Origin of the sequence: Streptomyces sp. CA-278952, assembly GCF_028747205.1 — a bacterium.
GTDB lineage: Bacteria > Actinomycetota > Actinomycetes > Streptomycetales > Streptomycetaceae > Streptomyces.
Genome location: NZ_CP112880.1, coordinates 6,293,972 through 6,407,493, shown reverse-complemented (window position 1 = coordinate 6,407,493; position 113,522 = coordinate 6,293,972). Strand labels below are relative to the sequence as shown.

Below are 113,522 nucleotides of genomic sequence, written 5' to 3'. Positions count from 1 at the left end.
CTACCGAAGCGGATGTTCACTTTCGTGTGAACATCCGCTTTTTGTTGCGCGGGGTCGCGCCCGGCAACCCATCGTGATCACATGAGCTTGCACGAACCTGCTGTGAGGCAACGAGCCCTCACTCTCCTCCGGAACGGCGTCAGGAACGCGGACGTTGCACGAAAGCTGAACGTACCGGCAGGCACGATCAGCTACTGGAAGCATACGGATCGCGCGAAGCGCGGTGAATGCCCCGGAGCCCATCGCTCCTTCTGCTCGCGGTGCGAGGGAGAACTGGACGGATCTGCCTACGCCTACCTTCTCGGCCTGTACCTGGGTGACGGGCACATAGTCCAGAACCAGGCCATGCGAACACCCAGCCTCTCCGTCGCCTGCGCAGACTCGTGGCCCGGCCTCATGGACCTTTGCGAAAGCGCCATGCGTGCCGTTCTTCCCGAGAACTCCGTATGCAGGGTCCGTCGAAAGGGATGCCACCAGGTGAAAGTCCACTCGAAGCACCTTCGATGCCTCTTCCCGCAGCACGGCCCCGGCAGGAAGCACGAGCGGAAGATCACCCTCGAAGCGTGGCAGCAAGAGATCGTGGACGCGCACCCCTGGCAATTCATCCGCGGCCTCATCCACTCCGACGGATGCCGGATCATCAACTGGACAACGCGCCTCGTGCGTGGCGAGCGCAAGCGCTACGAGTACCCCCGGTACTTCTTCAGCAACAAGTCCGACGACATCCGCAAGCTCTTCAGCGACACGCTCACCGCCGTAGGCGTCGAGTGGACGACCCTCGCGCGGGGTAGCGATCCCTTCAACATCTCCGTAGCCCGACGGGCATCCGTCGCCCTCATGGATGCGCACGTCGGGCCGAAATACTGAGCAGATCCTGAGCCGCCCTACTTCGGGCTGTCGTCCTCGCCGATGTGGTGGACGCGGACCAGGTTCGTGGAGCCCGCTACGCCCGGCGGGGAGCCGGCGGTGATGACCACGACGTCGCCCTTCTGGCAGCGGCCGATGCGCAGCAGCTCCTCGTCGACCTGGGCGACCATCGCGTCCGTGGAGTCGACGTGCGGGCCGAGGAAGGTCTCGACGCCCCAGGTGAGGTTGAGCTGGGCGCGGGTGGCCTCGTCGGGGGTGAAGGCCAGGAGCGGGATGGGTGAGCGGTAGCGGGAGAGGCGCTTGACGGTGTCGCCGCTCTGGGTGAAGGCTACGAGGAACTTCGCGCCGAGGAAGTCGCCCATCTCGGCGGCGGCCCTCGCGACGGCGCCGCCCTGGGTGCGGGGTTTGTTGCGCTCGGTGAGGGGCGGGAGGCCTTTGGCGAGGAGGTCTTCCTCGGCGGCCTCGACGATGCGGGACATGGTGCGGACGGTCTCGATGGCGTATTTGCCGACGCTGGTCTCGCCGGAGAGCATGACCGCGTCGGTGCCGTCGATGATGGCGTTGGCGACGTCGGAGGCTTCGGCGCGGGTGGGGCGGGAGTTGTCGATCATCGAGTCGAGCATCTGGGTGGCGACGATGACCGGTTTGGCGTTGCGTCGGGCGAGTTTGATGGCGCGTTTCTGGACGATGGGGACTTGTTCGAGGGGCATTTCGACGCCGAGGTCGCCGCGGGCGACCATGATGCCGTCGAAGGCGGCGACGATGTCGTCGATGTTGTCGACGGCCTGGGGTTTTTCGACCTTGGCGATGACGGGGAGGCGGCGGCCCTCCTCGTCCATGATGCGGTGGACGTCGTCGATGTCGCGTCCGGTGCGGACGAAGGACAGGGCGATGATGTCGGCGCCGGTGCGCAGGGCCCAGCGGAGGTCGTCGATGTCTTTTTCGGAGAGGGCGGGGACGGAGACGGCGACGCCGGGGAGGTTGAGTCCCTTGTTGTCGGAGACCATGCCGCCTTCGATGACGGTGGTGTGGACGCGGGGGCCTTCGACGCCGGTGACTTCGAGGGTGACGCGGCCGTCGTCGACGAGGATGCGTTCGCCGGTGGTGACGTCGGCGGCGAGTCCGTCGTAGGTGGTGCCGCAGATGTCGCCGGTGCCTTCGCCTTCGAGGGGTTCGACGGTGATGGTGAAGGTGTCGCCGCGTTCAAGGAGTACGGGGCCTTCGCGGAAGCGTCCGAGGCGGATCTTCGGGCCTTGAAGGTCGGCGAGGATGCCGACGCTGCGGCCGGTTTCCTCGGACGCTTTGCGGACGTGGTCGTAGCGCGCTTGGTGTTCGGCGTAGCTGCCGTGGCTGAGGTTGAAGCGGGCGATGTCCATTCCCGCTTCGACCAGGGCTTTGATCTGGTCGTATGTGTCGGTTGCGGGTCCCAGGGTACAGACGATTTTAGCTCGGCGCATGGTTCGAGACTAAACCTTACCTACGGGTAGGTATTTGGCTCTGCATGACACCTCAACAACCTTCTCATGAAGGGTTGTTGACAACTGTTGAATTGTGCAGCGGGGTGCTCTGATGAGCGTTTATCCGAGGTTCGGCGGGACGAGTGTGAAGGATGCTTCGACTTGGGCGTCGATGGTCTGGCGTACGGGTTCGAGGTCGACGGGTGCGGCGTCGGTGGCGGCTTCCGTGCCCGCGCCTCGGTAGGTCGTCGCCTGGGTGGAGAAGCCTGCCCGGGCCATGTGGGGGCCGGCGTGGACCCCGGTGTCGTTGAGTTCGAGGAGGGCGCCGAGTCGGGTGTCGAGGGCTTCGGCGTATTCGCGGGCGCGTTGGAGGGCTTCCTGGACGGCTTGGCGGCGGGCGGTGGCGTGGTGGGGGGAGGTGGGGCGTAGTGCCCACCAGGGGCCGTCGATGCGGGTGAGGTCGTGATCGGCGAGGCGGGCGACGAGTTCGCCGAGTGCGGTGAAGTCGCCAAGCGTTGCGGTGAGTTGGATGCTGCCGTGGTAGGCGCGGACGCGTTCGGCGCGGCCGTGGCGGGTGAGTTCGGGGCGGATGGCGAGGGTGCCGGTTTCCAGCTTCTCCACCGCGTCGCCGTAGGTCTTGATGAGGTCGAGGGTGGTGGCGTTGCGGTGGGTGAGGCCGTCGAGGGTGGTGCGGCGGTCGGTGCCGCGGGCGGTGAGGGTGATGGTGATGTGGGCGATCTCGGGGTCGACTTCGAGGTGGGCTTCGCCGCGGACGGTGACGTGGGGGGTGGTGGGGGTGCCGTAGGGGTGGTGGGGCGCGGGTGTGGGAGCGGGGACGGGGGCGGGGGCGGGGGTTTCGGTCATGTGTTCACTGTGGCACGGGGGGTGGGGTGTCGTGGTGTGTGTCGCGTGGTCATCGGATCGAAACCTGCGCGGGGTGTTGTGCGTGGTGGCGGCTGGGCCAGAATCTACGCGCGTTGCCCTACTGAACGAGGAGTAAGAGATGCCGTTGAACCGTAGGACGTTTCTGGGCCGTTCGGCTGCCGCCGGTGCGGGTGTGGCGATGGCGGGTGGTGCGGTCGTGGGCTCGGCCGGTGCGGCGGAGGCGAAGGGGCACGGTCACGGTCACGGGCGTCCGGCGAAGCGGTACGCGTTCACGGTGATGGGCACGACCGATCTGCACGGGAACGTCTTCAACTGGGATTACTTCACGGACAAGGAGTACGACGACTCCGCGCACAACGATGTCGGTCTGGCGAAGATCTCGACGTTGGTGGAGCAGGTGCGGCGGGAGAAGGGCCGTCGGAACACGCTGCTGATCGACGCGGGTGACACGATCCAGGGCACGCAGTTGTCGTACTACTACGCGAAGGTCGATCCGATCACGGCGCGGCGTGGTCCGGTGCATCCGATGGCGCGGGCGATGAACGCGATCGGTTACGACGCGGCGGCGCTCGGGAATCACGAGTTCAATTACGGCATTCCGGTGCTGCGGAAATTCGAGGAGCAGTGCGACTTTCCGTTGCTGGGGGCGAATGCGCTGGATGCGAGGACGTTGCGGCCGGCGTTCGCTCCGTATGTCATCAAGCGGATGCGGACGCCGTACGGGCGTGATGTGCGGGTGGCGGTGCTGGGGCTGACGAATCCGGGTATCGCGATCTGGGACAAGGCGAATGTGGGCGGGAAGATGGTGTTCCCGGGTCTGGAGGAGCAGGCGGCGAAGTGGGTGCCGAAGCTGCGGTCGATGGGTGCGGACGTGGTGCTGGTCTCGGCGCATTCGGGTTCTTCGGGGACGTCGTCGTGGGGTGATCAGTTGCCGTACGTGGAGAACGCGGCGGCTCTGGTGGCGGAGCAGGTGCCGGGGATCGACGCGATTCTGGTGGGGCACGCGCATGTGGAGATCGCCGAGCATTTCGTGACGAACAAGGAGACGGGGAAGCGGGTCGTGCTCTCGGAGCCGGCGAAGTGGGGTCAGCGGCTGACGCTGTTCGATTTCGATCTGGTGTGGGAGAAGGGGCGCTGGGTGGTGGAGAAGGCCGGTTCGCGGGTGTTGAACTCCAACACGGTGCCGGAGGACCGGAAGGTGACGTCGCTGCTGCGGTCGGAGCACCGCGAGGTGGTGGAGTACGTCAATCAGGTGATCGGTACGTCGGTGGTGGCGATGTCGACGGCGGACGCGCCCTGGAAGGACGAGCCGATCATCGATCTGATCAACCAGGTGCAGGCGGAGACGGTGAAGGCGGCGCTGGCGGGTGGGGAGTACGCGGCGTTGCCGGTGCTGTCGCAGGCTTCGTGCTTCTCGCGTACGGCGGGGATTCCGGCCGGTGAGGTGACGATCAAGGACGCGGCGGGGCTGTATCCGTTCGAGAACACGCTGGAGGCGCGGCTGCTCACGGGTGCGCAGCTGAAGGAGTATCTGGAGTATTCGGCGCGGTATTTCGTGCGGACGCCCGCGGGTGGTCCGGTGGACACGGCGAAGCTGACGAACGCGGACGGGATTCCGGACTACAACTACGACGCGGTGTCGGGGGTGACGTACGACATCGACATCGCGCAGCCGGTGGGTTCGCGGATCACCGGGCTGTCCTTCGAGGGGAAGGCGATCGATCCGGCGGCGCGGTTCGTGTTCGCGGTGAACAACTATCGGGCGAGCGGTGGGGGGAACTTCCCGCATGTGCCGGGGGCGCGGCAGGTGTGGGCGGATTCGGACGAGATCCGGAACACGATCATCGGGTGGGTGCGGGAGAAGGGGTCGGTGGATCCGGCCGCGTTCGCTTCGGTGGGGTGGCGGCTGACGCGTGATGGGGCGCCGGTGTTCCCGTGACGCCGCTGTTCCCGTAACGCCGGTGTTCCGGTGACGCCGCTGTCCCCGTAACGCCGGTATCCGTAACGCTGTGTGCGGTGGGTTCTTCGTTCGGCCCGGGTCTTCTTCGGAGGGCCCGGGCCGTTCGTTGTGCGGGGGTGCGGGCGCTAGACGGATTGGCTCAGGGGGATGAGGGCGGAGGCCTGGGCGGGGATTCTCGGGGGCTGGGGGGTGAGGCCGAAGGTGGTGAAGGCGGTGCGGGCGGGGAGGGGGTAGGGGTTGGCGTCGGTGAGGTTGTTGAGGATGGTGGCGCTGCGCCAGGCGGCGAGTCCGAGGTCGGGGGCGCCGACTCCGTGGGTGTGGCGTTCGGCGTTCTGTACGTAGACGTGTCCGGTGACGGCGGGGTCGAGGACCAGGCGGTACTGGTCGTCGATGCGGGGGCGGTGGGAGGCGTCGCGGCTGAGGTAGGGGCCGAGGCTGCCGAGGACGGCGTCGAGGGGGCGTTCGCGGTAGCCGGTGGCGAGGATGACGGCGTCGGTGGTGAGGCGGGAGCGGGTGCCCTGCTGGGTGTGTTCGAGGTGGAGTTCGACGCGGGTGTTGGCGACGCGTCCGGCGGTGCGGACGTGGACTCCGGGGGTGAGGGTGGCGTCGGGCCAGCCGCCGTGGAGGGTGCGGCGGTAGAGCTCGTCGTGGATGGCGGCGATGGTGTCGGCGTCGATGCCTTTGTGGAGCTGCCATTGGCGGGGGACGAGTTCGTCGCGGGCGGATTCGGGCAGGGCGTGGAAGTAGCGGCTGTAGTCGGGGGTGAAGTGTTCGAGGCCGAGTTTGGAGTACTCCATGGGGGCGAAGGCCTGGGTGCGGGCGAGCCAGTGGATCTTCTCGGCGCCTTCGGGGCGGGCGCGCAGGAGGTCGAGGAAGATCTCGGCGCCGGACTGTCCTGATCCGATGACGGTGATGTGTTCGGCGGTGAGGAGCCGTTCGCGGTGGCGGAGGTAGTCGGCGGAGTGGAGTACGGGGACGGTTTCGGCTTCGGCGAGGGGTTTGAGGGGTTCGGGGACGAAGGGTTCGGTGCCGATGCCGAGGGCGATGTGTCGGGCGTAGGCGCGGCCGAGGGCTTCGGCTTCGCCGTCGCGGTCGAGTTGGGTGAAGTCGACTTCGAAGAGGGCGCGGTCGGTGTTCCAGCGGACGGCGTCGACCTGGTGGCCGAAGTGGAGGCCGGGGAGTTGTTCGCTGACCCAGCGGCAGTAGGCGTCGTATTCGGCTCGTTGGATGTGGAAGCGCTCGGCGAAGTAGAAGGGGAAGAGCCGGTCGCGGGTGCGGAGGTAGTTGAGGAAGCTCCAGGGGCTTGCGGGGTCGGCGAGGGTGACGAGGTCGGCGAGGAAGGGGACCTGGAGGCTGGCGCCGTCGAGGAGGAGGCCGGGGTGCCAGTGGAAGGCGGGGCGTTGTTCGTAGAAGGTCGCGGCGAGGGGTCGGGGGTCGTCGGTGCTCGCGGGGATGTTGTGGGCGAGTGCGGCGAGGGAGAGGTTGAAGGGGCCGATGCCGATGCCGACGAGGTCGTGTGGCTGGTCGGGTGCGGGGGCGGGCCGGGCGGTCATCGCGGGGTGTCGCTTTCCGTGGGGTGAGGGGTGGGGTGAGGGGTCGGGTGCGTGGGGTGGGTCGCGGTGGGGGTGGTGGGTGGGTGGGTGAGGTGGTCGGCGGTGGTGTCGGTGATGAGGTCGAGGAGTGCTTGGAGGTCCTGGGGGGTGGTGTGGGGGTTGAGGAGGGTGGCTTTGAGCCAGAGGCGGCCGTCGGCGTGGGCGCGGCCGAGGACGGCGTGGCCGCGTTGGAGGAGGGTGCGGCGGACGGTGGCGACGGTGTGGTCGTCGGCGTCGGTGGGGCGGAGGAGGACGGTGCTGATGGTGGGGCGGTCGTAGAGGTCGAGGGTGGGGGTTTTGGTGACGAGGTCGGCGAGGTGGTGGGCGGTGGCGAGGGTGCGGTCGATGAGGTCGGCGAGTCCGGTGCGGCCGAGGGCCTGGAGGGTGACGGCGATCTTGAGGGCGTCGGGGCGGCGGGTGGTGCGGAGGGAGCGGCCGAGTAGGTCGGGGAGGCCGGCTTCGGTGTCGTCGTCGGCGTTGAGGTAGGGGGCGTGGTGGTGGAGGGGGGTGAGGTGGTGGTGTTCGGGTACGGCGAGGAGGCCGGCAGAGGCGGGTTGCCAGCCGAGTTTGTGCAGGTCGAGGGTGACGCTGTGGGCGCGGTCGAGGCCGTGGAGGAGGGTGCGGTGGGTGGGGCTGAAGAGGAGGGGTCCGCCGTAGGCGGCGTCGATGTGGAGTTCGGCGCCGTGGGTGGTGCAGAGGTCGGCGATGGCGTCGAGGGGGTCGATGTCGCCGGTGTCGGTGGTGCCGGCGGTGGCGACGACGAGGAGGGGGCGGTGGAGTTCGGTGAGGGCTTGGTCGAGGGCGGCGAGGTCGAGGATGCCGGTGGGGGCGGGGACGACGACGGGTCGGGGGAGGCCGAGGAGCCAGGCGGCGCGGGTGATGCTGTGGTGGGCGTTGGCGCCGCAGATGGTCTGTACGGGGCCGTGGCGTTCGCGGGCGAGGAGCAGGGCGAGTTGGTTGGCCTCGGTGCCGCCGGTGGTGATGACGGCGTCGGGTGAGCGGGTGTGGGGGTAGATCTCGGCGGCGAGTGCGGTGGTGAGGTCGGCTTCGAGGGCGGAGGCGGCGGGGGCCTGGTCCCAGGAGTCCATGGAGGGGTTGAGGGCGCTGGCGGCGAGGTCGGCTGCTGCTGCCAGGGCGAGGGGCGGGGTGTGGAGGTGGGCGGCGCAGTGGGGGTGGGCGGGGTCCGCGGCGCCTGCGGCGAGGGCGGTGACGAGGCTTCGGAGGGCGTGGTGGGGGCCGGTGCCGTGGTCGGGGATGAGGGGGTGGGTGGCGGTGCGGGTGCGGGGGGTGACGGTGTCGGGTCCGCCGGCGGGGAGGGGGCCGTCGCGGAGGGTCGCGCCGTCGTGGAGTGCGGTGAGGACGGTGTCGATGAGGGGGCGGAGGGCGGCGGGGCCTGCGGTGCCTCCGGCGAGGGGCGGGGTGGGCATGGGTGGGGTGGTCCTTCGGGTGCGCGGGGGTGGGCGTGCCAGCTTGTCCCGGGTTTCGGGTGGCGCGGCCGAAGAGCCCAACGATCTGAACCCGAAAGGGGTACTGCCGGTTGGTGTGGCCCGGTTGGGGAGGGGCGGGGTGGGGGCGTTGCCGGTGGGGGATCTGCCGGCCTCGATCGAGGTGGAGCCCTCGGCTCTCTCGCCGTTGGCGGTGGTGCGGCGGTCCGGCAGCGTCTCAGCGAACCGGGAGGGTTCCACGGTGGTGTACGAGCCGGCGGGCGGCGATTTCGCCGAGCTGGTGCGGGCTGCGCGGCGGATCCTTACCGAGATGCGGATCCTCACCGAGATGATGACCGGCCGGGGCGGGCCGCTCGCCCAGCCGCGGGAGGCCGAGGAGACCGTCCGGTGATCGCGCCGCCGGACACCTTGCCGTACCGGCACGTGCTGACGCTGCCCGCACGCGACGGGATCGCCCGTGCGCATCGTCCGGGAGACCTCCGAACGGGTGCCGGCGGAGTGCCGGTTGAAGGCGGAGTTCTTCAAGACGCTGGGGCACCCGGTCCGGATCAGGGTGCTCGAACTGCTCGGTGAACGCGAGCACGCGGTCTCGGAGATGCTTTACGAGGTGGGGGTCGAGGCCTCCCTGGCCGGTCCGCGGGCGACGGGCGCCTCCGGGGACGACATTCCCGTCGGGGCTCCGGACGCGACCCCGGTGGGGGCTCCGGGTGACGTCGCGGACGAGAGCGGCGACGGCCCCGGCTTATCCTCCGTACCGCCCGGCCGCGGGGCGGGAAGCGGTTCCCGTCCCGCGGCCGTGCGCGTCGGTCAGTCGGCGAGGGCGACGGCCGACCGTACGGCGAGGGCGCGGCGCAGGTCGTCGAGCTGGTCGACGAGCTTGCGGCGCAGGGCGGGGGTGAGGGCCGGGTCCTCCAGGGCGCGGATGCCGGTGCCGAGGCTCGTGGGGTCGACGGCGTACGCGGGGAAGGCGTAGCGTCCGGCGGCTTCGGCGATGGCGGGGCCCCGGCGGGCGGCGAGGGCGACGGCGTCCGGGTAGAAGCGGGCCACGTAGTCGTCGGTCAGCTCTTCCTGTCCGGGTTGCCAGAAGCCCTGGGCGGTGGCGGTGAAGAGGTAGTTGGACAGGGTGTCGTCGGTGAACAGGGCGTCCCAGGCTGCGGCCTTGGCCTGGGCGGTGGGCAGCGCGGCACGGCAGCGGGCCGCGCCCTCGCGGCCGGTGGCGCTGGGGTCGGCTTCGAGTGCGGCCGCGATGGTGGTCTCGTCGGTGGCGCCGAGGACGGCGAGCCGGGTGAGGATGCGCCAGCGCAGCTCGGGGTCGAGCTCGGGTCCGCCGTGGACGGTGCCTTCGTCGAGCCAGCTGCGGAGGGTGTCGGGCTGGGTGGCGGCGTCGATGAAGTGGCGTACGGCGATGAGGCGGAGGCCCGGCTGTGAGCCGTCCTCGGTGCGGCGGATGAGGTCGCGGCAGAGGTCGGTGAGGGTGGCGCGGGCGGCGGGCAGGTCCTCGGGGATGGTGTAGCGGTCGACGACCTGGCCGGCGGCGAAGGACAGGACGCCCTGGACGAGCGCGAGGTCGGTCTCGTGCGGGAGGTGCGTGCGTGCGGTCGCGAGGTAGGTGGCGGGAGGGAGTTGCGCGTCGCGGACCATGTCCCGGGCGGTGTTCCAGACGACGGCCCGGGTGAGGGCGTCGGGGATGCCGGAGAGGCTGGTCAGGACGGTGTCCCAGGAGGTGGTGTCCAGGCGGACCTTGGCGTAGGTGAGGTCGCCGTCGTTGAGGACGACGAGGGCGGGGCGGCGGCCGGGGCGGATCGTGGGCGTCCCGTCGCCGGGTACGTCGAGGTCGAAGCGGTCGCGCAGGGCGAGGTGGCCGGGGGCGCCCTGGGTGCCCAGTGCGTGGTCGTAGGCGCCGACGGTGACGCGGTGGGGGCGGGAGCCGTCGCGGGTGACGGTGAGGGCCCAGGCCTGGCCGTTGCCGTTCGGCACGGTGGGGCCGGCGGTGGGCTCGGGGGAGCTGATCTCGGCGGTGAGGGTGTCGATGCCGGTGGTGCGCAGCCACTGTTCGGCCCAGGCGTGGACGTCGCGGTCGGTGGCGGAGGCCAGGTTGTCGATGAAGTCGGCGAGGGTGGCGTTGGCGAACCTGTGGCGGGCGAAGTGGGTGTTGATGCCGGCCAGGAAGTCCTTCTCGCCGAGCCAGGCGACGAGTTGGCGCAGTGCGGAGGCGCCCTTGGCGTAGCTGATGCCGTCGAAGTTGAGGAGGGCGGACGCGGTGTCGGGGACGGCGTCGGGGTCCGGGGCGACGGGGTGGGTGGAGGGGCGCTGGTCGGCGTCGTAGCCCCAGCCCTTGCGGGCGACGCCGAAGTCGACCCAGGTGTCGGGGAACGGGGTCTCCCCGGCAGGGACGGAGTTGAGAGCTCGGGGAAGTGCGGCCTCGGTGAGGGTCTGGTAGCCCATGTACTCGGCGAAGGACTCGTTGAGCCAGATGTCGTCCCACCAGGCCAGGGTGACGAGGTCGCCGAACCACATGTGGGCCATCTCGTGGGCGATGACCATGGCGCGGGTCTGGCGCTCGGTGTCGGTGACGGCGGAGCGGTAGACGAACTCGTCGCGGAAGGTGACGAGTCCGGGGTTCTCCATGGCGCCCGCGTTGAACTCGGGGACGAAGGCCTGGTCGTAGGAGTCGAACGGGTAGGGCTCGTCGAACTTCTCGTGGTAGCGGTCGTACAGGGCGCGGGTGATGTCGAGGATCTCGTCGGCGTCGGCGTCCAGGTACGGGGCGAGGGAGCGGCGGCAGTGGATGCCGAAGGGCAGCCCGGCGTGCTCGGTGGTGACCGAGTGCCAGGGTCCTGCGGCGACCGCGACGAGGTAGGTGGAGACGAGGGGGGTGGCGGCGATGGTCCAGCGCCCCTCCCCCGTGTGTTCGGCGACGCCGTTGCCGAGGACGGTCCAGCCTTCGGGCGCGGTGACGTCGATGGCGAAGACGGACTTGAGGTCGGGCTGGTCGAAGGCGGCGAAGACGCGCTGGACGTCCTCCATGAACAACTGGGTGTAGACGTAGGTCTCGCCGTCGGTGGGGTCGGTGAAGCGGTGCATGCCCTCGCCGGTGCGGGAGTAGTGCATCGCGGCGTCGACGCGCAGTTCGTGGGGGCCGGCGGTGATTTTGGTGAGGGGGTAGCGGTTGCCGTCGAGGAGGTCGGGGTCCAGGGGTTGTCCGTCGAGGCTGATCGAGCGCAGGGTGGCGGGCTTGACCTCGACGAAGGTGTCTCCGGCCGCGCGGGCGGTGAACCGGATGACGGTGGCGGAGTCGAAGGTCTCCTCGCCGGTGGTGAGGTCGAGGGCGATCGTGTATCGCTCCACGTCGAGGATCTGGGCTCGGGTCTGCGCTTCGTCGCGCGTCAGTACGGACATGTTCCCATGCTGCCGTACGGGTGACGGCGGGCGCAGCGGGGTTCTCCCTGGGCGGACGGGGCGGTCCGGGGGTGCGCGGGGCGGGTCTCGCGGGGGCGCGTCCCCCGTGGCGGGCGGGCCTCGCCGGGCGGATCTCACCGGGCGGGCTTCGCGGGGCGCGCCCCTGGGTGCGGACGGGCGGGCTTCGCGGTGCGAACAAGCGGGCTTCGCGGGGCGCGCCCCTGGGTGCGGACCGTCAGGCTGCGCGGGGCGCGTCCCTGGGTGCGGACCGTCAGGCTTCGCGGGGCGCGTCCCTCGGTCCGGACGGGCGGGCTTCGCGGGGCGCGTCCCTCGGTCCGGACCGTCAGGCTTCGCGGGGCGCGTCCCTGGGCCCGGACGGTCAGGCTGCGCAGTGCGCCTCCTCGGTCCGGACGGTCAGGCTCCGGTGGTGGCGGCCCTCGTGTCTCCGGTGCGGTCGGGGTCGCCGTTCCCCGCTTCGTCGGCGAGGCGCTCGTGGTGGCGGATCACCTCGGCGATGATGAAGGTCAGCAGCTTCTCGGCGAACGCGGGGTCCAGGTTGGCGCTCTGCGCGAGCTGCCGGAGCCGGGCGATCTGGCGGGTCTCGCGGGCGGGGTCGGCGGGCGGCAGCCTGTGGTCCGCCTTGAGGCGGCCGACCTGCTGGGTGGCCTTGAAGCGCTCGGCCAGCATGTGGACGACGGCGGCGTCGATGTTGTCGATGCTCTCGCGCAGCCGGTTCAGCTCGGCCTGGACGGACGCGTCGATTTCGCTCGTACTCATGGTCAGCGAGCTTAGACCCACCGGCGGTGGAGGGGTCCCGTCGCCGGTGGGTCGTGGACCGCCGCGCTCACGTGCTGATCGTCGGTGGGTCGTCGGGGTCGGGCACCCGGTCGCTCCAGCCGCCGGGCACGCTGCGGCCCTGCTGTTCGCGGAAGCGGACGGGGGCGGTGCCGACCCGGCGGGCGAAGAGCCGGGAGAAGTAGGCGGGGTCGTCGTACCCGACGCGGCGGGCCACGGCGGCGACCGGGAGGTCGGTGGCGGCGAGGAGTTCCTTGGCCCGGCCCAGGCGGATGCCCAGCAGGTAGTCCTTGGGGCTGCAGCCGGCGCCGCGCCGTACGGCAGTGCGCAGTTCGGCGGGGGTCATGCCGTGCCGGGCGGCGTGCTCGGCGACGGTGAGCGGCTGGTACGCGTCGCGGGCCAGCGCCTGGAGCACCGGGGCGCCGTCGGGGCCGATGCCGGCGCGGGCGCGGCGCAGGGTGACGAGGAGTTCGTGGACGGCGGCCCCGGTCTCCACCTCCAGGAGGGGGTTGCCGCGCCGGGCGGCGCGCACGATGCGACCGACGGCCGCGCGGGGGGCGGCGGTGTCGGAGAGGGGGACGAGGGGGCGGTCGGGCTCGATGTAGCCGAGTTCGGTGTACGTGGTGGTGGCGGGGCCGGTGAAGTCGACGAAGCTCTCGTCCCAGCCGGTGCCGGGATCGGCGCCGTAGTGGTGGGGGGTCCCGGGGGTCAGCCAGATGAGGCTGGGGCCGGTGACGGGGGTGCGGCGGCCGTCGGGGCCCTTGAACCAGCCGGTGCCGGAGTTGACGATCACGGCGACGTGGTGGTCGAGGGTGCGGGGTCCGACGGTGGGCAGCGCCCCGTGCTGGAGGCCGACGCCGAGGCAGACGAGGCCCAGGCGGTGGTGGAGCGGGCTCGGGGTGAAGAAGCGCATCCAGGTGTGGTACATCGCGGTCCTTCCTTCCTCTCCCTGCTGTTCCGTCTGCCGAACCGGCAGGCCCGGGCGTCGACCCTGCTGGTCCGGGTGCCGACCCGGCCGGTCCGTGGTGTCCGATCCCCGCTGGTCCGTTGTGTCCAATCAGCAGCGATCTTTGTCCATGGACCGGGTGCGGCGCCAGAGGTGAAGGTGGTCGGACCAATCGACCCGAGGGCCGCCGGGTGCGGCCGAGCACAGGAGCGTACGAGCACCATGACCGACTTCACCGTGGGGGACGACTGCTTCCGGCTCGACGGGAAGCCCGTGCGGCTGCTGTCGGGGGCCCTGCACTACTTCCGGGTGCACGAGGCGCAGTGGGAGCACCGGCTCGCGATGCTCGCCGCGATGGGGCTGAACTGCGTCGAGACGTACGTGCCGTGGAATCTGCACGAGCCCCGCGAGGGCGAGGTCCGGGATGTCGGGGCCCTCGGCCGGTTCCTGGACGCGGCGGGGCGGGCGGGGCTGTGGGCGATCGTGCGGCCGGGTCCGTACATCTGCGCCGAGTGGGAGAACGGCGGCCTTCCGGTGTGGGTGACGGGCCGGTTCGGGCGTCGGGTGCGCACCCGGGACGCGGCGTACCGGGCGGTGGTGGAGCGGTGGTTCCGGGAGCTGCTGCCGCAGGTGGTGCAGCGGCAGGTGTCCCGGGGCGGTCCGGTGATCCTCGTACAGGCGGAGAACGAGTACGGGAGTTACGGCAGCGACGCGGTGTATCTGGCGTGGCTGGCGGGGTTGTTGCGGCAGTGCGGGGTGACGGTTCCCCTGTTCACGTCGGACGGCCCGGAGGACCACATGCTGACCGGTGGTTCGGTGCCGGGGCTTCTCGCGACGGCGAATTTCGGTTCGGGGGCGCGGGAGGGTTTCGAGGTGCTGCGCCGGCATCAGTCGAGGGGCCCGCTGATGTGCATGGAGTTCTGGTGCGGCTGGTTCGACCACTGGGGGGCCGAGCCGGTGCGCCGGGATGCGGAGCAGGCGGCCGGGGCGCTGCGGGAGATCCTGGAGTGCGGGGCGTCGGTGAACATCTACATGGCGCACGGGGGGACGAACTTCGGGGGCTGGGCGGGGGCGAACCGGTCCGGCCCGCATCAGGACGAGTCGTTCCGGCCGACGGTGACGTCGTACGACTACGACGCGCCGGTCGACGAGTACGGGCGGGCCACGGAGAAGTTCCGGCTGTTCCGGGAGGTCCTGGAGGCTTACGCCGAGGGGCCGTTGCCCGCGCTGCCGGCGGAGCCGGTCGGGCTGGCGGGGCCGGTGCGGGTGGAGCTGGCGGAGTGGGCCGGGCTCGGGGATGTCCTGGAGGCGCTGGGCGATCCGGAGACGGAGTCGGGGGTGCCGCCGACGTTCGAGGAGCTGGGCGTGGACCGGGGTCTTGTGCGCTACCGGGTGGCGGTGCCGGGGCCGCGCCAGGCGTATCCGCTGGGGGCCTCGGGGCTGCGGGACCGGGCGGTGGTGTACGTGGACGGGGCCCGGGCCGGGGTGCTGACCGAGGAGTCCGGCACGCTGCCGGAGCCGGTGGCGGGTCCGGCGGAGGTCGAGCTGTGGGTGGAGTCGCTGGGCCGGGTCAACTACGGGCCGCGCCTGGGTGAGCCGAAGGGGATCACGGGCGGGGTGCTGCACGAGCGGCAGTATCTGCACGGGGTACGGGCCCGGGGCCTGCGGCTGGACGCGTTCGAGGCCGCGGACGCGGTGGCCGCGGTCCCGTTCGGGCCGGTGGAGGCCGCCGCCGGGGCGGGTGACGCGGGGCGGACGGGCCTGTTCCGGGGGACGTTCACCATCGAGGGGACGACGGGCGCTTCAGGCGCTTCAGGCGCCTCAGCCGCTTCCGGTGCTTCCGGTGCCTCCAGCGGTCCCAGCGGTTCCAGCGGTTCCAGCGGTTCCAGCGGTTCCAGCGGTTCCAGCGGTTCCAGCGGTTCCAGCGGTTCCAGCGGTTCCAGCGGTTCCAGCGGTTCCGGCGGTTCCGGCGGTTCCGGCGGTTCCGGCGGTTCCGGCGGTTCCGGCGGTTCCAGCGGTTCCAGCGGTTCCAGCGTCGATCACGCGGGGCTCGAACTGCCGGGCTGGACGCGCGGGTTCGTCTGGGTGAACGGCTTCTGCCTGGGCCGGTACTGGTCGGTGGGCCCGCAGCGGACCCTGTACGTGCCGGGACCGGTGCTCCGCGACGGCGCCAACGAGGTGTGGGTCCTGGAACTCGAAGACGCGGGCGAGCCGTGTGTGGAGCTGGGTCCGGGGGCGCCCGTACGGACGGGCGCCCCCGGGGTGGTTCAGCCGTGATCACCCGCGGGGGTGCGGGCGGTCGGGAGCGTCAGAGACCGGCGGCCGCGGAGGCGATGGCGGAGGCGAAGGTCGAGACCTCGGTGTAGACGCCGGGGTAGTTGGGTCGGGCACAGCCCTGGCCGTAGCTGGTGATCCCGACCTGGACCCAGGCTCCGGCGTTGTCCCGGCGGAACATCGGGCCTCCGGAGTCACCCTGGCAGGTGTCGACGCCACCGGTGCTGAGGTAGCCGGCGCAGATTTCCTCCCCGGCGACGAACGAGCTGCCGTAGGCGGAGCGGCAGGCGGTGTCGGAGACGAACGGGACGTCGGCCTTGAGCAGGTAGCGCTGCTGGCTGCCGCCCTCGCGGTTGGCTCCCCAGCCGGCGACGGTGAAGGTGCCCTGGTTGTAGGCGGTGGTGGTGGCGATCTTCAGGGTGGGCAGGTTGATGGGCTGGGCGAGCTTGATGAGCGCCCAGTCCTTGCCGATGCCGTTGTAGCCGGGCGCCTGGAGGACCTTGGTGGAACGGACCTTGATGGCGCTCGTCGACTGGAGGTCGACGACGCCGGCGGTGGCGGTGATCGAGGTGTTGTTGCCCGATCCGTTCACGCAGTGGGCGGCGGTGAGGACGATGTCCTTGGCGTAGAGGGCGCCGCCGCAGCCCATGGAGAGCCGGACCATGAAGGGGAACTCGCCCTGGGCGGCGCGGGTTCCGCCGACGATGGGGTTGGGGGCGGCGGAAGCGGTGACGGGCTGGAGGCCGACGACCGCTATGGCGACGGTGGCGACGACGACGGAACATCTCTTCAGCGCACGCAGAAGCTGCTTCACGGAGAGCCTTCTTTCGTGGGGGGTTGCTGGGGGAACCACGACGGGACGACTCCATGACTTAGTCATGAACCCGTCAAGTCCATCCGATTATCGGGATGCGGTCACCGCTGCCACAAGGCACACTTTTCGGCCAAGCTCGGTGCGGCGGATCCCCGCGCCCCTCGGGCGGCCCGGCCTACAGTGGAGACCGGCCGCGGGCGGGGGCCTCGGCCGGAGCGGATGGGGGTACGGACGTGAGCAACGGCAGGCCGGGCGCACCGGTCGTCCACGGCTTTCCGCATCTGGACACGGTCCGGTCCGCGATCACCGCGCTGTACCGGCGGCTCTCACCGGACGGCGTCCACACCTACGGCACCAGCCTGGTCCCCGCCGACGCCGCCTTCTCCGACGCGGACGATCTCCACCTCGGCGCCCAGCGGGTGGCCCGGGCCCTGGTCCAGCACCTCCATCTGCCCGAGGCCCGCATGATCGTCGGCTTCCGGGCGATGGAGCACGCGGCGAGCGTGGAACTGACCGCCGGCCCCGAGTACTTCATCGAGCTCAACGACCGCTTCCGCACCCACCGCAGGGACATCGGGGCGGCGCTCGCGCACGAGGTCACCCATGTGCTGCTGCACCGGCTCGGCCTGGAGTTCCCCGGCACCCGCGCCAACGAGATCCTGACCGACACGACGACGGCCTACCTCGGCGCGGGCTGGCTGCTGCTGGACGCGTTCCGGGAGGACGCCACGTCCCGCCAGAAGCTCGGCTATCTCACCCCCGAGGAGTTCGGATACGTCCTGGCCAAGCGGGCGTTCGCCTTCGGCGAGGACCCCTCCCCGTGGTTCACCAGCCCCCAGGCGTACACCGCGTACACCAAGGGGCGGGAGCGGGCGCTGCACGATCTGCGCAGGCCCCCGCTGACCGCCGCGGGCTGGGCGGGCCGCCGCCGCTACGCCAAGGACCGGCGCTACGCCCAGGACCACCCCGGCACCGGGCCGGACCCGAACGTCCCGTACGCCTTCGAGACCGACGGCCGGAACCTGCGCGTCTCGTTCCCCTGCCCCACCTGTCACCAGCGCATCCGGGTTCCCGTCCGGGGCCGGTTCACCGCGCGTTGCGGGCTGTGCCGGACCACCCTGGAATGTGACACCTGAGCGTCGTTCCGGCCACCGTAGGATCGAAGCATGACGAACGAGCCGATCAGGGACGAACTACGCCTGTTCGACGCGCTGTACGAGGATGAGAACGCGGTCGTACGGGCGCTGCGTTCGGGCGCGCCGGCCGAGTCGAGCGACGAGGAAGGCACGACGGCGCTCTATCTGGCGTCGGTGCAGGACCTGCTGGAGGCGGTGCGCCTGCTGCTCGCGGTCGGGGCGGACCCGAACCGGGCGAGCGGCCCGGAGGCGAGCGACCTGCCGCTGTGCGGAGCGGCGTGCGGCGGGCACACCGAGGTGGTGGAGGCGCTGCTGTCCGCCGGGGCCCGGCCGGATCTGCGCGAGGAGTTCGGTTTCACCGCGCTGCGGTGGGCGGTCGGCCTGGGACACGCCCCGACGGTGGAAGTGCTCCTGGCCCGAGGCGCGGACCCCCTGCTGCCGGGCCCGCAGGGCGAGGCGATGCTGGTGCTGGCGGCGCAGCGCGGCTCCCCGCGCACGGTACGGGCGCTGCTCGCGCACGGTGCGGGGGCGGCGGGGCAGGAGTCCGTGGTCGCGCTCGCGCTGGCCGAGGCGCGGCGCATCTCCGCCCTCGATCCGGAGCGGGAGTTGCGGCGGCGGCTGGAGGAGTCGTACGGCTCCGGGATCGAGACGGTGACGCTCCGCGACCTCAGGGACGGCGAGGAGACGATGGCGGTGGAGCTGCTCAGGGACGGGGTGCCGTCGGCGGGCACGGACCAGCACACGGGCCACGGGGAGATCGCGGCCCTGCTGGGCGGGGCGTCGTAGTCGCTACCGGGCTCCCGGCCGGCCGCGCTCCCAGACCTCACGGGTGAGTACGTACTCGACCTCGCCGTGCTCGGAGCCCTCGATGACCTCCGGCCAGTCCTCGGTGTACGCCCGCAGGAAGGTCAGCCCCGTCTTCTCCATCACGCGCCGGGATCCCGTGTTGACCGCCATGGTGTTGGCGGTGACCCGCTGGACCCCGAGGTCGGTGAACCCCTTGTCGACCAGGGCCCGCGCGCCCTCGGTGGCGTAACCGCGGCCCCAGGCGGCCTGGTTCAGCCGGTAGCCGAGTTCGGCGACGGCGGGGTCGTGGTCGTCCACCGGCCGGAGCTCGAACCAGCCCAGAAAGGCTCCGGTGTCCTTCTCCCGCGCGGCCCAGAAGCCGCGGGTTCCGGTGCACGGGTGGTCGTGGAGGAGCCTCGGCAGGGTCCGGTCCCGGATGTCCTCGGGGCTCGTCGGCCGGCCGCCGTTGATGTACCGCATGACGGCGGGGTCGTTGTCGAGGGCGAGCAGGTCGGGGGCGTCGGCGTCGGTGACCGGGTCGAGGACGAGCCGGTCGGTCTCCAGGAAGGTGCGCATACGGCGATCCTCACCGCCGGCGGCCGGGCCGCGCCACCCGATATGTGCGTCGCGGGCGTCAGCGGTCCGGCCGGGGCCCTGGCGCCCGGCCCGGGACGGGGGCCTGGACCGGGTCCCGGCCCTGGATCAGGTCCCGGCCCTGGATCAGGAACGTCAGCCCTTCCGGGCTGCGAAGCCGCACGACGCGGAGGGCGCCTTTTCCGGCGAGGGTGACGAGACCGGGCCCGTGGGCGCGGGCCCGGCGGATCACCGCGTCCGGATCGTCCACGGTGAGGGCCAGTTGCCACTGGGGTGCGGAGCCGGTGGCGGTGCCGGTCGCGGCGGGGCCTGCTTCCCGGAAGACCGCCCGGCCGAGGGGCGTGCCCGTCGTCCTGGCGTAGAACTCCCGGGCCCGCTCGGGGTCTTCGCAGGCCAGGACCGCGTGGTGGGGGGTGCCGTCGGCGGTGGCCGAGGCCGGCCACCCGGCGAACCCCCGCGGCCGCCAGAGGGAGAGGACGGCGCCCACCGGGTCGATCAGTGTGGCGATCCGGCCCTGGTCCCCCGCGTCGAACGGCGGGACGACGACCTGCGCCCCGTTCGCCACCGCCAGAGCCGTACGGTGGTCCACGTCGTCGACCGCGAGGTAATAGGCGATGTGCGGCGGCGTACCGGGCGGATAGACCGGCTGGGCGAGATCGCTCACCCCGCCGATCCGCTCGCCCCCGGCGGAGATCTTGACGGCCCGCCGCCAGTCCTCTTCGTCCACGGCGAACTCCCAGCCCAGTACCGAGGAGAAGAAGACGGCGGTGCCGGACGGGTCGCGGGTCTTGAGGTCCATCCAGCAGAACTCGTTCATCGGGCCGTGCCGCGTCATCGTGTGCTCCTCCGGTGTCCCCTGCTGGATATCGGGCGCCCGTACGGATGCGCAAGCGGGTTTCCCGCGCCGTACGCGATCGGCGGGCGCGGTCCCAGGCACGGGCGCGGTCCCGGGCACGGGGCGCGGGCACGGGAACCCGGCATGACCGGCAGGGCGCCCCTCAGGACGCCCCGTAGACCCGCCCCGGTTCCTCCGCGTCGGCCAGCAGCCGACGCACCGTTTCGCCCGCCTCGGCCGGGGACCTGCGCGCGCCCCGGTCGTCGGTGGGGCCCGGGCGCCAGCCCTCCATAACGGTGATGCGGCCCGCCTCGGCCTCGAAGACGCGGCCCGTCACCCCCTCGCTCGCGGCGGAGCCGAGCCAGACGACCAGGGGCGAGACGTTCGCGGGGGCCATGGCGTCGAACTCCCCCGCCCCCGGGGCCGCCATCGTCTCGGCGAAGGTCCGCTCGGTCATCCGGGTCCGGGCGGCCGGGGCGAGGGCGTTGACGCAGACCCCGTACCGGCCCAGCTCGGCCGCCGCGACCAGGGTCAGGGCCACGATTCCGGCCTTGGCCGCCGCGTAGTTGCCCTGGCCGACGCTGCCGAGGAGTCCGGCGCCCGAGCTGGTGTTGATCACCCGGGCGACCGGCGCCCTCCCCGCCTTCGTCTCGGCCCGCCAGTGGGCGGCGGCGTGTTTGAGGGGCAGGAAGTGGCCCCTGAGGTGGACCCGCATCACCGCGTCCCAGTCGTCCTCGTCCAGGTTGACGAGCATCCGGTCGCGCAGGAAGCCCGCGTTGTTGACCAGGGTGTCGAGGCGGCCGAAGGCGTCCACGGCGGTGGTGACCAGGGAGGCGGCGCCCTCGGCCGTGGCGATGTCGCCGCCGTGGACGACGGCTTCGCCGCCCGCCGCCACGATCTCGTCGACGACCTCCCGGGCCGGGCCGGCGGAGCCCCCGTCCCCGTCGGGTCCGACGCCGAGGTCGTTGACGACGACGCGCGCCCCTTCGGCGGCGAAGGCCAGGGCGTGGGCCCGGCCGAGCCCCCGCCCGGCGCCCGTGACGGCGACGACCCGGTCCGCGCAGAGTCCGGCACGGCGTGCGATGGGTGCGGTCATCTCATCTCCCCATGATCGACGGCTTACTGACGGCCGGCAGCCCGTTGGCGGCCAATTGACGACCGGTAGGCGACCGGTAGACGGCCGGTTGGCGCCCGGGGGCGGGACTGCTACCGTCCACCTAACAAATGTTTGGTGGAAAGGTAGCTGATCCTCCGATGAGTGTCTCCACCGCCCGCCCCTCGGACGGCGTCCGCGTCGTCACCGTGGACCGTCCCCCCGTCAACGCGCTTCCCGTGCAGGGCTGGTACGACCTGGCGGACGCCGTCCGGGCGGCGGGCCGCGACCCCGGGGTCCGCTGCGTCGTCCTGGCCGCCGCCGGGCGCGGCTTCAACGCGGGCGCCGACATCAAGGAATTGCAGCGCGATACGGGGCACGAGGCCCTGATCGGCGCCAACCGTGGCTGCGCCGAGGCGTTCGCGGCGGTGTACACGTGCGAGGTCCCGGTCGTCGCGGCGGTGCAGGGGTTCTGCCTGGGCGGCGGGGTCGGACTCGTCGGGAACGCCGACGCGATCGTCGCGAGCGAGGACGCGGTCTTCGGCCTTCCGGAGCTGGACCGGGGCGCACTCGGCGCCGCGACCCACCTGGCCCGGCTGGTACCACAGCACCTGATGCGCACGCTGTACTACACCTCCCGCACCGTCACCGCGGCCGAGCTGCTCGCCCACGGTTCCGTCTGGCGGGTGGTCCCGGCCCATGAGCTGACCAATGCAGCATTGGAGTTGGCGACCGAGATCGCCGCCAAGGACGGCCATCTGCTGCGGCTCGCGAAAGCCGCACTGAACGGCATCGACCCCGTCGACGTACAGCGCAGCTACCGCTTCGAGCAGGGGTTCACCTTTGAGGCGAACCTCGCCGGGACCGCCGCCCGGGTCCGCGACACCTTCGGCAAGGAGGCCTGAACCGTGACCGCTCCCCCTCATCCACGCGACAAGACAATGACACCCGAGGAGGTCGTCGACCGGCTGAGCAGCGGCATGACCATCGGGATAGGCGGCTGGGGGTCGCGCCGCAAGCCGATGGCCCTGGTCAGGGCGCTGCTCCGGTCGCCCGTCACCGATCTTACGGTGATCTCCTACGGCGGCCCGGACGTGGGGCTGCTGGCCGCGGCGGGCCGGATCGCCCGTCTGGTCACGGCGTTCGTGACGCTCGACTCCATCCCGCTGGAGCCGCACTACCGGGCGGCCCGGCAGCGCGGGGCGTTCGCGCTGACGGAGATCGACGAGGCGATGTTCATGTGGGGGCTGCACGCGGCGGCGAACCGGCTGCCGTTCCTGCCGGTTCGCGCGGGCATCGGCTCGGATGTGATGCGGGTCAACCCTGAGCTGCGCACGGTGACTTCACCGTACGAGGACGGCGAGGAGTTCGTGGCGGCGCCGGCCCTGCGGATGGACGCGGCGCTGGTCCACCTCAACCGGGCGGACCGGCTCGGCAACGGCCAGTACCTGGGCCCCGACCCGTACTTCGACGACCTCTTCTGCGAAGCGGCGGACGCGGCGTACGTCTCCTGCGAACGCATCGTGCGGACGCCGGAGTTGACCGGGAACGCCACCGCCCCGCAGACCCTCCTCGTTCAACGGCATGCGGTCACCGGTGTGGTGGAGACTCCGGGCGGGGCGCACTTCACGTCCTGCGTACCCGACCACCCGCGTGACGAGCCGTTCCAGAAGGCGTACGCGGCCGCGGCGGCGGACCCGGCGGCCTGGGCGGAGTTCGCAGCCCGCTTCCTGCCGCCGGACGGCGACGAGCAGGGCTACCAGCAGGCGGTCCGCACCTGGCACCAGGAGCAGAAATGAAAGCGTCCGCGACCGGAGGCATCACCCGTGCCGAGTACTGCGTGATCGCGTGCGCCGAGGCGTGGCGGGGCGACGGCGAGATCCTGGCCAGCCCGATGGGTGCCGTGCCGTCGGCCGGCGCGCGGCTGGCCCGGCTGACCTTCGCCCCCGAGCTGCTGCTCACGGACGGCGAGGCGACGCTCGTCGGCCCGGACGGTGTGGCGGAGGGCTGGCTGCCCTACCGAAGGCATCTGGCGCTGGTGACCGGCGGGCGGCGGCACGTGATGATGGGCGCGAGCCAGATCGACCGCTTCGGCAACCAGAACATCTCCTGCATCGGCGACTGGGAACAGCCCTCGCGGCAGCTGCTGGGTGTACGCGGAGCTCCGGTCAACACCCTGAACAACCCGGTGAGTTACTGGATCCCCCGGCACTCCCCCCGGGTCTTCGTCGGGCGCGTCGACATGATCTGCGGGGTCGGCCACGACAGCGCGAGGGCGGCGGGCCCCTCCGCCACCCGCTTCCACCGCATCCCCCGGGTCGTCAGCGATCTCGGGGTCTTCGACTTCGCGACGCCCGACCGTTCGATGCGCCTCGCCTCGGTCCACCCCGGCGTCACGGTGGACCAGGTCCGGGAAGCGACGGGTTTCGCGCTCACGGTCCCGGACGACGTCCCGTACACCCGCGCCCCCTCCCCGACCGAGCTCTCGCTGATCCGCGAGGTCGTCGACCCGGCCCGCACCCGGGACCGGGAGGTCCGTTCCTGATGCGCACCGCCCTGACCGACCTCGTCGGTGTCCGGCACCCGATCGTGCAGACCGGAATGGGCTGGGTGGCGGGCCCCCGCCTGGTCACCGCGACCGCGCGGGCCGGGGCGCTCGGCATCCTCGCGTCGGCGACCATGTCACCGGACCACCTGCGTGCGGCCGTACGGGAGGTGAAGTCCCGGACCGACGCGCCGTTCGGGGTGAATCTGCGGGCGGACGCGGGGGACGCCCGGGAGCGGGTCCGGATCATGGTCGAGGAGGGCGTGCGGGTGGCGTCGTTCGCGCTCGCCCCGTCGAGGGAGCTGATCGCGGAGCTCAGGGACGCGGGCGTGGTCGTCGTCCCGTCGGTGGGGGCCCGGCGGCACGCGGAGAAGGTCGCGGCGTGGGGCGCGGACGCGGTGATCGTGCAGGGCGGCGAGGGCGGCGGCCACACCGGCGAGGTCGCCACCACGGTGCTGCTGCCGCAGGTCGTCGACGCGGTGGACATCCCGGTGGTCGCGGCGGGCGGCTTCCACGACGGCCGGGGCCTGGTGGCGGCGCTGGCGTACGGGGCGGCGGGCGTCGCGATGGGCACCCGGTTCCTGCTGACCTCGGACTCGACGGTCCCGAACGCGGTGAAGGCCCGCTATCTGGCGGCGACCGCCAAGGACATCACCCTGACGAGGGCGGTGGACGGCCTCCCGCACCGGATGCTCCGTACGGAGATGGTGGCGGAGTTGGAGAGTGCGGGCCGGCTGCGCTCCCTGTACCGGGCGCTGCGCCGGGCGTCCGGCTTCCGCCGGATCTCCGGCCTGAGCTGGCCGGGCATGGTCCGCGACGGCCTGGCGATGCGGCACGGCAAGGAGCTGACCTGGAGCCAGGTGCTGCTGGCGGCGAACGCCCCGATGCTGCTGAGGGCGGCGATGGTCGACGGCCGCACGGACCTCGGCATCATGGCCTCGGGCCAGGTCGCGGCGCTGATCGAGGACCTGCCGAGCGTGGCGGAGCTGGTGGACCGGGTCATGGCCGAGGCGGAGACGGCTCGCGCACTTCTGGTCGACCTGCCCCGGCCACGTGGGCCCGAGCCCGAGCCCCTATCCAGCCCGTCCGGCGTTTGAGGACAAGACCTCGGCCACATCGGCCCGGGGCTTTCGGGGCTCTGCCCCGGGCCCCGGTCCTCAATCGCCGGACGGGCTGGATATGAGCCCGGACCTCAATCGCCGGACGGCTGGAACTGATGGCCCTACGCGGCCCGACGCCCCCGCGCGGGCGCGCCGGAGCGGCCTGCGCCACCGGAGCGCGCCGCACCGCCACCGGCGCGCGCAGCCCCTCCGGAGCGTGCCGCGCCGCCACCGGCACCGCCGGCCCCGGCACCCGTACCGGTGCCTCGCCGTCCGCGTCCCCGGCTGCCGGACCGCACCGCGCCCCCGCCGGTGCCGCCCGCCGCGCCGCCCGACCGGGTCCGCTGCTTCGGCGGAGTCGGCTGCGGCACCTCGATGACGATCGCGACGCCCGAGGGCTCGCGGGCCCCCGTGATCCGGCCCAGTTCCGCGTCGCTGGAGGTGACCCGCGTGGTGCGCGGCGCGATGCCGGCGTCCTGCATCAGCCGGGTCATCTCGCGCTTCTCCTCGGGCAGCACCAGCGTGACGACGCTGCCGGACTCCCCGGCGCGCGCCGTGCGGCCGCCGCGGTGGAGGTAGTCCTTGTGGTCGGTCGGCGGGTCCACGTTGACGACCAGGTCGAGGTCGTCGACGTGGATGCCGCGGGCCGCGACGTTCGTCGCGACGAGCGCGGTGACCTCCCCGTTCTTGAACTGGTCGAGCGTCCGGTTGCGCTGCGGCTGCGAACGTCCGCCGTGCAGGGCGGCCGCCCGTACACCGCTGGCGAGCAGCCGCTTGGCGAAGCGGTCGGCGGCGCGCTTGGTGTCGACGAACATGATCACCCGGCCCTCGCGGGCGGCGATCTTCGTGGCGACGGCCTTCTTGTCGGTCTCGTCCAGGACGTGGAGCACGTGGTGCTCCATCGTGGTGACCGCGCCGGCGGACGGGTCGACGGAGTGCACGACCGGGTCGGTGAGGAACATCTTCACGAGCCGGTCGATGTTCTTGTCGAGGGTCGCGGAGAACAGCATCCGCTGCCCGTCCGCCTCGACCTGCTTGAGCAGGGCGACGACCTGCGGCATGAAGCCCATGTCGGCCATCTGGTCGGCCTCGTCGAGGACGGTGATGGAGACCTCGTCCAGGCGGCAGTCGCCGCGCTCGATGAGGTCCTTGAGCCGGCCCGGGGTGGCGACGAGCACTTCGGCGCCGCGCCGCAGGGTGGCGGACTGCTTGGTGATCGACATGCCGCCGACGACCGTGGCCATCCGCAGGTTCACGGCGGTCGCGTACGGGGTCAGCGCGTCGGTGACCTGCTGGGCGAGCTCACGCGTGGGCACGAGGACCATGGCGAGCGGTGCGCGCGGCTCACTGCGGCGCCCGGCGGTACGGGCCAGCAGCGCCAGGCCGAAGGCGAGCGTCTTGCCGGAGCCGGTGCGCCCGCGGCCGAGGATGTCGCGGCCGGCCAGCGAGTTCGGCAGGGTCGCGCCCTGGATCGGGAACGGCTCGGTGACGCCCTGGGCGGTGAGGGTCTTCAGCAGCCCGGCGGGCATGTCCAGGTCGGCGAAGGCGTCGACGGCGGGCAGTGCGGGGGTCACGGTCTCCGGCAGGGCGAACTCGCCCTGCGGCGGGGTGGCGCGACGGCGGGCCGGGGGCTTGGAGCTGCCCTGGGCCTTGGAGCGGGGTGCGCCGCCCCGGCCGTTCGCGGGAGCCTGGGTGCCTGCGCCCTGGCCGCGGCCTCGGCCACGGGCCGGTCGCGAGCGGGGGGTGCGGTCCTGGCGTTCGGAGCTGGTCATACGGAATTGCCCTCCTGGGGGATTCCTGGGCAACTGCCGAATGGGTTTACTGCGATGTGCCGACCCGACCGTCCGGGTGCGCCCCCAGGATGTGCGCACAGAACGGGTTGTTGCGACGGGTTGTCGCTCGGACAGCACAAACCGGGGCCCGCACCTTCACGGTGCGGGCCCCGGTCAGCGAGGTACGCGTCCGGCAATTAGGCCGGGACGATGTTCTCCGCCTGCGGGCCCTTCTGGCCCTGCGTGACGTCGAAGGAGACCTTCTGGCCCTCCTGGAGCTCACGGAAGCCCTGGGTGGCGATGTTGGAGTAGTGGGCGAAGACGTCGGCGCCGCCGCCGTCCTGCTCGATGAAGCCGAAGCCCTTTTCCGAGTTGAACCACTTCACGGTTCCAGTAGCCATGTCATTCTCCTAAAAGAGGTGCAGTGCCGAGAACCCGCACTTTACGGATTCCAAGTCGCCGCATTGAGCCCCACCCGGAGAAAGCCGGAAAACAATAAAGCGCCTGAGGAAGCATTCCCGTCAGGCGCACATAAAGTTCATGGGTACCAAAACTGCAACGGGAAACATCCTAGCACGCCCTCTCCTCGGGCGGCGGAGCGCGCCGCACCGCCGGAGGGAAAGCTTGGCTGACCAGAGGGTGTACGAGCGGGGCCGCCGGGGTCCACGGGCGGGGCCCGGCAAGGGCCGGGGGGTGCTCAGAGCCGCTCGACGATGGTGACGTTGGCCTGTCCGCCGCCCTCGCACATCGTCTGGAGTCCGTAGCGGCCGCCGGTGCGTTCCAGTTCGTGGAGCAGGGTCGTCATCAACCGGGCCCCGGTCGCGCCGAGCGGGTGGCCGAGCGCGATGGCTCCGCCGTTGACGTTGACCCGTTCGGGGTCGGCACCGGTCTCTTTCAGCCAGGCGAGGACGACCGGGGCGAACGCCTCGTTGATCTCGACGAGGTCGATGGCGTCGAGGGTGAGGCCGGTCTTCTTCAGGGCGTACGCGGTGGCCGGGATCGGGGCCGAGAGCATCCGGATCGGGTCCTCGCCCCGTACGGACAGGTGGTGGACCCGGGCCCGCGGGGTGAGCCCGTGGTCGGCGACGGCCCGCTCCGAGGCGATGAGCAGGGCGGCGGCCCCGTCGGAAACCTGGGAGGAGCAGGCCGCGGTGATGGTGCCGCCCTCCACGACGGGTCGCAGACCGGCCATTTTCTCCAGGGTGGTGTCGCGGCGCGGTCCTTCGTCCGTGGTGACGTCCCCGTACGCGACGGTCTCGCGGGCGAAGCGGCCCTCGTCGATGGCGCGGAGTGCCCGGTGATGGGAGGTGAGGGCGAACTCCTCCATGTCCCGGCGGCTGATGCCCCACTTCTCGGCGATCAGCTGGGCGCCGTGGAACTGGTTGACGGGGGCGTCGCCGTAGCGGGCGCGCCAGCCCTCGCTGCCGGCGTACGGCCCCTGGGTGAGGCCGAGGGGTTCGGCGGCCTGCCGGGAGGCGAAGGCGATCGGGATCTGGGTCATGTTCTGGGTGCCGCCCGCGACGACGAGGTCCTGGGTGCCGGAGAGGACGCCCTGGGCCGCGAAGTGGAGGGCCTGCTGGGAGGAGCCGCACTGCCGGTCGATGGTGACGCCGGGGACCTCCTCGGGCAGTCCGGCGGCGAGCCATGCCGTACGGGCGATGTCGCCGGCCTGGGGTCCGACGGTGTCGAGGCAGCCGAGGACGACGTCCTCGACGGCCGCCGGGTCGACTCCGGAGCGGGCGATCAGCTCTTTCAGCACGTGCGCGCCGAGGTCGGCGGGGTGGACGGCCCCGAGGCCGCCCCCGCGCCGCCCGACGGGGGTGCGTACCGCTTCGACGATGTAGGCCTCGGCCATGGCTGCTGCTCCTCGGTGCGCTCGGGATGGACCGGTTTCCGGTTACGTACGCAGGGCGATTCCGTCGAGCACCATCGAGAGGTACTGACGGGCGATCTCCTCGGGGCTGTGGTGTCCGCCGGGCCGGTACCAGGAGGCCGCGACCCAGACGGTGTCGCGGACGAAGCGGTAGGTGAGGCGGATGTCGAGGTCGTCGCGGAAGGCGCCTTCGGCGACGCCGCGTTCCAGGGTGCCGAGCCAGGCCTTCTCGAACTTCGTCTGCGAGTCGACGAGGTAGGCGAAGCGCGGCTGGGTGGCGAGGTGCTTGGACTCCTTCTGGTAGATCGCGACGGCGGGGCGGTGCCGGTCGATCTCCCGGAAGGACTCGGTGACCAGGGCCTCGATGGTCTCGCGGGGGCCGAGGCCGGCCTCCAGGACCGTGTCGTAGCCCCGCCAGAGCTCGTCGAGGAAGGTGGAGAGGATCTCGTCGATCATCGATTCCTTGGAATCGAAGTGGTAGTAGAGGCTGCCCGCGAGCATCCCTGCCTCGTCCGCGATCCGGCGGACGGTGGTCGCGTTGTATCCCTGCGCGGCGAAGACCTCGGCGGCGGTGGCGAGCAGTTCACGGCGTCGCTCCGGCGTGGGGGTCACCTGGGGCTTCTTCTTGGTAGGCACCCGGCCATTGTCCGCCCGGGGCCGGTGTGTTCACGCATCCCTTCACGCATGCTGGCTGCTGACGGGGACGACCTCGCCGGTCATGTACGAGGAGTAGCCGCTGGCGAGGAAGACGATCACGTTGGCGACCTCCCAGGGTTCGGCGTACCGGCCGAAGGCCTCCTTCCCGGTGAGTTCGGCGAGGAGCTCGGCGGAGGTGACCTTGGCCAGGTGGGGGTGCATGGCGAGGCTGGGGGCGACGGCGTTGACGCGTACGCCGTAGTCGGCGGCCTCGACGGCGGCGCAGCGGGTGAGGGCCATGACGCCCGCCTTGGCGGCGGCGTAGTGGGCCTGGCCGCGCTGGGCGCGCCAGCCGACGACGGAGGCGTTGTTGACGAGGACTCCGCCGGTGCCGGCGGCCTTGAGGGAGCGCAGGGCGGCGCGGGTGCAGCGGAACGTGCCGTTCAGGGTGACGTCGAGGATCCTCGTCCACTGGTCGTCGGTCATCTCGGTGAGTTCGGCGGTGCCGCCGAGGCCGGCGTTGTTGACGACGATGTCGAGGCCGCCGTGGGCGCGTTCGGCGTGGGAGAAGAGGGCTTCGACCTGGTCCTCGTCGGTGACGTCGCAGGTCAGGTGGGTGACGCGGTCGGTGCCGAACTCGTCGGCGAGGGCGCGCGCGCTCTCCTTCAGCCGGCGGGCGTGGGCGTCGCCGATCACGACGCGGGCGCCCTCCTCCAGGAAGCGGCGGGCAGTGGCACCGCCGATCCCGGCTCCGGCGGCGGCGGTGACGACGGCGGCGCGGCCGGCCAGCAGTCCGTGTCCCGGCAGGTACGGCGGTGTGTCCATGGCCCGGCCCCCGGCTTCTCGACGGTCTGTGGACCGTACGTTAACCTACCAAACACTTGTTAGGGAACATGGGGAACGGGAAGCCTCGGCGACGGTGCCGACCGGACGGAAGGCGGGCGCTTCATGGATCTGGCGCAGACGGCACGGACAGCAGCCCTGCGGGCCGAGGCCCGGGCCTGGCTCCGGGACCACGTACCGGCCCGGCCGCTGCCCTCCCTGGAGACCGGGGAGGGGTTCGCCGCGCACCGGGGGTGGGAGGCGCTGCTGGCCACCGGCCGGTGGTCGGCGGTCTCCTGGCCGGAGGAGTACGGGGGGCGGGGCGCGGATCTCTTCGGCTGGCTGGCGTTCGAGGAGGAGTACTGGGCGGCGGGCGCGCCGGGCCGGGTCTCGCAGAACGGGATCAGCCTCCTCGCCCCGACCCTCCTCGCCCACGGCACGGCGGAGCAGCGGGCCCGCGTGCTGCCCCCGATGGCGAGCGGCGAGGTCATCTGGGCGCAGGCCTGGTCGGAGCCGGAGGCCGGGTCGGACCTGGCGGCGCTACGGTCGCGGGCGGTGCGCACGGACGGCGGCTGGCTGCTGTCGGGGCTGAAGACCTGGTCCTCGCGGGCGGCGTTCGCGGACCGGGCCTTCGGCATCTTCCGTACGGACCCGGGGGCCGCGAGACCGCACCAGGGCCTCACGTATCTGATGTTCGGGCTGCGGGACCCCGGGGTCACGGTCCGCCCCATCGGGCGGCTGGACGGGAAGCCCGCGTTCGCCGAGGTCTTCCTCGACGAGGTCTTCGTACCGGACGCGGACGTCATCGGGGAGCCGGGGCAGGGCTGGCGCATCGCCATGTCGGCCACCGGCGACGAGCGCGGCCTCACCCTCCGCTCCCCCGGCCGCTTCCTGGCCGCCGCCGACCGGTTGCGGGCCTTGTGGCGGGAGGCGGGCGACCCGGCGGACACGGCGCTGCGGGACCGGGTGGCGGACGCGGTGATCGGGGCGCGGGCGTATCAGCTGTTCACCGCCGCCTCCGCGGCCCGGTTCACGGCGGGGACGTCGCTGGGACCCGAGTCCAGTCTGAACAAGGTGTTCTGGTCGACGTACGACATCGCGCTGCACGAGACGGCGCTCGATCTGCTGGGCCCTGACGCGGAGCTGGCGGACACGGCGTGGGCGGAGGGGTACGTCTTCGCGCTCGCGGGCCCCGTGTACGCCGGGACCAACGAGATCCAGCGGGACATCATCGCCGAGCGGCTGCTCGGCCTGCCGAAGGGACGGCGCTGATGCGTTTCCTCCTCGACGACGAGCAGCGGGAGTTCGCCCGGTCGCTGGACGCGATGCTCAACGCGGCCGGCACACCCTCGGTCCTGCGGGCGTGGGCCGCCGGGGACCACGCGCCGGGGCTGGCCCTGTGGGGGCGGCTCGCGGACGCGGGAGTGTTCGCGCTCGCGGTCCCCCAGGCGTACGGAGGCCTGGGGCCGCTCCCCGTGGAGGTGGCCGTGGCCTGCGTCGAGCTGGGGCGGCACGCGGTGCCCGGACCCGTGGCGGAGACCCTGGCGGCCGGGATGCTGCTGGGCGGGGCCGGCGGACCGGCGGCCGAGGAGTGGCTGCCCCGGATCGCCTCCGGCGGGGCGGTGGTCTCGCTGCGGCTGGCGGGGCACGGGCCGTACGCCCTGGACGCGGACGCGGCGGACGCGGTGTTCACGGTGGACGGCGACGAACTGCGGCTCGCGCCGGGACCCGGGGAGCCGTCGGCGTCGGCTGATCCGGCGCGGCGGCTGTTCCGGCCGGAGGCGGGCGGCGAGGTGGCGGCGGCCGGTCCCGCAGTGCGCGAGGCGGCGCGGGCGGCGGGCGATCTGGCGGCGTTCGCCACAGCGGCCCTGGCGCTGGGCTGCGGGGAGGAGCTGCTGCGGGCGACCGTGGCGTACGTGAAGCAGCGCACCCAGTTCGGGGTGCCCGTCGGGTCCTTCCAGGCGGTCAAGCACCGGCTCGCGGACACCCTCCTCGGCCTGGAGTTCGCGCGCCCGCTGCTGTACGGGGCGGCAGTGGAGTTGGCCGGCGGATCGGCCGGGGCGGGAGCGGCGGTCGCGGCGGCGAAGGCGGCGGCGGGCGAGGCGGGGTACGCGGCGGCCCTCACCGCGCTCCAGTCGCACGGCGCGGTCGGCTACACCGAGGAGCTGGCCCTCGCGTGGTGGCTGCGCCGGGCCCGGCCGCTGCGGGACGCCTGGGGGACGCCGTCCGCCTGCCGGGCCCGGGTGCTGGCGGGCTGAGGGCCGGGCGCGCGCCGTCCCGGGTCCGGGCTCCGCCCCGGTTCAGGAGTCGTCGGCCGGCGGGGTGTCGTCGCCGGTGCGGCGCACGGTGCGCAGTGGCTGCCCGGGACGCCAGGACCGGATGACCAGCGCCTCGCCGTCGAGCCCGATGCGGACCACCTCGGTCAGCTCCGCCCGGAAGAGGTGGAAGGGCTCCGGCGGGGTCACCTCCTCGATGAAGCGGGCGATCACCTGCGGGTCGGTGATCTCCACGGCCCGGCCGCTGACACGGACGTCCCCGTCGTTCAGCTCGGCGTCGGGCCCGGGGTTGGCCTGGAGCGCGAAGCGCGGATCGCGCCGCAGGTCCAGGGCCTTGCGGGAGTTCGGCATCATGCCGAGCAGCAGCTCACCGAAGCGGAAGTCGGCCTCCAGACCGGTGACCCGGGGTGAGCCGTCCTTCCGCAGGGTGGCCAGGACGTGGTGCTTGTAGAGCCGGAAGCGGGCTCGCACGGTGTCGGCGAACTCGGGCTCGGCGGCGGCGAAGCCGTCCCAGGAGACAGGCGCGTGCGAAGGCGATGAAGACGTCATGGATGCCATGGAACACCGGATACCCGACAGCTCCTGTCGGTATTTGCGCGCGACAGGCGGACGAATTTCGGCGAGGCGCATCACATCGAACGCCATCACGCCACGGCGTCACCGTCACACTGCCTTACCGCGTCACCACGTCACCGCCGCCCGGCCCTACCGCGTCACCGCCCGCACCGCCTCGGGCGTGGTTCTCCGGAGCCGGCCGGGTGAGCCTCAGCATGACCTCGTCGTACTCCTCGTCGACGCGGCGGCTCTCCTCCACGAAGCCCATCCGGGCGTAGAAGCTCCGGGCCCCCGTGTTCTTCTCGTACACCTCCAGGGCCAACGCCCCGTGCAGCGCCGCCGCGTGGTCGACCAGGCGTCGGCCCACCCCGGTGCCCTGTGCCTCCGGGGCCACGAAGAGGCCGCCGATCTCGGCGTCCAGGAGCCCCAGGAGGGCCACCACACGGCCGTCCGTCTCGGCGACCCAGTTCTCGGCGTGGACGAGATAGATCTCGCGCATCTTGCGGGCGCGCTCGCCCTCGCCCTCGCCGGGGATGAAGGGATGCGCCAGGCTGCCGGCACGGGACCAGACGTCCACCGCCGCGTTCTCGTCCTCGGCGGCATAGCGGCGGATCACGGCGGTTTCGGATGCGTTTTCGGGCATGTCCGCGACCGTAACCCGCGGCGGGGCGATCGGCAGCCGAGTTTCCCGCTCACGCAAGCCCCTGGGGTCCGCCGGGGCAGGCCGGTCACACGTCCGAGAACGTGATGAGCACCGCCTGGCCCATCGTCCGCAGGACCCCGGGCGACGCCCCGGCGGCCAGCACCGCGTCGTAGCGGTCCAGCCGGATGCCCCCGCCCTCCAACTCCGCGCCGTCGTCCAGGGAGACGGCCAGCACCGCGCCGCCCTCCGGCGGCAGCAGGCGGACCGTGCCGCAGACGACGGCGGTCTCCGCCCGCGTACGGGCCCTGCGGTACATGACGTTGAGATTGACGACGGGGCCGCCCAGCAGGAAGCCCTGGGTGGGCAGATCGCCGGGGAAGCCGTGCGGCCACAGCGGCTCGTCGACGATGTGGTGCTCGCCGCCGACGACGAGGTCCATGCCCGCGCCCTCGACCACGGTCAGCACGCGCTCCACGCCCGGGAAGGCGGAGAACGGCCCGTCGGCGGTGACGTCCGCCAGGCTCACCCGCCAGTCGAAGGCGTCCGTCCCGGCGCCCTCGGGGCCGGTGGCGATCTCACGAACGGTCCCGCCGCCGTTCTTCCACGGGGCGGGCGCGCGGTCGGCGGCGCGCAGGATCCGTACCGTCATCGGACGATCCCCTGCTCCCGGGCGGCGGCCAGCCAGAGCGGGAACTCGGCGACGAGCCGGTCGTACAGCTCGGAGTCCGGGACCTTCCGGGGGTCCTCGCCGGCGTGGAAGTATCCGGCGTTGTCGACGGCCCGCTTCGCGGGGACGGCCAGCTCGTCGAGCTTGCGGAGGAAGTCGAACTGGCTGCTGCGGGTGTTGCCGAAACCGACGAACTGCCAGAACAGGGGCAGCTTCGCGGCCTTGCAGAGGTAGCGCTCCGCGGCGAGCTTGTTGATCGGCCCGCCGTCCGTCTGGAAGACGACCAGGGCGGGCGCGGTGGAGCCGCTGTCGAGGTAGTGGTCGATGACCGCGTCCATCGCCAGGTGGTAGCTGGTCTTCCCCATGTGCCCGAGGCCCGCCCAGATCTCGTCGATCCGGCCGCGGTGGTTGTCGAGGGCGATGTCGGTGACCGCGTCGACGTCGGTGGAGAAGAAGACGACGGGCACCGTGCCGTCGTCGTCGAGGTTGGCCGACAGGCCCAGCACCCGGTCGGCCAGCGCCTGGACGCTGCCGTCGTTGTAGTACGGCTTCATCGAGCCGGAGTGGTCGAGGACGAGGTAGACGGCCGCGCGGTGACCGCCGAGGCCGTGCTTCTCCAGCGAAACCCCGGCGCTCGTGTAGTGGCCGACCAGGGCCGGAGCGGTCTCCCGGACCTTGGTGAGGCTGATGGCCGGGCCGGTGCCCACGGCCGTGTTCGCACCCTGCATGGCGGCCCCCTGTTCTCTGCTCCGCGGACCTTGAGCGTAGGCCACCGCCGGGCCCCGGGCACACGGCCCACCGCACCGGTTCGCTATCTTGATCGCCGCCGCCCCCACCGGCCCCGTTGCACATCCCCAGTGAAGGAGCCGGCCATGGAGGCCGCCGCCACCGCGTGTTACCGCCATCCGTCCTACGAGACGTATGTCCGCTGCACCCGTTGCGACCGCTACATCTGCCCGGACTGCATGAGGGAGGCCGCTGTCGGCCACCACTGCGTGGAGTGCGTGAAGGAGGGGCAGCGCTCGGTGCGCCAGGCCCGCACGGTCTTCGGCGGTGCGGTGTCCCGGGCGACGGCGCCGATCGTGACGTACGTCCTCATGGCACTCAACGTCCTGGTCTACCTCGGCGAGGTGGCCAGGCCGGAGATCGTGGACCGGTTCGCGGTACTTGGGGCGGCGCTCACGGGGCCGGACGGCGAGCAGTACTACTACCGGGGTGACACGTATCCCGGGTACGAGCTGACGGGCATCGCGGACGGGGAGTGGTACCGGCTGGTGACCGGGGCCTTCCTGCACCTTCCGCCGGACGCCTCGTTCGGGGTGATGCACCTGGTGTTCAACATGTTCGCGCTGTGGAACATCGGCCGGGCGGTGGAGGGCCAGCTCGGAAGGACCCGCTACTTGGCGCTGTACCTGCTGTCGGCGGTGGGCGGTTCGGTCCTGGTGTACCTGCTGGCCCCCGACACCTCGACGGTCGGCGCCTCCGGTGCGGTCTTCGGGCTGGCCGCCGCGTACTGGGTCATTCATCGGCGGCTCGGCCGTGACATGGCGGCCGTCAACCGTTTCATGGCCGGATTCCTGCTCTGGATGCTGATCTCGGCCGCGTTCACGTCGTGGCAGGGTCACCTGGGCGGGCTGCTGACCGGGGCACTGGTGACGTACGGGCTCGCCTTCGCACCGGCGAAGCTGCGGGTGTGGCCGGTCCAGCTCGCGGGCGGGCTGGTGCTGGCGGGCCTGTTCGCGGTGGCGGTGGTACTGAAGACCTCGGCTCTGACGGGCGGCTGAGGCCAGTCGGCGCTGAGGCCAGTCGGCGCTGAGGCCGGGCCCCGGAGCGGGAGCCCGGCCCCGGACGCGCCACGGCGCCCGCTGGAGTCCGGTCGGGGACAGGCAGGCGCCGCGTTCAGTTCCGTACGCCGTTGTACGGGACGTCTTGTGGGGGCTCCCCCGGGCCGCGTGGCCCAGGGGGAACCCGGGTGGTGCTCAGACCAGCAGGGACCGGTCCGTCGGGCGGATCGGGGCGTGCAGAGCGCTGGTCCCGGTCAGGAAGCGGTCCACTCCGCGGGCGGCGGAGCGGCCCTCGGCGATCGCCCAGACGATCAGCGACTGGCCGCGTCCCGCGTCACCGGCGACATAGACGCCGTCGACGTTGGTCGCGTAGTGCTCGTCGCGGGCGACGTTGCCGCGCTGGTCGAGCTCCAGGCCGAACTGCTGGACCAGACCGTTGGACTGGTCGGTTCCGGTGAAGCCCATGGCGAGGGTGACGAGCTGCGCGGGGATGCGCCGCTCCGTGCCGGGCTTCTGCTCCAGCTTACCGTCCTTGAACTCGACCTCCACCAGGTGGAGGGCCGCGACGTTGCCGTCCTCGTCGCCCTCGAAGTGGGTGGTGGAGACGGAGTAGACCCGCTCGCCGCCCTCCTCGTGCGCGGAGGTGACCTTGTAGAGCATCGGGAAGGTCGGCCACGGCTGGTTGGCGTTCCGGTCCTCGCCCGGCTTCGGCATGATCTCCAGCTGGGTGACGGAGGCCGCGCCCTGGCGGTGGGCGGTGCCCACGCAGTCGGCTCCGGTGTCGCCGCCGCCGATGACGACGACGTGCTTGCCGCCGGCGTGGATCGGGGCGACGGTCAGGTCGCCCTCCTGCACCTTGTTGGCGAACGGCAGGTACTCCATCGCGAAGTGGATGCCGCCCAGCTCACGGCCGGGAACGGGCAGGTCGCGGGAGACGGTGGCGCCGGCCGCGATGACGACCGCGTCGTAGCGGCGGCGGAGCTTCGCGGCGTCGATGTCCTTGCCGATCTCCACCTCCGTACGGAACTTGGTGCCCTCCAGGCGCATCTGCTCGATGCGGCGGTTGATGTGCGACTTCTCCATCTTGAACTCGGGGATGCCGTAGCGGAGGAGGCCCCCGATGCGGTCCGCGCGCTCGTAGACGGCGACGGTGTGGCCGGCCCGGGTCAGCTGCTGGGCGGCGGCGAGTCCCGCCGGGCCCGAGCCGATGACCGCGACGGTCTTGCCGGAGAGGCGCTCGGGCGGCTGCGGGGTGACGTCGCCGCTGTCCCACGCCTTGTCGATGATGGAGACTTCGACGTTCTTGATGGTGACGGCGGGCTGGTTGATGCCGAGCACGCACGCCGACTCGCAGGGGGCCGGGCACAGCCGCCCGGTGAACTCCGGGAAGTTGTTCGTGGCGTGCAGCCGCTCGGAGGCCGCGGTCCAGTCCTCGCGGTAGGCGTAGTCGTTCCACTCGGGGATGAGGTTTCCGAGCGGGCAGCCGTTGTGGCAGAACGGGATGCCGCAGTCCATGCAGCGGCCGGCCTGCTTGCTGATGATCGGGAGCAGCGAGCCCGGAACGTAGACCTCGTTCCAGTCCTTGACGCGCTCGGCCACGGGGCGGGTCTGGGCGACCTCGCGTCCGGTGGTCAGGAAGCCCTTGGGGTCAGCCATGGGTTGCCGCCTCCATCATCTTCTCGGTGGTCTCCTGCTCGGAGAGACCGGCGAGCTCAGCGGCGTCCTTGGCGGCGAGCACTGCCTTGTACGTGGTCGGGATGATCTTGCTGAAGCGGGTCACGGCGGTGTCCCACTCGGCGAGGAGCTTCTCGGCGACGGTGGAGCCGGTCTCCTCGTGGTGGCGGCGCACGACGTCGTGCAGCCACTGCCGGTCGGTGTCGTCCGGTTCCTCGACCGCGCCGAGGTTGCCGACGTTGACGTTGTCGCGGTTCAGGTCGATGACGTACGCGACACCGCCCGACATACCGGCGGCGAAGTTGCGGCCGGTCTCGCCGAGGACGACGGCCTGGCCGCCGGTCATGTACTCGCAGCCGTGGTCGCCGACGCCCTCGGAGACGACGAGCGCACCGGAGTTGCGGACGCAGAAGCGTTCGCCGGTGCGGCCGCGCAGGAAGACCTCGCCGCCGGTCGCGCCGTAGCCGATGGTGTTGCCGGCGATGGTGGAGTACTCGGCGAGGTGGTCGGCGCCCCGGTCGGGGCGGACGATCACCCGGCCGCCGGAGAGGCCCTTGCCGACGTAGTCGTTGGCGTCGCCCTCCAGGCGCAGGGTCACCCCGCTCGGCAGGAACGCGCCGAAGGACTGGCCGGCCGAGCCGGTGAAGGTGATGTCGATGGTGTTCTCGGGCAGGCCCGGACCACCGAACTTCTTGGTCACCTCGTGGCCGAGCATGGTGCCGACGGTCCGGTTGATGTTGCGGATCGCGACCTGGGCGCGGACCGGCTGGGCGGCCTCGGGGGTCTCGGCCCCGAGCGCGTCGGCGGCCAGCTTGATCAGCTGGTTGTCGAGCGCCTTCGTCAGACCGTGGTCCTGCTCGACGATGCGGTGGCGGACCGCGCCCTCGGGCAGCTCGGGGACGTAGAAGAGCGGGGCGAGGTCGAGGCCCTGCGCCTTCCAGTGGGTGATCGCCCGGTCGGTGTCGAGGAGCTCGGCGTGGCCGACGGCCTCCTCGACGGTGCGGAAGCCCAGCTCGGCGAGGATCTCGCGGACCTCTTCGGCGATGAACTCGAAGAAGTTGACGATGTACTCGGCCTTGCCGGAGAAGCGGTCGCGGAGCACCGGGTTCTGGGTGGCGATGCCGACCGGGCAGGTGTCCAGGTGGCAGACGCGCATCATGACGCAGCCGGAGACGACGAGCGGCGCGGTCGCGAAACCGAACTCCTCGGCGCCGAGGAGCGCGGCGATGACGACGTCGCGGCCGGTCTTGAGCTGGCCGTCGGTCTGCACGACGATGCGGTCGCGCAGGCCGTTGAGGAGCAGCGTCTGCTGGGTCTCGGCGAGGCCGAGCTCCCAGGGGCCGCCCGCGTGCTTGAGCGAGGTGAGCGGGGAGGCGCCCGTTCCGCCGTCGTGGCCGGAGATGAGGACGACGTCCGCGTGGGCCTTGGAGACACCGGCGGCGACCGTGCCGACGCCGACCTCGGAGACCAGCTTCACGTGGATCCGCGCCTGGGGGTTCGCGTTCTTCAGGTCGTGGATCAGCTGGGCGAGGTCTTCGATGGAGTAGATGTCGTGGTGCGGCGGCGGCGAGATGAGGCCGACGCCGGGCGTCGAGTGCCGCGTCTTGGCGACCCACGGGTAGACCTTGTGGCCGGGCAGCTGGCCGCCCTCACCGGGCTTGGCGCCCTGGGCCATCTTGATCTGGATGTCGTCGGCGTTGACCAGGTATTCGCTGGTCACACCGAAGCGGCCGGAGGCGACCTGCTTGATGGAGGAGCGGCGCGCCGGGTCGTACAGCCGGTCCGGGTCCTCACCGCCCTCCCCGGTGTTGGACTTGCCGCCGAGCTGGTTCATCGCGATGGCGAGCGTCTCGTGCGCCTCGCGGGAGATGGAGCCGTACGACATGGCGCCGGTGGAGAAGCGCTTGACGATCTCGGAGGCCGGCTCGACCTCGTCGAGGGAGATCGGCTCGCGGCCGGAGTCGAAGCCGAAGAGGCCCCGGAGCGTCATGAGGCGCTCGGACTGCTCGTTCACCCGCTCCGTGTACTGCTTGAAGATGTCGTAGCGCCGGTTGCGGGTGGCGTGCTGGAGGCGGAAGACCGTCTCGGGGTCGAACAGGTGCGGTTCGCCCTCGCGCCGCCACTGGTACTCGCCGCCGATCTCCAGCGCGCGGTGCGAGGCCGCGATGCCGGAGGCGGGGTACGCCTTGGTGTGCCGGGCGGCCACCTCCTTGGCGACGGTGTCCAGGCCGGCGCCGCCGATCTTGGTGGCGGTGCCGTTGAAGTACGTCGCGACGAAGGCCTCGTCGAGGCCGACGGCCTCGAAGACCTGGGCGCCGCGGTAGGAGGCGACGGTGGAGATGCCCATCTTGGACATGACCTTCAGGACGCCCTTGCCGAGCGCGTAGATCAGGTTCCGGATGGCCTGCTCGGCTTCGATGTTCTCGATGAAGGTGCCGGCGCGGACCAGGTCCTCGACGGACTCCATGGCGAGGTACGGGTTGACCGCGGCGGCGCCGTAGCCGATGAGCAGCGCGACGTGGTGGACCTCGCGGACGTCCCCGGCCTCGACCAGCAGGCCCACCTGGGTGCGCTGCTTGGTGCGGATGAGGTGGTGGTGGACGGCGGAGGTGAGCAGCAGCGAGGGGATCGGCGCGTGCTCGGCGTCGGAGTGCCGGTCGGAGAGGACGATCAGGCGGGCGCCGTCCTCTATGGCGGCGTCGACCTCGGTGCAGATCTGCTCGATCCGCGCGGCCAGCGCGTCGCCTCCGCCGCCGACCCGGTAGAGACCGGAGAGGGTGGCGGCCGTCATGCCCGGCATGTCGCCGTCGGCGTTGACGTGTATCAGCTTGGCGAGCTCGTCGTTGTCGATCACCGGGAAGGGCAGCGTGACGCTGCGGCACGCGGCGGCCGTCGGCTCCAGGATGTTGCCCTGGGGGCCCAGCGAGGAGCGCAGCGAGGTGACGAGCTCCTCGCGGATGGCGTCCAGCGGCGGGTTGGTGACCTGGGCGAAGAGCTGGGTGAAGTAGTCGAAGAGCAGCCGGGGGCGCTCGGAGAGCGCGGCGATCGGCGAGTCGGTGCCCATGGAGCCGAGCGGTTCGCCGGCGGTGCGGGCCATCGGCGCGAGGATGACGCGGAGCTCTTCCTCGGTGTAGCCGAAGGTCTGCTGGCGGCGGGTGACCGAGGCGTGGGTGTGCACGATGTGCTCGCGCTCGGGCAGGTCGCTCAGCTCGATCTCGCCGGTCTCCAGCCACTCCTGGTAGGGCTGCTCGGCGGCGAGGGACGCCTTGATCTCGTCGTCCTCGATGATGCGGTGCTCGGCGGTGTCGACGAGGAACATCCTGCCGGGCTGGAGGCGGCCCTTGCGGACGACCTTCGCGGGGTCGATGTCCAGGACGCCGACCTCGGAGGAGAGCACCACGAGGCCGTCGTCGGTGACCCAGTAGCGGCCGGGGCGCAGACCGTTGCGGTCGAGGACCGCGCCGACCTGGACGCCGTCGGTGAAGGTGACGCAGGCCGGGCCGTCCCAGGGCTCCATCATCGTGGCGTGGTACTGGTAGAACGCGCGCCGGGCCGGGTCCATGGAGTCGTGGTTCTCCCACGCCTCGGGGACCATCATCAGCACCGAGTGCGGCAGCGAGCGCCCGCCGAGGTGGAGCAGCTCCAGGACCTCGTCGAAGGAGGCGGAGTCGGAGGCGTCCGGGGTGCAGACGGGGAAGATCCGGTCGAGCTGCGCCTGGCCGAAGAGTTCGGAGGCGAGCTGGGACTCGCGGGCCTTCATCCAGTTGCGGTTGCCCTTGACCGTGTTGATCTCGCCGTTGTGCGCGACGAAGCGGTAGGGGTGGGCCAGCGGCCAGCTGGGGAAGGTGTTGGTGGAGAAGCGGGAGTGGACCAGCGCGACCGCGGAGGCGAAGCGGCGGTCGGAGAGGTCCGGGAAGAACGGCTCCAGCTGCCCGGTGGTGAGCATGCCCTTGTAGACGATGGTGCGGGCGGAGAGCGAGGGGAAGTACACCCCGGCCTCACGCTCGGCACGCTTGCGCAGGACGAAGGCCTTGCGGTCCAGGACGATGCCGGTGGACTCGCCGTCGGCGACGAAGACCTGGCGGAAGGTGGGCATGGTGGCGCGGGCGCCGTTGCCGAGAAGTGCGGGGGTGACCGGGACGTCGCGCCAGCCGAGGACCGTCAGGCCCTCCTGCGCGGCGATGTGCTCGACCGTCCGGACGGCCTCGGCGGAGTCGTCCGCGGGGAGGAAGGCGATGCCCACGGCGTACGAGCCGGCCTCGGGGAGTTCGAAGGAGGTCTCGGCGCGGAGGAAAGCGTCCGGGACCTGGCAGAGGACGCCGGCGCCGTCGCCGGAGTCGGGCTCGGAGCCGGTGGCGCCGCGGTGTTCGAGGTTGCGCAGTACGGTCAGCGCCTGCTCGACCAGCTCATGGCTGGCCACACCGGTCAGAGTGGCCACGAACCCGACACCACAGGCGTCGTGTTCGTTACGGGGGTCGTACATCCCCTGCTGGGCGGGGCGACCGTCCATGGGCGACCAGGCGTCGATACGCATCGGCTCTCCCGTCGTCGTCGTGGCATTTGCGGTGCCGAGGGACGACGTTGGCCCTCTGCGAAATTTCGTGCAGGTTACATGATGGGGCGCTTCTCAAGAAGCGGAAGGCGTGTTCCAACATGCGGACACCGTGGTGACCGGAAGTGACTGGGTGACCAGAGGTGACCGGCTTGACCAGGGGGTGGGTCGCGGTCGGAACAATCGGCGCCCGGGGGACCCGCAGAGAGCAGGCGTCGTTGCCTGCGGTGCCTACGGCTCATTCCCGGTGGCGAGGAGAACGAAACCACCGAGTTATGGCTACTTATGTGTAGCCCTGCATAGCGTCTCATTTTACGGCCGCTCCGCGCCCTCCGCCCAGAGGTGCGCGTCACGACGTACGTCACACCGGGGCCGCCGACGCAGGCACCGGGCAGGGGTGGAAATGACGCTGGTGGGACCCATTTCCCCTTGCTAGGTTCAGGGGCGTTTGTCCACGCACAACAGGGGGGAACTCATGCGCAGAGTCAAGATCATCGGTATCGCTCTCGTGCCCACGCTCACACTGACGCTCGGCGTCGTCGGCGCGGGCGTCACCACAGCCCTCGTCGTGGGTGCTCCGGCGGCCCTCGCCGCCGAGCGGGCGTGGGGGACGTCCGCCGCACTGACGGACGAACGCGGCGCCAACACCGGCGCGGGCGTGAAGGTCACGTCGGACGGCACCGCCGTCACGGTGTGGACCAGCGGTACCGCCGACGGCCCGCAGGAGCTGTGGGGCGCCACCCGCCCGGCCGACGCCACCACGTGGAGCGCCCCGGTCCGTATCGCCGCCGATCAGGAACGCGTGTCCGGCGTGTATCTGGTCACGGGCCGGGACGGCTCCGCCACCGTCGCCTGGGACCGCTTCACGTCGGAGCGCTTCGACTCGCACAGCACCTCGACGCTTCTGCCCGGCGCCGAGGCCTGGACGGCGCCCGCACCGATCACGTCCGCGCCCTTCGGGTCCGACCTCATGCTGCTGAGCGGCCCCGGCGGCCGCATCACCGCTGTCTGGAACGGCAATCCGACCCCCGGGGAGGACGAGAGCGACGTGGGGGTGTTCGCCTCCGACCTGCCGAGTCCGGGAGCCGGCTGGTCGGACGCCGTGCAGATCAGCAGCGGGTCCGCCTACGAGCTGCGCGCGGCGACGGCGGGCGACGGCACGGTGACCGTCGCCTGGCAGGCCGTCATCTCCGGACCGGAAGCGCTGCGCGTGTCGACGCGGGCAGCGGGCTCGGCCGACTGGAGTGCACCCGAGGTCATCAGGAACGGCAACTCGACGCCGATCGAGCTCGACGTGCAGGCGGCGGTCGACGGTGCGGCCCTGGTCAGCTGGTCGGGGATCAGCTCCGCCCGCTCCTTCGTCTACCGCCCAGCCGGCGGCACGACGTGGGGCCGGGCCGAGTACCTTCCCCCGGAAGAGAGCACGAGCACCACCACGCCGCCGCAGCTCGAAGCGGACGGCCGGGTGACGGCGTTTTGGGCATTCGAGAGCACTGGTCTCCGGACGGCGACCCGCGCGGTGAACGGCACGTGGTCGCAGACCCGCACGGTGGCCGAGGAGCGCGAAGGGTTCAGGGTCTGGGGCGGCCCCAGCATCGGCCAGGACGGCACGTTCGCCATCATGTGGGAGACATTCGAGAACGACCTGTGGGCGCTGACGCGCTCGGACGGCACCTGGCACTATCCCGTACACGTCGGTCGCCTCGATCCCTACACGGACGGCTCCGTCGCCGCCGGTACGGACGGCCGCGCCGTCGCCGTATGGAACAAGCAGCTCGGAATGACGGGCGACCACTACCCGATCGAACAGGTCTGGGCGACGGCCACCGGAGCGGCGAAGCCGTCGCGCCGGGACCACGTCGGCGACGACCGCTTCCCGGACCTGTACGCACAGGGGACGAACGGCTCGCTGCGCGTGTACCAGGGCGACGCGGCGGGGAAGGTGTCAACCTTCGCCGACGGCGGGACCTGGCCCGCGACGTCCACACTGATCCCCTTCGGGGACCTCGACGGCGACGGGGCGAACGACACCCTGGTGACGGACGAGGCGGGCGGCCTGTACCGCCACAGCCCGCAGCGGGGCCGCGTCATAACGCCCCAGACCCCGGCGGCGAAGATCGGCAGCGGCTGGAAGCCCTTCGACAGCCTGACCTACTCCGGCGACTTCACCGCGGACGGCCGGCCCGACCTGGTGGCCCGGGAGACCGCGACCGGCGACCTCTACCTGTACGCGGGCACCGTCGGCGGCGGCCTCACCCGCACGGGCAGGATCGGCACCGGCTGGAAGAACCTGACCATCGTCGGCGCGGGTGACCTCAACGGTGACAAGCACGCCGATATCGTCACCCGCACCGCCAACGGCGACCTCTACCGCTACGCCGGCACCGGCAAGGGCACCATCGGCAACGGCGTGAAGTTCGGCACCGGCTGGGGCGGGATGGCAGACATCGTCGGCATCGGCGACCTCACCGGCGACGGCGCGGACGACGTTCTGGCCCGCACGACGGGCGGCGACCTCTACCGGTACGCCGGCAACGGCACGGGGGGCGTCGGCGCGGGGGTCAAGATCGGCACCGGCTGGAAGAGCTTCGCCGGTATCCGGTAACGATCGCGTGCGCACGGCGGAGGCACGGCCCGTGGCGGGCCGTGCCTCCGCCGTGCACCGGAGAAACCCGTCACCGGGTGAAACGCGTACGCCGAAGCAACCTGTATGCCGCAGAATGCCGGCCGTACAGCCCGGGGAGACGCTCGTCACCCGACGGCGACGCCGAACAGGGTGCCGAGTCCGTACGTCATCGCCGCCGCCGCACCACCCAGGGCGAGCTGGCGCAGCCCGCTGAACCACCAGGTGCGGGCGGTCACCCGGGCCACCACCGCACCGCAGGCGAACAGGCCGATCAGCGCGAGGAGCACCGCGGGCCACAGGGCGCTCGCGCCGAGGAGGTAGGGCAGGACGGGCAGCAGGGCGCCGAGCGCGAACGCGCCGAACGAGGAGACGGCGGCCACGAGCGGCGAGGGCAGGTCGCCGGGGTCGATGCCCAGCTCCTCGCGGGCATGGATCTCCAGCGCCTGCTCCGGGTCGAGCGACAGCTGCCGGGCGACCTCGCGGGCCAGCGGGGCGTCCACGCCTCGGGACTCGTACAGAGCGGCCAGCTCGGCCATCTCGTCCTTGGGGTGCTTGCGGAGCTCACGGCGCTCGACGTCGAGCTCGGCCTCGACCAGCTCACGCTGCGAGGCGACGGAGGTGTACTCGCCCGCCGCCATGGAGAAGGCGCCGGCCGCGAGCCCCGCCAGGCCGGTGATCACGATGGTCTGCTGGGAGACCGCGCCGCCCGCGACACCGGTCATCAGGGCGAGGTTGGAGACCAGACCGTCCATCGCGCCGAAGACGGCGGGGCGCAGCCAGCCGCCGTTCACATCCCGGTGGGTGTGGTTGTCCCGGTGCGCCTCGTGCAGGACGGCTTCGGTCTCGATGATGGCCACGGCGTGCTTCTCCCCTTCGCTCCGGCGGGCCGTCACCCCGCCATTTCCCGCTGAATACAACTTTCGACAAAGTCCAAACTACGCTGTCCGGGTGACCTCCGCCAGCAAGCCAGGCCTGGCTAACCACCCCTCTGACCTGCGAAGAAAGGCCAGCCTTAGCTATCTGGCCCCTCATCCGCCTGGCCCCTTTCCCCACCTTTTCCGCCTCCCTCCGCCCTCCGCGTGGCACAGATGCGACAGGGCCCGGAAACGGAATCGGATCCGGACCCGGATGCGGATGCACACCGCCGGACGAGCGAAGGGCGACGCGATGAACACGGCCGTCGGCAATGACCGGGCCAGGGGTGCGCTGCTGGGACTGGCGGTCGGGGACGCGCTCGGCGCCCCGGCGGAGAACCTGCGGCCCTCCGAGATCCGCCGCCGCTGGGGGCGGATCGAGGGCTTCGTGAGCGATGATCCGGCGGGCACCGACGACACGGAGTACGCGATCTTCTCCGGGCTGCTGCTGGCCCGGCACGGTTCGGCGCTCGACGTCTCCCATGTGGAGCGGGCCTGGCACCACTGGATCGCCGATCTGGACGAGGGCCCGTTCCGGGGGGCCGGGTTCAGCGAGCGCGGCACGCTGGAGAACCTGCGCCGGGGCCTCGCCGCCCCCATCTCCGCCCAGCACCGGCATGCCTGGAGCGACGGGCTCGCGATGCGGGCGGCCCCCTTCGGGGTCTTCGCGGCGGGCCGTCCCGCCGAGGCGGCCCGGCTGGTCGCGGTGGACGGCCGGGTCAGCCACGAGGGCGAGGGGATCTACGGGGGCCAGGCGGTGGCCGCCGGGGTGGCGGCGGCTATGGTCGGCTCGGGCCTCGCCTCGGTGATCGCGGCCGCGCTCTCGGTGGTCCCGATGGACTCCTGGACGGCCCGGTCGCTGCGCCGGGCGGTGGCGGCGGCCCAGCGGCCCCACCCCGACCGGCTCACGATGGAGCGGGCGGTGCGCTCGGCGGTGGTGATCGCCGGCTACCCGTGGACGGACCTCGCGCCGGAGGCGGTGGGCCTGGCGTTCGGGGCGTTCACGGCGGCGCGCGGGGACTTCCGGACGGCGGTGCTCACGGCCGTCAACATGGGCCGCGACGCGGACACCACGGCGGCGGTGGCGGGCGCCCTGGCCGGTGCGCTGAACGGGGAGAGTGCCATCCCGCCGGACTGGGCGGGCGCCATCGGCCCGGTCCGGGGCAGCTGCCTGCCCTCGATGCGCGGCTACCACGTGCTGGACATCGCGGAACTGCTGACCCCGGAGGACCCGGACGGGACCGCACCGGCGGGGTTCCCGCAGGAGCGGGGCGGCGGCGAGCCGTCGGCCGTATGGGACCTGGCGGCGGTGGCGGCTCCCTTCGAGCCCGTACGGAACATGGCGTCCGCGGCGGCCTCCTCACTGCCCGCGCGGGAGGACCGGCGATGACGACGGCAGGCGGGGCGACCGGAGGCGGACCAGCCGTGACCACACCACGCGGAGGCCCCGCGGGAGACCCGGCGGGAGACCCGACGGAGACGGCACGCGACGCGGCCGGACCGACGGCCGTCCCGGGGAGCCCGGGGACGAGGACGGGGACGGGGACAGGGGCGGGGACAGGGACGGCCGTCCCCGGGCTCCCCGCCCCCTCCCGCCGCGCCCGGATCGAGGGGCTGCTGCTCGGTCTCGCGGCGGGCGACGCCGCCGGTTGGCCCGCCGCCCGGCACCGGGCGGCCCGGATGCCCGAGTGGACCCGGCGGCTCACCCGGGAGCTGGACACCTTCGCCGAGCAGAACGCCACCACCACGTTGCCGGTGCCCATCGCCCTCAACCAGCCTCCCGAACCGCTGCGGCTCGGCCCGTCCGACGACGCCGAGTGGGCCGCGTTCGCCGCCCGCACGGTGCTGGCGGCGGCGGCCGACGACGCGGTGGGCCTGGCCCCGGGCCGCCGGATGCGGGACGCGGTCGACCGGGCCTGGAACGCGCTGGCCGCCACGGTCGCCGCCGCCAGCGCCCGGGCCCCCGAGGTCGAGGCCGCGGTGCTCCCGCTGCGGGCCCGGATCTCGGTGCGGGCCGGGCTCGGCAACCTGGCCGCCGGGCTGCGGCCGCCCGCCACCGGGCACGACAACCCGCACTACTTCGACGACGCCGCCTGCGTGCGGGCCGCCGTCCTCGCCGTGGTCCACCCGGGCGACCCGGACGAGGCGGCGGCGCTCGCCGAGTTCGACGCCCGCTACACCCAGGACGGCGACGGGGTACACGGGGCACGGGCCGTGGCCGCCGCGATCGCCGTGGCGCTGGCCGGGGCGGACGTCGACACCGTGGTGAACGCGGCCCTCGACCGGCTCCCCGAGGGCACCGAGATCGCCCGCAACGCCGTGCACGCCGTCCGCCTGGCCCGGGAGTTCGCGGACGAGCCCGCCGGGGCGTTCGCCCTGGTCCCGGTGTTGGAACACCAGATCGTGGACCACGTCTACAGCTACGGGATCGCGGCGGCGGAGACCGTGCCCGTCGCCCTGGCCCTCACCACCGCGGCCCGGGGCGAGATCGCCCAGGCGGTCCCGGCCGCCGCCTGCCTGTCCCGGGTCGCGGACTCCGCGCCCGCCCTGGCCGGCGCGCTGACCGGGGCGATCGGCTCGGTCACGGCCGTGCCGGCGGGCTGGCGCGAGGCGTGCCGGACGCTGGCGGGCTGTGCACTGCCCCGGCTCGCGGGCACGGACCTGATCGAACTCGCCGGGCTGCTGGCAGCCACGGAACCGGCCACCTCGGGTGGACAATTCCGGCATGACGCCCACAACAGCCATGGAAGCCGCTCTCTCGGCCCCGCACCTCTCCTCCCCCACCACGCCCGGACTCGATGAACGCGTCCGCCGGGCCCTCGTCGGAGCCGCCGTCGGCGACGCCCTCGGCGGCCCGGTCGAGGGCTGGACCCCCGACCAGATCGCCGAGCGCCACGGCGGCCGGGTGACCGGGATCGTCGGCCCCTGGTTCGGCGAGGACTGGCGCACCGCGCGCCCCATCGCCCCATATCACAAGGGCGACGGGCACGTCACCGACGACACCCTGATGACCCACGCCCTGATCCGGGTCTACGACCGGGTCCGCGACCACCTCGACGCGTACGCCGTCGCGGACCACCTCGTCCCGGACCTGCTGTCGCCCCGCTGGATCCCCGAGCTGGAGGCGGACGCGCTCCCCCTCCAGCGGATCTTCCTGGCGGAGAAGTGGATCGTGGCCCGGCTGCACTACGGGCACGTGGACCCGCGGGAGGCCGGTGCGGGCAACATCGTCAACTGCGGGGCGGCGATGTACATGGCGCCGGTCGGCCTGGTCAACGCCGGCCACCCGGAGGCCGCGTACGCCGAGGCGCTGGAGGTCGCGGCCCCCCACCAGTCCTCCTACGGCCGGGAGGCCGCCGGGGTCTTCGCCGCCGCCGTCGCCGCCGCCTGCCGCCCGGGCGCCACCCCCGGCACCGTGGTCGACGCGGCCCTCTCCACGGCCAGGGACGGCACCCGGTCCGCGATCGAGGCGGTGGCCGAAGTGGCCGTGCGCCACGAGGACTTCGAGACCGCGCTCGCCCCGCTGCGGGCGGCCGTGGAGCCCTTCGACACGGTCGGCCCCGACTACCGGAGCCCCTCGCTCGGCGCGCGCCGCCCCTCCCGGCTGCACGCCATCGAGGAACTGCCCATCGCGCTGGGCATGTTGCTGGTCGGGTGCGGTGACTACCGGCGCACGGTGCTCGGTTCGGTGAACTACGGGCGGGACTGCGACTCCATCGCGACGATGAGCGGGGCGATCGCGGGCGCCCTGGGCGGCGAGGTCCCCGCCGACTGGGCCGCCACGGTCGCGGAGGCGAGCCGACTGGACCTGGACACCCCGGCGAGGGTGCTGGCACAGGTCGCCCGGGAGGTCTTCGCCCGGGACCTGGAGCGCCGCCGGGCCCATGAGCAGGCGTTCGGCGCACTGGCCGGTGAGCGGTGAACGTCCGCCTCACCTGGGTGCAGCCCGAGGACCTGGTCGGCCACGAGCTGCGGCAGGCCGCACAGGACGGCCGGGACGCCCGGGAGATCGAGGAGCGGTGGTACGCGGCCGGGGGCGACCCCGCCCCGGCCCGGGCAGGCGCATCCGAGCCGGCCGCACCGCCGCGCCTGCGTGCGCTGGCCGAACGACTTCTCGACGAACTCGCCCTGCTGGCTTCGCCGTTGGCGGCCGATGAGCCGACCGGGCTGGACGAGATCGTGGCCGCCTGCCCGCACTGGCCCGGCCCGGTGGACAGCGCACCCGCCGTCGGCCGGGACCGGCTGCACGCGGCGTGGCTCGGCCGGGCGGCGGGCTGCCTGCTCGGCAAACCGGTCGAGAAGCTGCCGCTGGAGGGCATCCGCGCCCTGGCCCGCGCCACCGGCGACTGGCCCCCGACCAGCTGGTTCACCGCACACGGCGTACCGGCCGAACTGCTGGCCGCCCACCCCTGGAACCGCCGCTCGGCATCCACGTCCCTGGCCGAGAACATCGACGGCATGCCGGAGGACGACGACCTCAACTATCCGCTCCTCACCCTGCTGTTGCTCCAGCGGCACGGCCGCTCCTTTACCACCGCGGACCTGGCCCGGCTCTGGCTGGACGAACTCCCGGCGGGCCGTACGTTCACCGCCGAGCGGATCGCGTACGGCAACCTCCTGGCGGGCGTCGAGCCCCCGGAGACCGCGCGCCGCCGCAACCCGTTCCGGGAGTGGATCGGCGCGCAGATCCGGGCCGACGTGCACGGCTGGACCCACCCCGGCGACCCGGCCGGAGCCGCCGCACAGGCCCACCGCGACGCGGTCCTCACCCACACCGGCAACGGGGTCTACGGCGCGATGTTCACAGCGGCGGCCCTCGCCGTCGCGGCCGGCGGCGAGAGCGATGTGCACGGCTGTCTGGCCGCCGGGCTGCGGGTGGTGCCGCCGCACTCGCGGTACGCCCGCGCGATCCGCCTCGGCATCGAAACGGCCCGTACGGAAAGGGAGTTCGACACCGTCGTGGACCGGCTGCACGCCGTCTACGCGGACACCCACCACTGGGTGCACGTGCTGCCCAACGCCGCGCTGCTGGCCGCCGCCCTCACCCACGCCGACGGCGACTTCACCCGGGGAATCGGCCTCGCGGTCTCCGGCGGCTGGGACACCGACTCCAACGGGGCGACCGCCGGATCGCTGGCCGGACTCCTGGCGGGCGGGCCGGACGCCCTGCCCGAACACTGGACGGCCCCGCTGAAGAACCGGCTCACCACCTCCGTACCCGGCTACGACCGGACCGGGTTCGACACCCTCGCCGCACTGACCCACCAGGAGGCTCTGCGCCCATGACCCGCATCGCGGTGCTCGGCAGCACCAACATGGACCTCGTCGCGTATACGCCCCGCGCCCCCGGGCGCGGCGAGACCGTCACCGGCCGGGAGTTCCGGACGGTCCCCGGCGGCAAGGGCGCCAACCAGGCCGTCGCCGCCGCCCGCGCGGGCGGGGAGGTGACGATGATCGGCGCGGTCGGCGACGACGCCTACGGCGTCCTGCTGCGCGACGGCCTCGAACACGCGGGGGTGGACACCGACCTCCTGCACACCGCCGAGGGCCCCAGCGGCACCGCGCACATCGTGGTGGACGACACCGGGGCCAACGCGATCGTGGTGGTCCCCGGCGCGAACGGCGTCGTCACCGCGCTGGGGCCCGGGGAGATCGCCGCGATCGCCGCAGCCGATCTGCTGCTGATGCAGCTCGAACTCCCCCTGCCCGCCGTCGTCGAGGGAGCCCGCGCGGCCCGGGCCCAGGGGGTACGGACCATCCTCACCCCTTCGCCCGCACAGCCCCTGCCCGATGAACTCCTCGACCACATCGACCTGTTGGTGCCAAACGAGCACGAGGCCGCCGAGCTGTCCGGGCAGGCCGAACCGCACGCCGCCGCCCAGATCCTGCTCCGCCGGGTGCCCGAGATCATCGTCACGCTCGGCGCGAAGGGCTGCCTGTACGCGGCCCGGGGCGGCGAGCCGGTGCTCTTCGCGGCACCTTCGGTGACCACCGTCGACACGACCGGCGCCGGGGACACCTTCGTCGGGGCGCTGGCCGTGGCGCTCGGCGAGGGGCGGCCGGTGGCCAAGGCCGTGGCGTTCGCCTCCTCGGCCGCCGCGCTCTGCGTCCAGAAGCCCGGCGCGTCCACGTCCATGCCCTACCGCAGCGAGATCGAGGCCTCATGAGCGCCACCGCAGCAGGACCCCTGACCGGGCTGAGCGTCATCGACCTGGCCACCCTCTTCGCCGGACCGCTCGCCGCCACCATGCTCGGGGACTTCGGCGCCGATGTGATCAAGGTCGAGCACCCCCGCAAGCCGGACCCCTCGCGCGGGCACGGGCCCGCCAAGGACGGGATCGGCCTGTGGTGGAAGCTGCTCGGCCGCAACAAGCGCAACCTGACCCTCGACCTGTCCGCGCCCGGCGGCCGGGACGTGCTGTTGGAGCTGGCCGCCGGGACGGATGTGATCATCGAGAACTTCCGGCCCGGGACCCTGGAGCGCTGGGGCCTGGGCCCCGAGGAGCTGCACGCCGTCAACCCGCGTCTGGTGCTGGCCAGGGTCACCGGCTTCGGCCAGTTCGGGCCGTACGCCCACCGCCCCGGCTTCGGCACCCTCGCCGAGGCGATGAGCGGCTTCGCGGCGATGACCGGGGAGCCGGACGGGCCGCCGACGCTGCCGCCGTTCGGGCTCGCGGACTCCATCGCGGCGCTGGCCACGGCGTACGCGGTGATGGCCGCGCTCGCGGGGCGCGAGAAGACCGGCGAGGGGCAGGTGGTGGACCTGGCGATCATCGAGCCGATCCTCACCGTGCTGGGACCGCAGCCGCTCTGGTACGACCAGCTCGGTTACGTCCAGCCGCGCACCGGCAACCGCTCCCGCAACAACGCCCCGCGCAACACCTACCGCACCGCCGACGGCCACTGGGTCGCGGTCTCCACCTCCGCCCAGTCCGTCGCGGAGCGGGTGATGCGCCTGGTCGGCCGCCCCGACCTGATCGACGAACCCTGGTTCGGCGCGGGCACCACCCGGGCCGAGCACACCGAGGAGCTGGACGCGGCCGTGGGCCACTGGATCTCGCGGCACAGCCGCGAGGAGGTGCTGGGCGGCTTCGAGAAGGCGGAGGCGGCCGTCGCCCCGGTCCACGACGTACGGGAGGTGATGGAGGACCCGCAGTACCGGGCGCTGGACACCGTCACCGAGGTCGACGACCCGGAGCTGGGGCCGCTGCGGATGCAGAACGTCCTCTTCCGGCTCTCGGAGACCCCCGGCCGGATCCGGTGGGCCGGCCGGCCGCACGGTGCGGACACCGAGGAGATCCTGGCCCGCCTCGGCCTCTCGGAGACCCGGATCGCGGCGCTGCGGGACCAGGGGGCGCTGTGACCGGCCGGCCGATCCCCGCCCCGCCGTTGCCCGAGGGCCCGCCGCCACCCGCCGGACGGCCGCCGCTGACCTGGCTGTACGTGCCCGGGGACCGGCCGGAGGTGGTGGCCAAGGCGCTGGGCAGCGGGGCGGACGTGGTGATCGTCGACCTGGAGGACGCCGTCGCCCCGGACCGTAAGGAGTACGCGCGCTCCGCCACCGCCGAACTCCTCGGCGACCAGGTCACGGCGGCCCCGGACGCGGTGCCGGTCCATGTCCGGGTGCACGGCGAGGACGACATCCGGGCGCTGGCGGAGCTACCGGGCCTGACCGCGTTCCGGCTGCCGAAGATCACCCATGCGGTCTCGGTGTCCCATGTGGCGGCCTTGGCCCCGGGCGTGGCGCTGTACCCGCTGTTGGAGTCGGCGCTCGCGATCGAGCACGCGTACTCGATCGCCTCGGCCCATCACGCCGTGCACGGCATCGCCCTGGGCGAGGCGGATCTGCGGGCGGATCTGGGCGTACGGGAGGACGCCGGGCTCGACTGGCCGCGCAGCCGCGTCGTGGTGGCGGCCCGGGCGGCCGCGCTGCCACCTCCCGCGCAGTCGGTCTTCCCGGACATCCGGGACCTGGACGGGCTGTGGACGTCGTGCGGGCGGGGACGGGCGCTCGGGATGCTGGGCCGGGCGGCGATCCACCCGCGCCAGCTGCCGGTGATCGAGCGGGCGTTCCGGCCGACGGCCGAGGAGATCGAGGCGGCCGAGGAGATCGTCGCGGCCTCGGCGGTGGAGGCCGGGGCGCTGGCGCTGCCGGACGGGAGGTTCGTGGACGCGGCGGTGGTGGCGTCCGCCCGCCGGACGATCGCGCTCGCCGGGCGGGCCTGAGACTGCGGGCCCGCCCGGCGAGCGGGAGGTGTGCGGGGGTGCGCCCAGGGGCGCGGCCGGTCAGCTCTTCTCGGCTGCCCCGGCTGCGCCGGCCGCTTCGGAGTTCTCGGCGGTGGCGTCCTTGCCGGGCCCGTCCTTCGTGAGCGGGTCCTTCTTCGCCCCGGCGTCCGGCTCGTCGGTGTCCGCCTTCACGGAGCCGTCCTCGTCGGGGCCGTCCTGGCCGGAGCCCTTCGCGGGGGCGGCGTCCCGGTCGGGCTCGACGATCTCCTCGCGGCCCGGACGGATCTTCGCGGAGATCACGATGTAGACGACGGCGAGGACGAAGACGATGATCGCGGTCCACACGTTCAGGCGGAGACCGAGGATGTGGTGGGCCTCGTCGACCCGCATGTACTCGATCCAGCCGCGTCCCGCGCAGTAGGCGGCGACGTACAGCGCGAACGCCCGTCCGTGGCCGAGCCGGAAGCGGCGGTCGGCCCAGATGACCAGGAGCGCGACGCCGATGCACCACAGCGACTCGTACAGGAAGGTCGGGTGGTACGTCCCGGCGACCCGGTTCGGGCCCTCGCTGATCTCCAGCGCCCAGGGGAGATCGGTGGGCTTGCCGTACAGCTCCTGGTTGAACCAGTTGCCCCAGCGGCCGATGGCCTGGGCGATGGCGAGGCTCGGGGCCAGTGCGTCGGCCCAGGCGGGCAGCGGGATGCCCCGGCGGCGGCAGGCGATCCAGGCTCCGACGGCGCCGAAGGCGACGGCGCCCCAGATGCCGAGGCCGCCCTCCCAGATCTTGAAGGCGTCGACCCAGTCCTCACCGTCGCTGAAGTACAGCTGGTAGTCGGTGATCACGTGGTAGATCCGGCCGCCGACGAGGCCGAAGGGCACCGCCCAGACGGCGACGTCGGCCACGGTGCCGGCTTTGCCGCCCCGGGCTACCCAGCGCTTGTTGCCGAACCAGACGGCGACGAAGACACCGATGATGATGCAGAACGCGTAGCCGCGGAGCGGGATCGGGCCGAGCTCGATCACGCCGGTCGACGGACTGGGGATGAAGGCAAGATTCATGGCGAGGTCGACGCTACCCTGCCGGGCGGTGGGTACGGCAAGCCACCCGGCAACGTCTGGGTAACGAGGACCGCCTCACGGGCGGGCGCGGACGCGGTCAGGAAGCGGGGGCCGACGACGGGTCGGCCGGGCCGGAGGACCCGTCGGCCGGGGCGGACGGGGTGGCGGTGCCCGGCTTCTTGCCCTTGTTGGCCGCGGCGACCCACTTCTTCAGATTCTCCGGGGAGATCTGCTCGTCGCCCTTGCTCGGGAAGACGGACTCGCCGTTGAGCAGCACCGTCGGCGTGCCCTGGAAGCCGCCCTCGCGGAACGCCGTGTCGGACTTCTGCACCCAGCTGTCGTGCTCGCCGTCCTCCACGCAGCTGCGGAAGCCCGGCGTGTCGAGCCCCTCGACCTCGCCCGCCAGCTCGATCAGCCGGCTGTTCTTGCCGAAGGCGTCGTCCGGCTCCGGGGGCTGGTTGGCGAAGAGCACGTCGTGGTACGGCGCGAACTTGCCGGCGTCCTGGGCGCAGGCGGCGGCGTTGGCGGCGCGCAGCGACCCCTTGCCGCCGAGATTGCCGTCGATGATCGTGGCCAGGTGGTACTCCACCTTGAGCCGGCCGTCGTCCGTCAGCTCCTTGATGGTGTCCCGGAAGGCGGTCTCGAACTGGGCGCAGACGGGGCAGCGGAAGTCCTCCCAGATCGTGAGGGTGGACGGGGCGTCCGCCGCGCCGACCGGCAGGGTCAGGGCGTCCTCGCCGGTCGCGCCCGAAGGGGCGATGGCGGGGCCGGAAGCGGTGTCGCCGCCGTCGTCCTTGCCCGCGTTGGCCGCGATCAGGCCGACCACGGCGGCCAGGGCGAGGACCCCGACCACCGCCGAGGCGACGATCAGGGTCCGGCGGCGCTTCTCGCGCCCCTTCTCCCGCTCGCGCTGCTGGGCCAGGCGCTCGCGCGCGCTTCTGTTTCCCTCAGGGATCTTGTCGCTCACACCCGGGGAACGAACCGGGGAGGCACCTCCGCGCCTCCCCGGTCCACAATCCACCCATTCGGGTGATTCAAGGGCTCAGCGCTTTCGAACACCCTCGGCCAGTTCGCCCGCCAGGGAGCGGACGGCGGCGAGACCGGCGGCCTCGTCGGGGGCGTCCAGCATGGCCTTGACGAAGGCCGAGCCGACGATGACGCCGTCCGCGAACCCGGCGACCTCGGCGGCCTGCGCCGCGTTGGAGACGCCGAGGCCGACGCAGACCGGGAGATCGGTGGTGGCGCGGGTGCGTCCCACCAGGTCCTGGGCCTGGGCGCCGACGGAGGCGCGGGTGCCGGTGACGCCCATCAGGGACGCGGCGTAGACGAAGCCGCTCCCGGCCGCCGTGATGGTGGCGAGGCGGGCGTCCTCACTGCTGGGGGCGACGACGAACACGGTCGCGAGGCCGTGCTTGTCGGCGTGCTCGCGCCAGAGCGCGGACTCCTGGACCGGCAGGTCGGGCAGGATGCACCCGGCGCCGCCGGCCTCGGCCAGCTCGGCGGTGAAGCGCTCGACGCCGTAGCGGTCGATGGGGTTCCAGTACGTCATGACCAGGATCGGGACGCCGGTGGCCTCGTGCGCCTCGCGGACCGTGCGCATCACGTCGGCGATCCGGACGCCGCCGCGCAGGGCGATGTCGTCGGCGGTCTGGATGACCGGCCCGTCCAGGACCGGGTCGCTGTGCGGGAGCCCGATCTCGACGATGTCCGCGCCGCCCGCGATGACGGCCTTGACCGCCTCGATGCCGCCGTCGACGGTCGGGAAGCCCGCCGGGAGGTAGGCGATGAGCGCCGCCCTGTCCGCGGCCCTGGTGGCGGCCAGGGTGGTGTTCAACAGCTCGATGTTGCCGCTCACTTGGCGTCCCCCTCGATCTCGGCGCGGTCGCTGTCGGCGTCCGCCTCGACGGCGGAGTCCGTGTCGTAGAGCCCGAAGTAGCGGGCGGCGGTGTCCATGTCCTTGTCGCCGCGGCCGGACAGGTTGATGAGGATCAGCCCGTCCTGGCCGAGCTCCTTGCCGAGGTCCAGGGCTCCGGCGAGGGCGTGGGCGCTCTCGATGGCCGGGATGATCCCCTCCGTGCGGGACAGCAGGCGCAGGGCCTGCATGGCCGCGTCGTCGGTGACCGCGCGGTACTCGCCGCGCCCGACGTCCTTGAGGTAGGCGTGCTCCGGGCCGATGCCGGGGTAGTCCAGACCCGCCGAGATGGAGTACGGCTCGGTGATCTGGCCCTCGTCGTCCTGGAGGACGTAGGAGCGCGAACCGTGCAGGATGCCGGGCTCCCCCGCGGTGAGGGTCGCCGCGTGCTCGCCGGTCTCCACCCCGTGCCCGGCGGGCTCGCAGCCCACCAGGCGGACGTCGGCGTCGGGGATGAAGGCGTGGAAGAGGCCGATGGCGTTGGAGCCGCCGCCGACGCAGGCGACCGCCGCGTCCGGGAGGCGGCCGGCGCGCTCCAGGATCTGGCGGCGGGCCTCGACGCCGATGACGCGGTGGAAGTCGCGGACCATCGCCGGGAAGGGGTGCGGGCCCGCGACCGTGCCGAAGAGGTAGTGCGTGCGGTCCACGTTGGCGACCCAGTCGCGGAACGCCTCGTTGATGGCGTCCTTCAGCGTCCGCGAACCGGACTTCACGGCGACGACCTCGGCGCCGAGCATGCGCATCCGGGCCACGTTCAGCGCCTGGCGCTCGGTGTCGATCTCACCCATGTAGATGGTGCATTCGAGGCCGAAGAGGGCGCAGGCGGTCGCGGTGGCGACGCCGTGCTGGCCTGCTCCGGTCTCGGCGATGACCCGGGTCTTGCCCATGCGCCTGGTGAGGAGGGCCTGGCCCAGCACGTTGTTGATCTTGTGCGAGCCGGTGTGGTTCAGGTCCTCGCGCTTGAGGAAGATCCGGGCGCCGCCGGCGTGCTCGGCGAAGCGCGGGACCTCGGTCAGCGCGCTGGGCCTGCCCGTGTAGTCGACCATGAGCTCGTTGAGTTCCGCGGCGAAGGCGGGGTCGGCCTTGGCCTTGTCGTACTCGACGGCGACCTCGTCCACGGCGGCGACGAGCGCCTCCGGGATGAACTTGCCGCCGTACGCGCCGAAGTAGCCCTCGGCGCTGGGGATCAGACCCTCGGGGTCCGGAATGAAGAAGTCGGACGACATGCGACGTGCTCCTTGGCATGGCAACGGATGGGTTGACCGTATGCGCGAAGCGGCGAGCGCCACCGGGACCGGCATGCGGTCGCGGCGGAGCGGTCGTACGTACGAGAAGGGGTACTGCGGTACGTCGGCCGGGGCTCGCCTACAGCGCGGACCCCGGGCGCCATCGCATGCCGTTCACCTGGCCGGGCTCGTCGCCGATGACGTACCGGACGCGTCGGCCGTGCACGCGCCGGGCGGGGGCGCGGCAGCCTCGCGGCCTGCACCCGCGCGCCAGCGGGGCGTGCGGGTCCCGGGCCGGAGCCCCGGCCGGGCGGAGGCCCAGCCGGGTGCGGCGCACGGGACGGTCGGTCATGGTCGCTTCGTCCCCGGTCAGCCGCGGCCGTGGCGGAGCGCCGGGTGGGCGCCTGCGGCGACGAGGTCGGCGACGGCGGCGCGCGGGTCGCGGCCGGTGACCAGGGACTCGCCGACCAGGACGGCGTCGGCGCCCGCGTTGGCGTACGCGATCAGGTCGTGCGGGCCCCGGACGCCGGACTCGGCGACCTTGACGATGTGGTCGGGGATCTCGGGGGCGACGCGCTCGAAGGTGGAGCGGTCGACCTTGAGGTCCTTCAGGTTGCGCGCGTTGACGCCGATGATCTTGGCTCCGGCGTCCACGGCGCGCTCCGCCTCCTCCTCGTCGTGCGCCTCGACGAGCGGGGTGAGCCCGATCGACTCGGCGCGCTCGATCAGGGAGACCAGGGCCTCCTGGTCGAGGGCGGCGACGATCAGCAGGGCGAGGTCGGCGCCGTAGGCGCGGGCCTCCCACAGTTGGTACGAGGTGACGATGAAGTCCTTGCGCAGGATCGGGGTGTCGACCTTGGCGCGGACGGCCTCCAGATCGGCGAGCGAACCGCCGAAGCGGCGCTCCTCCGTGAGGACCGAGATGACGGACGCACCGCCCGCCTCGTAGTCCGCGGCGAGCGCGGCCGGGTCGGCGATGGCGGCGAGGGCCCCCTTGGAGGGGGACGAGCGCTTGACCTCGCAGATGACGGTCACGCCCTCGCCGCGCAGGGCGGCGACTCCGTCCTTTGCCTGGGGGGCGCGGGCCGCGCGTTCCTTCAGCTCGTCGAGGCTGACGCGCGTCTGCCGCTCCGCGAGGTCGGCGCGAACGCCGTCGATGATCTCGTCGAGCACACTCACGCGAGCGGCCCCCTTCCGAACGGTTGACGGTGGACTGGGTCAGCCCTACCGATGGTATCCGCAGGACGCCCCGGGGCCCGCATCCGGCCACGTCGCGTCCCACTTCCTGGTCATTCGCCCGGGCCGGGCCGGGCGCTCAGGGGGCCAGGGCCGAGCCGAACGGCAGATTCCGGACCACGGTGAAGATCAGCAGGACGGCGCCCACGCCCCACCACCAGACGGGTGCCAGCCCGATGCGCAGGGGCTGTCCGCGCCAGGCCCGGACCAGCCACAGGACCCAGACCGCGGCGAAGAGGAAGTAGCCGGCGGTGGCGATCGCGTTGGCTTCGAGCGCCGCGCCGAGGTCTCCGTGGATGAAGGCGTGGGCGCTGCGCAGCCCGCCGCAGCCGGGGCAGAGGACGCCGGTCAGCTTGAGCAGCGGGCAGACCGGGTAGTGGCCGGACTCGTTGGGGTCGACGGTGCCGACGTACGCGAAGGCGCCCGCGACGGCGGCGAGGATGCCGATGGGGGTGGCCAGGCGGCGCACCCGGCCTGCCGGGCGGACTGGCTCGGGCGTGCCCGTCCAGCCCTCCGGGCGTTCGGGGGCGCCCAACCAGCCCGTCCGGCGTTCCGGGGCGCCCAACCAGCCCGTCCGGCGCTTGAGGACGGAACCGTGGCCGTGGGGGCCGGGCACCTGCGAGGGCCCTTCACCCGAGGGGCCAGTGGGCTCCGGGCCCACCCCGGCGAGGGTTCCGTCCTCAAACGCCGGACGGGCTGGGTGTGGTCCCACACCGGCGGGAGTTCCGTCCTCGGACACCGGACCGGCTGGGGTGGGCCGGGCCATGTCGGGGGTCGGGCAGACCGTCAGAGGCAGGTTCCATGGGCCGGAACCCTGTTGAGGGGCCGATTCCGGGTCCGGGGGCTGGGCGGCGGAGGGGGTAGGCGAGGCGTCCACCCGCTGATTGTCCCCCGACGACACGAAAAGGCGCAGCCCCGGGCGAGGGCTGCGCCTGTCGGCGTGTCGGTCGCCGGGACGGGCCGGCGTCCGGGTCAGTGGGAGATCTGCGCCCGACCGGCGCGCTCCCTGGCCTCGATCAGCTCGGCCGACTCCTTCGGCATGCCGAGGCCGGCCACCTTCATGGCGAGGCCCACGAGACCGCCCGCGAAGATGACGGCGATACCGGCCCAGAAGCCGAGCGGGTTGGCCGCGACCATGAAGACGCCTGCGACGCAGAAGCCGATGAAAGCGATGATGACACCGGTCCAGGCGGCCGGGGTGTGTCCGTGGCTCGTGCCCGCCATGAGTTGCTCCTCGTTGGTGTTGCGCCGTGGGTGGCGCTGTACGTGTGGCCGCCGCCCGGGGACGGCTCGGGTTCCATTGTCCCGTACGGGACCTTGAGAGGTGAGCGTGGGGTCAGGCCTCGCGCGTCGGGTCCTCGCCGCGGTCCAGGGCCTTCCACAGGTCCTCGGGCCGGTCCGGGTCGGGGGCGGTGCGGGGCGCCTTGCCGGGGCGGGGGGTGCCGTCGCGCTCGTACTTTCCGGACATGGCCGGCCAGCGGCTGCCGTAGCGCAGGGCGAGGAGCCCGGCCAGCAGGATCAGCAGGCCGCCGGCGGCGGTGACGTAGGGCCAGGCGGTGTAACCGATGGCGTGGATGGTGGCCGCCGCGTCGCCGGTGGTTCTGGCGGCTTCCTCGTCGAGGGCCGAGGTGTCGGAGCCGCCGGCCCACGCGCTGAGCGTCGCCCCGAGGCCGCTGAGGGCGAGGAGCGCGGCGACGATCCGGCGGCCGACGCCGCGTACGGCGAAGACCGCGACGAGGGCGGCGAGGCCGACGACCGCCAGGGCGGCCGGGGCTCCGGTGATGTCCTGGCCGTCGACGGTCAGCGGGAGGACGCCGCCGCCGGTGGCCGCGTCGCCCTCGGCCCAGGTCTGCCCGGAGGCGAGGAGGACGACGGTCGCGCCGGCCGCGCCGAGGAGCAGACCGGCCGCGAGACTGCGTCGGCTCCCTGCGGAGTCGGGCGCGGCGCCGGACGCGGAGTCGGCGGTTCGGGCACGGGGCTGGGGTACGGGGACAGCGCTCACGCCCTCCACTATCCCCTACCGCCCCGACGCCCGTGGAGCCGGTCGGCCGTCAGCGGTTCAGCGGTCGTGGAGCCGGTTGGCCGTATGGACGGCGCGGAGTACGGCCGCCGCCTTGTTGCGGCACTCGGTGTCCTCGGCGACCGGGTCGGAGTCGGCGACGACCCCGGCCCCGGCCTGGACGTACGCGGTGCCGTCGCGGAGCAGGGCGGTCCGGATGGCGATGGCGGTGTCGGAGTCCCCGGCGAAGTCGAGGTAGCCGACGCAGCCCCCGTACAGGCCGCGGCGGCTCGGTTCCAGCTCCTCGATGATCTGCATGGCGCGGGGCTTGGGGGCGCCGGAGAGGGTCCCCGCGGGGAAGCAGGCGGTCAGTACGTCGAAGGCGGTGCGGTTCTCGGTGACGCGGCCGGTGACGGTGGAGACGATGTGCATCACGTGGGAGTAGCGCTCGATCGACATGAAGTCGACGACCTCGACGCTGCCGGGTTCGCAGACCCGCCCCAGGTCGTTGCGGCCGAGGTCGACGAGCATCAGGTGCTCGGCCCGCTCCTTGGGGTCGGCGAGGAGTTCGTCGGCGAGCGCCTGGTCCTCCTGCGGGGTGGCGCCCCGGTGCCGGGTCCCGGCGATCGGGTGGACCATGGCCCGGCCGTCCTCGACCTTGACGAGGGCCTCCGGACTGGAGCCGACGACGTCGAACCCGTCGAAGCGGAAGAGGTACATGTACGGGGACGGGTTGGTGGCCCGCAGCACCCGGTAGACGTCCAGGGCGCTCGCCGTGCACGGGGTCTCGAAGCGCTGGGAGGGGACGACCTGGAAGGCCTCGCCCGCCCTGATGCGCTCCTTGATGTCCACGACGGCGTCCCTGTAGGCCTCGCCGCCCCACGGTGCGGTGTACGGCGGCAGCTCGGACGGGGGCAGGACGGCGGGGGCGTTCGCGACCGGGCGGCGCAGGTCCCGCTCCATCGCGTCGAGGCGGGCGACGGCGTCCGCGTGCGCCTCGTCGACGCCGGTGTCGAGGTCGTTGTGGTTGATCGCGTTGGCGATCAGCAGGACGGTGCCGTCCCGGTGGTCGAGGACGGCGAGGTCCGAGGTGAGGAGCATGGTCAGCTCGGGCAGCTTCAGGTCGTCCCCGCCGTGCTCGCCGATCTTCTCCAGACGGCGCACGACGTCGTAGCCGAGGTAGCCGACCATGCCGCCGGTGAAGGGCGGAAGGCCCGCGTCGCTCACCAGGTCGCGGGGGGTGTGGAGGGTCTCGACGGTGGCGCGCAGGGCGTCCAGCGGGTCGCCGGTGACCGGGACGCCGACGGGCGGGGTGCCGAGCCACTGGGCCTCGCCGTCGCGGGCGGTGAGGGTGGCGTCGCTGCGGACGCCGATGAAGGAGTAGCGCGACCAGGTCCGGCCGTTCTCGGCGGACTCCAGGAGGAAGGTGCCGGTGCGTTCGGCGGCGAGTTTGCGGTACAGGCCGACCGGGGTGTCGCCGTCCGCGAGGAGGCGGCGGCTGACGGGAACGACGCGCCGGTCGACGGCCAGTTTGCGGAAGGTGTCGAGATCCATGGCCGGACCTTAGCTGTCGAGGAGGGGCAGGACGTCGGCGTCGAAGCAGGTGCGGTCACCCGTGTGGCAGGCGGCGCCGGTCTGGTCGACCTTGACGAGGACGGTGTCGGCGTCGCAGTCCAGGGCGACGGACTTCACGTGCTGGACGTGACCGGAGGTGTCGCCCTTGACCCAGTACTCCTGGCGGCTGCGCGACCAGTAGGTGCAGCGGCCCGTGGTGAGGGTGCGGTGCAGCGCCTCGTCGTCCATCCAGCCGAGCATCAGCACCTCCCCGGTGTCGTACTGCTGGGCGATGGCCGGGACCAGACCGTCGGCGCCGCGCTTGAGGCGGGCGGCGACGGCCGGGTCGAGACTGCTGGCGGGCGGCGTGGTGCCGGGCGTGCTCGTCATGGGCCCATTGTGCCGTGGCCGCGAGGGCCTTCCGGGCGGACGTCCACTGGGCGGACCAGGGGTGACGGTCGTACGCTGGCGGGCATGTCGACCCATGCGAAGCGTGAACGTCTTCTGCTAGCCGATCTGTTGGAAGCGGCAGGTCCCGAGGCACTCACCCTGTGCGACGGCTGGAAGACCCGCGATCTGGCCGCCCATGTGGTGGTCCGCGAACGCCGCGCGGACGCGGCGGGCGGGCTGCTGGTGAGCGCGCTGAAGGCCCGGCTGCTGCGGGTGCAGGCGGAGTTCGCGGCGAAGCCGTACGAGGAACTGATCCAGCTGATCCGCACCGGTCCGCCCCGGTTCTCCCCGATGTCCCTCAAGCAGATCGACGAGGCGGCGAACACCGTGGAGTTCTTCGTCCACGCGGAGGACGTGCGCCGGGCCCAGCCCGACTGGTCGCGCCGCGAGCTGGACCCGGTCTTCGCCGACGTGCTGTGGTCCCGGACGGAGAAGACAGCCCGGCTGCTGGGCCGCAGGTCGCCGGTGGGACTGGTGCTGCGCCGCCCGGACGGCCAGACGGCGGTGGCCCACAAGGGGACGCCGGTGGTGACGGTGACCGGGGAGCCCGCCGAGCTGCTGCTGTACGCGTTCGGCCGGCAGGACGCGGCGGACGTCGGGGTGGAGGGCGACCAGGCGGCGGTGGAGCGGCTCAAGACGGCCGAGCTGGGCATGTAGACCCAGGGCTCCGGAGGCGCCGGGGCATCCGGAGGCGCCGGGGCATCCGGAAGTGCCGGGTCAGCCGGGGGCCGGGTCAGCGGGGCAGTTGGGCGCGGCGGAGAGCGGTGAAGGCGAGGCCCGCCGCGCCACCTGTCGCGCACACGGCCGCACTGACGGCGTAGACCGGGCCGGTACCCCAGAGGGCGATGGCAGCCCCCGTGACGGGGTAGCTCAGCGGGATGAGCGCGTAGGTGAAGAACGTCGATACGGAGGTGACCCGGCCCAGGTACGCCGGATCGGCGGCGGTCTGGACGAGGGCTCCGCACAGTGCGCCGGCCAGTCCGCCGACGAGGCCGACGAACGCGGCGGCCGCGGCGGCGAGGGCCACCGAGGGGACCTGGGCCAGGGCCGCGATGCCCGTCGCGCCGACGAAGGCGGCCAGGCACATCACCAGCCCGGCGCGCGGCACCCGGCCCCGGACGGCGAGGAGAAGGGCGGACCCGGCCGCGCCGGAGGCGAATCCGGCGACGATCCAGCCCATGCCGGCCGCACCCCAGCCGCGCTGCTCGGAGAGCAGAATCATCCCGAGGTTGAGCGGCCCGACGAAGCCGAGCTCGCTGAGGCCTATGACGATCATGAGCGGGCCGAGCACGGGGTGGCGGCGGATGTACCGGAGCCCGTCGACGAGGTCCTGCCAGGCGTTCGGTGTCCCCTCGGTGTCGGCGGGCGCCTCGTCGGACTCGGCCGGGGTCCCGCCGTCCTTGACCGGCCCGGGCAGCGGTCCGATTCGCAGGCTCAGGAGCAGCGGCAGGGACAGGGCGAACAGCACTCCGGCGGCGGCGAGGGCGAGCGAGGGGCCGCCGGTCGCCACGGCGACCCCGCCCAGCGGCGCGCCGATGACCGAGGCGCCACGTGCGGCGAGTCCGCGCAGGCCCTGGATCCGGGCGAGCTGGCCCGGAGGGCTGATCCGGGGCGGCAGGGCTCCGACGGCGGGCAGGAACAGGGCGTCGACCGCGCCGAAGAGCAGGGCGACGGCCACCAGGACGCCCACGGTGGGCGCGGTGAGGACCAGGGTCGCGGCGAGCCCGAGGACGAGCAGCGCACGGGCGGCGTCGCTGCCGATGACGACGCGACGGGGCCCGAGCCGGTCGGCGAGCACTCCCCCGCCGAGCATGAGAAGCGCCCGGGGTATCGAGCCGGCGGCGAGGACCAGGCCGGTGCCGGAGGCGCTGCCGGTGCGGGCCGCGGCCCAGGCGAGGGCCATGAAGTAGATGCTGTCGCCGATCATCGACGCGGTGTACGCGCCGAGCCAGCGCAGGACGTTGGGGTCGCGGTGGGCGGGGCGTTCGGGGGCTTCCACGGCGGTGACGGTCATGTGGTTCGTCCTTCCCGGCGGGGTGACGGGCTCAGGGGCGGAAGGGGAATCCGTACGTGTGCAGCGCGACGCTCTCGCGGCCCTCCGTGTCGCCCGCTTCCTCGCGGGTGCGGCCCGCTGCCTCGTAGCGGTCGATCAGGGCGCCCATCTCCCGGCCGAGGGCGGCCAGTTCCTCCGCGGTGAGCCGCAGGAGGTTCTCCGCGCTCCAGGAGGCGCCGCGCCATTCCGCGTCCCAGGTGTGCCGTGTGTCCTGGTGGGCCCGGTAGAGCTCGACGTGCTGGTCGAAGGACATCCGGCCGGCGGCGGCGTAGACGGCCGCCTTGTCCGGCGCGTCGTCGAAGTCCGTGTCGCTGAAGGTCAGCCCTCGGGAGGACGGCTGCCACCAGCGCTCCCGGCCGTCGGTGCCCTGGCCCTCGGCCGGTTCGATCAACCCGTGGTCGGCGAGCTTGCGCAGGTGGTAGCTGACGAGGGAGACCGCCTCGTCCACCTGGTCGGCGAGCTGGGAGGCGGTGGCGGTGCGCTTGATGTGCAGGGCTCGGTAGAGCTTCAGGCGCAGGGGGTGGCCGATCGCCTTGAGGGTGTCGAGGTCGGAGACGCGGCGTCGTTCTTCACTGGGCATGACTCGACCGTAGATGCACAGGAAAAGTTGCGCAACAATAATTGCGCAATATTTGTTGCGAAGTTCTCCAGGTGCCGGCTCTTCAAGTGCCGACTCTTCGGATGTCAGCTCTTCAGGTGCCGAGCAGCCGCCGCGCCGCCAGGGCGAGCGAGACCTCGACCGCGTCCCGGGGGCGGGTCAGGCAGCGGCCGGTGAGCTGTTCGAAGCGGCGGAGGCGGTTGAGGACGGTGTTGCGGTGGCAGTAGAGCTTCGCGCCCGCCCGCTGCGCCGAGCCGTCCGCGTCCAGCCAGGCGGTGAGGGTCTCCACGATGACGTCGCGGTCGGCGGGGTCCAGGCGGTCCAGCGGGCCCAGCACCCGGTCGGCGAGCGCCCCGGCGAGCGCCGGGGAGGACACGACCAGGGCGTCCGGGAGGTGCTCGTCGAGCAGGACGGTGCCCCCGGACGCGGGACAGGCGCGCAGCGCGGTCTCCGCCAGCCTCCGGGCGTCGCCGAGGGCGGCCAGGCCCTCGACGGCGGAGCCGATCCCGGCCCGGACGCCGGCCGGCACGTCCAGCGCGGCGGCCAGCTCGCCCAGCTCGCCGGGCGGGCCCGCCAGCGGCAGGATGGCGAACTCGGCGTCCGGGCCCGGGTGCCAGAGCGCCGGGGCGTCCGGGGCGGCGGCGGGCAGCGTCAACGGCGGGCGGGCGGCGGACCCCGGACCGCGCGGGGCGGCGGCCACCGCGAGCACGGCGTAGCGGCCCTGCTCCGGCAGGCCCAGCATCGCGGCCGCCTCGGCAAGGTCCGCGATCCGGGCGGTCCCGTCCAGCAGGGCGGCGACCATGAGCCGCTGGCGGTTCTCGCGCCGCCAGGACAGCCGCCGCTCGGCCTGCCGGTAGGCGTCCGCGACGATCCCGCAGTGCTCATCGACGAAGTTCCACACGTCGGCGGCGACATGGACGAGCAGCCGCACGTCGTCGGGGTCGCGCCGGGCGGTCTCGTCCACGAGGTCCTGCCAGACCATCGCGCCGCCCATCCGGAAGGCGTGCAGGACGGCGTCGAGCGGCACGCCCTGCTCGGCGCGGATCTCACCGATCCAGCGGGAGGTGCGGTGGGCGGGCTCCCGGAACTCCCGGGGCTGGATCAGGGAGCCGACGTTGTGCCGCAGCGAGTGGTGGACCTCCTGCCAGACCTCGGCCCGGCCGGAGTCGATGGCCGCCCGGTAGCCGGGCTCCTGGGCGTACAGGGCCTCGACGAGCCGGTCGGTGAGGGCCGGCAGCGAGGCGACGAGGACCCGGGCGGCCCGGTGCAGCACCTCGACGGCCTCGCGGTCGGCCAGGGACCGGAAGCGGTGCGGCAACGGCGTTGCCGGGGACGGGCGGTGCGGCGCCCCGATCCGCGAACGTACGACCTGTGGCATGGCGGCCTCCACCGGGAATCGACCGGCCGCGCGAGCGGCGGGCCCGGCACCCGGCCCGGGCGGGGCGCGAGCGCGGCGACACGATCCTGACGCCCGCAGAATGACATACCGCCCAGTCGGTACCTAGGGGTCTGCGCGGAACTCGTCATCACGGTCTCGCAACCTCCGGGCCTTCCCGACCCCTTCTAACCGGCGAGCAGCCGGACCAGTTCGGTGCGGGAGCGGATGCCGAGGGCGGCGAAGACGTTGCGGAGGTGGTGGTCGACCGTGCGGGGGCTGAGCGACAAGCGCAGCGCCACTTCCCTGTTGGTGGCCCCTTCGGCGACGCAGCGGGCGATGCGCAGCTGCTGGGGGGTGAGCGCCGCCAGCGGTCCGTCCGCCGCGTTCCGCGGGGTCCCGACCGGCTCCCCCGCCGCCCGCAGCTCCCCGGCCGCCCGGTCGGCCCAGGCACGGGCCGAGCAGCGTTGGAAGGCGACCAGGGCGTCTCGCAGCGGGCCGCGGGCCTCGCGGGTGCGCCGACGGCGGCGCAGCCACTGCCCGTAGAGCAGTTGGGTGCGGGCCCGTTCGAAGTCGCCGCCCGCCCGGCCGTGGTGGGCCAGGGCCTCGGCGTAACGGGTGTCGGCCTCGTCGGCGGGGGCCAGCAGGGCCCGGCAGCGGGCCAGTTGGGCGGGGGCCCCCGGGTCGGCGGTCCGGGCGGCCCAGGACGCGAACTCGTCGACGGCGGCGTCGAGTCCGCGGGACTCCTCGGGCTGTCGGCCGCCCAGCACGGCGGCCTCGACCCAGCAGGGCACGGCGAGCATCCGGGCGGCGAAGTGGCCCCGCCCGGGGCCGGTCCCGACGAGGGGGGCCAGCCGGGCGGCCGCCTCGCCGGGCCGCCCGGAGGCCAGGTCCGCGCGGGCCCGGGCCCAGGTGGCGAGGGTGACCGCCTGGGCCAGCCCGTGCGGTCCTGCCCCGGTCAGCGCGGCGTCCGCGTGCGCGGCGCACGCCTCGGCGGGCCCCTCCACCGAGGCGGCGAGGGCGAGCACGGCGTGCAGATGGGCGGAGCTGTTGGGCTGCCCCGTACGGCGGGCGGCGTGCAGCCCCTCCAGGGCGTGGGCCCGCGCTCCGGCGTGGCGTCCGGCCCGCAGTTCGGCGTAGGCGAGGTGTTCGAGGGCCTGGGGCAGCAGCGCGTCGGGGCCCCTGGTCCGTACGGCGGCGAGCGCGCGGGCGCCCGCGCGGCAGGCGGCGGCGACGTCCCCGAGGACCAGGGCCGCGACCCCGGCGCGGAGCAGCGCGGCCGGGGCGCCGGGGTCCCCGGCGGGGTCGAGGCAGTGACGGAGCAGGGTGTGCCCCTCGGCGGTGCGGCCTTCCAGCACGGCGCACATGCCGGCCCGGTACTCCTCCAGGCCCGCCTCCAGCGGGGTGCGGGCGAGACGGTTCATGGCGTCGAGGTAGCCGAACGCGTCCCCCGCCGACCAAGCCGCCTCGGCGGCGCCGAGGAGGGCGTCGAGGGTCCGGCGCGGATCGTGCGGGCCGAGCAGCGTCGCCGCGGCGAGCAGCGCTTCGTGGGCGTCGGCCGCGGGCCCGGAGCGCAGGGCCAGCATGCCGTGGACGTAGGGGGCGAGGCCCCGCACGGACTCGGGGGCCGGCCCCTCCGCGCCGGGCGCCCGGGGTCCGGCCCTGGCCAGCAGGGCCCGGGCCAGGGCCGGGTCGCCCGCGAGCCCCGCCTGCTCGGCCGCCGCGGCGAGGCGGGCCGCCCGCAGCGCAGGTTCGGTGGAGAGCAGGGCGGCGCGGGCCAGGGCGGCGGAACGTTCGGCGTGCGGGAAGGGGGCTTTGGCGGCCGCTTCGAGCCGGGCGGCCAGCGCGGCGTCCGGCCCGGGCGCGGCACAGGCCCGCTGGACGAGGGCGGGGAGCGGGACGGGTGGGGGCGCGGTGGCCGGGGTGTGCGGAGGGGACGGGGAGGGCGGCGGGGACGGGGAGGACGAGGTGGAGGTGCCCGGGAAAGCCCGGTCGCCGGTCTCCGCCAACAGGGTGGCGAGCAGTTCGTGGGCGGCGCGACGGTGGGACCGAGGGGCATGGTGGAGTACGGCGCGGGCGACGAGGCGGTGGGCGAAGTGGACGCGGCTGCCCGCCCGTTGAAGGAGGCCGTCGGTGGCGGTGGTACCGAACAGGGCCCGGTCCAGGAAGTCCCGGGGCAGTCCTCCGCGGGTGCCCGCGCGCAGCAGGAGCAGGGCGTCCGCCCCGGCGCCGTCCGGCTCGTGCTCCTGGGCCGCGGCGGCGAGCAGGAGCAGGGTGCGGGTCCGGTCCGGGAGGCCGTCGAGCCGTTCGGCGTGGGCGGCGAGCACCGCTTCGCCGCCGGGCAGCGGATAGGGCAGCGGGGTGCGGCCGGCGAGCTGGTCCGGGGTGAGGCGGCCCGTGAGCCCGGCGAGCAGGCGCGGGTTTCCGGCCGCCTCACGGAGTAGCTCGGCCCGCACGACCGGGTCGACCCCCTCCGCACCGGGAGCCGACCCGAGAGCCGTGCCGGGGGCCGTACCGGGAGCCGACCCGAAAGCCGTACCGGGGGGCGTACCGAAGGCCGCACCACCGGCCGTACCGGGGGCCGTATCAGGAGTCGACCCGAGGGCCGTGCCGGGGGCCGTACCGGGGTCCGCGCCGAGAGCCGCGCCGCCGGTCAGCCGGTCCAGGAGCGCCGAGGCCGCACCCTCGTCCAGGGGGGCGAGGTGGAGCGTGGGCAGCCCGGCGAAGGCGGTGCCGTCGGCGGCCGAGAGCAGGACGGCGGTCCGGCTGCCCGGGCCCAGCCCGCGGGCCGCGAAGGCGAGGGCGGACCGGGACGCCCGGTCCCAGGCATGCGCGTCGTCGGCGCAGACCAACAGGGGGCGCCCGGTGCCCGGTTCCCGCAGTCGGCGGGCCAGCGCCTCGGGGGTGAGGACCGGGTACGGGGTGGCGGGCGACAGACCGCTGGCGAGCGACGGGCCGAGCAGAGAGACCGGCCCGCCACCCGGCATCGACCGTCCGGCGGAGCCGGCCGTGGCGTACAGCACGGGGCCCCGGTCGCGGTGTGCTTCGGCGGCGGCGCGCAGCAGCGCCGTACGGCCGAGACCGGGCGGTGCGGCCAGCACGAGCGCACCTCCGTCACCCCGCCACAGCAGCTCCAACAGGCTTTCCAGAGTGGCGAGTTCATCGTCCCGGCCGTACAGCCGGAGCGGACTGCGCACGGTCGTCGATGGGGTCACACCGGCACCGTACGGTCGCGGCGGCGAGGGTGGAAGCGCCGCGTCCAGGTCCCCGGCGGGGTCGGCCCGGTGCGGTGCGCGCTCCCAGCCGGAGCCCTGCCGCGCTGTGCCGGAGCACAGCGCGGCGGGGCCGGAGGACGCCGGGATTACGCGGTGTGCGGGCAGTTGCCCCGGTACTCCGCGATGGTCAGGCTCGGCTGCGGGAGCGGGCAGAGGAACTGCTCGTAGCGGGTGTCGTTGTCGATGAATCGCTTCAGCCAGGAAATGCTGTACTTCGCGATCGTCGTGTTGGAGCTGTTCGGCGTGAAGTGCGAGGCGCCGCGCAGCTCCAGATAGGCCTTGTCCAGGGAGCCGGGAAGCGACTCGTAGAACGGCTCGGAGTGCGTGGAGACGGGGGCGACCGAGTCACCGTCCGCACCCACCACGAGGGTCGGTGTGCGCAGTTCGGGCCAGGTCTTGTCGGTGTTCCAGCCGGTCAGCGGGATCGCCGCCTTCAGCGAGGTGCGGCTCTTGGCCGCCTCCAGGCTGCCGCCGCCTCCCATCGAGTGGCCCATCACCCCGAGCCGGGAGGCGTCGACGCGGGTCCGCACCGAGCTGCGCTGGGTCAGGTAGTCCAGCGCGGCGAGGAGTTGGCGGCCCCGGCTGTCGGGCTGGTCGAGCGTGGTGTTGGTGTCGATGGTGAAGACCACGAAGCCCTGGGACGCCAGGCGCGGGCCGAGCCAGGCGATGGAGGACTCGTAGGCGGTGAAGCCGGGCGAGATGACGACCGCGCCGAACGTGCCGTCGGCGGTGGAGGTCGGGTAGTGGATGGTGCCGCCGCCGAACCCGCTCACGACGAGCGAGGAGACGGAGGTCTGCGAGGTGGCGTAGGAGCCGCGGCTCGCCTCGATGGAGGCGTTGGTGGGGGCCGGGCCGCGCTCGTAGGGGTTGTCGGCGGCCTGGGCGCCCGGGACCAGGGCGGTCATCAGGAGACCGGCGGTGGCCGCGGCGGCGGTCAGCAGACCCGCGAGCGTACGGGGGCGGCTCGGGCGTGGGGGGTGCTGGTGCGAGGGGAGGAGGTGCTGCTGCACGAGGGGGATCCTCTCGGTGGTGGCGGAACCACACCACGCGAGGCCTGTGAAGCCCGTCGTCCGGGGGCTCGGGGTGCGCCGCGTGGCCGCCGACGTCGTCCGTCGGCGTTCGCCACTCTCACGCCGCGTCCCGTGAACACGCATCGGCGGTATCACCGGCCTCGGGTGGGCCGGTGATACCGCCGGTTCTCGTCACGTGCTCAGCGGACCGGGTGGCCGGCTTCCCGCAGGGCGCCCTTGACCTCGGAGATCCGCAGGTCGCCGAAGTGGAAGACGGACGCGGCGAGCACCGCGTCGGCCCCCGCCTCGATCGCCGGGGCGAAGTCGGCGAGCCGGCCCGCGCCGCCGGAGGCGATGACGGGGACGGTGACGTGCTTCCGTACCGCCTCGATCATCTCGGTGTCGTAGCCGTCCTTCGTGCCGTCGGCGTCCATCGAGTTGAGCAGGATTTCGCCCGCGCCCAGCTCGGCGGCCCGGTGGGCCCACTCGACGGCGTCGATGCCGGTGCCCTTGCGGCCGCCGTGCGTGGTGACCTCGAACGTGCCCTCCGGGGTGCGGCGGGCGTCGACGGAGAGCACCAGGACCTGGCGTCCGAAGCGTTCGGCGATCTCACGGATGAGGTCGGGGCGGGCGATGGCGGCGGTGTTGACGCCGACCTTGTCGGCCCCGGCGCGCAGCAGCTTGTCGACGTCGTCCGGGGTGCGGACGCCGCCGCCGACGGTCAGCGGGATGAAGACCTGCTCGGCGGTGCGGCGGACCACGTCGTACGTCGTCTCGCGGTCGCCGCTGGAGGCGGTGATGTCGAGGAAGGTCAGCTCGTCGGCGCCCTCGGCGTCGTACAGCTTGGCCATCTCGACGGGGTCGCCCGCGTCGCGCAGATTCTGGAAGTTGACGCCCTTGACGACCCGGCCGTTGTCGACGTCCAGGCAGGGGATGACCCGTACGGCGAGGCTCACTTCGCGCCTCCCCGGTAGGCCTCGACCTCGACCTCGACGACCAGGCTCGGGTCCACGAAACCGGACACGATGATCATGGAGGCGGCGGGGCGCACGGCGTCGAACAGCTCCTTGTGGGCGCGGCCGATGTCCTCCACGTCCCGGGCGTGCGTGAGGTACATCCGGGTGCGGACGACGTCCTCCCGGGTGAGGCCCACCTGCTCCAGCGCCGCGAACGCGACGTCGAAGGAGGTGATCGCCTGCTCGTAGGGTGAGCCCGCGGAGATCTGGCCGTTGACCATGGAGGTGCAGCCGGCGACCAGGACGAGCCCGTTGGGGAGCTCGACAGCGCGCGAGTAGCCGAACTTCTCCTCCCAGGGCGCGCCGGTGGAGATCCGGCGTACGGAGGAAGCGGCGGTGGACTCGGGTGAACCGGTCATGCGGCGACCGCCTTGAGGGCCTCTTCCAGCGTGAACGCCTTCGCGTACAGCGCCTTGCCGACGATCGCGCCCTCGACGCCTTCGGGGACGAGGAGGGAGATGGCGCGGAGATCGTCGAGGGAGGAGACGCCGCCGGAGGCGACGACCGGGCGGTCGGTGGCCGCGCAGACGTCCCGCAGCAGGCCCAGGTTGGGGCCCTCCAGCGTGCCGTCCTTGGCGATGTCGGTGACGACGTAGCGGGCGCAGCCCTCGGCGTCGAGGCGGGCGAGGGTCTCGTAGAGGTCGCCGCCGTCTCGGGTCCAGCCCCGGCCGCGCAGGGTGGTGCCGCGGACGTCGAGGCCGACGGCGATCTGGTCGCCGTGCTCGGCGATGACCTTGGCGACCCACTCCGGGGTCTCCAGGGCGGCGGTGCCGAGGTTGACCCGGCGGCAGCCGGTGGCGAGGGCGGCGGCGAGCGAGGCGTCGTCGCGGATGCCGCCGGACAGCTCGACCTTGATGTCCATGGCCCGGGCGACCTCGGCGATCAGGGCGCGGTTGTCGCCGGTGCCGAAGGCGGCGTCCAGGTCGACGAGGTGCAGCCACTCGGCGCCGGCGCGCTGCCAGGCGAGGGCGGCCTCCAACGGGGATCCGTAGGAGGTCTCGGAGCCGGACTCGCCGTGCACGAGGCGGACGGCCTGGCCGTCGCGGACGTCGACGGCGGGGAGCAGTTCAAGCTTCGGCATTACAGCGTCTCGATCCAGTTGGTCAGCAGCTGGGCGCCGGCGTCGCCGGACTTCTCGGGGTGGAACTGGGTGGCCCACAGCGCGCCGTTCTCCACGGCGGCCACGAACCGTTCGCCGTGCGTGGCCCAGGTGACCTTGGGGGCACGGATCTTGGCGTTGGTCACTTCGAGGGACCAGTCGTGCGCCGCGTAGGAGTGCACGAAGTAGTACCGGGCTTCGGCGTCCAGGCCCGCGAAGAGCCGGGAGTCCTCGGGGGCCTCGACGGTGTTCCACCCCATGTGCGGGACGACGTCGGCCTTCAGGGGGCCGACCGTGCCGGGCCATTCGTCCAGGCCCTCGGTCTCCACGCCGTGCTCGATGCCGCGCTCGAAGAGGATCTGCATCCCGACGCAGATGCCCATGACGGGGCGGCCGCCGGAGAGCCGGCGGCCGACGATCCAGTCTCCGCGGGCCCGCTTGAGCCCGTCCATGCAGGCGGAGAACGCGCCGACGCCGGGGACGAGGAGCCCGTCGGCGTTCATCGCGCGGTCGTAGTCGCGGGTGATCTCGACGTCGGCGCCGACATGGGCGAGGGCCCGCTCGGCGGAACGGACGTTGCCGAAGCCGTAGTCGAAGACGACGACCTTCTTCTTGCCGGCCGATGTGCGACCCGATGCGTCAGCCACTTCGTCAGCCGGCTTGCCAGTCGATTTGCCAGTCGATTTGTCAGTCACAGCGTGCCTCTCAGTCCCACAGTCCCTGGATCCGCAGGATGCCCGCCACCACGCACATCACGGAGCCGATCGACAGCAGCACGATGACGCCCTTGGGCATCCCCTGCTTCGCGAAGGAGTAGACGCCGCCGGCCAGGAAGAGGCCGACGACGATCAGGATGGTGTTGAGGCCGGTCACAGGGCGCCCTTCGTGGAAGGCAGGATGCCGGCGGCGCGCGGGTCGTGCTCGCTGGCGTACCGCAGGGCGCGGGCGAGCGCCTTGAACTGGCACTCGACGATGTGGTGGGCGTTGCGCCCGTACGGCACGTGGACGTGCAGGGCGATCTGCGCCTGGGCGACGAAGGACTCCAGGATGTGCCGGGTCATCGTCGTGTCGTACTCGCCGATCATCGGCGCCATCTTCTCGGGCTCGGTGTGCACGAGGTAGGGGCGGCCGGAGAGGTCGACGGTGACCTGGGCGAGCGACTCGTCCAGCGGGACGGTGCAGTTGCCGAAGCGGTAGATGCCGACCTTGTCGCCGAGGGCCTGCTTGAAGGCGGCGCCGAGCGCGAGCGCGGTGTCCTCGATGGTGTGGTGGCTGTCGATGTGCAGGTCGCCCTCGGTCTTGACCGTGAGGTCGAAGAGGCCGTGGCGGCCGAGCTGGTCGAGCATGTGGTCGTAGAAGCCGACCCCGGTGGCGACATCGACCTTGCCGGTGCCGTCGAGGTTGATCTCGACGAGCACGGACGTTTCCTTCGTGGTGCGTTCCACGCGGCCTACGCGGGGGCTCATGCGTCGTGCTCCTTCTTCAGTTCGCGTACCGCATCGAGGAACGCGTCGTTCTCTGCCGGGGTTCCCGCGGAGACCCGCAGCCATCCCGGTACGCCGTTGTCCCGGACCAGGACGCCCCGGTCGAGGATCTGCTGCCAGACGGCGTGGCTGTCGTCGAAGCGGCCGAACTGGACGAAGTTGGCGTCCGAGTCGGTGACCTCGTAGCCGGTGGCGCGCAGCTCGGCCACCAGCCGGTCGCGCTCGCTCTTGAGCTGCGCGACGTATCCCAGCAGCGTATCGGTGTACTCCAGGGCGGCGAGCGCCGTGGCCTGGGTGACGGAGGAGAGGTGGTACGGCAGCCGTACCAGCTGGACCGCGTCGACCACGGCCGGGTCGGCGGCGAGGTAGCCGAGGCGGAGCCCGGCCGCGCCGAACGCCTTGGACATGGTCCGGGAGAGGACCAGGTTGCGGCGGCCCTCGATCAGCGGGAGCAGCGACGGGTGGTGGCTGAACTCTCCGTAGGCCTCGTCGACGACGACCATCGAGGGACCGGCGGCCTGGGCGGCGTCGTACAGCGCGAGGACGGTCTCCGCGTCGACGGCGGTGCCGGTGGGGTTGTTGGGCGAGGTGATGAAGACGACCTCGGGCCGGTGCTCGGCGATGGCGGCGCGGGCGGTGTCCACGTCGATGGTGAAGTCGTGCGTGCGCGGCCCGGAGATCCAGCCGGTGCCGGTGCCCCGCGAGATCAGGGCGTGCATGGAGTACGAGGGTTCGAAGCCGATCGCGGTGCGGCCGGGCCCGCCGAAGGTCTGGAGCAGCTGCTGGAGGACCTCGTTGGAGCCGTTCGCGGCCCACACGTTGGCCGTGCCGACCTCGTGCCCCGCCGTGCGGGACAGGTAGCGGGCCAGCTCGGTGCGGAGCTCGACGGCGTCCCGGTCGGGGTAGCGGTTGAGGCCGCGGGCAACCTCGCGGACCCGCTCGGCGATCCGGTCGACCAGCGCCTCGGGGAGCGGGTACGGATTCTCGTTGGTGTTGAGCCGTACGGGGACGTCGAGCTGGGGTGCCCCGTACGGGGACTGGCCGCGCAGTTCGTCGCGGATGGGGAGCTGGTCCCAGGGGTTGCCGGGCGCGGGGTTGTTCGTCACTGCTGCGGAACCTTCCAGCCGAACCTTGCCTTGAGGGCGGCGCCGTGGGCGGGGAGGTCCTCCGCCTCGGCGAGGGTCACGACGTGGTGGGTGACCTCGGCGAGCGCTTCGCGGCTGTAGTCGACGATGTGGATGCCGCGCAGGAAGGACTGCACGGACAGGCCCGAGGAGTGGCAGGCGCAGCCGCCGGTGGGCAGGACGTGGTTGGAGCCGGCGCAGTAGTCGCCGAGCGAGACCGGCGAGAAGGGGCCGACGAAGATCGCTCCGGCGTTGCGGACCCGGTCGGCGACGGCGGCCGCGTCGGCGGTCTGGATCTCCAGGTGCTCGGCGCCGTACGCGTCGACGACCTTGAGGCCGTCCTCGATGGAGGAGACCAGGACGATGGCGGACTGGCGGCCGGCGAGGGCGGGCTCGACGCGGTCCTCGATGTGCTTGGTGGCGGCGACCTGGGGGACCAGCTCGGCCTCGGTGGCGGCGGCCAGCTCCTCGGAGTCGGTGACCAGGACGGCGGCGGCCATCGGGTCGTGCTCGGCCTGGCTGATCAGGTCGGCGGCCACGTGCGCCGGGTCGGCGGTGGCGTCGGCGAGGATCGCGATCTCGGTGGGCCCGGCCTCGGCGTCGATGCCGATGCGGCCCTTGAGGAGGCGTTTGGCGGCGGCGACGTAGATGTTGCCGGGGCCGGTGACCAGGTTGACCGGGAGGCAGTCCTCGGTGCCGTACGCGAACATCGCGATGGCCTGGGAGCCGCCGGCGGCGTACACCTCGTCGACGCCGAGCAGGGCGCAGGCGGCGAGGATCGTGGGGTGCGGCAGCCCGCCGAAGTCCTTCTGCGGCGGGGAGGCGACGGCGACGCCCTGAACGCCCGCCTCCTGGGCCGGGACGACGTTCATCACGACGGAGGAGGGGTAGACCGAGCGGCCGCCGGGGACGTAGAGCCCGACGCGCTCGACGGGCACCCACTTCTCGGTGACGGTGCCGCCGGGGACGACCTGGGTGGTGTGCGTGGTGCGGCGCTGCTCGCGGTGGACGAGGCGGGCGCGGCGGATCGACTCCTCGAGTGCCGCCCGGACGGCCGGATCCAGCTCCGCAAAGGCGCGGGAGAGGGCGTCGGCGGGCACCCGGACCGACGCGATCCGGACACCGTCCAGTTTCTCCCCCCAGTCGATCACTGCCGCGGAGCCACGATGGCGTACGTCCTCGCAGATGGGCCGCACCGTCTCCAGGGCGGCTTCCACGTCGAACTCGGCACGGGGCAGCAGGTCGCGCAGGGCGGCGCCCTCGGGGAGGACGTCACCGCGCAGATCGATTCGAGAGATCACACGGCAATTCTCTCAGACCGCTCGGAGCGGCCGGTCGCCCGTATCACTGGCTGATACCGGTCGTCCGTACCAGTGGCCGATACGCGTCTCGGCCTTGTCCGGCTGTCACTGCTGACCGCTAGCTTTCACGGCGTCACACAGAGGGAAGAACAGCACTACAGCATGTGTGCACGGAGGGAGCGGCCGTGACCGAGCCGCACGAAGGCGATATCCCGGACGGCCTCAGCGCAGCAGAGCTGGGCATGTGGCAGTCCTTCCGCAACGGGACCACCTACGACTTACGCAGCTATGACCCGGCCCACAACGACCCGTTCGCCCCGCAGGTGTGGGGACCGGAGCGGAGCGTCGGCGCGCGTACGGTGGCGCGGCTGCTGCTGAGCGGCCCGCCGGCCCGGCCCGGCCGGGTGGCGGCGCTGAAGCTCCGGGGGGTGCGGATCACCGGAAAGCTGGACCTGGCGGGTGGCCGGGTGGCTCCGTACGTGGAGCTGACCGGCTGCCGCTTCGAGCAGGAGGTGGTGCTCCCCGAGTGCCACTTCACGACCCTGCGGCTGGTGGGGTGCGCGCTGCCCCGGCTGGAGGCCGCGCGGCTGCACACGGAGGGCGATCTGCATCTGCCGCGCTGCCGGGTCGACCGGGGCATCCGGCTGACCGACGCCCAGATCGGGACGGATCTGCTGATCAACCAGCTCAGCGTCGGCCCGGACCGGCACGGGCGGGCCATCGTCGGGGACGGCATGGCGGTGGCCCAGGACCTCCAGGCCGAGATGATCGAGACGCTCGGCGAGCTGAGCCTGCGCGGGGCGAAGGTGGGCGGTTCGCTGAGCCTGCGCGGCAGCCGGCTGCGCGCCGCGGAGGACCGCCGCGCGCTGAACGCCCCGCAGCTGACGGTGGAGCGCACGCTCTACATGACCGAGGCGTGGGTGAGCGTCGACACGGGGAACCAGGGCACCACTCCCCCGTACGGCGTGGTCTACGCCCCGACGCCGGCGCGCGGCACCCGCTCGCAGATCTTCGAGTGCCGGGGCGGGGTGCGGCTCGACGACGGGCGGTTCGGCGACGCGGTGGACCTGCACAAGGCCCGGTTCACCATGACCCGGCAGGAGGAGCTGTCGCTGCGCCGGATCGTGACGCCGGAGCTCCGGTTCAACGCGGAGCGCCCGGAGGAGGGCCGGGTCGTGCTGAACGGCGCGAAGGTGGTGACCCTGATCGACCTGTCGACGAGCTGGCCGGGCCCGGGCGGTCTGGCGATGGGCGGCTTCGTCTACGAGAACCTCGTCCCCTACGGCCACTTCCCGCTCTCCCGGCGGCTGGAGTGGGTGCAGGCGGCGACCCCGGAGTACGTCCCCGAGCCGTACGAGCGGCTGGCCACGGTGATGCGCAGCTGCGGCGAGGACGCGGACGCGCGCGAGGTGCTGCTGGCCAAGCAGCGCCGCCGCCGCGAGACGCTGCCGCCCGCCGCGAAGGCGTGGGGCTACCTCCAGGACTGGACGGTGGCGTACGGCTACCGGCCGGGGCGGGCCGCGGTGTGGATGGCGGTGCTGTGGGCGGCGGGCACGGCGGCGTTCGCGCAGCACGTTCCGCCCTCCATCAAGGGCGAGGAGCATCCGCAGTGGAACCCCGCCCTGTACGCGCTGGATCTGCTGATCCCGGTGATCAACCTCGGTCAGGACGGCTACTGGCGGATGGAGGACGCCTGGCAGTGGGCCGCGGCCGGTCTGGTGCTGGTGGGGTGGGTTCTGGCCACCACCGTGGCGGCGGGGGCGTCCCGGATGCTGCGCAGGGGCTGACCGCGGAGGGCTCTTCGGCAGGCGGTGGGCGGTCGGGGCCAGGGGCCCGACCGCCCGCACCGGCTGACCGGAGGGAGGAGCGAGCGTCACGGGAGGGTGCGATCAAGCCAGCGAAGGACATTTCCTTTGCCCTTTCTTGACCCGGTCCGATACAACCCATTCACTCGGCACAGAAGCTTCACAGCACACCTCTGGCGCGGCCCTCACCAGCGCTTTTCAATGGTCTGCACCATGGCATTCCTTCGCGCTCTGCTCAGTACCGCGCGCATGATCCGGCACAGCCCTCCGCTGTCCACCGGACGGTCCGCGGACGACGCGGTGCTGCTCGACGCCCCGGACGAGCGGCTCTCTCCCGCGCTGGTCGCCGCTGCCGTGGGCGACTACGAACCCGCCGCCGAGCTGCTCGCCGCCACCCGGTCCGCCGCCGACTGGGAGAACCGGGACCGCTACCTCGGCCGGCTCGTCGCCTTCGCCCGCGGCCGGGACGGCTGGCTCGTCGACTGGCTGGCCGCCGCCCCGCGCGACCCGGACGCAGCTCTGGTCAAGGCGGAGCTGTCGGTCCGCCGGGCCTGGGAGTCGCCCGCCCGCGCGGAGCGGCTCCGCGAGGTCGGCCCGCTGATCACCGCCGCCGCCGACGCGGACCCGCGCGACCCCGTGCCGTGGCGGCTCGCCCTGGACCACGCACGCGGCACCCACGCCACGCACACCGCCTTCGAAGCGCTGTGGGAGCAGGCCGTACGGCGCTCCGCGCACCACTACGGCTGCCATGTGGCGGCCCTGCGCTATCTCTCCGCCGCCTGGTACGGCTCGCACCGCGAGTGCTTCGACTTCGCCGAGCGGGCGGCCGAGGACGCGCTGCCCGACTCCCTGGTGCAGGCCCTCCCCGCCCGGGCGGCCTTCGCGCTGCTCCTGGACGCCCAGGCGGCGGGCCGCACCACTTCCGTACTGGAGGAGCGGATCGACGCGGCGGCCGACCTGGCGATCCGGCTCTCCGCCGCCTACCGGCCCGGCGATCCCTGGCCGGCCGAGGTCCGCAACCTCCTCGCGTACGTCCTGCTCGCCCGGGGGCGCTCGGCGGAGGCGCTGCACCAGTTCAACCTGATCGGCCTGCACGCGACGTCGTTCCCGTGGTCGTCGGTGTCCGAGGACGCGCTCGGCCGGTTCCTGGACGCGCGGGACGGCGCACGCCTCCAGGCGGCCTCCCTGACCCCGTTGCGCGACCGGGCCGACCACGGCCGCCCCCGGGGCCATTACGCTTGAGCGTTGTGACCACCGCCCGCCTTCCCCTTTTCCCGCTCAACGCGGTGCTGTTCCCCGGCCTGGTGCTGCCGCTCAACGTCTTCGAAGAGCGATATCGCGCCATGATGCGGGAACTGCTGAAGAGCGACGAGGACGAACCTCGCCGCTTCGTCGTGGTCGCGATCCGCGACGGCCGCGAGACCGCCCCGACGGCCACCGGCATGCCGGACACCGTCGCGGCCGCCCCTCCCCACGAGCGCGCCCCGGCGGAGGGCTTCGGCCCCGACCCGATCCAGACCTTTCACCGGGTGGGCTGCGTCGCCGACGCGGCGACGATCCGCGAGCGTGCCGACGGCAGTTTCGAGGTCCTGGCCACCGGCACCACCCGGGTCAGGCTGCTGTCCGTCGAGGCGGGCGGCCCGTATCTGACCGCCGAGGTCGAGGAGCTGACCGAGGAACCGCCCGGCGAGGACGAGGGGGACGAGGCGGGAGCGCTCGCCGAGGGCGTCCTGCGGGCCTTCCGCGCCTACCAGAAGCGGCTGGCCGGGGCGAGCGAACGATCGCTGGCGACCGGCGCCGACCTCCCCGACGACCCGTCCGTGATCTCCTACCTGGTGGCGGCGGCGACGGTCCTGGACGTCCCCACCAAGCAGCGCCTGCTCCAGGCCCCGGACACGGCGACGCGGCTGCGCGAGGAGCTGACGCTGCTGCGCAAGGAGACCGCGGTCATCCGGCACCTGCCCTCGCTGCCCGCGACCGACCTGACCCGGGCCCCCACCCACCCCAACTGACGAGAACAGGCCCCCGGTGGCGAAAAAACCCAAGAAGCAGCAGTCGGGCGGCACCCCGGCCACGGTCGCCCTGACCGCGGCGGGCACCGCCTTCACGGTCCACGCCTACGACCACGACCCGGCGAGCCCGTCCTACGGCGAGGAGGCCGCCGAGGCCCTGGGCGTCTCCCCCGACCGGGTCTACAAGACCCTGGTGGCGGACGTGGACGGCGCTCTGACGGTCGCGGTGGTCCCGGTGGCCGGCTCCCTGGACCTCAAGGCCCTGGCCTCCGCGGTGGGCGGCAAACGCGCCGCGATGGCGGACCCGGCCGCCGCGGAACGCACCACGGGCTATGTACGCGGCGGCATCTCCCCCCTGGGCCAGCGCAAGCGCCTGCGCACGGTGCTGGACACGTCGGCGCGCGCCCACACCACGATCTGCGTGTCGGCGGGCCGCCGGGGCCTGGAGGTGGAACTGGCGGCGACGGATCTGGCGGAGCTGACGGGGGCGGTGTTCGCGGAGATCGCCCGGGGGGGCTGAAAGATGTCCTTCATCGCCGGACGGGCTGGGATTTTCAGCCCCTCCGGCGATTGAGGAGCGGGGTCCGGGGCGGCGCCCCGGTTTCGGGAAGGGGCGGGGTGGGGAACAGCCCGCCGCAGGCGACTCTAGGCCGCCCCACCGCCACCGGCGGGCGACGACGGGGGCCCGGACGCCGGCCCCGCCAGGGGCCCCTGCACGGGCCCGTCGTAGTACGACCCGTACCCCGACCACCCCGGCTCCACATCCCGCGGCCCGAACGCCGCCGTGAGCAGCAGATGGATCCCCATCGCCGCGAACGGCCACGCCAGCACCGCCACCCACACCGAGTGCAGCTCCAGCGGCGCGTCGAACGTCACGCCCTGGCCGGCCTCCCGGGCCCGGGCCACCACGTCGGACGACGGCCCCAGCCAGATGCCGACCCGCCACGCCACCAGCGAGGCGAGCAGCGCGCCCAGCGCCAGCCCCACGACCACGAGGACGCCCCCGCGACGCAGCCGCCAGAAGACGGCGGCGGCGGAGAGCGCGCCGAAGCCGAGGGCCAGCAGGACGAACGTTCCGTCCGCCCCGATCGCCTCCTCGCCCTCGCTGTTCCTGAGGAAGACGGCCGTGTCGTCGGAGACCAGCGGCACCCGCGGCGCGAGCCACAGCCACAGCAGCCCCAGCACGATGCCCGCGAGCGCGACCAGAACGACGACAACGGCGGCCTGACGAAGCTCGGTGGCCGTGTCCGGGTTGTCCGGATCGCCCACCGAGGGCGCGGGGTGGGAGCCCGAGGGCGGGGCCTGCCACGGGTCGTGGGGGCCGGGCTGGTGGGGCGGCGTCAGAGGTGCGGTCACCGTGCCATCGTGCCAGGCCACCCTGTGAGGCGCCTCACCGGATGCCGCGCCCGGGCCTACCGTACGGCGGCCCGCCGGTACGCCCACGTCGCCACGGCCAGCGAGAGAACCCCCACCGCCGCACAGATCGCCAGGAAGAACGCGATGAGCCCCCAGTCCGGGCGGGCGTCGAAGGACCGGGCCAGCGCCTCGACGCCGTACGTCGAGGGCAGCAGGTCACGCGCCCACCCGACCGGCTCCGGCAGCCGGTCGGCCGGCAGCACCCCGAGCAGCAGGGCGGCGGACATCCCCAGCTGGCCCAGCAGGGTCGCCAGCTCCGGGCGCGGGGCGAGGAGCCCGAGGGCGGCGCCGAGACCGGCCAGGGCCGCGCCGGAGAGCGGGACGACGGCCACCAGGACCCACAGATGGGTCATCGGCAGCTGGAACAGGACGCTTCCGGTGATCGCCGTGAAGACCGTGCCGGGCACGGTGAACGAGGCATAGGCGGCGGCCGCGCCGAGCACCACCGCGGCGGGCGGCACCGGCAGGGTGGCGTAGTGGTCGAGCCCGCCGCCAGCCCGCAGCTGCCCGAAGTACTGGGCGAGCAGGTTGAGCGCGACGAACGCGACGACCAGGACGCTGGATCCCGCGACCACCGCGCGGGCCTCCGCGCCGCCGTCCACGACGCCGCGCATCAGGACCATGATCCCGACGGACTGGAAGGTCGCCACGAAGAGCAGCGGGATCCGGGCGACGCGCGCCCGGGAGAGCTGGGCGCGGTAGACGGCGGCCAGCGAGGGCAGCAGCCGGGCGCGCGGCGCGAGGGGCGCGGCGACGGTACGGGCGGCACCCGTACCGGAGGTGCCGGGCGCGGGCCGGACGCTCGGCGGTGCGGTCCTGGCCGGAATGATGCTCGTCACCTGCGGCTGCCCCCCTGAGACACGTCCGAACTTCCCCGTACATACATCGCGTTCACCGCGTTCACGCTGCCCACGCCGTCTCTCGCGCCGATCACGCCGTTCACGCCTTGACCAGCCCCTTGGTCGCATTGGCCGCGTCTCCCCCGAGGGCGAGATAGACATCCTCCAGGCTGGGCGTGGCCAGGGTGAAATCGTCGAGCGCGGCGAAGGCCGCGCCGCCCGTCACCGCGGCGACCGCGGCCCGTGCCTCGTCCGGCCCGAGCCGCAGCACCCAGCGCCGCCCGGACTCCTGGGCGGACGGCCGCAGGGCCGCCACCTCGGGGACGTCCAGCGGGGCCCGTTCGCGCCACATCAGCTCGACGCGCACCTCCCCGGCGACCTGCTCCTTGAGCCCGGCGGGGGTGTCGCAGGCGATGACCCGGCCGCGTTCGAGGACGGCGACCCGGTCGAGAACCGTCTCGGCCTCGATCACGTTGTGGGTGACCAGCAGGACGGTGGCCCCGCGCTCCGCCCGGCGGCGGTCGACGGCGGCCCAGACGGCGCGGCGGGCGACCGGGTCCATTCCGGTGGTCGGTTCGTCGAGGACGAGGACGGGCCGGTCGCCGACCAGGGTGGCGGCGAAGCAGGCGAGCCGCCGCTGACCGCCGGAGAGTCTCTTCAGGGGCCGCCCGGCGATCGTGGTGAGGCCCAGCTCCTCCAGGACCGCGTCGCGCTCGGCACGCGCCTCCCGAAGGGTGAGACCGCGCAGCCGTCCGGTGGTCTCGGCGGCGAGCGAGACGGTCAGTTCGTCGAGGGCGGTGGATTCCTGCCCGAGGTAGCCGATCAGCCGGGAGGCCCGCTCGGGGTGGCGTACCAGGTCGTGGCCCAGCATCTCGACGCTGCCGGAGTCGGGCCGCATCAGCCCGGTGAGCTGGCGGACCAGGGTGGACTTGCCGGCGCCGTTGGGGCCGAGCAGTCCGAAGATCTCGCCGCGCTCGACGTCCAGACTGATGCTGTCGGTGGCGCGGACCTCGGGCGTCGCGGGAGCGCCACGGCGGCCTCGGACGGCGGGATAGGTCTTGACCAGATCGCGCACCGCGCACACGGTGCCGGTGTCCCTCTGCGCCTGTGCAGTGCCCGTACTCACGAGGTACGAGGGTACGGGGTCACCTGCCCCGGTTCACGTCGGGGGCCACCTCGCGTCGCCGGGCGGCACGGGATGGCGCGGGCCGGCTACTCCCCCGCCGGTACGTGCTCGGCGGCGGCCCGCACGTCGATCTCCCGCCAGAAGCCGGCCCGGATCGCGTACCGGTCGTGCTCGTCGATCTGGTCGTCCTTGTGGGCGAGGAGCCCGAAGCGGGCCGCGTACCGCAGCAGTTCACCGTCGATCCGGTGCGGGATGCGCGGGTACATGGTGGAGAGTTTCTGCAGGTGGACGGTTTCCGGCAGCCGCTCCATCCAGCGGCGGGCGAAGACCTGGCCCACCTCGAAGGGGTCGCCGCCGACGGTGGTGATGTCCTCCTCCCGGTCCGCCCAGCGCTGCTCGGCGCTGGTGACCTGGGCGAGGGTCGGCAGGGACGCGGTCTCCGCCGGCTCGCCGAGGGGCCCGCCGCGCTCCACCCAGCCCTTGTCGGAGGACCAGCGCAGCGTGGCGTTCGCGGGCTGGGGCGGGTGCTGGCGGTCCGGGTGGGTGGCGTGGGCGCGCAGCGCGGCCAGGTCCTTGGGGGTGGGGACGGTCTTGTGTCCGGGGGCGGACGGGGTGTCGGACGAAGAGGCGGCGGCGTTCTCGGCGGGGGCGGTGGCACCGCTCCGGGCCGCGGCGGCCTGCGCCTCGGAGGCGCGTTCGGCGGAGGCGGCGAGGGCCGCCTCCGGCAGCGGTGCGGAGAGGATCGCGGCGATCTCGGGGCGCGGGACGGGCGGCGGGGCGCAGGTGCCGCCGAGGTCCTTGGCGCGTACGGCCTTGGTGATCCAGACCCGGTCCAGGACTCGTCGTTCGTCGGCCTCGGCGACGAGGTCCTCGGACTGGTTGTAGTCGCCGTCGGCCGCCTGCACGGCCCAGAGGTGGACGGCCACCCCGTGTTCCTTGGCGGACATCAGACCGGGCAGCAGATCGCCGTCACCGGTCACCAGGACGATGTCGGAGCAGGCCCGGTTCCTGGCCAGTTCGGTCAGCTCGGCGTGCATGGCGGCGTCGACGCCCTTCTGCGCCCAGCGTCCGTCGCTGCGGGTCAGGGCGCCGAGCCGGACGGTCACACGGGGCATCACGCGGAGCCGGCGGTGCTCGGGCTGGGGCACCCGGTCGGGGGCGCCGTCGAACCAGTAGATGCGCAGCAGGGGCTGTTGGGTGTCGGCCTCGGCGCGCTCGCGCAGCCCCTGGATGAGGGCCGCGTGGTCGACGGTGATGCGGGAACGGGCGGGCTCTCCGGCCAGCAGACTCGCGGCTGCGCCCAGCAAGTAGCCGGCGTCCACCAGGACGACGCAACGGTCCACGCGTTCCACCCTCTTCCGAATTCGGGAACGGTTCAGCGGCCCGCTCCTCGATGACCGGGTCCGCTTACCCAGGGTTTCCTTCGAGTCTGCCCGACCGCGCGGGGGTTAACGGCCGGAACTGGATCATCGGCGTGGCGGATCCGGAAAGGAAGGGGGGAAGGAAGGTGAGAAGAGAGGGGGAGGCATCGCGCAAGGCGGTGGGGAGACGCGGAGAGGCCGTGCGAAGGCGGCGGAACGGGGCTCCACTGCGGAAACCGCTACGCACGGTAATGATCCAACATGCGGCGTTTGCGGCGTCATGTGAATCTGACAGCGGTCCTGGCCCCCCAGGATTCCCCACAGGAGGCATTCACCATGGCCAAGAACAAGAACCGCAAGCAGGGCAGCCAGCACGACCGCGCTTCCGCGTCGGAGCGCAGCGCGGAGCAGGCCAAGTCGACGGCGTACGAGTCGCAGAACCAGCCGCAGGCGCAGGCCCAGGGCAGCCCGTCCGACGTGGCGCGCAAGCATCAGCGGCGCTTCGGCCACAACTGACCCGTCGGCCGCGTGCGGTAGGGACAGGCGCCGGCGGAGACAGGCGTCGAGGACAGCGAGAGGGGCGTCCCGCACGTGCGGGACGCCCCTCCTGCCGTTCTCGTCGCCGGTGGCGCCTGCTCAGCCGGCCAGGCAGGCCGGGCCGAGCAGCACCTTCAGGTCGCCGAAGAGGGCCGAGTCGGCCTTGACCCGGTGCCGGTCGAGCCGGAGCACCGTGGTCTTGCGGGGGCCCTGGAGCTTGATGCGCACCTCGGTGTCGCCCCGGTGGTGGCTGAGCACCTCGCCGAGCCGGGTGACCATGGGCGGGGTGATCTTCACGGTGGGGATGGTGAGGACGACGGGCGCGTTGGTCCCGGCGTTGGAGATGTCGGGGACCTGCATCTCCATGGCGACCAGCCGGGGCACGTCCTCGCGCTTGTCGAGCCGTCCCTTGACGAAGACGACGGTGTCCTCGACGAGCTGGGTGGAGACCAGCTGGTAGGTGGCGGGGAAGAACATGCACTCGATGGAGCCCGCCAGGTCCTCCACGGTGGCGATGGCCCAGGCGTTGCCCTGCTTGGTCATCTTGCGCTGGAGGCCGGAGATGATGCCGCCGACGGTGACGATGGCGCCGTCCCCGTAGTCCCCGCTCATGAGCTGGGAGATCGAGGAGTCGGCCTTGTCGGACAGCACGTGCTCCAGGCCGAACAGCGGGTGGTCGGAGACGTACAGGCCGAGCATTTCCCGTTCCTGGGCCAGCAGGTAGGCCTTCTCCCACTCGATGTCGGAGAACTCCACGTCGAGCCCGAATCCCGGCTCGCCGCTCTCCTCCTCGCCGCCCCCGAAGAGGTCGAACTGCCCCTCGGCCTCCTTGCGCTTGACCTGCACCACGTTGTCGATCATCGGTTCGTGGTGGGCGACGAGGCCCTTGCGGGTGTGGCCCATCTCGTCGAAGGCGCCGGCCTTGATGAGCGATTCCACGGTGCGCTTGTTGCAGACGACCGCCTCGACCTTGTCGAGGAAGTCGGGGAAGGTGCTGTACTTCCCCTTCGCCTTGCGGGACCGGATGATCGAGTCGACGACGTTCTGGCCGACGTTGCGGATGGCGGTCAGGCCGAAGAGGATCACGTCGTCGCCCTGGGCGGCGAAGTTGGACAGCGACTCGTTGACGTTGGGCGGGAGCACCTTGATGCCCATGCGGCGGCACTCGTTGAGGTAGACCGCGGACTTGTCCTTGTCGTCCTTGACCGAGGTCAGCAGGGCGGCCATGTACTCGGCGGGGTAGTTCGCCTTGAGGTAGCCGGTCCAGTAGGTGACCAGTCCGTACGCGGAGGAGTGCGCCTTGTTGAAGGCGTACCCGGCGAACGGGACCAGCACGTCCCACAGCGCCTTGATCGCGGCGTCGGAGAAGCCGTTCTTCTTGGCGCCGGCCTCGAAGAGGACGAAGTTCTTCGCCAGTTCCTCGGGCTTCTTCTTGCCCATCACGCGGCGCAGGATGTCGGCCTCGCCCAGTGAGTACCCGGCGACGATCTGGGCGGCCTTCTGGACCTGCTCCTGGTAGACGATCAGGCCGTAGGTGAGGCCGAGGACCTCCTTGAGGGGCTCCTCCAGCTCCGGGTGGATCGGGGTGATCTCCTGGCGGCCGTTCTTGCGCTCCGCGTAGTTCGTGTGCGAGTTCATGCCCATCGGGCCCGGCCGGTAGAGGGCCGAGACAGCGGAGATGTCCTCGAAGTTGTCGGGCTGCATCTGGCGCAGCAGGGAGCGCATCGGCCCGCCGTCGAACTGGAAGACGCCGAGCGTGTCGCCGCGGCAGAGCAGTTCGTACGTCTTGGGGTCGTCCAGCGGGAGGGAGAGCATCTCCAGGTCGACGCCCTTGTTGGACTTCACCATCTTGATGGCGTCGTCCATGATCGTCAGGTTGCGCAGCCCCAGGAAGTCCATCTTCAGCAGGCCGAGCGACTCGCACTGGGGGTAGTCCCACTGCGTGATGGTGACGCCGTCGGTGTGCCGCGTCCAGAGCGGCGCGTGGTCGACGATCGGCTCGCTGGACATGATGACGCCGGCGGCGTGCACGCCCATCTGCCGGACCAGGCCCTCGACTCCCTTGGCGGTGTCGATGACCTTCTTGACGTCCGGTTCGCTCTCGTACATCCCCCGGATCTCGCCCGCCTCGCTGTAGCGCGGGTGCTTGGGGTCGGTGATGCCGTTGAGGTCGATGCCCTTGCCGAGGACGTCGGCGGGCATGGCCTTGGTGAGCCGGTCGCCCATCGCGTAGGGGTAGCCGAGGACGCGGGCGGAGTCCTTGATGGCGTTCTTGGCCTTGATCTTGCCGTAGGTGCCGATCATGGCGACCTTGTCGGCGCCGTACTTCTCGGTGACGTACCGGATCACCTCGACGCGCCGACGCTCGTCGAAGTCGATGTCGACGTCGGGCATGGAGACGCGCTCGGGGTTGAGGAACCGCTCGAAGATCAGCCCGTGCTCGATCGGGTCGAGGTCGGTGATGCCCATCGCGTACGAGACGATCGATCCGGCGGCGGAACCACGGCCGGGGCCCACCGCGATGCCGTTGTTCTTGGCCCACATGATGAAGTCGGCGACGACCAGGAAGTACCCCGGGAACCCCATCTGGATGATGATGTCCATCTCGTACTCGACCTGCTTCTGCCGGTCGTCGGGGACGCCGTTCGGGAAGCGGCGGCCCATGCCGACCCGGACCTCCTCCTGGAACCAGGTGATCTCCGTGAAGCCGTCCGGGATCTCGAACTTCGGCATGAGGTTCTTCGCCTCGAACATGCCGGTGGTGTCGATCTGCTGGGCGACCAGGAGCGTGTTGGCGCAGCCCTGCTGCCAGGCGTCGGAGGAGTCGACGGCGTACATCTCGTCCGTCGTCTTGAGGTAGTAGCCGGTGCCGTCGAAGCGGAAGCGGTCGGGGTCCGAGAGGTTCTTGCCGGTCTGGATGCAGAGCAGGGCGTCGTGGGCGGTGGCCTCGTGGGCGTACGTGTAGTGGGAGTCGTTCGTCACGAGCGGCGGGATGTCGAGCTTCTTGCCGATCTCCAGCAGCCCGTCGCGGACCCGGCGCTCGATCTCGATGCCGTGGTCCATCAGCTCCAGGAAGTACTTGTCCGCGCCGAAGATGTCCTTGTAGTCGGAGGCCGCCTGGACCGCCTCGTCGAACTGGCCGAGCCGCAGCCGGGTCTGCACCTCGCCGGAGGGGCAGCCGGTGGAGGCGATGAGGCCCTCGGACCACTGGGAGATGGTCTCCTTGTCCATCCGGGGCCACTTCTGGAGCCAGCCCTCGGCGTACGCGTCGGAGGAGAGCCGGAAGAGGTTGTGCAGTCCGGTCTTGTTGGACGCCCAGATCGTCTTGTGGGTGTAACCACCGGATCCGGACACATCGTCGCGCTTCTGGTGCGGCTGTCCCCACTGCACCTTGCGCTTGTGTTTGCGCGACTCCGGGGCGACATACGCCTCGATGCCGATGATCGGCGTGACGCCCGCCTTCGTCGCCGAGTGGAAGAAGTCGTAGGCCCCGTGGAGGTTGCCGTGGTCGGTCATCGCGATGTGCGACATGCCCATCTCGTTGCAGGCATCGAACATGTCCTTGAGCCGCGCCGCACCGTCCAGCAGCGAGTACTGGGTGTGAACGTGCAGGTGCGTGAAGGGCGGCTTGGTCACGGCGTCGGGCCTCCGGGAAGTCGGGCGATGACGGACGGGGGGACAGCGTGGAAGTCTACGACGTGACGGAGTCGAACGACGGGCACTCCCGGCTTCCGCCGAGCGTTGGAGAGGGCGGGACACCTGTCCGTTTTGTCATGCACTCGGTCAGGACCCGATCGGGTGGGCCCATGGTCCGGCCGGACACGCCAGCTACAGCAGGAGGCAGCAAGAAATGTCGGAAACGCAGACCGGCGCAGCGCAGCGCGGGGAGCAGATTCTCGCCGTTTTCGACACCGCCTTCGGGGAGCTGCTGGCCGCCGATCCGGCCGCTTTCCGGGTCAAGTTCCGCAAGATGGCGGGCTCGGCCTTCGCCTTCTACCGGGGCACGGCCTGCCTGTTCTACGGCGACCTGGAGCGCGAGCGGCACGGCGGCCCGTTCCTGGACGAGCGCACCGGCCGGGTGTGGATCCACGGTGATCTCCACGCGGAGAACTTCGGCACCTACATGGACGCCAACGGCCGCCTCGTCTTCAACGTCAACGACTTCGACGAGGCGTACGTGGGCCCCTTCACCTGGGACCTGAAGCGCTTCGCCGCCTCCGTGGCGCTGATCGGTTACGCGAAGGCGCTGGCCGACGAGCAGATCAGCGAGCTGGTGACGATCTTCGCCATCGCCTACCGCGAGCGGATCCACGCGCTGGCGACGGGCGCGAAGAACGACGAGGTGCCGCCGTTCACGCTGGACACCGCGGACGGCCCGCTGCTGGGCGCGCTCCGCGCCGCCCGGTCGCGCACGCGCTTCTCGCTGCTGGACTCGATGACGGTGATCCGGGACTTCGAGCGCCGGTTCGCGGACGGCGGCGGGTCGATCGACCTGGACGCCGCGACGCGCTACAAGGTGCTGGCCGCGTTCGACGGCTATCTGGAGACGCTGCCGGAGTCGAGCCTGACCCGTCCCGACTCCTACCGGGTCAAGGACGTGGTGGGCCGCCGGGGCATCGGCATAGGGTCCGCCGGGCTGCCCTCGTACAACATCCTTCTGGAGGGCAACAGCGACGCCCTGGAGAACGATGTGGTGATCTACCTCAAACAGGCGCAGACGCCGGCGGTCTCCCGGCACATCACGGACGCCGCCGTGCGGGAGTACTTCCAGCACGAGGGGCACCGCACGGTGATCTCGCAGCGGGCGCTCCAGGCGCACGCGGACCCGTGGCTGGGCTGGACCGAGCTGGACGGCTCGGGTCAGCTGGTCGCCGAGGTCTCGCCGTACGCGGTCGACCTGGACTGGTCCGACATCGACGAGGCGGACGAGATCGCGGCGGTCGTCGCGGATCTGGGCCGGGCGACGGCCACGATGCACGCGGCCGCCGACGACGAGAGCGGGCACTCGCTGGTGCCGTTCTCCACCGAGCGGGCGATCGACGCGGCCATCGCGGGCGACGAGGAGAGCTTCGCACCGATGCTGGTCGACTTCGCCCACAGCTACGGGGCGAGAGCCCGCGCGGACCACCAGATCTTCGTGGACCTCTTCCGCAACGGCCGGATCCCGGGCCTGTAGGGCGCCGGAGCCCCGGGAAGCCACCCGGGGCTCTCAGCCTCTTTTAAGGTCCGCTTACCTCGGCGCATGACACACTTTCCGACGATGGACATCTCAGGGACGCAGCTCAGGGTCGCGCGCGCGGCGGTCTTCACCGCGCTCGTCGTCACCCTGTCCACGGCGTCCCATGTGCTGCTCTCCGGGGTCCCGCTGCCGCTGACCGCGGTCGCGCTGCTCGCCGCCGCGGTCTTCGCGGTGGCGTACGCGCTGGCCGGCCGGGAGCGCGGCTTCGGGGCGATCGCGGGCCTGCTCGTCCCGCTGGAGCTGGCCGCCGACACGCTCTTCACCACGGGCCAGCACCTCTGTTACGGGGCGGCCGGCGGCCCGGTCGCGGGCACGCTGCGCGCGGTGGGCTTCGACGTCCTGTGCGGCGGCGGCGAGGTCGGCGCGGGCGGGGCCCGGATCGCGGGCGTCGGCGCGGTGGGCACCCCGCTGGCCGAAGTGGCCGGTGCGGGCGACCGTGCGGCGGCGCTGCTGGCGCAGCCGGGACCGGCCGTGCCCTGGCTGCTGCTCGTCGCCCATGTGGCGGTCGGGCTGCTCGCCGCGGCCTGGCTGCGGCGCGGCGAGGCGGCCCTGGCCGGGCTGGTGCGCGCGGCGGCCCTGCTGGCGTTCCGGCCGCTGCTGGTCGCGGTCGCGGTGGTGCGCGCGGGCGTCCGGGCCGCGACCCGCCGCTCCCGGCCCGCCGGGCGTCCGCACCCGCCGCTGACCGCCCGCTTCCTCGTGCACTGTGTGGGGCGCAGGGGCCCGCCGCTCGCGACGTACGCCGCTGCCTGAGGGCACGGCCACGCGACGACGGCAGCACCCGCCCACTCCCCACAGACGTACTCACGGAGAACGATCATGAGCAAGCGCAACACCCAGGCCCACAAGGCAGCGGCCCGCGAGCGGCTGCGCGCCGAGCGCGAGGCCCAGGCCAAGAAGGACAAGACCCGCAAGCAGCTCATCGTGGCGGTCTCGGTCGTCGCCGCCCTCGCCGTGGTCGGCGGCATCAGCTACGGCGTGACGCAGCTGAACAAGCCGGACGCCTGGGAGACGGCCGCGGACGCGAAGAACGTCACCGCGCCGAAGAACACCTCGGGCGACGACGGCACCACCGTGGTGATCGGCGAGCCGGGCGCGAAGAAGACCCTGGAGCTGTACGAGGACTCGCGCTGCCCGGTCTGCGCCACGTTCGAGCAGGGCGTCGGCGAGACCGTCTCGAAGGACGTCGAGGCCGGCAAGTACAAGGTCAAGTTCGTCGGCGCGACCTTCATCGACAACACCGACAACGGCGAGGGCTCCAAGAACGCCCTGAGCGCGCTCGGTGCGGCGCTGGACGTGAGCCCCGAGGCGTTCATGGAGTACAAGGCCGCGCTGTACTCGGCGAAGTTCCACCCCGAGGAGAGCGACGACAAGTTCGCCAAGGACAGCTATCTCATCGAGGTCGCGGACTCGGTCGACGCGCTGAAGGGGAACAAGGACTTCCAGAAGGACGTCGAGGACGGCGCGTACGACGCCTGGGCCATGAAGATGTCCAAGTCGTTCGACAAGAGCGGTGTGCAGGGCACGCCGACGGTGAAGATGGACGGCAAGAAGATCACGGCCGAGGGCAGCGAGAACGCCCCGATGACGGCCGCCGAGTTCACGAAGGCCATCGACAAGGCGCTCAAGGCGTAACGGCCTTCGCCTTCCGCGACACCCGGCGCACCGGGCGGGCCGACCGCCGAACGCGCCGGGTGTCGCGCTTTTCGCCGCGTCTACAGGGTGGCGAGGAAGCCGAGCGCGACCTTCCAGGTCTGCTCGGCGGCCGCCTGGTCGAAGTCGTGCAGATCGGGGTCGGTGAACAGGTGCCCGGCCCCGGGGTACCGGTAGACCTCGACGTCCGCGCCGGTGCGCTGCATCTGGAGGTACCAGCTGTTCAGCCAGTCGTGGGACTCGAAGGGGTCCGGGTCCGCGACGTGCAGCTGCACGGGGAGCTCGTCCACCGAGGCGTTCTCGGCGAGGTCCGAGGTGCCGTGGAACAGCAGCAGCCCGCGGGCCTTCGCGTCGCCGAGCGCCAGGGTCTGCGCGGTCGCCGCCCCGAGGGAGAAGCCGGCGTAGACGAGCCCCTGGTCGGAGTAGGGCGCGGCGGCCAGCACGGCGCGCTTCAGCAGCTCCTCCTTGCCGATCTCGTCCTTGTAGGCCATGCCCTCTTCCACCGTGTCAAAGGTGTGCCCCTCGAACAGATCGGGCACGCGCACCTCGTGGCCGGCGTCCCTGAGGCGCGCGGCCGCGGCGTGCACGGCGGGCCTGAGCCCGTACGTCGAGTGGAAAAGCATGATGTTCATGAGGCCCATGGTGCCATTTGTGCCCTGGGGGCCGCCCTACAGCTTGGAGGACGAAGGAATGGAGAGCGTGCTGCGCCCGCTGATCGTCATCGGCGGTTCCGTGGTGATCACCCTGCTGGTCGGCTGGCTGGTCGACCTGCTGCTGCGGCGCGCCGACAGCCGTCACCACGAGACTCCGCTGTGGGGGCTGCTGCGGCGCTGCCGGCCTCCGCTCCAGGTGGTGATCATCACGGCGCTGCTGCGCGGCAGCTACCGCCAGTCGGGCATCGCCTGGCTGTGGGACCACCGGGCGGGGATCGGCCAATTGCTGACCCTGGTGCTGATCGGCGCCTCCGCGTGGCTGGTGGTGCGGATCGCGGCGACGGTCGTGGAGGCCAGTTACGCGCGGTACGCGACGGGCACCCGCGACCCGGCCCGGGTCCGCCGGGTCCGCACGCAGGTGACGCTGATCCAGCGGGTGGTCATCGCGGTCGTGGCGGTGGTCGCCGTCGCGGCGATGCTGCTGACGTTCCCCGCGATGCGCGGGGTCGGCACCTCGGTGCTGGCCTCGGCCGGGGTGCTGGGTGTCGTCGCGGGTGTCGCCGCCCAGTCGACGCTCGGCAATCTCTTCGCCGGATTCCAGATCGCGTTCGGCGACATGGTGCGGCTCGGCGACACCGTGGTGGTGGACGGCGAATGGGGCACGATCGACGAGATCACCCTGACGTTCCTGGCGGTACGGACCTGGGACGAGCGGCGGATCACGATGCCGGTCTCGTACTTCACCAGCCAGCCGTTCGAGAACTGGTCGCGCGGCGGGGTGCAGATGACGGGCACGGTCTTCTTCCACCTCGACCACTCCGCTCCGGTGGCCGCGATGCGGGAGAAGCTGCGGGACCTCCTCGGGGACATCGCCGCCTGGGACGGCCGGGACTGGTCGCTGGCGGTCACCGACACCACGCCGACCACGATCGAGGTGCGCGCGGTGGTCACGGCGAAGGACGCGGACGACATCTGGACGGCGCGCTGCGCGGTGCGCGAGCAGTTGATCGGCTGGCTGCGCGACCACCACCCGTACGCGCTGCCGCGGGTCGCCACCTCGCCCGCCGTGCTGCCGCCGGGCGAGCAGTGGGCGGAGCTGACGGGTGCGGGGGGCCGGGCGGGCCGCGACAAGGCGGCGCCCACCGACGGGGACGACTCCAAGGCCCCGCGCACGGGCCGAGGCTGAGAGCCTGCCCCGGCGACGCCCTCAGCGCAGCGAGCGGACGTCCAGGTACCGCAGCACCCGGTCCACGACCTCCGGGTCGGAGCCGGGCTCGCTGCGTGCGGAGAGCACCTCGTGGCGGGCCGCCGACATCATCTCGCGCTGGACACGGCTGATCGCCTTGAAGCGTTCCGCGCGCTGGGCGTAGGCCTCGCGCCGTTCCTCGTCGACCATGTCCGGGCTGATCCGGGCTCCGATGTCGTACGCGGCTCGCTGGAGCCGCTCCATGACCTCCTCGGGGAACTCCTCGGCCTCCTGGATCTCCTTGAGGCGGTACTTGGCGGCCCTGGCGGCCCGGACGGCGAGGTCCCGCTCCAGTGCCTCCTCGGCGTCGGTGTCGGCCCGGACCCTCAGCTTGCGCACCAGCCAGGGCAGGGTGAGCCCCTGGAAGACCAGGGTGGCCATGATCACGGCGAACGCGATGAAGATGATCTCGTCACGGCCGGGGAAGGGCTGCCCGTCGTCGGTCTCCAGCGGGATCGCCAGCGCCAGGGCGACCGAGGCCACCCCGCGCATCCCGGCCCACCACATCACGACGGTCTCCCGCCAGCTGGTGGGGATCTCCTCGCTGACGTCGCGGCGGGTGTGGAGCCGCTTGGCCAGCCAGGTCGCCGGCAGCAGGTACAGCAGCCGTACGCCGACGACGACCGCGACGATCGCGAGCCCCCAGCCGGCCATCTCCAGGGCGTGCCCGTCGGCGGTGCCGAACACGCTGTGCAGCTCCAGGCCGATCAGCCCGAAGGCCACGCCGGTGACCAGGGTGTCGACGATGTCCCAGAAGGTACGTCCGGTGAGCCGGCCGAGCACGTCGTCGGCGTCGGCGGTGTGCTCGGCGAGGAACAGCGCGACGGTCAGGACGGCCAGCACGCCGGAGCCCATCAGCTCCTCCGCGAGGACGTAGGCGACGAACGGCACCAGCAGGGTCAGCCCGACCTGGAGGGTGGCGTCGCCCAGCAGGTTCATCAGCTTGATGGTGAGCCAGCCGAGCGCGAGGCCGACGGCGACCGCGACGACGGCGGAGAGCACCAGCAGTCCGAAGGCCTCGGGGAGCGAGAAGGTGCCGCTGACGGCGGCGGCGATGGCCACGTGGTAGAGCACGATGGCGGTCACGTCGTTGAAGAGCCCCTCGCCCTCCAGGATCGACACCAGCCGGCGCGGCAGACCCACGGAGCCCGCCACAGCCGTTGCCGCGACCGGGTCGGGCGGGGCGACGAGAGCTCCGAGGGCGACGGCGGCGGCGATGGGCAGCCCCGGCACGATCGAGTTCGCGACCGCGGCGACGGCGGCCGTGGTGACGAAGACGAGGGCCACGGCCAGCAGGAAGATCGGGCGTCTGTTGGCGGCGAACTGCCGCCAGGAGGTGCGCTGCACGGAGGCGTAGAGCAGCGGCGGCAGCAGCGCGGGAAGAATGATCTCCGGTGGGATGTCGACGTTCGGCACGAACGGCATGAAGGCCATCGCGACGCCGATGAGGGTCATCAGCACCGGCGCGGGCAGCCCCAGCCGGTCGCCGAGCGGCACCGTGACCACGGCTCCGAGCAGCAGCAGGAGCAGCAGGGACATCTGTTCCACGACATGCCTTCCGGAGCGTGCGGGTCCGGCACACCACGAACGGCCGAACAGGGCTCCCACCCTGCCACGCGGGGTGCGCGATTCGGCCGATACCCCCTGCTACCGGCACTCAGGCCGGGCGGATCTCCCGCCGCATGGCCCGGTGGGGCATGTTCGCGTCGGGGAACTCGGGACCGTACGCGACGTATCCGAGCCGCTCGTAGAAGCCGAGGGCATGCGTCTGGGCGTGCAGGTCGACAGCGGCCAGACCCAGCGCCCGCGCCTCGTCCTCGATGGCCCGTACGAGGGCCGCGCCGACCCCGAGGCCACGGGCCTCCCGGCTCACGGCGAGCCGGCCCAGCGAGCCGACGGCCGGGTCGCCGCCGGTCTTCCGGGCCGCGTCGGCGCCGTGCAGGAGTCGGCCCGTGCCGAGGGCGGTGCCGTCCGCCGCGACGGCCAGGACATGCACCGCGGTCGCGTCGTGGACGTCGTACTCCAGCTCCTCGGGCACGTTCTGTTCGCCGACGAAGACTTCCTTGCGCACCTGGAAGCAGGCTTGGAGGTCGCTCTCCTCGACGGCCCTGCGGGTGCTGTACGGGGCGGGAACCGCGGTCACTGACTCTCCGCGGAGATGGTGTCGAGGGCGTGCTGGAGGTCGGCCGGGTAGGTGCTGGCGAACTCCACCCAGCTGCCGTCGCTCGGGTGCTCGAAGCCCAGGCGCACGGCGTGCAGCCACTGGCGGGTCAGCCCGAGGCGCTTGGCCAGGGTCGGGTCCGCGCCGTAGGTGAGGTCGCCGACGCAGGGGTGGCGGTGGGCGGACATGTGGACCCGGATCTGGTGGGTGCGGCCGGTCTCCAGCTTGATGTCGAGGAGGCTGGCGGCGCGGTAGGCCTCGATCAGGTCGTAGTGGGTCACCGACGGCTTGCCCTCGGCGGTGACCGCCCACTTGTAGTCGTGGTTGGGGTGGCGCCCGATGGGGGCGTCGATGGTGCCGCTCATCGGGTCCGGGTGGCCCTGGACGAGCGCGTGGTACTTCTTGTCGACGACCCGGTCGCGGAACTGGGCCTTGAGCAGGGTGTAGGCGCGCTCGGACTTGGCGACGACCATCAGGCCGGAGGTGCCGACGTCGAGGCGGTGGACGATGCCCTGGCGCTCGGCGGCGCCGGACGTCGAGATCCGGTAGCCGGCGGCGGCGAGGCCGCCGATGACGGTGGTGCCGGTCCAGCCGGGGCTGGGGTGGGCGGCGACGCCGACCGGCTTCATGATGACGACGATGTCGTCGTCGTCATGGACGATCTCCATGCCCTCGACGGGCTCGACGAGGATCTGGACGGGGGCGGGCGCACCCGGCATCTCCACTTCCAGCCAGGCACCCCCGTGGACCCGCTCGGACTTGCCGGCCACCGAACCGTCCACCTGGACCTTCCCGGCTGCGGCCAGCTCGGCGGCCTTGGTGCGGGAGAAACCGAACATCCGGGAGATGGCGGCGTCGACGCGCTCGCCTTCCAGGCCGTCCGGTACGGGCAGGGTGCGGATCTCGGGGTGCGTACTCACCTGTCGAGTATGCCTTGCGCCCGCAGGTCCCCGCGCCGGGCGGTCAGTCCTTGTGGACGGTCCCGTCCGGGTCCAGGCCCTTGAAGGAGAGGATCACGATGAGGATGCCGCCGCACACGATGGCGGAGTCGGCGAGGTTGAAGACGGCGAAGTTCTTGGGGGCGATGAAGTCCACCACCGCACCCTCGAACGCGCCGGGCGCCCGGAAGAGCCGGTCGGTGAGGTTGCCGAGCGCACCCCCCAGGAGGAGGCCCAGGGCGATGGCCCACGGCAGGCTGTAGAGCTTGCGGGCCAGCCGGATGATCACCACGATCACTCCGGAGGCGATGATGGTGAAGATCACCGTGAACGCCTCGCCGATCCCGAACGCGGCTCCCGCGTTCCGGAGCGCCCGGAACTGGAGCCAGTCGCCGATGATGTCGATCGGCGGCTGGTGCTCCAGCTTCGCGACCACGATCATCTTGGTGGTCAGGTCCAGCAGATAGGCCACGACGGCCACGCTCAGGAGAACGAGGACCTTCCGCTTGCCCCGGCCCGCGTTCACGGCCGCGTCGGCGGCCGTGCTGCCGCCCTCGTCCGTGCCCTCGGCCTCGGGATTGTCCGGCGTACCGATGATGCGCTCCGCCTCTGCCACGTGAGTCCCTCAACCTAGGTGCCTGCCTGAGGATGAGGGTACGACACACCTGTGCGGATCAGCCGCGCCGCTCCTGCTTCTGCTTGTCCTCGACGCACAGGGTGGCCCGGGGGAAGGCCTGCATCCGCGCCTTGCCGATCGGTTTGCCGCAGACCTCGCAGAGCCCGTACGTCCCCGCCTCCAGCCGGGCGAGCGCCCGCTCGGTCTGCTCCAGCGTCTCCTGGGCGTGGGCGGCCAGCGACAGCTCGTGCTCGCGGGTGATGTTCTTGGTACCGGTGTCGGCCTCGTCGTCGCCCGCGCCGTCGCCGGAGTCCCGCATCAGCCCGGCGAGCGCCGCGCCGGAGGCCTCCAGCTCGCTGCGGAGCCGCAGCGTCTCGCTCGTCAGCAGGGTGCGCGCCTCGGTGACCTCCTCGGGCGTCCAGGGGTCCTCCCCGGGCCGGACGGCCAGCTCGTCGGGGGCGGCGGCGCGGGCCGGCGGCACGGGGGCCGTGGCCTGTGCGCCTGCTGTGTGACGACTCGCGCTCTTCTTGGCTACCACCGTGTGGGCTCCCGTCTGCTCGGCGGCCGTGGCCGCCTCCGTGGCCGCCACCGCGGCCTTTCTCGACGCCTTCTTGGCCGCGCTCTTCTTGGCTACGGACTTCTCGCCGGTCGCCGTCTTCTTGGCCGCGCTCTTCTTGGCCGCGGTCTTCTTGGCCGCGGCCTTCTTGTTGTCCACCGTCTTCTTGGAGGCGGCTTCCTCGGAGGCGGCTTCCCCGGATCCAGCGTTCTTCGCCGTGCTCTTCGCGGGCGCGGCCTCCTGGCCGACCGGTGGCTCGTGGGTGCCGTCGTGCTCGGCCGCGGTCTCTTCCGCCGTCTTCTTCGCCACCATGGCCGCGGCCCCTTCACATAGGGTGATCTTGCTCGCGAATCGTGCTGGGACGATAAATCGACTCCAGCCCCGCGGCAACGGGGCACGCCGCCTTCTCGCCCCTCCCCGTATCCGGTCGTGGCGCGCCTGCCTCCGTTGTTCCCAGCTCCCCGTCCGGTAATCCGGCCCTCGGGCCCCGTCGGGAAGTCCTTGTACCCCGTCCCGCCACTCGGGTCACGCCCTCGCGCCGCGGATAACCGGTCGGCCGTCGCCCGTACGGGCCCGTACACTGGCCCCAGCGAGAGGCTTGGATGGGACGAGTAGCGCCGTACGCAGCCAGTAGCGACCCGGGGACGGTGGGAGCCCGGGGGCGAGCGCGCCGCGAAGATCACCCCGGAGCCGCCGGAAGAACGCTTTGACCGATGGGCCCCGCCCGTCGACGCAAGGCCATTAGACCCGGCATCGCGACCCCAATGAGGGGGCCACGGGCCTGTGCCCGGGGCCAAGGAGGGTGGTACCGCGGGAGCCGAGACGCTCTCGTCCCTCCGACGGAAGTGGAAGACGTCCGCCGGAGGAAGCCGCACATGACATCGCCGCAGTACCGCCAGGTACCCGCCCAGGTCGACCTGCCCGCGCTCGAACACGCCGTGCTCGACTTCTGGCGGGAGAGCAAGGTCTTCGCCAAGAGCCTGGAGCAGTCCGAGGGCCGCCCCGAGTGGGTCTTCTACGAGGGCCCGCCCACCGCCAACGGCATGCCGGGCGCCCACCACATCGAGGCCCGCGTCTTCAAGGACGTCTTCCCCCGCTTCCGCACCATGCAGGGCTACCACGTCGGCCGCAAGGCCGGCTGGGACTGCCACGGCCTGCCGGTCGAGCTCGCGGTGGAGAAGGAGCTGGGCTTCAACGGCAAGAAGGACATCGAGGCGTTCGGCATCGCCGAGTTCAACGCCAAGTGCCGTGAGTCGGTGACCCGGCACACCGACGCCTTCGCCGAGCTGACGACCCGCATGGGGTACTGGGTCGACCTGGACGACGCGTACCGCACGATGGACCCGGAGTACGTGGACTCCGTGTGGTGGTCGCTCAAGGAGATCTTCAACAAGGAGCTGCTGGTCCAGGACCACCGCGTCGCCCCCTGGTGCCCGCGCTGCGGCACCGGCCTGTCCGACCACGAGCTGGCCCAGGGCTACGAGACGGTCGTCGACCCCTCGGTCTTCGTCCGCTTCCCGCTCACCTCCGGCCCGCTGGCCGGCGAGGCCGCCCTCCTGGTCTGGACGACCACCCCCTGGACCCTGGTCTCCAACACGGCGGTCGCCGCCCACCCCGAGGTCCGCTACGTCGTGGCGACCGACGGCGAGGAGAAGCTCGTCGTCGCCGAGCCGCTTCTGGAGAAGGCCCTGGGCGAGGGCTGGGAGGTAACCGGCCAGTCGTTCACCGGCGCGGAGATGGAGCGCTGGACCTACGAGCGCCCGTTCGCCCTGGTGGACTTCCCGTCCGAAGCGCACTACGTCGTCAACGCCGAGTACGTCACGACCGAGGACGGTACGGGTCTGGTCCACCAGTCCCCCGCGTTCGGCGCCGACGACCTCCTGGTCTGCCGTGCGTACGGGCTCCCGGTGGTCAACCCGGTCCGCCCGGACGGCACGTTCGAGGAAGACCTCCCCCTGGTCGGCGGCGTCTTCTTCAAGAAGGCAGACGAGGCGCTCACCGCGGACCTGGACGCACGCGGCAAGCTCTTCCGCCACGTCCCCTACGAGCACAGCTACCCGCACTGCTGGCGCTGCCACACGGCGCTGCTCTACTACGCGCAGCCGTCCTGGTACATCAGGACGACGGCGATCAAGGACCGGCTCCTCGAGGAGAACGAGAAGACCAACTGGTTCCCGGACTCGGTCAAGAACGGCCGCTTCGGCGACTGGCTGAACAACAACGTCGACTGGGCGCTGTCCCGTAACCGCTACTGGGGCACACCGCTGCCGATCTGGCGCTGCGAGGACAACCACCTCACCTGCGTGGGCTCCCGCGCGGAGCTGACGGAACTGACGGGCGCCGATCAATCAGATCTGGACCCGCACCGCCCGTTCATCGACGAGATCACCTTCACCTGCACGCAGGAGAGCTGCCAGCTGGAGGCGTACCGCGTTCCGGAGGTCATCGACGCCTGGTACGACTCGGGTTCGATGCCGTTCGCGCAGTGGGGCTACCCGTACAAGAACAAGGAAGTCTTCGAGAGCCGCTACCCGGCGCAGTTCATCTCGGAGGCCATCGACCAGACCCGCGGCTGGTTCTACACGCTGATGGCGGTGGGCACCCTGGTCTTCGACAAGTCGAGTTACGAGAACGTCGTCTGCCTCGGCCACATCCTCGCCGAGGACGGCCGCAAGATGTCCAAGCACCTGGGGAACATCCTCCAGCCGATCCCGCTGATGGACCAGCACGGGGCGGACGCGGTGCGGTGGTTCATGGCGGCCGGCGGCTCCCCGTGGGCGGCACGGCGCGTGGGTCACGGCACGATCCAGGAGGTCGTCCGCAAGACGCTCCTCACCTACTGGAACACGGTCGCCTTCCAGGCCCTGTACGCCCGCACATCGGGCTGGACACCCTCCCAGGCCGACCCGGCCCCGGCGGACCGCACGGTCCTGGACCGCTGGCTGCTGAGCGAACTCAACGCGCTGGTCGACCAGATGACCGCCGCGATGGACGGCTACGACACCCAGCGCGCCGGCAAGCTGCTCTCGGCGTTCGTGGACGACCTCTCCAACTGGTACGTACGCCGCTCGCGCCGCCGCTTCTGGCAGGGCGACAAGGCGGCGCTGCGCACCCTGCACGAGGTCGTCGAGACGGTGACCCGGCTGATGGCCCCGCTGACCCCGTTCATCACCGAGCGGGTCTGGCAGGACCTGGTGGCGCCGGTCACTCCCGACGCCCCGGAGTCGGTCCACCTGTCCTCGTGGCCGAAGGCGGATCCGACGGCGATCGACCCGACGCTCTCCACGCAGATGGCGCTGGTGCGCCGCCTCGTCGAGCTGGGCCGGGCCACACGCGCCGAGTCGGGCGTGAAGACCCGCCAGCCGCTGTCGCGCGCGCTGGTGGCGGCGGCAGGCTTCGAAGGGCTCTCCACCGAGCTGCGCGCCCAGATCACGGAAGAGCTGAACGTCACGTCGCTGGCGTCGCTCTCGGAGGTGGGCGGCTCGCTGGTCGACACGACGGCGAAGGCCAACTTCCGCGCCCTGGGCAAGCGGTTCGGCAAGGGCGTCCAGGCGGTGGCCAAGGCGGTGGCGAACACGGACGCGGCCGCGCTGTCCCTGGCCCTGCGCGAGGGCACGGCATCGGTGGAGGTCGACGGCGAGCGGATCACCCTCGCCCCCGACGAGGTCATCATCACGGAGACCCCGCGCGAGGGCTGGTCGGTCGCCTCGGACTCGGGCGCGACGGTCGCGCTGGACTTGGAGATCACCCCGGAACTGCGCCGCGCGGGCCTGGCCCGTGACGCGATCCGCCTGATCCAGGAGGCCCGCAAGAACAGCGGCCTGGACGTCGCGGACCGCATCGCCGTCCGCTGGACGACGACGTCCCCGGCAACGGCGGAGGCCCTCACCGAGCACACCCCGCTGATCTCCGAGGAGGTCCTCGCCCTGGACTACGCGGAGGGCGAGGCGGACGAGACGTACGGCGAGGTGTTCGAGGACGAGGGCCTGGAGCTCACGTTCCGCCTGCGGAAGCGGTAGCGGTAGCCCGCAGGACCAGAGAGGGCCCGCCGGAACGGATTCCGGCGGGCCCTTCGGCGTACCTCCTCGGGAGCTGGGCTGATCAGCCCCTCCGGCGTTTGAGGAGCGGGGTCCGGGGCGGAGCCCCGATATGCAGCCGCCCGGCGCTTGAGGGCGGAAGGGGCCCGGGGCGGAGCCCCGGTTTCGGGAAGGGGCGGGGAGGGGAACAGCCCGCCGCAGGCGCCCCACCCGCCCTTGGCAGACGCGGCCGAGCCACGCCAAAGGGCCGGGCCCCGGGGAAACCCCGGGGCCCGGCCCTCTGCCTGCCGACGGCTACGCGCTCAGCGAGCGCGAACCGCTCAGTTGTCGTCCTCGTCGATCAGGAACCCACGCATCGGCGAAGGCGCCTGCTGCATCGGCTGCGGCGCCTGCGGCCGCACCGGCGCCATCGGCTGCGTCATCGCGGGCGACATCTGCTGCTGGCCACCGTAGGACGGCGCACCGCCCATGCCTGACTGGCCGCCACCCATCTGCTGGCCGCCGTGGCCACCGTGGTTGGAGCCGCCCATGGAGTGACCCATCGCACCCGCGCCGGCCGGGGCCAGCGAGGGGGACGGCGGCAGCGAAGCGGCTGCCGGGGTCCGCGGCGGGGCGAGCGAGTCGTCCGCCTGGGTCTCCAGCTGACGCAGCTGGCTCTCCAGGTAGGACTTCAGCCGCGTGCGGTACTCGCGCTCGAAGCCACGCAGGTCCTCGACCTTGCGCTCCAGCGTCGCGCGGGCCGACTCCAGCGAGCCCATCGCCACGCGGTGCTTCTCCTGCGCGTCCCGCTCCAGGGCGTCGGCCTTGGCACGCGCGTCGCGCTCCAGGCCCTCGGCGCGGCTGCGCGCCTCGCCGACGATCTTGTTGGCCTCCGAACGGGCCTCCGCGATCGCCTGGTCGGCGGTCTGCTGTGCGAGCGAGAGGACACGGGCGGCGCTGTCGCCACCGGGGGCCTGCCCCTGCTGCTGCATCTGCGGCGGCTGCATCTGCGACGGCTGCATCTGCTGCATCTGCTGCTGCTGAGGGTGCTGACCCATGGGGCCGCCCTGCATCGGGCCACCCATGGGACCGCCCTGCATCGGGCCGGGGCCGTGCGGGCCCTGCGGACCGGGACCATGGCCGCCCTGGGGGCCGTGGCCACTGGGACCTGCGGGCAGCTGCGGCGCGCCACCGGGCAGCTGGGGCGGACCCATCTGCGGGGGCTGCTGCTGCTGCGGCGGTCCTGATATGGCGGCGGGAACGGGCGCACCCGGGCGGTCCTGCTGCTCCGGAGGCTTGCGCATACCCTGCTGCTGTTGCTGCTGCTGGTTCTGCGCGGCGGCACGCGTCGCGGCGGCCAGCTTGGCGCGCAGGTCCTCGTTCTCACGGAGCAGACGGGTCAGCTCCGATTCGACCTCGTCGAGAAAGGCATCGACCTCGTCCTCGTCATAGCCTTCTCGGAGGCGGACGGTCGTGAACTGCTTGTTCCGCACGTCCTCGGGGGTCAACGGCATCTCTTCTTCACCTCTACGTAGTCGTCGGCAGTCGGCAAGACCGTATCGCTCACAACCTGACCACAACGCTGATCAGGATGTAGACGATGATCATCAGAACGAAGAAGGACAGGTCGAGTGCCACGCCCCCGAGACGCAGCGGCGGAATGAACCGCCGCAGAAGCTTGAGCGGTGGATCGGTGACAGTGTAGGTGGCCTCAAGTACGACCACCATCGCCTTGCCGGGTTGCCATGAACGTGCGAACTGAAAGACATAGTCCATGACCAGCCGGAAGATCAGCACGATGAGGAAACACATCAGCGCGATATAGACCACATCCAGTGCGACGCCCATGTCCCGCGGTTCCCTCTCCCCTGGCTCTCGTCAGCTCCGGCCTCGTGGCCGGCACCGGCCTCTCGGCCGGGTTGTTCCCGGTGTTGCGTTCTCAGCTCTGGTTGAAGAATCCGCCCTCTGCGATGCGGGCCTTGTCCTCCGCCGTGACATCGACGTTAGCAGGCGACAACAGGAACACCTTCTGCGTCACGCGTTCAATGCTGCCATGGAGACCGAAGACGAGTCCCGCGGCAAAGTCGACAAGTCGCTTCGCGTCCGTGTCGTCCATCTCCGTGAGATTCATGATCACCGGAGTGCCCTCACGGAAGTGTTCCCCGATGGTACGGGCCTCGTTGTAGGTCCTGGGGTGCAGCGTGGTGATGCGGTACGGCTCCCGCTCGGACACGACCTTGGGCATGATCACCGGTGCGTTCTTCTCCATGTTCGGGCGTTCAGGTGTGATGGATGCCACGGGGGCGATCCGGGCGGGTCGCACACTTTCGGCGGGGAGCTGAACCGGCTCGCGCTGGGCGGGCGGTTGAACCACTCGTACCGGTTCGTCCCTTTCGCGCTCGCGCTCGCGTTCCCGCTCCACCTGGTGTGGGGGCTGCTGCCGCCGCCGGTCGCGCTCGGGCTCCGGCTCAGGTTCGAATTCGTCATCGGGGTCGAACCCCGGACCGTCGTACCCATCGTCCTCCACGAGGCCGAGGTAGACCGCCATCTTGCGCATCGCGCCGGCCATGCTCCGAGTCCTCCGCTCTGTGGTGGATCGGCATTCGTCACCAAGTGCCCGCGATCCACTGTGGTCTGCCCGCCGTGAGCGGTAATGACCATATTTTCTGCTGTGGTCCGACTTGCTTCGCGACGTTACCCGAGCCGGGGTCGGACTCCGAGTACCGCCGTACCGACGCGTACATGTGTCGCTCCGGCCGTCACCGCGTCCTCCAGGTCCCCGCTCATACCTGCGGAGACCATGTTCGCAGCCGGATGACCTGCCCGCAGGCGGGATGAGATTTCCATCAGCCGGTCGAACGCGGCCCGTTGCCGGCCGGCGTACTCTCCGGCCAGCGGCGCCACGGTCATCAGTCCGTCGAGCCGGAGCCCGTCAGCCGCGCCGATCGCGGCCGCCAACTCCTCGACCCCGTCCGGCGCGACGCCGCCGCGCTCACCGCGCTCCCCGCTCTCCGCGTCCAGGGCGACCTGGATCAGGCAGCCGAGTTCACGCTCCTCGCGTACCGCGGCGGTGGAGAGGGCGGTGACCAGCTTGGCGCGGTCCACCGACTGCACGACATCGGCATAACTGGTCACAGAACGAACCTTGTTCGTCTGCAATTGTCCGACAAAGTGCCATGTAAGCGAAAGATCCGCACAAGCAGTGGCCTTGGGAGCGGCGTCCTGGTCACGATTCTCCGCGACATGGCGCACACCGAGTTCATGCAGGATCCGCACATCGCTCGCGGGGTAGGTCTTGGTGACCACGATCAGGGTCACTTCCTCGCGCTTCCGACCGGCCGCGGCGCAGGAGAAGGCGATCCTTTCCTCCACCTGTGCCAGATTCGCGGCGAGTTCAGCCTTACGGTCCGTCATGCCCTATCAGTCCAACCAGACATATCCGGCGAGCCGCCCGGTGGTGCGGTCGCGGCGGTACGAGAAGTGGTCGCCCGATTCCAGGGTGCAGTACGGCGAGGAGTGCCGGTCCGCCACGCCGAGGGCGGTGAGCTGGGCGTGGACTCCGCCGGTGACGTCGACCGCCGGGGTACCCCAGCTGGTCTCGGACCAGGTGCCGGGGACGGCGTCGGCGACCACGGCCCGCATCGCCTCCGGCACTTCGTAGCACCGTCCGCAGACGGCCGGCCCGGTGTGCGCGGTGATCCGGGAGGGGTGTGCGCCGAGCGCGACCATGGCCTCGACCGCCGCCGGAACGACTCCGGCGACCAGCCCCGGCCGCCCGGCGTGCGCCGCCCCGACGACGCCGGCGACCGGGTCGGCGAGAAGAACGGGAGTGCAGTCGGCGGTGAGGACCGCGAGCGCCAGTCCGCGCCGGGCGGTCACCACCGCGTCCACGGCCGGAATCTCCGAGTCCGCGCCCCAGGGGCCGTCCACCACCGCGACGTCCCGGCCGTGCACCTGGTTCATCCAGACGACGTGGGCCGGGTCGAGACCGAGGCGCCTGGCCGCGCGCTCCCGGTTCGCGCCGACGGCGGCGGGGTCGTCGCCGACCGCGCCGCCGAGGTTGAGCTCACCGTACGGAGCGGCGCTCACTCCGCCCCACCGGTCGGTGAAGGCGAAATGAGCGCTGCCCGTGACGGGCGCCGCCCGGTGCTGAGCTATCACTTCAAGAAGTCCGGAACATCCAGCTCTTCGGCCTGGGTGTCCTGGTAGGGACGGGCCGGCGGGACGTGCGGCGGCGAGACCGGCCCGAGCGTGCTCTCACTCGAAGCCGACGCGGGGGCGGGCTCGGCCGGAGCCGGGCTCTCCTCGCGCGGAGGTACGGAACCGAGTCCGCCCGCCGAGCGCGTGGACTCGGCGGAGGACCTGGCCGGGGCGGCCGGCTCCTCGCGCTTGTTGCTGTTCGCGCCGAGGACGTTCTCCCGGCGGGTCGGCGGCTGCCCGCCGTCGAAGCCCGCCGCGATGACGGTGACCCGCACCTCGTCGCCCAGGGCGTCGTCGATGACGGCGCCGAAGATGATGTTGGCCTCGGGGTGCGCGGCCTCGCTCACCAGTTGGGCGGCCTCGTTGATCTCGAAGAGACCGAGGTCGCTGCCGCCGGAGATGGAGAGGAGGACACCGCGGGCGCCGTCGATGGAGGCTTCCAGGAGCGGCGAGGAGATCGCCATCTCCGCCGCCGCCACCGCGCGGTCGTCACCACGTGCCGAGCCGATGCCCATGAGCGCCGATCCGGCCTCGGACATGACCGACTTGACGTCGGCGAAGTCGAGGTTGATCAGACCCGGGGTGGTGATGAGGTCGGTGATGCCCTGGACGCCCGAGAGCAGCACCTGGTCGGCCGACTTGAACGCGTCGAGCACGCTGACCTGGCGGTCCGAGATGGACAGCAGGCGGTCGTTGGGAATGACGATGAGGGTGTCGACCTCTTCGCGGAGTTCGGCGATGCCGTCCTCCGCCTGGTTCGCGCGTCGCCGGCCCTCGAAGGTGAACGGGCGGGTGACCACGCCGATCGTCAGGGCGCCGAGCGAGCGCGCGATGTTGGCGACGACGGGTGCGCCGCCGGTGCCGGTGCCGCCGCCTTCTCCGGCGGTGACGAAGACCATGTCGGCCCCCTTGAGGACCTCCTCGATCTCCTCACGGTGGTCCTCTGCCGCCTTACGACCGACGGCCGGGTTCGCCCCGGCGCCGAGGCCCCGGGTGAGTTCGCGGCCGACGTCGAGCTTGACGTCGGCGTCGCTCATCAACAGGGCTTGTGCGTCCGTGTTGATCGCGATGAACTCGACGCCCTTGAGACCGACCTCGATCATTCGGTTGATGGCATTGACACCACCGCCGCCGACACCGATGACCTTGATGACTGCGAGGTAGTTCTGCGGTGCTGCCACGTCGAAGGCCTCTCGCCTCGAGTTACGTGTCGTCGCTCTGCGGTAGCTCCGCGGCGACGACTGATGTCGATGGGGACGGTCCGAACGCCGACCCAAACCCTAACGTTGAAGTTTAGGGTTACCAGTGTGTCTGCTTCCTGGACTCTTCCGAACAGGACACTAAGTCGACAAGTGGCGCACGTTCAACGAACACGCCGAACCTCCCGTTTTTCTTTTCACCCTATGTGATCACCCGTAGCGCTGACCAACCAGGGTGCTGGCCAGCACAAATACCCGTCAACTCGCCGATACCGCCGGGGCGGTGGGGGCGCTTACGTCGAACTGTCCCCCTTTGGGGGCTGCTTTCATGAGTGCGGTGAGGACGCGCGCCTTCACCACCCCGTCTTCACCACTCCCCCAGGTCACCACACGATCCCGGGTGAGCAGCAAGGAGATCGCGTCGTACGAGGTGACCCGTACGACCTCGGTGTCCTCGGCCACACCTTCCGGAAGGTCGCCGGCGACCCGGACCGCTTCCCGCAACAGACCGTCACCTCCGAAGCGGCGAAGGCTCGCGGACGGTTCGGGAGTCAGCTCCAACAGGGGCACGCCCTTCGGGGCCTGGTCCACGGTGGCGAAGCGCACGCCCTCGGCATCCACTTCCACGAACGCGCCGCCCTTTTCGACCAGCAGGACCGGCTTCCGTTCGGTCACCTTAAGGCCGATGCCGTCCGGCCAGGACCGAACGACATCAACTGTGTCGATACGAGGCAACTTCTGGCGCAACCGGCGCTCCATGGCGTCGGTGTCCACGGAGACCAACGGGGCGCCGATCGGTGTGGCGGCAACCGCTTCCACTTCTTCGCGGGTCAGGACCTCGACGCCGCTCGTGCTGACCTTCTCGACACGGAGCCAGGAGGAGCCGTAGAGCACCCAGATCACGAACGCGGTGAGCAGGGCGACCGCGACGCCGATCAGGATCAGCAGGGTGCGGCGGCCGATCCGGGGCCTCTCGGGGCCGCTGAGCGGCGGGCCGGCGGGGGTGTCCGCCCGCCCGGGTGCGCCGCGCTGGGCGGTCGTCGGTCCGGCCACGCTCGCTCCTTCGACGGACCCGGGGCGCCCGCCCCGGGTCCGCACCGCATCGCGCCGGGCGCCTAGCGGCGCGCGGCAATCGCTTCGTACACCATGCCGACGAGCAGGTCGTCGGCGTCGCGCCGGCCGAACTCGGCCGCGGCGCGGGACATTTCGTACAGCCGGTGGGGGTCCGACAGTACCGGCAGGACATGGCCCTGCACCCACTCCGGGGTGAGCGCCGCGTCGTCCACCAGCAGGCCGCCGCCGGCGTTGACCACCGGCTGGGCGTTGAGCCGCTGTTCGCCGTTGCCGATGGGCAGCGGGACATAGGCGGCGGGGAGCCCGACGGCGGAGAGTTCGGCGACGGTCATCGCGCCCGCACGGCAGAGCATCATGTCGGCCGCGGCGTACGCGAGGTCCATCCGGTCCACGTACGGTACCGGGATGTAGGGCGGCATCCCGGGCATGTTGTCGATGCGCGGCAATTCGTTCTTCGGGCCGACCACATGGAGGATCTGGATCCCGGAGCGCTGGAGCAGCGGCGCGACCCGCTGGACCACCTCGTTGAGGTGGCGCGCGCCCTGCGAGCCGCCGGAGACCAGCAGCGTGGGCAGGTTGGGGTCGAGGCCGAAGGAGGCGCGGGCCTCCGGGCGGACCCGGGCGCGGTCCAGGGTGGCGATGGTGCGGCGCAGCGGGATGCCGATGTAGCGGGCCCCGCGCAGCTTGCTGTCGGGGGTGGAGACGGCGACCCCGTGGGCGTACCGCGAACCGATCTTGTTGGCCAGGCCCGGGCGGGCGTTGGCCTCGTGGACCACGATCGGCACACCGGCCCGCTTGGCCGCCAGGTAGCCGGGCAGCGCGACGTAGCCGCCGAAGCCGACCACGCAGTCCGCCTTGGTGCGCTCCAGGATCTGCTCGGCGGCCTTGATGGTGCCGCGCAGCCGGCCCGGGACGGTGATCAGTTCAGGGGTGGGTTTACGGGGCAGTGGCACGGCGGGAATGAGCGCCAGCTCGTACCCCCGCTCGGGCACGAGCCTGGTCTCCAGTCCGCGTTCCGTGCCGAGGGCAGTGATTCCCACGGTCGGGTCCTGCCTGCGCAGGGCGTCTGCGAGGGCAAGCGCGGGCTCGATGTGTCCGGCGGTCCCCCCGCCGGCGAGTACGACATGCACCGAAATTCACCGCTCTCCGGACGGACGCTTCTTGACGCGCCGTCTCATCGTCTTCCATCTCACCCCGGGCTTCCGCATGGCCAGGGCCGCCTTGGCGGCTGGATCCTCCCGTGCGAAGGCGATCATCAGCCCGACCGCGAACATCGTCGGCAGCAGGGCCGACCCTCCGTAGGAGAACAGCGGGAGCGGAACCCCGGCGATCGGCAACAGGCCGAGCACCGCACCGATGTTGATCACGGCCTGGGCCGTGATCCACGTGGTCACGCCTCCCGCGGCAAACCTCACGAAGGGGTCCTCCGTGCGTCCGGCCACGCGGATACCCGCATAGCCTAGGGCCGCGAACAGGGCGAGCACGGACAGCGTCCCCGCCAGACCCAGTTCCTCACCGGTGATGGCGAAGATGAAGTCGGTGTGCGGTTCTGGGAGTTGACCCCATTTTTCCACACTCGCACCCAGTCCGGAACCGAACCATCCGCCGGACGCCAGAGCATAGATCCCGTGTGCGGCCTGCCAGCAGCCGCCCTCCGGATCGGGCTCGCTCACGCCCATGCAGGCGAGCCGGGACATCCGGTTCGGGCTCATCCTGATCAGCAGGAACGCGATGACGGCGGCGAAGCCGAGCACCCCGGCGAACAGCCGGGTGGGAGCGCCCGCCAGCCAGAGCAGACCGAACAGGATCGCCGTGAGAATGATCGCGGTTCCCATGTCGCCGCCGAGCATGATCAGTCCGAGCAGCATGAAGGCGACCGGCACGAGCGGCACGAGCATGTGCTTCCACTGCGTCAGCAACCGCTTGTCCTGCTTGCGGGCCAGCAGGTCCGCCCCCCACAGGATGAGGGCCAGCTTGCCGAACTCGCTGGGCTGGAGCTGGAACGGGCCGCCCAGGTAGAGCCAGTTCTGGTTGCCGTTGACCGACATCCCTATCCCCGGTACCTGGACCAGGACCATCAGGAAGACGGTGACCATCAGTATCGGATAGGCCAGCGCCCGGTGGAGCTTCACCGGCATCCGGGCGGCGAGCAGCATCAGCCCGCCACCGATGACGGCGGCGAGGAACTGCTTGCCGAAGAAGTAGGTCGAGGGCTTGCTGATGTCCAGCGCCTTGATCATCGAGGCGGAGTAGACCATCACCAGGCCCAGCACGGTGATCAGGAGGCTGGAGCCGAGGATCACGTAGTAGGCGGTCAGGGGCCGGTCCCAGGCCCGTCGTGCCCGCTCGTAGGCGCGGCGGGGTCCACCGCCGCGCCCGGAGCGCGGAGGGCGGGGCCCCGCGCCGCCGCGTCCGGAGCCGCGGGGCGTCTCGGGACGCCGGGCCCCGGTGGCGAGGCGCCCGCGCAGCGCGAGCCCGTCGGGCAGCGGTGCTCCGGAGAGTGCGGGCATCGCGGTGAGGGGGCGGGGAACCGAGGCCCGTGCGCGGTCCCGCCGTACGGCGAATCTCTCGTCGGCCGGCATTGTCGCTGTCCCCTCCACTGCTCGTGCCCGGGGCCCGTGAACCCCGGGCGCGGAGGCCCCGTCGGTCAGGCGCTCTCGTCGGCGCGTGCGCGGACCGCGTCCGCGAACGCCTCGCCCCGCTTGTTGTAGTTGGTGAACATGTCCATCGAGGCGCAGGCCGGGGCCAGCAGTACCGTATCGCCCGGCCGGGCGAGCTCGGCCGCCCGCGCGACCGCTTCGGACATCGCCCCAGTGTCGGTCCGGTCGAGGTCGACCACCGGGACTTCGGGGGCGTGTCGCGTCAGGGCTTCGTGGATCAGCGCACGGTCGGCGCCGATCAGCACGACCCCGCGCAGCCGCTTCGCCGCGCCGGTGACCAGCTCGTCGAAGGTGGCGCCCTTCGCCAGTCCGCCCGCGATCCAGACGATGGAGTCGTAGGCGGCGAGGGAGGCCTCGGTGGCGTGGGTGTTGGTGGCCTTGGAGTCGTCCACGTAAGCGACATCGCCGATGTCCGCGACGTGTTCGATGCGGTGGGCGTCCGGCCGGAAGGCGCGTAGTCCGTCGCGGACCGCGGCCGGTTCCACGCCGAAGGCGCGGGCGAGGGCGGCGGCCGCGAGTGCGTTGGCGATGTTGTGCGGGGCCGGCGGGTTGACGTCGGTGACCTCGGCCAGTTCCTGGGCCTGCTTCTGGCGGTTGGCGACGAACGCCCGGTCGACGAGGATGCCGTCGACCACGCCGAGCTGCGAGGGGCCGGGGGCGCCGAGGGTGAAGCCGATGGCCCGGCAGCCCTCTTCGACGTCCGCCTCGCGCACCAGGTCCTCGGTGGCCGGGTCGGCCGCGTTGTAGACGCAGGCGACCGTGTTGCCCTCGTAGACGCGGCCCTTGTCGGCGGCGTACGCCTCCATCGAACCGTGCCAGTCGAGGTGGTCCGGGGCCAGGTTGAGGACGGCGGCGGAGTGGGCGCGCAGGGAGGGCGCCCAGTGCAGCTGGTAGCTGGAGAGTT

At 72.2% G+C, this 113,522-nt stretch carries 100 protein-coding genes (1 of these 100 cut by a window edge); 32 read left to right on the top strand and 68 right to left on the bottom strand.

Annotated features, from left to right (window positions below; translation table 11 throughout):
* Positions 1-81: 81 nt before the first annotated feature.
* Positions 82-867 carry a helix-turn-helix domain-containing protein gene (locus tag N7925_RS28330; protein WP_274345568.1) on the top strand — a complete coding sequence of 262 codons (786 nt, stop codon included), beginning with the start codon at positions 82-84 and terminating at the stop codon, positions 865-867.
* A 17-nt stretch (positions 868-884) separates the two neighbouring features.
* On the opposite strand, the gene pyk is transcribed toward N7925_RS28330, so the two are convergent.
* Together pyk and N7925_RS28320 are read right to left on the bottom strand one after the other, a co-directional pair.
* A complete protein-coding gene (pyk, locus tag N7925_RS28325; protein WP_265602239.1) occupies positions 885-2,324 on the bottom strand; it encodes a pyruvate kinase in 1,440 nt (479 codons plus the stop codon).
* A 120-nt stretch (positions 2,325-2,444) separates the two neighbouring features.
* On the bottom strand, positions 2,445-3,188 hold the full coding sequence (locus N7925_RS28320; protein WP_274345567.1) for an SIMPL domain-containing protein: 744 nt from the start codon (positions 3,186-3,188) through the stop codon (positions 2,445-2,447).
* 139 nt (positions 3,189-3,327) lie between these two features.
* On the opposite strand from N7925_RS28320, the gene N7925_RS28315 reads away from it, so the two are divergent.
* Positions 3,328-5,148 (top strand): bifunctional metallophosphatase/5'-nucleotidase, encoded by a 1,821-nt coding sequence (locus N7925_RS28315; protein ID WP_274345566.1) that lies wholly within the window; start codon positions 3,328-3,330, stop codon positions 5,146-5,148.
* Positions 5,149-5,294: 146 nt separating this feature from the next.
* On the opposite strand, the gene N7925_RS28310 is transcribed toward N7925_RS28315, so the two are convergent.
* Together N7925_RS28310 and N7925_RS28305 are read right to left on the bottom strand one after the other, a co-directional pair.
* Entirely contained in the window at positions 5,295-6,722 is a 1,428-nt protein-coding gene (locus N7925_RS28310) for a lysine N(6)-hydroxylase/L-ornithine N(5)-oxygenase family protein (protein WP_274345565.1), read from the bottom strand.
* Complete coding sequence (locus N7925_RS28305) at positions 6,719-8,188, bottom strand: pyridoxal phosphate-dependent decarboxylase family protein (RefSeq protein ID WP_274345564.1); 1,470 nt, start codon at positions 8,186-8,188, stop codon at positions 6,719-6,721. The genes N7925_RS28310 and N7925_RS28305 overlap by 4 nt, the downstream gene beginning before the upstream one ends.
* A gap of 85 nt (positions 8,189-8,273) precedes the next feature.
* On the opposite strand from N7925_RS28305, the gene N7925_RS28300 reads away from it, so the two are divergent.
* Positions 8,274-8,597: a transcriptional regulator gene (locus N7925_RS28300; protein WP_443032359.1), complete on the top strand. Its 324-nt coding sequence runs from the start codon at positions 8,274-8,276 to the stop codon at positions 8,595-8,597.
* Positions 8,598-9,013: 416 nt separating this feature from the next.
* Here N7925_RS28300 and pepN read toward each other — a convergent pair whose 3' ends face one another.
* The 3 genes from pepN to N7925_RS28285 form a co-directional block, all read right to left on the bottom strand.
* Positions 9,014-11,605, bottom strand: coding sequence for an aminopeptidase N (gene pepN / locus N7925_RS28295; protein ID WP_265602235.1), 2,592 nt, complete (start codon positions 11,603-11,605; stop codon positions 9,014-9,016).
* 414 nt (positions 11,606-12,019) lie between these two features.
* On the bottom strand, positions 12,020-12,382 hold the full coding sequence (locus N7925_RS28290) for a chorismate mutase (RefSeq protein ID WP_274345563.1): 363 nt from the start codon (positions 12,380-12,382) through the stop codon (positions 12,020-12,022).
* A 67-nt stretch (positions 12,383-12,449) separates the two neighbouring features.
* Complete coding sequence (locus tag N7925_RS28285) at positions 12,450-13,328, bottom strand: AraC family transcriptional regulator (protein ID WP_265602233.1); 879 nt, start codon at positions 13,326-13,328, stop codon at positions 12,450-12,452.
* Positions 13,329-13,568: 240 nt separating this feature from the next.
* On the opposite strand from N7925_RS28285, the gene N7925_RS28280 reads away from it, so the two are divergent.
* A complete protein-coding gene (locus N7925_RS28280; RefSeq protein ID WP_274345562.1) occupies positions 13,569-15,623 on the top strand; it encodes a glycoside hydrolase family 35 protein in 2,055 nt (684 codons plus the stop codon).
* Between the two features lie 31 nt (positions 15,624-15,654).
* Here the strand turns inward: N7925_RS28280 and N7925_RS28275 are convergent, their stop codons facing one another.
* Positions 15,655-16,434 (bottom strand): serine protease, encoded by a 780-nt coding sequence (locus N7925_RS28275; RefSeq protein WP_274345561.1) that lies wholly within the window; start codon positions 16,432-16,434, stop codon positions 15,655-15,657.
* Between the two features lie 233 nt (positions 16,435-16,667).
* Here N7925_RS28275 and N7925_RS28270 point away from each other — a divergent pair, with 233 nt between their 5' ends.
* Both N7925_RS28270 and N7925_RS28265 read left to right on the top strand, forming a co-directional pair.
* Positions 16,668-17,570, top strand: a complete 903-nt coding sequence (locus N7925_RS28270; RefSeq protein WP_274345560.1) for a hypothetical protein — start codon at positions 16,668-16,670, stop codon at positions 17,568-17,570.
* 30 nt (positions 17,571-17,600) lie between these two features.
* Positions 17,601-18,356 carry an ankyrin repeat domain-containing protein gene (locus tag N7925_RS28265; protein ID WP_274345559.1) on the top strand — a complete coding sequence of 252 codons (756 nt, stop codon included), beginning with the start codon at positions 17,601-17,603 and terminating at the stop codon, positions 18,354-18,356.
* 3 nt (positions 18,357-18,359) lie between these two features.
* On the opposite strand, the gene N7925_RS28260 is transcribed toward N7925_RS28265, so the two are convergent.
* The 3 genes from N7925_RS28260 to N7925_RS28250 all read right to left on the bottom strand — a co-directional run bounded on the left by N7925_RS28260 (position 18,360) and on the right by N7925_RS28250 (position 20,881).
* Positions 18,360-18,932: a GNAT family N-acetyltransferase gene (locus tag N7925_RS28260; RefSeq protein ID WP_274345558.1), complete on the bottom strand. Its 573-nt coding sequence runs from the start codon at positions 18,930-18,932 to the stop codon at positions 18,360-18,362.
* 58 nt (positions 18,933-18,990) lie between these two features.
* Positions 18,991-19,785, bottom strand: a complete 795-nt coding sequence (locus N7925_RS28255; RefSeq protein ID WP_274345557.1) for a VOC family protein — start codon at positions 19,783-19,785, stop codon at positions 18,991-18,993.
* Positions 19,786-19,948: 163 nt separating this feature from the next.
* A complete protein-coding gene (locus N7925_RS28250; RefSeq protein WP_274345556.1) occupies positions 19,949-20,881 on the bottom strand; it encodes an SDR family oxidoreductase in 933 nt (310 codons plus the stop codon).
* Positions 20,882-21,039: 158 nt separating this feature from the next.
* Here N7925_RS28250 and N7925_RS28245 point away from each other — a divergent pair, with 158 nt between their 5' ends.
* Genes N7925_RS28245 through N7925_RS28230 form a run of 4 tightly spaced genes read left to right on the top strand, consistent with a single transcriptional unit; the run spans position 21,040 to position 24,520 of the window.
* Positions 21,040-21,783 (top strand): enoyl-CoA hydratase family protein, encoded by a 744-nt coding sequence (locus N7925_RS28245; RefSeq protein ID WP_274345555.1) that lies wholly within the window; start codon positions 21,040-21,042, stop codon positions 21,781-21,783.
* A gap of 3 nt (positions 21,784-21,786) precedes the next feature.
* Entirely contained in the window at positions 21,787-22,677 is an 891-nt protein-coding gene (locus N7925_RS28240) for a CoA transferase subunit A (protein ID WP_265602223.1), read from the top strand.
* Positions 22,674-23,423 (top strand): CoA-transferase subunit beta, encoded by a 750-nt coding sequence (locus N7925_RS28235; RefSeq protein ID WP_265602222.1) that lies wholly within the window; start codon positions 22,674-22,676, stop codon positions 23,421-23,423. Before N7925_RS28240 ends, N7925_RS28235 begins: the two co-directional genes overlap by 4 nt.
* On the top strand, positions 23,423-24,520 hold the full coding sequence (locus N7925_RS28230) for an NAD(P)H-dependent flavin oxidoreductase (RefSeq protein WP_265602221.1): 1,098 nt from the start codon (positions 23,423-23,425) through the stop codon (positions 24,518-24,520). The genes N7925_RS28235 and N7925_RS28230 overlap by 1 nt, the downstream gene beginning before the upstream one ends.
* A gap of 125 nt (positions 24,521-24,645) precedes the next feature.
* Here the strand turns inward: N7925_RS28230 and N7925_RS28225 are convergent, their stop codons facing one another.
* The 5 genes from N7925_RS28225 to N7925_RS28205 form a co-directional block, all read right to left on the bottom strand.
* On the bottom strand, positions 24,646-26,295 hold the full coding sequence (locus N7925_RS28225) for a DEAD/DEAH box helicase (RefSeq protein WP_274345554.1): 1,650 nt from the start codon (positions 26,293-26,295) through the stop codon (positions 24,646-24,648).
* 197 nt (positions 26,296-26,492) lie between these two features.
* Positions 26,493-26,696 carry a cold-shock protein gene (locus tag N7925_RS28220; RefSeq protein WP_015607926.1) on the bottom strand — a complete coding sequence of 68 codons (204 nt, stop codon included), beginning with the start codon at positions 26,694-26,696 and terminating at the stop codon, positions 26,493-26,495.
* Between the two features lie 296 nt (positions 26,697-26,992).
* Positions 26,993-28,150 (bottom strand): acetyl-CoA C-acetyltransferase, encoded by a 1,158-nt coding sequence (locus tag N7925_RS28215; protein ID WP_265602219.1) that lies wholly within the window; start codon positions 28,148-28,150, stop codon positions 26,993-26,995.
* Between the two features lie 42 nt (positions 28,151-28,192).
* Positions 28,193-28,804, bottom strand: coding sequence for a TetR/AcrR family transcriptional regulator (locus tag N7925_RS28210; protein WP_265602218.1), 612 nt, complete (start codon positions 28,802-28,804; stop codon positions 28,193-28,195).
* A gap of 42 nt (positions 28,805-28,846) precedes the next feature.
* Positions 28,847-29,629: an SDR family oxidoreductase gene (locus N7925_RS28205; protein ID WP_274345553.1), complete on the bottom strand. Its 783-nt coding sequence runs from the start codon at positions 29,627-29,629 to the stop codon at positions 28,847-28,849.
* A 123-nt stretch (positions 29,630-29,752) separates the two neighbouring features.
* Here N7925_RS28205 and N7925_RS28200 point away from each other — a divergent pair, with 123 nt between their 5' ends.
* Positions 29,753-30,898, top strand: a complete 1,146-nt coding sequence (locus tag N7925_RS28200) for an acyl-CoA dehydrogenase family protein (protein ID WP_274345552.1) — start codon at positions 29,753-29,755, stop codon at positions 30,896-30,898.
* The gene (locus N7925_RS28195) at positions 30,898-31,884 is read left to right on the top strand and encodes an acyl-CoA dehydrogenase family protein (RefSeq protein WP_274345551.1); all 987 of its coding nucleotides are present in this window, start codon (positions 30,898-30,900) and stop codon (positions 31,882-31,884) included. Before N7925_RS28200 ends, N7925_RS28195 begins: the two co-directional genes overlap by 1 nt.
* A 42-nt stretch (positions 31,885-31,926) precedes the next feature.
* On the opposite strand, the gene N7925_RS28190 is transcribed toward N7925_RS28195, so the two are convergent.
* The 4 genes from N7925_RS28190 to N7925_RS28175 form a co-directional block, all read right to left on the bottom strand.
* Positions 31,927-32,460: a pyridoxamine 5'-phosphate oxidase family protein gene (locus N7925_RS28190; protein ID WP_274345550.1), complete on the bottom strand. Its 534-nt coding sequence runs from the start codon at positions 32,458-32,460 to the stop codon at positions 31,927-31,929.
* 115 nt (positions 32,461-32,575) lie between these two features.
* On the bottom strand, positions 32,576-33,100 hold the full coding sequence (locus N7925_RS28185) for a GNAT family N-acetyltransferase (RefSeq protein ID WP_274345549.1): 525 nt from the start codon (positions 33,098-33,100) through the stop codon (positions 32,576-32,578).
* An 85-nt stretch (positions 33,101-33,185) separates the two neighbouring features.
* Positions 33,186-33,749 carry a HutD/Ves family protein gene (locus N7925_RS28180; RefSeq protein ID WP_274345548.1) on the bottom strand — a complete coding sequence of 188 codons (564 nt, stop codon included), beginning with the start codon at positions 33,747-33,749 and terminating at the stop codon, positions 33,186-33,188.
* A complete protein-coding gene (locus N7925_RS28175; protein ID WP_274345547.1) occupies positions 33,746-34,495 on the bottom strand; it encodes a vWA domain-containing protein in 750 nt (249 codons plus the stop codon). The genes N7925_RS28180 and N7925_RS28175 overlap by 4 nt, the downstream gene beginning before the upstream one ends.
* A 144-nt stretch (positions 34,496-34,639) precedes the next feature.
* Here N7925_RS28175 and N7925_RS28170 point away from each other — a divergent pair, with 144 nt between their 5' ends.
* Positions 34,640-35,551, top strand: a complete 912-nt coding sequence (locus tag N7925_RS28170) for a rhomboid family intramembrane serine protease (RefSeq protein ID WP_274345546.1) — start codon at positions 34,640-34,642, stop codon at positions 35,549-35,551.
* A gap of 195 nt (positions 35,552-35,746) precedes the next feature.
* On the opposite strand, the gene N7925_RS28165 is transcribed toward N7925_RS28170, so the two are convergent.
* Both N7925_RS28165 and gltB read right to left on the bottom strand, forming a co-directional pair.
* Positions 35,747-37,207: a glutamate synthase subunit beta gene (locus N7925_RS28165; protein ID WP_274345545.1), complete on the bottom strand. Its 1,461-nt coding sequence runs from the start codon at positions 37,205-37,207 to the stop codon at positions 35,747-35,749.
* Complete coding sequence (gltB, locus tag N7925_RS28160) at positions 37,200-41,759, bottom strand: glutamate synthase large subunit (protein ID WP_265602209.1); 4,560 nt, start codon at positions 41,757-41,759, stop codon at positions 37,200-37,202. Before gltB ends, N7925_RS28165 begins: the two co-directional genes overlap by 8 nt.
* A 493-nt stretch (positions 41,760-42,252) precedes the next feature.
* Between gltB and N7925_RS28155 the strand changes: the two genes are divergently transcribed.
* On the top strand, positions 42,253-44,382 hold the full coding sequence (locus N7925_RS28155; RefSeq protein ID WP_274345544.1) for an FG-GAP repeat domain-containing protein: 2,130 nt from the start codon (positions 42,253-42,255) through the stop codon (positions 44,380-44,382).
* Positions 44,383-44,528: 146 nt separating this feature from the next.
* Here the strand turns inward: N7925_RS28155 and N7925_RS28150 are convergent, their stop codons facing one another.
* On the bottom strand, positions 44,529-45,260 hold the full coding sequence (locus N7925_RS28150) for a VIT1/CCC1 transporter family protein (protein ID WP_274345543.1): 732 nt from the start codon (positions 45,258-45,260) through the stop codon (positions 44,529-44,531).
* A gap of 310 nt (positions 45,261-45,570) precedes the next feature.
* On the opposite strand from N7925_RS28150, the gene N7925_RS28145 reads away from it, so the two are divergent.
* From N7925_RS28145 to N7925_RS28115, 7 genes are read left to right on the top strand one after another with little or no spacing between them, the layout of a single operon-like run.
* Complete coding sequence (locus N7925_RS28145; protein WP_274346568.1) at positions 45,571-46,707, top strand: ADP-ribosylglycohydrolase family protein; 1,137 nt, start codon at positions 45,571-45,573, stop codon at positions 46,705-46,707.
* A complete protein-coding gene (locus N7925_RS28140) occupies positions 46,704-48,119 on the top strand; it encodes an ADP-ribosylglycohydrolase family protein (RefSeq protein ID WP_274345542.1) in 1,416 nt (471 codons plus the stop codon). Before N7925_RS28145 ends, N7925_RS28140 begins: the two co-directional genes overlap by 4 nt.
* A complete protein-coding gene (locus N7925_RS28135; protein ID WP_265602205.1) occupies positions 48,043-49,239 on the top strand; it encodes an ADP-ribosylglycohydrolase family protein in 1,197 nt (398 codons plus the stop codon). The genes N7925_RS28140 and N7925_RS28135 overlap by 77 nt, the downstream gene beginning before the upstream one ends.
* Positions 49,236-50,603 carry an ADP-ribosylglycohydrolase family protein gene (locus tag N7925_RS28130; protein WP_274345541.1) on the top strand — a complete coding sequence of 456 codons (1,368 nt, stop codon included), beginning with the start codon at positions 49,236-49,238 and terminating at the stop codon, positions 50,601-50,603. The genes N7925_RS28135 and N7925_RS28130 overlap by 4 nt, the downstream gene beginning before the upstream one ends.
* Positions 50,600-51,484, top strand: coding sequence for a ribokinase (gene rbsK / locus N7925_RS28125; protein WP_274345540.1), 885 nt, complete (start codon positions 50,600-50,602; stop codon positions 51,482-51,484). Before N7925_RS28130 ends, rbsK begins: the two co-directional genes overlap by 4 nt.
* Complete coding sequence (locus tag N7925_RS28120; RefSeq protein WP_274345539.1) at positions 51,481-52,680, top strand: CaiB/BaiF CoA transferase family protein; 1,200 nt, start codon at positions 51,481-51,483, stop codon at positions 52,678-52,680. Before rbsK ends, N7925_RS28120 begins: the two co-directional genes overlap by 4 nt.
* The gene (locus N7925_RS28115) at positions 52,677-53,543 is read left to right on the top strand and encodes an HpcH/HpaI aldolase/citrate lyase family protein (RefSeq protein ID WP_274345538.1); all 867 of its coding nucleotides are present in this window, start codon (positions 52,677-52,679) and stop codon (positions 53,541-53,543) included. The genes N7925_RS28120 and N7925_RS28115 overlap by 4 nt, the downstream gene beginning before the upstream one ends.
* 60 nt (positions 53,544-53,603) lie before the next feature.
* Here the strand turns inward: N7925_RS28115 and lgt are convergent, their stop codons facing one another.
* The 11 genes from lgt to hisI all read right to left on the bottom strand — a co-directional run bounded on the left by lgt (position 53,604) and on the right by hisI (position 62,919).
* Positions 53,604-54,602 carry a prolipoprotein diacylglyceryl transferase gene (lgt, locus tag N7925_RS28110; protein WP_274345537.1) on the bottom strand — a complete coding sequence of 333 codons (999 nt, stop codon included), beginning with the start codon at positions 54,600-54,602 and terminating at the stop codon, positions 53,604-53,606.
* A gap of 97 nt (positions 54,603-54,699) precedes the next feature.
* Positions 54,700-55,569 (bottom strand): DsbA family protein, encoded by an 870-nt coding sequence (locus N7925_RS28105; RefSeq protein ID WP_265602199.1) that lies wholly within the window; start codon positions 55,567-55,569, stop codon positions 54,700-54,702.
* Between the two features lie 75 nt (positions 55,570-55,644).
* A complete protein-coding gene (gene trpA, locus N7925_RS28100) occupies positions 55,645-56,457 on the bottom strand; it encodes a tryptophan synthase subunit alpha (RefSeq protein WP_274345536.1) in 813 nt (270 codons plus the stop codon).
* Entirely contained in the window at positions 56,454-57,740 is a 1,287-nt protein-coding gene (gene trpB, locus N7925_RS28095; RefSeq protein WP_265602197.1) for a tryptophan synthase subunit beta, read from the bottom strand. Before trpB ends, trpA begins: the two co-directional genes overlap by 4 nt.
* A 139-nt stretch (positions 57,741-57,879) precedes the next feature.
* On the bottom strand, positions 57,880-58,092 hold the full coding sequence (gene trpM / locus N7925_RS28090) for a tryptophan biosynthesis modulator TrpM (protein WP_265602196.1): 213 nt from the start codon (positions 58,090-58,092) through the stop codon (positions 57,880-57,882).
* Positions 58,093-58,109: 17 nt separating this feature from the next.
* Positions 58,110-58,919 (bottom strand): indole-3-glycerol phosphate synthase TrpC, encoded by an 810-nt coding sequence (trpC, locus tag N7925_RS28085; RefSeq protein ID WP_265602195.1) that lies wholly within the window; start codon positions 58,917-58,919, stop codon positions 58,110-58,112.
* Positions 58,920-59,055: 136 nt separating this feature from the next.
* Complete coding sequence (locus N7925_RS28080) at positions 59,056-59,445, bottom strand: DUF2752 domain-containing protein (protein ID WP_443032358.1); 390 nt, start codon at positions 59,443-59,445, stop codon at positions 59,056-59,058.
* Between the two features lie 503 nt (positions 59,446-59,948).
* On the bottom strand, positions 59,949-60,200 hold the full coding sequence (locus N7925_RS28075) for an HGxxPAAW family protein (protein ID WP_018957525.1): 252 nt from the start codon (positions 60,198-60,200) through the stop codon (positions 59,949-59,951).
* 112 nt (positions 60,201-60,312) lie between these two features.
* Positions 60,313-60,987, bottom strand: a complete 675-nt coding sequence (locus N7925_RS28070) for a TIGR02234 family membrane protein (protein ID WP_265602193.1) — start codon at positions 60,985-60,987, stop codon at positions 60,313-60,315.
* Between the two features lie 48 nt (positions 60,988-61,035).
* Entirely contained in the window at positions 61,036-62,529 is a 1,494-nt protein-coding gene (locus N7925_RS28065) for an anthranilate synthase component I (RefSeq protein WP_265602192.1), read from the bottom strand.
* 9 nt (positions 62,530-62,538) lie between these two features.
* A complete protein-coding gene (gene hisI / locus N7925_RS28060; protein WP_274345534.1) occupies positions 62,539-62,919 on the bottom strand; it encodes a phosphoribosyl-AMP cyclohydrolase in 381 nt (126 codons plus the stop codon).
* 84 nt (positions 62,920-63,003) lie between these two features.
* Between hisI and N7925_RS28055 the strand changes: the two genes are divergently transcribed.
* Entirely contained in the window at positions 63,004-63,636 is a 633-nt protein-coding gene (locus N7925_RS28055) for a TIGR03085 family metal-binding protein (RefSeq protein WP_274345533.1), read from the top strand.
* 76 nt (positions 63,637-63,712) lie between these two features.
* Here the strand turns inward: N7925_RS28055 and N7925_RS28050 are convergent, their stop codons facing one another.
* The 13 genes from N7925_RS28050 to hisD all read right to left on the bottom strand — a co-directional run bounded on the left by N7925_RS28050 (position 63,713) and on the right by hisD (position 77,314).
* Positions 63,713-64,993 carry an MFS transporter gene (locus N7925_RS28050; RefSeq protein WP_274345532.1) on the bottom strand — a complete coding sequence of 427 codons (1,281 nt, stop codon included), beginning with the start codon at positions 64,991-64,993 and terminating at the stop codon, positions 63,713-63,715.
* Between the two features lie 31 nt (positions 64,994-65,024).
* Complete coding sequence (locus tag N7925_RS28045) at positions 65,025-65,612, bottom strand: ArsR/SmtB family transcription factor (RefSeq protein ID WP_265602188.1); 588 nt, start codon at positions 65,610-65,612, stop codon at positions 65,025-65,027.
* 112 nt (positions 65,613-65,724) lie between these two features.
* Positions 65,725-67,008, bottom strand: a complete 1,284-nt coding sequence (locus tag N7925_RS28040; protein WP_274345531.1) for a PucR family transcriptional regulator — start codon at positions 67,006-67,008, stop codon at positions 65,725-65,727.
* Between the two features lie 185 nt (positions 67,009-67,193).
* Positions 67,194-70,220 (bottom strand): helix-turn-helix transcriptional regulator, encoded by a 3,027-nt coding sequence (locus N7925_RS28035; RefSeq protein WP_274345530.1) that lies wholly within the window; start codon positions 70,218-70,220, stop codon positions 67,194-67,196.
* A gap of 146 nt (positions 70,221-70,366) precedes the next feature.
* Positions 70,367-71,290, bottom strand: coding sequence for a bis(hydroxyethyl) terephthalate hydrolase (gene bdeA / locus N7925_RS28030; protein ID WP_265602185.1), 924 nt, complete (start codon positions 71,288-71,290; stop codon positions 70,367-70,369).
* Positions 71,291-71,490: 200 nt separating this feature from the next.
* Positions 71,491-72,246 (bottom strand): imidazole glycerol phosphate synthase subunit HisF, encoded by a 756-nt coding sequence (hisF, locus tag N7925_RS28025; protein ID WP_003969747.1) that lies wholly within the window; start codon positions 72,244-72,246, stop codon positions 71,491-71,493.
* Positions 72,243-72,665, bottom strand: coding sequence for a RidA family protein (locus N7925_RS28020; protein ID WP_265602184.1), 423 nt, complete (start codon positions 72,663-72,665; stop codon positions 72,243-72,245). The genes hisF and N7925_RS28020 overlap by 4 nt, the downstream gene beginning before the upstream one ends.
* Positions 72,662-73,387: a bifunctional 1-(5-phosphoribosyl)-5-((5-phosphoribosylamino)methylideneamino)imidazole-4-carboxamide isomerase/phosphoribosylanthranilate isomerase PriA gene (priA, locus tag N7925_RS28015; protein WP_274345529.1), complete on the bottom strand. Its 726-nt coding sequence runs from the start codon at positions 73,385-73,387 to the stop codon at positions 72,662-72,664. Before priA ends, N7925_RS28020 begins: the two co-directional genes overlap by 4 nt.
* Positions 73,387-74,052, bottom strand: coding sequence for an imidazole glycerol phosphate synthase subunit HisH (gene hisH, locus N7925_RS28010; protein WP_265602182.1), 666 nt, complete (start codon positions 74,050-74,052; stop codon positions 73,387-73,389). Before hisH ends, priA begins: the two co-directional genes overlap by 1 nt.
* 58 nt (positions 74,053-74,110) lie before the next feature.
* Positions 74,111-74,278, bottom strand: coding sequence for a hypothetical protein (locus N7925_RS28005; protein WP_265602181.1), 168 nt, complete (start codon positions 74,276-74,278; stop codon positions 74,111-74,113).
* Complete coding sequence (gene hisB, locus N7925_RS28000; RefSeq protein WP_015607963.1) at positions 74,275-74,871, bottom strand: imidazoleglycerol-phosphate dehydratase HisB; 597 nt, start codon at positions 74,869-74,871, stop codon at positions 74,275-74,277. Before hisB ends, N7925_RS28005 begins: the two co-directional genes overlap by 4 nt.
* Positions 74,868-75,995 carry a histidinol-phosphate transaminase gene (locus N7925_RS27995; RefSeq protein WP_274345528.1) on the bottom strand — a complete coding sequence of 376 codons (1,128 nt, stop codon included), beginning with the start codon at positions 75,993-75,995 and terminating at the stop codon, positions 74,868-74,870. The genes hisB and N7925_RS27995 overlap by 4 nt, the downstream gene beginning before the upstream one ends.
* Complete coding sequence (gene hisD, locus N7925_RS27990; protein ID WP_274345527.1) at positions 75,992-77,314, bottom strand: histidinol dehydrogenase; 1,323 nt, start codon at positions 77,312-77,314, stop codon at positions 75,992-75,994. The genes N7925_RS27995 and hisD overlap by 4 nt, the downstream gene beginning before the upstream one ends.
* Before the next feature lie 185 nt (positions 77,315-77,499).
* On the opposite strand from hisD, the gene N7925_RS27985 reads away from it, so the two are divergent.
* From N7925_RS27985 to ybaK, 4 genes are all read left to right on the top strand, one after another.
* A complete protein-coding gene (locus N7925_RS27985) occupies positions 77,500-79,101 on the top strand; it encodes an oxidoreductase (protein ID WP_265602178.1) in 1,602 nt (533 codons plus the stop codon).
* Positions 79,102-79,320: 219 nt separating this feature from the next.
* Positions 79,321-80,361 (top strand): hypothetical protein, encoded by a 1,041-nt coding sequence (locus tag N7925_RS27980; protein ID WP_274345526.1) that lies wholly within the window; start codon positions 79,321-79,323, stop codon positions 80,359-80,361.
* 5 nt (positions 80,362-80,366) lie between these two features.
* Positions 80,367-81,131, top strand: a complete 765-nt coding sequence (locus N7925_RS27975; protein WP_274345525.1) for an LON peptidase substrate-binding domain-containing protein — start codon at positions 80,367-80,369, stop codon at positions 81,129-81,131.
* A 16-nt stretch (positions 81,132-81,147) separates the two neighbouring features.
* A complete protein-coding gene (gene ybaK, locus N7925_RS27970; RefSeq protein ID WP_274345524.1) occupies positions 81,148-81,651 on the top strand; it encodes a Cys-tRNA(Pro) deacylase in 504 nt (167 codons plus the stop codon).
* Positions 81,652-81,776: 125 nt separating this feature from the next.
* Here ybaK and N7925_RS27965 read toward each other — a convergent pair whose 3' ends face one another.
* From N7925_RS27965 to N7925_RS27950, 4 genes are all read right to left on the bottom strand, one after another.
* The gene (locus tag N7925_RS27965) at positions 81,777-82,508 is read right to left on the bottom strand and encodes an ABC transporter permease (RefSeq protein ID WP_274345523.1); all 732 of its coding nucleotides are present in this window, start codon (positions 82,506-82,508) and stop codon (positions 81,777-81,779) included.
* A gap of 35 nt (positions 82,509-82,543) precedes the next feature.
* Positions 82,544-83,386: an ABC transporter permease gene (locus N7925_RS27960; protein ID WP_265602173.1), complete on the bottom strand. Its 843-nt coding sequence runs from the start codon at positions 83,384-83,386 to the stop codon at positions 82,544-82,546.
* Positions 83,387-83,486: 100 nt separating this feature from the next.
* Positions 83,487-84,470 (bottom strand): ABC transporter ATP-binding protein, encoded by a 984-nt coding sequence (locus N7925_RS27955; protein ID WP_265604030.1) that lies wholly within the window; start codon positions 84,468-84,470, stop codon positions 83,487-83,489.
* Between the two features lie 128 nt (positions 84,471-84,598).
* Positions 84,599-85,864, bottom strand: a complete 1,266-nt coding sequence (locus N7925_RS27950; RefSeq protein WP_274345522.1) for an NYN domain-containing protein — start codon at positions 85,862-85,864, stop codon at positions 84,599-84,601.
* Positions 85,865-86,209: 345 nt separating this feature from the next.
* Between N7925_RS27950 and N7925_RS27945 the strand changes: the two genes are divergently transcribed.
* Complete coding sequence (locus N7925_RS27945) at positions 86,210-86,389, top strand: hypothetical protein (RefSeq protein WP_018957500.1); 180 nt, start codon at positions 86,210-86,212, stop codon at positions 86,387-86,389.
* 120 nt (positions 86,390-86,509) lie between these two features.
* Here N7925_RS27945 and dnaE read toward each other — a convergent pair whose 3' ends face one another.
* Positions 86,510-90,046: a DNA polymerase III subunit alpha gene (dnaE, locus tag N7925_RS27940; RefSeq protein WP_265602171.1), complete on the bottom strand. Its 3,537-nt coding sequence runs from the start codon at positions 90,044-90,046 to the stop codon at positions 86,510-86,512.
* Positions 90,047-90,260: 214 nt separating this feature from the next.
* Between dnaE and N7925_RS27935 the strand changes: the two genes are divergently transcribed.
* The 3 genes from N7925_RS27935 (at position 90,261) to N7925_RS27925 (ending at position 93,281) form a co-directional block, all read left to right on the top strand.
* Positions 90,261-91,586 (top strand): DUF2252 domain-containing protein, encoded by a 1,326-nt coding sequence (locus N7925_RS27935; protein WP_265602170.1) that lies wholly within the window; start codon positions 90,261-90,263, stop codon positions 91,584-91,586.
* Positions 91,587-91,670: 84 nt separating this feature from the next.
* Positions 91,671-92,399, top strand: a complete 729-nt coding sequence (locus N7925_RS27930; protein WP_274345521.1) for a hypothetical protein — start codon at positions 91,671-91,673, stop codon at positions 92,397-92,399.
* A 66-nt stretch (positions 92,400-92,465) separates the two neighbouring features.
* Positions 92,466-93,281, top strand: a complete 816-nt coding sequence (locus N7925_RS27925; protein WP_274345520.1) for a DsbA family protein — start codon at positions 92,466-92,468, stop codon at positions 93,279-93,281.
* Positions 93,282-93,361: 80 nt separating this feature from the next.
* On the opposite strand, the gene N7925_RS27920 is transcribed toward N7925_RS27925, so the two are convergent.
* Positions 93,362-93,940, bottom strand: a complete 579-nt coding sequence (locus N7925_RS27920; protein WP_265602167.1) for a dienelactone hydrolase family protein — start codon at positions 93,938-93,940, stop codon at positions 93,362-93,364.
* 49 nt (positions 93,941-93,989) lie between these two features.
* Between N7925_RS27920 and N7925_RS27915 the strand changes: the two genes are divergently transcribed.
* On the top strand, positions 93,990-95,138 hold the full coding sequence (locus N7925_RS27915; RefSeq protein ID WP_274345519.1) for a mechanosensitive ion channel family protein: 1,149 nt from the start codon (positions 93,990-93,992) through the stop codon (positions 95,136-95,138).
* A 21-nt stretch (positions 95,139-95,159) separates the two neighbouring features.
* Here N7925_RS27915 and N7925_RS27910 read toward each other — a convergent pair whose 3' ends face one another.
* The 5 genes from N7925_RS27910 to N7925_RS27890 all read right to left on the bottom strand — a co-directional run bounded on the left by N7925_RS27910 (position 95,160) and on the right by N7925_RS27890 (position 99,781).
* The gene (locus N7925_RS27910) at positions 95,160-96,746 is read right to left on the bottom strand and encodes a Na+/H+ antiporter (protein ID WP_274345518.1); all 1,587 of its coding nucleotides are present in this window, start codon (positions 96,744-96,746) and stop codon (positions 95,160-95,162) included.
* 109 nt (positions 96,747-96,855) lie between these two features.
* Positions 96,856-97,341, bottom strand: coding sequence for a GNAT family N-acetyltransferase (locus N7925_RS27905; RefSeq protein ID WP_274345517.1), 486 nt, complete (start codon positions 97,339-97,341; stop codon positions 96,856-96,858).
* Positions 97,338-98,279 carry an RluA family pseudouridine synthase gene (locus tag N7925_RS27900; protein ID WP_265602163.1) on the bottom strand — a complete coding sequence of 314 codons (942 nt, stop codon included), beginning with the start codon at positions 98,277-98,279 and terminating at the stop codon, positions 97,338-97,340. Before N7925_RS27900 ends, N7925_RS27905 begins: the two co-directional genes overlap by 4 nt.
* 43 nt (positions 98,280-98,322) lie before the next feature.
* Positions 98,323-98,913, bottom strand: coding sequence for a signal peptidase II (lspA, locus tag N7925_RS27895; protein WP_274345516.1), 591 nt, complete (start codon positions 98,911-98,913; stop codon positions 98,323-98,325).
* 58 nt (positions 98,914-98,971) lie between these two features.
* Complete coding sequence (locus tag N7925_RS27890) at positions 98,972-99,781, bottom strand: TraR/DksA family transcriptional regulator (RefSeq protein ID WP_274345515.1); 810 nt, start codon at positions 99,779-99,781, stop codon at positions 98,972-98,974.
* 563 nt (positions 99,782-100,344) lie between these two features.
* On the opposite strand from N7925_RS27890, the gene ileS reads away from it, so the two are divergent.
* Positions 100,345-103,488, top strand: coding sequence for an isoleucine--tRNA ligase (gene ileS / locus N7925_RS27885; RefSeq protein WP_274345514.1), 3,144 nt, complete (start codon positions 100,345-100,347; stop codon positions 103,486-103,488).
* Positions 103,489-103,826: 338 nt separating this feature from the next.
* Here ileS and N7925_RS27880 read toward each other — a convergent pair whose 3' ends face one another.
* The 10 genes from N7925_RS27880 to murD all read right to left on the bottom strand — a co-directional run.
* A complete protein-coding gene (locus tag N7925_RS27880; RefSeq protein WP_265602160.1) occupies positions 103,827-104,999 on the bottom strand; it encodes a DivIVA domain-containing protein in 1,173 nt (390 codons plus the stop codon).
* Between the two features lie 49 nt (positions 105,000-105,048).
* The gene (locus N7925_RS27875) at positions 105,049-105,333 is read right to left on the bottom strand and encodes a YggT family protein (RefSeq protein ID WP_006123846.1); all 285 of its coding nucleotides are present in this window, start codon (positions 105,331-105,333) and stop codon (positions 105,049-105,051) included.
* Between the two features lie 91 nt (positions 105,334-105,424).
* Positions 105,425-106,054 (bottom strand): cell division protein SepF, encoded by a 630-nt coding sequence (locus N7925_RS27870; RefSeq protein WP_265602159.1) that lies wholly within the window; start codon positions 106,052-106,054, stop codon positions 105,425-105,427.
* 125 nt (positions 106,055-106,179) lie between these two features.
* The gene (locus N7925_RS27865) at positions 106,180-106,899 is read right to left on the bottom strand and encodes a YggS family pyridoxal phosphate-dependent enzyme (RefSeq protein WP_265602158.1); all 720 of its coding nucleotides are present in this window, start codon (positions 106,897-106,899) and stop codon (positions 106,180-106,182) included.
* Positions 106,900-106,905: 6 nt separating this feature from the next.
* Positions 106,906-107,646, bottom strand: a complete 741-nt coding sequence (pgeF, locus tag N7925_RS27860) for a peptidoglycan editing factor PgeF (RefSeq protein WP_265602157.1) — start codon at positions 107,644-107,646, stop codon at positions 106,906-106,908.
* Complete coding sequence (gene ftsZ, locus N7925_RS27855; protein ID WP_265602156.1) at positions 107,643-108,866, bottom strand: cell division protein FtsZ; 1,224 nt, start codon at positions 108,864-108,866, stop codon at positions 107,643-107,645. Before ftsZ ends, pgeF begins: the two co-directional genes overlap by 4 nt.
* 276 nt (positions 108,867-109,142) lie before the next feature.
* The gene (locus N7925_RS27850; RefSeq protein ID WP_274345513.1) at positions 109,143-109,937 is read right to left on the bottom strand and encodes a cell division protein FtsQ/DivIB; all 795 of its coding nucleotides are present in this window, start codon (positions 109,935-109,937) and stop codon (positions 109,143-109,145) included.
* A 62-nt stretch (positions 109,938-109,999) separates the two neighbouring features.
* Positions 110,000-111,088, bottom strand: a complete 1,089-nt coding sequence (gene murG / locus N7925_RS27845; RefSeq protein WP_265602154.1) for an undecaprenyldiphospho-muramoylpentapeptide beta-N-acetylglucosaminyltransferase — start codon at positions 111,086-111,088, stop codon at positions 110,000-110,002.
* Between the two features lie 6 nt (positions 111,089-111,094).
* Positions 111,095-112,540 carry a putative lipid II flippase FtsW gene (gene ftsW, locus N7925_RS27840; protein WP_274345512.1) on the bottom strand — a complete coding sequence of 482 codons (1,446 nt, stop codon included), beginning with the start codon at positions 112,538-112,540 and terminating at the stop codon, positions 111,095-111,097.
* A 65-nt stretch (positions 112,541-112,605) separates the two neighbouring features.
* On the bottom strand, positions 112,606-113,522 hold the 3' portion of the coding sequence (gene murD / locus N7925_RS27835; RefSeq protein WP_265602152.1) for a UDP-N-acetylmuramoyl-L-alanine--D-glutamate ligase. 529 nt of this gene lie beyond the right edge of the window; the window shows 917 of its 1,446 coding nt (coding positions 530-1,446); its start codon lies beyond the right edge, outside the window; it ends in the stop codon at positions 112,606-112,608.

What these genes read in the sequence shown, in the direction of transcription:
- N7925_RS28330 (WP_274345568.1), top strand. Translation starts at nt 82, where the DNA reads ATGAGCTTGCACGAACCTGCTGTGAGGCAACGAGCCCTCACTCTCCTC.
- pyk (WP_265602239.1), bottom strand. Translation starts at nt 2,324, where the DNA reads ATGCGCCGAGCTAAAATCGTCTGTACCCTGGGACCCGCAACCGACACA.
- N7925_RS28320 (WP_274345567.1), bottom strand. Translation starts at nt 3,188, where the DNA reads ATGACCGAAACCCCCGCCCCCGCCCCCGTCCCCGCTCCCACACCCGCG.
- N7925_RS28315 (WP_274345566.1), top strand. Translation starts at nt 3,328, where the DNA reads ATGCCGTTGAACCGTAGGACGTTTCTGGGCCGTTCGGCTGCCGCCGGT.
- N7925_RS28310 (WP_274345565.1), bottom strand. Translation starts at nt 6,722, where the DNA reads ATGACCGCCCGGCCCGCCCCCGCACCCGACCAGCCACACGACCTCGTC.
- N7925_RS28305 (WP_274345564.1), bottom strand. Translation starts at nt 8,188, where the DNA reads ATGCCCACCCCGCCCCTCGCCGGAGGCACCGCAGGCCCCGCCGCCCTC.
- pepN (WP_265602235.1), bottom strand. Translation starts at nt 11,605, where the DNA reads ATGTCCGTACTGACGCGCGACGAAGCGCAGACCCGAGCCCAGATCCTC.
- N7925_RS28290 (WP_274345563.1), bottom strand. Translation starts at nt 12,382, where the DNA reads ATGAGTACGAGCGAAATCGACGCGTCCGTCCAGGCCGAGCTGAACCGG.
- N7925_RS28285 (WP_265602233.1), bottom strand. Translation starts at nt 13,328, where the DNA reads ATGTACCACACCTGGATGCGCTTCTTCACCCCGAGCCCGCTCCACCAC.
- N7925_RS28280 (WP_274345562.1), top strand. Translation starts at nt 13,569, where the DNA reads ATGACCGACTTCACCGTGGGGGACGACTGCTTCCGGCTCGACGGGAAG.
- N7925_RS28265 (WP_274345559.1), top strand. Translation starts at nt 17,601, where the DNA reads ATGACGAACGAGCCGATCAGGGACGAACTACGCCTGTTCGACGCGCTG.
- N7925_RS28260 (WP_274345558.1), bottom strand. Translation starts at nt 18,932, where the DNA reads ATGCGCACCTTCCTGGAGACCGACCGGCTCGTCCTCGACCCGGTCACC.
- N7925_RS28255 (WP_274345557.1), bottom strand. Translation starts at nt 19,785, where the DNA reads ATGACGCGGCACGGCCCGATGAACGAGTTCTGCTGGATGGACCTCAAG.
- N7925_RS28250 (WP_274345556.1), bottom strand. Translation starts at nt 20,881, where the DNA reads ATGACCGCACCCATCGCACGCCGTGCCGGACTCTGCGCGGACCGGGTC.
- N7925_RS28245 (WP_274345555.1), top strand. Translation starts at nt 21,040, where the DNA reads ATGAGTGTCTCCACCGCCCGCCCCTCGGACGGCGTCCGCGTCGTCACC.
- N7925_RS28235 (WP_265602222.1), top strand. Translation starts at nt 22,674, where the DNA reads ATGAAAGCGTCCGCGACCGGAGGCATCACCCGTGCCGAGTACTGCGTG.
- N7925_RS28230 (WP_265602221.1), top strand. Translation starts at nt 23,423, where the DNA reads ATGCGCACCGCCCTGACCGACCTCGTCGGTGTCCGGCACCCGATCGTG.
- N7925_RS28225 (WP_274345554.1), bottom strand. Translation starts at nt 26,295, where the DNA reads ATGACCAGCTCCGAACGCCAGGACCGCACCCCCCGCTCGCGACCGGCC.
- N7925_RS28220 (WP_015607926.1), bottom strand. Translation starts at nt 26,696, where the DNA reads ATGGCTACTGGAACCGTGAAGTGGTTCAACTCGGAAAAGGGCTTCGGC.
- N7925_RS28215 (WP_265602219.1), bottom strand. Translation starts at nt 28,150, where the DNA reads ATGGCCGAGGCCTACATCGTCGAAGCGGTACGCACCCCCGTCGGGCGG.
- N7925_RS28205 (WP_274345553.1), bottom strand. Translation starts at nt 29,629, where the DNA reads ATGGACACACCGCCGTACCTGCCGGGACACGGACTGCTGGCCGGCCGC.
- N7925_RS28200 (WP_274345552.1), top strand. Translation starts at nt 29,753, where the DNA reads ATGGATCTGGCGCAGACGGCACGGACAGCAGCCCTGCGGGCCGAGGCC.
- N7925_RS28195 (WP_274345551.1), top strand. Translation starts at nt 30,898, where the DNA reads ATGCGTTTCCTCCTCGACGACGAGCAGCGGGAGTTCGCCCGGTCGCTG.
- N7925_RS28190 (WP_274345550.1), bottom strand. Translation starts at nt 32,460, where the DNA reads ATGGCATCCATGACGTCTTCATCGCCTTCGCACGCGCCTGTCTCCTGG.
- N7925_RS28185 (WP_274345549.1), bottom strand. Translation starts at nt 33,100, where the DNA reads ATGCCCGAAAACGCATCCGAAACCGCCGTGATCCGCCGCTATGCCGCC.
- N7925_RS28180 (WP_274345548.1), bottom strand. Translation starts at nt 33,749, where the DNA reads ATGACGGTACGGATCCTGCGCGCCGCCGACCGCGCGCCCGCCCCGTGG.
- N7925_RS28175 (WP_274345547.1), bottom strand. Translation starts at nt 34,495, where the DNA reads ATGCAGGGTGCGAACACGGCCGTGGGCACCGGCCCGGCCATCAGCCTC.
- N7925_RS28170 (WP_274345546.1), top strand. Translation starts at nt 34,640, where the DNA reads ATGGAGGCCGCCGCCACCGCGTGTTACCGCCATCCGTCCTACGAGACG.
- N7925_RS28165 (WP_274345545.1), bottom strand. Translation starts at nt 37,207, where the DNA reads ATGGCTGACCCCAAGGGCTTCCTGACCACCGGACGCGAGGTCGCCCAG.
- gltB (WP_265602209.1), bottom strand. Translation starts at nt 41,759, where the DNA reads ATGCGTATCGACGCCTGGTCGCCCATGGACGGTCGCCCCGCCCAGCAG.
- N7925_RS28155 (WP_274345544.1), top strand. Translation starts at nt 42,253, where the DNA reads ATGCGCAGAGTCAAGATCATCGGTATCGCTCTCGTGCCCACGCTCACA.
- N7925_RS28145 (WP_274346568.1), top strand. Translation starts at nt 45,571, where the DNA reads ATGAACACGGCCGTCGGCAATGACCGGGCCAGGGGTGCGCTGCTGGGA.
- N7925_RS28140 (WP_274345542.1), top strand. Translation starts at nt 46,704, where the DNA reads ATGACGACGGCAGGCGGGGCGACCGGAGGCGGACCAGCCGTGACCACA.
- N7925_RS28135 (WP_265602205.1), top strand. Translation starts at nt 48,043, where the DNA reads ATGACGCCCACAACAGCCATGGAAGCCGCTCTCTCGGCCCCGCACCTC.
- rbsK (WP_274345540.1), top strand. Translation starts at nt 50,600, where the DNA reads ATGACCCGCATCGCGGTGCTCGGCAGCACCAACATGGACCTCGTCGCG.
- N7925_RS28120 (WP_274345539.1), top strand. Translation starts at nt 51,481, where the DNA reads ATGAGCGCCACCGCAGCAGGACCCCTGACCGGGCTGAGCGTCATCGAC.
- lgt (WP_274345537.1), bottom strand. Translation starts at nt 54,602, where the DNA reads ATGAATCTTGCCTTCATCCCCAGTCCGTCGACCGGCGTGATCGAGCTC.
- trpB (WP_265602197.1), bottom strand. Translation starts at nt 57,740, where the DNA reads ATGTCGTCCGACTTCTTCATTCCGGACCCCGAGGGTCTGATCCCCAGC.
- trpM (WP_265602196.1), bottom strand. Translation starts at nt 58,092, where the DNA reads ATGACCGACCGTCCCGTGCGCCGCACCCGGCTGGGCCTCCGCCCGGCC.
- N7925_RS28075 (WP_018957525.1), bottom strand. Translation starts at nt 60,200, where the DNA reads ATGGCGGGCACGAGCCACGGACACACCCCGGCCGCCTGGACCGGTGTC.
- N7925_RS28065 (WP_265602192.1), bottom strand. Translation starts at nt 62,529, where the DNA reads ATGGATCTCGACACCTTCCGCAAACTGGCCGTCGACCGGCGCGTCGTT.
- hisI (WP_274345534.1), bottom strand. Translation starts at nt 62,919, where the DNA reads ATGACGAGCACGCCCGGCACCACGCCGCCCGCCAGCAGTCTCGACCCG.
- N7925_RS28055 (WP_274345533.1), top strand. Translation starts at nt 63,004, where the DNA reads ATGTCGACCCATGCGAAGCGTGAACGTCTTCTGCTAGCCGATCTGTTG.
- N7925_RS28050 (WP_274345532.1), bottom strand. Translation starts at nt 64,993, where the DNA reads ATGACCGTCACCGCCGTGGAAGCCCCCGAACGCCCCGCCCACCGCGAC.
- N7925_RS28045 (WP_265602188.1), bottom strand. Translation starts at nt 65,612, where the DNA reads ATGCCCAGTGAAGAACGACGCCGCGTCTCCGACCTCGACACCCTCAAG.
- N7925_RS28040 (WP_274345531.1), bottom strand. Translation starts at nt 67,008, where the DNA reads ATGCCACAGGTCGTACGTTCGCGGATCGGGGCGCCGCACCGCCCGTCC.
- N7925_RS28020 (WP_265602184.1), bottom strand. Translation starts at nt 72,665, where the DNA reads ATGACCGGTTCACCCGAGTCCACCGCCGCTTCCTCCGTACGCCGGATC.
- priA (WP_274345529.1), bottom strand. Translation starts at nt 73,387, where the DNA reads ATGCCGAAGCTTGAACTGCTCCCCGCCGTCGACGTCCGCGACGGCCAG.
- hisB (WP_015607963.1), bottom strand. Translation starts at nt 74,871, where the DNA reads ATGAGCCCCCGCGTAGGCCGCGTGGAACGCACCACGAAGGAAACGTCC.
- N7925_RS27980 (WP_274345526.1), top strand. Translation starts at nt 79,321, where the DNA reads ATGGTCTGCACCATGGCATTCCTTCGCGCTCTGCTCAGTACCGCGCGC.
- N7925_RS27945 (WP_018957500.1), top strand. Translation starts at nt 86,210, where the DNA reads ATGGCCAAGAACAAGAACCGCAAGCAGGGCAGCCAGCACGACCGCGCT.
- N7925_RS27935 (WP_265602170.1), top strand. Translation starts at nt 90,261, where the DNA reads ATGTCGGAAACGCAGACCGGCGCAGCGCAGCGCGGGGAGCAGATTCTC.
- N7925_RS27930 (WP_274345521.1), top strand. Translation starts at nt 91,671, where the DNA reads ATGGACATCTCAGGGACGCAGCTCAGGGTCGCGCGCGCGGCGGTCTTC.
- N7925_RS27925 (WP_274345520.1), top strand. Translation starts at nt 92,466, where the DNA reads ATGAGCAAGCGCAACACCCAGGCCCACAAGGCAGCGGCCCGCGAGCGG.
- N7925_RS27920 (WP_265602167.1), bottom strand. Translation starts at nt 93,940, where the DNA reads ATGGGCCTCATGAACATCATGCTTTTCCACTCGACGTACGGGCTCAGG.
- N7925_RS27915 (WP_274345519.1), top strand. Translation starts at nt 93,990, where the DNA reads ATGGAGAGCGTGCTGCGCCCGCTGATCGTCATCGGCGGTTCCGTGGTG.
- N7925_RS27890 (WP_274345515.1), bottom strand. Translation starts at nt 99,781, where the DNA reads ATGGTGGCGAAGAAGACGGCGGAAGAGACCGCGGCCGAGCACGACGGC.
- ileS (WP_274345514.1), top strand. Translation starts at nt 100,345, where the DNA reads ATGACATCGCCGCAGTACCGCCAGGTACCCGCCCAGGTCGACCTGCCC.
- N7925_RS27880 (WP_265602160.1), bottom strand. Translation starts at nt 104,999, where the DNA reads ATGCCGTTGACCCCCGAGGACGTGCGGAACAAGCAGTTCACGACCGTC.
- N7925_RS27875 (WP_006123846.1), bottom strand. Translation starts at nt 105,333, where the DNA reads ATGGGCGTCGCACTGGATGTGGTCTATATCGCGCTGATGTGTTTCCTC.
- N7925_RS27870 (WP_265602159.1), bottom strand. Translation starts at nt 106,054, where the DNA reads ATGGCCGGCGCGATGCGCAAGATGGCGGTCTACCTCGGCCTCGTGGAG.
- N7925_RS27865 (WP_265602158.1), bottom strand. Translation starts at nt 106,899, where the DNA reads ATGACGGACCGTAAGGCTGAACTCGCCGCGAATCTGGCACAGGTGGAG.
- ftsW (WP_274345512.1), bottom strand. Translation starts at nt 112,540, where the DNA reads ATGCCGGCCGACGAGAGATTCGCCGTACGGCGGGACCGCGCACGGGCC.